This window comes from Hydrogenophaga sp., from assembly GCF_035481345.1.
GTDB lineage: Bacteria > Pseudomonadota > Gammaproteobacteria > Burkholderiales > Burkholderiaceae_C > Hydrogenophaga.
Genome location: NZ_DATIGV010000020.1, coordinates 1 through 82,743, shown reverse-complemented (window position 1 = coordinate 82,743; position 82,743 = coordinate 1). Strand labels below are relative to the sequence as shown.

84 protein-coding genes and 1 riboswitch are annotated in these 82,743 nt (G+C 69.5%); of the genes, 51 read left to right on the top strand and 33 right to left on the bottom strand.

Going from position 1 to position 82,743, the window contains the following annotated elements; translation table 11 throughout:
- Positions 1 to 317: 317 nt before the first annotated feature.
- From VLG41_RS01805 to VLG41_RS01780, 6 genes are read left to right on the top strand one after another with little or no spacing between them, the layout of a single operon-like run.
- The gene (locus tag VLG41_RS01805) at positions 318 to 932 is read left to right on the top strand and encodes a LysE family translocator (RefSeq protein ID WP_325347691.1); all 615 of its coding nucleotides are present in this window, start codon (positions 318 to 320) and stop codon (positions 930 to 932) included.
- Positions 933 to 940: 8 nt separating this feature from the next.
- Complete coding sequence (locus tag VLG41_RS01800) at positions 941 to 1,711, top strand: AAA family ATPase (RefSeq protein ID WP_325347690.1); 771 nt, start codon at positions 941 to 943, stop codon at positions 1,709 to 1,711.
- Between the two features lie 16 nt (positions 1,712 to 1,727).
- The gene (locus tag VLG41_RS01795) at positions 1,728 to 2,270 is read left to right on the top strand and encodes an RBBP9/YdeN family alpha/beta hydrolase (protein ID WP_325347689.1); all 543 of its coding nucleotides are present in this window, start codon (positions 1,728 to 1,730) and stop codon (positions 2,268 to 2,270) included.
- A 51-nt stretch (positions 2,271 to 2,321) separates the two neighbouring features.
- Complete coding sequence (locus VLG41_RS01790) at positions 2,322 to 2,627, top strand: ribbon-helix-helix protein, CopG family (protein ID WP_325347688.1); 306 nt, start codon at positions 2,322 to 2,324, stop codon at positions 2,625 to 2,627.
- A 6-nt stretch (positions 2,628 to 2,633) separates the two neighbouring features.
- Positions 2,634 to 2,936 carry a type II toxin-antitoxin system RelE/ParE family toxin gene (locus VLG41_RS01785; protein ID WP_325347687.1) on the top strand — a complete coding sequence of 101 codons (303 nt, stop codon included), beginning with the start codon at positions 2,634 to 2,636 and terminating at the stop codon, positions 2,934 to 2,936.
- A 2-nt stretch (positions 2,937 to 2,938) separates the two neighbouring features.
- Positions 2,939 to 3,859, top strand: coding sequence for a ParB/RepB/Spo0J family partition protein (locus VLG41_RS01780; protein WP_325347686.1), 921 nt, complete (start codon positions 2,939 to 2,941; stop codon positions 3,857 to 3,859).
- A 102-nt stretch (positions 3,860 to 3,961) separates the two neighbouring features.
- Here VLG41_RS01780 and VLG41_RS01775 read toward each other — a convergent pair whose 3' ends face one another.
- Together VLG41_RS01775 and VLG41_RS01770 are read right to left on the bottom strand one after the other, a co-directional pair.
- Positions 3,962 to 5,389 (bottom strand): FAD-binding oxidoreductase, encoded by a 1,428-nt coding sequence (locus VLG41_RS01775; RefSeq protein WP_325347685.1) that lies wholly within the window; start codon positions 5,387 to 5,389, stop codon positions 3,962 to 3,964.
- Between the two features lie 52 nt (positions 5,390 to 5,441).
- The gene (locus tag VLG41_RS01770) at positions 5,442 to 5,654 is read right to left on the bottom strand and encodes a hypothetical protein (RefSeq protein ID WP_325347684.1); all 213 of its coding nucleotides are present in this window, start codon (positions 5,652 to 5,654) and stop codon (positions 5,442 to 5,444) included.
- A 180-nt stretch (positions 5,655 to 5,834) separates the two neighbouring features.
- Between VLG41_RS01770 and VLG41_RS01765 the strand changes: the two genes are divergently transcribed.
- Complete coding sequence (locus tag VLG41_RS01765) at positions 5,835 to 6,401, top strand: cob(I)yrinic acid a,c-diamide adenosyltransferase (RefSeq protein ID WP_325347683.1); 567 nt, start codon at positions 5,835 to 5,837, stop codon at positions 6,399 to 6,401.
- Complete coding sequence (locus VLG41_RS01760; protein ID WP_325347682.1) at positions 6,398 to 6,733, top strand: hypothetical protein; 336 nt, start codon at positions 6,398 to 6,400, stop codon at positions 6,731 to 6,733. Before VLG41_RS01765 ends, VLG41_RS01760 begins: the two co-directional genes overlap by 4 nt.
- A gap of 90 nt (positions 6,734 to 6,823) precedes the next feature.
- Here VLG41_RS01760 and VLG41_RS01755 read toward each other — a convergent pair whose 3' ends face one another.
- From VLG41_RS01755 to VLG41_RS01745, 3 genes are all read right to left on the bottom strand, one after another.
- Positions 6,824 to 7,255: a hotdog fold thioesterase gene (locus VLG41_RS01755; protein ID WP_325347681.1), complete on the bottom strand. Its 432-nt coding sequence runs from the start codon at positions 7,253 to 7,255 to the stop codon at positions 6,824 to 6,826.
- 2 nt (positions 7,256 to 7,257) lie between these two features.
- Complete coding sequence (locus tag VLG41_RS01750; RefSeq protein WP_325347680.1) at positions 7,258 to 8,550, bottom strand: solute carrier family 23 protein; 1,293 nt, start codon at positions 8,548 to 8,550, stop codon at positions 7,258 to 7,260.
- Between the two features lie 81 nt (positions 8,551 to 8,631).
- Complete coding sequence (locus tag VLG41_RS01745) at positions 8,632 to 9,336, bottom strand: TetR/AcrR family transcriptional regulator (RefSeq protein ID WP_325347679.1); 705 nt, start codon at positions 9,334 to 9,336, stop codon at positions 8,632 to 8,634.
- A gap of 53 nt (positions 9,337 to 9,389) precedes the next feature.
- On the opposite strand from VLG41_RS01745, the gene VLG41_RS01740 reads away from it, so the two are divergent.
- The gene (locus tag VLG41_RS01740; protein ID WP_414652417.1) at positions 9,390 to 11,624 is read left to right on the top strand and encodes an acetoacetate--CoA ligase; all 2,235 of its coding nucleotides are present in this window, start codon (positions 9,390 to 9,392) and stop codon (positions 11,622 to 11,624) included.
- Between the two features lie 81 nt (positions 11,625 to 11,705).
- Here VLG41_RS01740 and VLG41_RS01735 read toward each other — a convergent pair whose 3' ends face one another.
- Positions 11,706 to 12,350: an NAD(P)-dependent oxidoreductase gene (locus VLG41_RS01735; RefSeq protein ID WP_325347677.1), complete on the bottom strand. Its 645-nt coding sequence runs from the start codon at positions 12,348 to 12,350 to the stop codon at positions 11,706 to 11,708.
- Between the two features lie 97 nt (positions 12,351 to 12,447).
- On the opposite strand from VLG41_RS01735, the gene VLG41_RS01730 reads away from it, so the two are divergent.
- Positions 12,448 to 13,362 (top strand): LysR family transcriptional regulator, encoded by a 915-nt coding sequence (locus VLG41_RS01730; protein ID WP_325347676.1) that lies wholly within the window; start codon positions 12,448 to 12,450, stop codon positions 13,360 to 13,362.
- A 21-nt stretch (positions 13,363 to 13,383) separates the two neighbouring features.
- On the opposite strand, the gene VLG41_RS01725 is transcribed toward VLG41_RS01730, so the two are convergent.
- The 3 genes from VLG41_RS01725 to VLG41_RS01715 are packed head-to-tail and all read right to left on the bottom strand — an operon-like array spanning position 13,384 to position 15,290.
- Positions 13,384 to 14,292, bottom strand: coding sequence for a DMT family transporter (locus tag VLG41_RS01725; RefSeq protein ID WP_325347675.1), 909 nt, complete (start codon positions 14,290 to 14,292; stop codon positions 13,384 to 13,386).
- 54 nt (positions 14,293 to 14,346) lie between these two features.
- Positions 14,347 to 14,772, bottom strand: coding sequence for a MarR family winged helix-turn-helix transcriptional regulator (locus VLG41_RS01720; RefSeq protein ID WP_325347674.1), 426 nt, complete (start codon positions 14,770 to 14,772; stop codon positions 14,347 to 14,349).
- Positions 14,769 to 15,290: a flavin reductase family protein gene (locus VLG41_RS01715; protein WP_325347673.1), complete on the bottom strand. Its 522-nt coding sequence runs from the start codon at positions 15,288 to 15,290 to the stop codon at positions 14,769 to 14,771. Before VLG41_RS01715 ends, VLG41_RS01720 begins: the two co-directional genes overlap by 4 nt.
- A 69-nt stretch (positions 15,291 to 15,359) precedes the next feature.
- On the opposite strand from VLG41_RS01715, the gene VLG41_RS01710 reads away from it, so the two are divergent.
- The 3 genes from VLG41_RS01710 to VLG41_RS01700 are packed head-to-tail and all read left to right on the top strand — an operon-like array spanning position 15,360 to position 18,513.
- Positions 15,360 to 16,412, top strand: a complete 1,053-nt coding sequence (locus tag VLG41_RS01710) for a peptidase M29 (protein ID WP_325347672.1) — start codon at positions 15,360 to 15,362, stop codon at positions 16,410 to 16,412.
- Complete coding sequence (locus tag VLG41_RS01705; RefSeq protein WP_325347671.1) at positions 16,409 to 17,224, top strand: alpha/beta hydrolase; 816 nt, start codon at positions 16,409 to 16,411, stop codon at positions 17,222 to 17,224. Before VLG41_RS01710 ends, VLG41_RS01705 begins: the two co-directional genes overlap by 4 nt.
- A 23-nt stretch (positions 17,225 to 17,247) precedes the next feature.
- On the top strand, positions 17,248 to 18,513 hold the full coding sequence (locus VLG41_RS01700) for an acyl-CoA dehydrogenase family protein (RefSeq protein ID WP_414652416.1): 1,266 nt from the start codon (positions 17,248 to 17,250) through the stop codon (positions 18,511 to 18,513).
- Here the strand turns inward: VLG41_RS01700 and VLG41_RS01695 are convergent.
- Positions 18,486 to 19,832 carry a D-amino acid dehydrogenase gene (locus tag VLG41_RS01695; protein ID WP_325347670.1) on the bottom strand — a complete coding sequence of 449 codons (1,347 nt, stop codon included), beginning with the start codon at positions 19,830 to 19,832 and terminating at the stop codon, positions 18,486 to 18,488. The two genes, VLG41_RS01700 and VLG41_RS01695, sit on opposite strands and share 28 nt — an antisense overlap.
- Before the next feature lie 116 nt (positions 19,833 to 19,948).
- On the opposite strand from VLG41_RS01695, the gene VLG41_RS01690 reads away from it, so the two are divergent.
- Positions 19,949 to 20,863, top strand: a complete 915-nt coding sequence (locus VLG41_RS01690) for a LysR family transcriptional regulator ArgP (RefSeq protein ID WP_325347669.1) — start codon at positions 19,949 to 19,951, stop codon at positions 20,861 to 20,863.
- 46 nt (positions 20,864 to 20,909) lie between these two features.
- Here the strand turns inward: VLG41_RS01690 and VLG41_RS01685 are convergent, their stop codons facing one another.
- The 3 genes from VLG41_RS01685 to VLG41_RS01675 form a co-directional block, all read right to left on the bottom strand.
- Positions 20,910 to 21,332: a universal stress protein gene (locus VLG41_RS01685; protein WP_291017714.1), complete on the bottom strand. Its 423-nt coding sequence runs from the start codon at positions 21,330 to 21,332 to the stop codon at positions 20,910 to 20,912.
- A gap of 79 nt (positions 21,333 to 21,411) precedes the next feature.
- Positions 21,412 to 22,227: a metallophosphoesterase gene (locus VLG41_RS01680; protein WP_325347692.1), complete on the bottom strand. Its 816-nt coding sequence runs from the start codon at positions 22,225 to 22,227 to the stop codon at positions 21,412 to 21,414.
- Positions 22,227 to 23,216 (bottom strand): LysR family transcriptional regulator, encoded by a 990-nt coding sequence (locus VLG41_RS01675; RefSeq protein WP_325347668.1) that lies wholly within the window; start codon positions 23,214 to 23,216, stop codon positions 22,227 to 22,229. The genes VLG41_RS01680 and VLG41_RS01675 overlap by 1 nt, the downstream gene beginning before the upstream one ends.
- A 122-nt stretch (positions 23,217 to 23,338) precedes the next feature.
- Between VLG41_RS01675 and VLG41_RS01670 the strand changes: the two genes are divergently transcribed.
- Positions 23,339 to 23,875 carry a hypothetical protein gene (locus VLG41_RS01670; protein WP_325347667.1) on the top strand — a complete coding sequence of 179 codons (537 nt, stop codon included), beginning with the start codon at positions 23,339 to 23,341 and terminating at the stop codon, positions 23,873 to 23,875.
- Between the two features lie 114 nt (positions 23,876 to 23,989).
- Here the strand turns inward: VLG41_RS01670 and VLG41_RS01665 are convergent, their stop codons facing one another.
- From VLG41_RS01665 to VLG41_RS01650, 4 genes are all read right to left on the bottom strand, one after another.
- Positions 23,990 to 25,846 carry a phosphoenolpyruvate carboxykinase (GTP) gene (locus VLG41_RS01665; RefSeq protein WP_325347666.1) on the bottom strand — a complete coding sequence of 619 codons (1,857 nt, stop codon included), beginning with the start codon at positions 25,844 to 25,846 and terminating at the stop codon, positions 23,990 to 23,992.
- A 347-nt stretch (positions 25,847 to 26,193) separates the two neighbouring features.
- Positions 26,194 to 26,334: a hypothetical protein gene (locus tag VLG41_RS01660; RefSeq protein ID WP_325347665.1), complete on the bottom strand. Its 141-nt coding sequence runs from the start codon at positions 26,332 to 26,334 to the stop codon at positions 26,194 to 26,196.
- A gap of 69 nt (positions 26,335 to 26,403) precedes the next feature.
- On the bottom strand, positions 26,404 to 26,808 hold the full coding sequence (locus tag VLG41_RS01655) for a PaaI family thioesterase (protein ID WP_325347664.1): 405 nt from the start codon (positions 26,806 to 26,808) through the stop codon (positions 26,404 to 26,406).
- 47 nt (positions 26,809 to 26,855) lie between these two features.
- The gene (locus VLG41_RS01650) at positions 26,856 to 28,055 is read right to left on the bottom strand and encodes a threonine ammonia-lyase (RefSeq protein ID WP_325347663.1); all 1,200 of its coding nucleotides are present in this window, start codon (positions 28,053 to 28,055) and stop codon (positions 26,856 to 26,858) included.
- Between the two features lie 152 nt (positions 28,056 to 28,207).
- On the opposite strand from VLG41_RS01650, the gene VLG41_RS01645 reads away from it, so the two are divergent.
- The 3 genes from VLG41_RS01645 to VLG41_RS01635 all read left to right on the top strand — a co-directional run bounded on the left by VLG41_RS01645 (position 28,208) and on the right by VLG41_RS01635 (position 31,675).
- The gene (locus VLG41_RS01645) at positions 28,208 to 30,589 is read left to right on the top strand and encodes an ATP-binding protein (RefSeq protein WP_325347662.1); all 2,382 of its coding nucleotides are present in this window, start codon (positions 28,208 to 28,210) and stop codon (positions 30,587 to 30,589) included.
- Between the two features lie 103 nt (positions 30,590 to 30,692).
- Positions 30,693 to 31,112, top strand: coding sequence for a type II toxin-antitoxin system Phd/YefM family antitoxin (locus VLG41_RS01640; RefSeq protein WP_325347661.1), 420 nt, complete (start codon positions 30,693 to 30,695; stop codon positions 31,110 to 31,112).
- A complete protein-coding gene (locus VLG41_RS01635) occupies positions 31,109 to 31,675 on the top strand; it encodes a DUF6036 family nucleotidyltransferase (protein WP_325347660.1) in 567 nt (188 codons plus the stop codon). The genes VLG41_RS01640 and VLG41_RS01635 overlap by 4 nt, the downstream gene beginning before the upstream one ends.
- 68 nt (positions 31,676 to 31,743) lie before the next feature.
- On the opposite strand, the gene VLG41_RS01630 is transcribed toward VLG41_RS01635, so the two are convergent.
- From VLG41_RS01630 to VLG41_RS01620, 3 genes are all read right to left on the bottom strand, one after another.
- Positions 31,744 to 32,088 (bottom strand): hypothetical protein, encoded by a 345-nt coding sequence (locus VLG41_RS01630; RefSeq protein WP_325347659.1) that lies wholly within the window; start codon positions 32,086 to 32,088, stop codon positions 31,744 to 31,746.
- Between the two features lie 179 nt (positions 32,089 to 32,267).
- Positions 32,268 to 34,160 carry a DNA helicase RecQ gene (gene recQ / locus VLG41_RS01625; RefSeq protein WP_325347658.1) on the bottom strand — a complete coding sequence of 631 codons (1,893 nt, stop codon included), beginning with the start codon at positions 34,158 to 34,160 and terminating at the stop codon, positions 32,268 to 32,270.
- A complete protein-coding gene (locus tag VLG41_RS01620; protein ID WP_325347657.1) occupies positions 34,157 to 34,576 on the bottom strand; it encodes a rhodanese-like domain-containing protein in 420 nt (139 codons plus the stop codon). Before VLG41_RS01620 ends, recQ begins: the two co-directional genes overlap by 4 nt.
- A gap of 71 nt (positions 34,577 to 34,647) precedes the next feature.
- Between VLG41_RS01620 and VLG41_RS01615 the strand changes: the two genes are divergently transcribed.
- From VLG41_RS01615 to VLG41_RS01570, 10 genes are all read left to right on the top strand, one after another.
- On the top strand, positions 34,648 to 35,691 hold the full coding sequence (locus VLG41_RS01615) for a homocysteine S-methyltransferase family protein (RefSeq protein WP_325347656.1): 1,044 nt from the start codon (positions 34,648 to 34,650) through the stop codon (positions 35,689 to 35,691).
- Positions 35,692 to 35,907: 216 nt separating this feature from the next.
- Entirely contained in the window at positions 35,908 to 36,858 is a 951-nt protein-coding gene (locus VLG41_RS01610; protein ID WP_325347655.1) for a TerC family protein, read from the top strand.
- Between the two features lie 49 nt (positions 36,859 to 36,907).
- Complete coding sequence (locus VLG41_RS01605; RefSeq protein ID WP_325347654.1) at positions 36,908 to 38,119, top strand: PAS domain S-box protein; 1,212 nt, start codon at positions 36,908 to 36,910, stop codon at positions 38,117 to 38,119.
- On the top strand, positions 38,116 to 38,808 hold the full coding sequence (locus VLG41_RS01600) for a response regulator transcription factor (protein WP_325347653.1): 693 nt from the start codon (positions 38,116 to 38,118) through the stop codon (positions 38,806 to 38,808). Before VLG41_RS01605 ends, VLG41_RS01600 begins: the two co-directional genes overlap by 4 nt.
- A 145-nt stretch (positions 38,809 to 38,953) precedes the next feature.
- Positions 38,954 to 40,375 carry a CmpA/NrtA family ABC transporter substrate-binding protein gene (locus VLG41_RS01595; protein ID WP_325347652.1) on the top strand — a complete coding sequence of 474 codons (1,422 nt, stop codon included), beginning with the start codon at positions 38,954 to 38,956 and terminating at the stop codon, positions 40,373 to 40,375.
- A 2-nt stretch (positions 40,376 to 40,377) separates the two neighbouring features.
- Positions 40,378 to 41,247 carry a nitrate ABC transporter permease gene (gene ntrB / locus VLG41_RS01590; protein WP_325347651.1) on the top strand — a complete coding sequence of 290 codons (870 nt, stop codon included), beginning with the start codon at positions 40,378 to 40,380 and terminating at the stop codon, positions 41,245 to 41,247.
- Positions 41,237 to 42,112, top strand: coding sequence for an ABC transporter ATP-binding protein (locus VLG41_RS01585; RefSeq protein WP_414652414.1), 876 nt, complete (start codon positions 41,237 to 41,239; stop codon positions 42,110 to 42,112). The genes ntrB and VLG41_RS01585 overlap by 11 nt, the downstream gene beginning before the upstream one ends.
- Before the next feature lie 117 nt (positions 42,113 to 42,229).
- Positions 42,230 to 42,673 carry a cyanase gene (cynS, locus tag VLG41_RS01580; RefSeq protein WP_325347649.1) on the top strand — a complete coding sequence of 148 codons (444 nt, stop codon included), beginning with the start codon at positions 42,230 to 42,232 and terminating at the stop codon, positions 42,671 to 42,673.
- On the top strand, positions 42,673 to 43,146 hold the full coding sequence (locus VLG41_RS01575; RefSeq protein WP_325347648.1) for a nuclear transport factor 2 family protein: 474 nt from the start codon (positions 42,673 to 42,675) through the stop codon (positions 43,144 to 43,146). The genes cynS and VLG41_RS01575 overlap by 1 nt, the downstream gene beginning before the upstream one ends.
- A 61-nt stretch (positions 43,147 to 43,207) precedes the next feature.
- Positions 43,208 to 43,447, top strand: a complete 240-nt coding sequence (locus VLG41_RS01570; RefSeq protein WP_325347647.1) for a hypothetical protein — start codon at positions 43,208 to 43,210, stop codon at positions 43,445 to 43,447.
- Here the strand turns inward: VLG41_RS01570 and VLG41_RS01565 are convergent.
- On the bottom strand, positions 43,444 to 44,316 hold the full coding sequence (locus tag VLG41_RS01565; protein ID WP_325347646.1) for a pirin family protein: 873 nt from the start codon (positions 44,314 to 44,316) through the stop codon (positions 43,444 to 43,446). The genes VLG41_RS01570 and VLG41_RS01565 overlap by 4 nt on opposite strands.
- A gap of 83 nt (positions 44,317 to 44,399) precedes the next feature.
- Positions 44,400 to 45,392 (bottom strand): LysR family transcriptional regulator, encoded by a 993-nt coding sequence (locus tag VLG41_RS01560; protein WP_325347645.1) that lies wholly within the window; start codon positions 45,390 to 45,392, stop codon positions 44,400 to 44,402.
- Positions 45,393 to 45,460: 68 nt separating this feature from the next.
- Between VLG41_RS01560 and VLG41_RS01555 the strand changes: the two genes are divergently transcribed.
- Complete coding sequence (locus VLG41_RS01555) at positions 45,461 to 46,210, top strand: SDR family oxidoreductase (protein WP_325347644.1); 750 nt, start codon at positions 45,461 to 45,463, stop codon at positions 46,208 to 46,210.
- A 13-nt stretch (positions 46,211 to 46,223) separates the two neighbouring features.
- Here the strand turns inward: VLG41_RS01555 and VLG41_RS01550 are convergent, their stop codons facing one another.
- Both VLG41_RS01550 and VLG41_RS01545 read right to left on the bottom strand, forming a co-directional pair.
- The gene (locus tag VLG41_RS01550; RefSeq protein ID WP_325347643.1) at positions 46,224 to 47,141 is read right to left on the bottom strand and encodes a DNA-binding response regulator; all 918 of its coding nucleotides are present in this window, start codon (positions 47,139 to 47,141) and stop codon (positions 46,224 to 46,226) included.
- On the bottom strand, positions 47,125 to 50,565 hold the full coding sequence (locus tag VLG41_RS01545) for a hybrid sensor histidine kinase/response regulator (RefSeq protein ID WP_325347642.1): 3,441 nt from the start codon (positions 50,563 to 50,565) through the stop codon (positions 47,125 to 47,127). Before VLG41_RS01545 ends, VLG41_RS01550 begins: the two co-directional genes overlap by 17 nt.
- 171 nt (positions 50,566 to 50,736) lie before the next feature.
- Here VLG41_RS01545 and urtA point away from each other — a divergent pair, with 171 nt between their 5' ends.
- From urtA to VLG41_RS01480, 13 genes are all read left to right on the top strand, one after another.
- The gene (urtA, locus tag VLG41_RS01540) at positions 50,737 to 52,005 is read left to right on the top strand and encodes an urea ABC transporter substrate-binding protein (protein ID WP_325347641.1); all 1,269 of its coding nucleotides are present in this window, start codon (positions 50,737 to 50,739) and stop codon (positions 52,003 to 52,005) included.
- Positions 52,006 to 52,038: 33 nt separating this feature from the next.
- Positions 52,039 to 52,953, top strand: a complete 915-nt coding sequence (gene urtB / locus VLG41_RS01535; RefSeq protein ID WP_325347640.1) for an urea ABC transporter permease subunit UrtB — start codon at positions 52,039 to 52,041, stop codon at positions 52,951 to 52,953.
- Between the two features lie 25 nt (positions 52,954 to 52,978).
- Complete coding sequence (urtC, locus tag VLG41_RS01530; protein WP_325347639.1) at positions 52,979 to 54,190, top strand: urea ABC transporter permease subunit UrtC; 1,212 nt, start codon at positions 52,979 to 52,981, stop codon at positions 54,188 to 54,190.
- Between the two features lie 13 nt (positions 54,191 to 54,203).
- Entirely contained in the window at positions 54,204 to 54,947 is a 744-nt protein-coding gene (gene urtD, locus VLG41_RS01525) for an urea ABC transporter ATP-binding protein UrtD (RefSeq protein WP_325347638.1), read from the top strand.
- Positions 54,948 to 54,959: 12 nt separating this feature from the next.
- Positions 54,960 to 55,649 carry an urea ABC transporter ATP-binding subunit UrtE gene (gene urtE / locus VLG41_RS01520; protein ID WP_325347637.1) on the top strand — a complete coding sequence of 230 codons (690 nt, stop codon included), beginning with the start codon at positions 54,960 to 54,962 and terminating at the stop codon, positions 55,647 to 55,649.
- A 46-nt stretch (positions 55,650 to 55,695) separates the two neighbouring features.
- The gene (gene fmdA / locus VLG41_RS01515) at positions 55,696 to 56,922 is read left to right on the top strand and encodes a formamidase (RefSeq protein ID WP_325347636.1); all 1,227 of its coding nucleotides are present in this window, start codon (positions 55,696 to 55,698) and stop codon (positions 56,920 to 56,922) included.
- Between the two features lie 16 nt (positions 56,923 to 56,938).
- Positions 56,939 to 57,280, top strand: coding sequence for a zinc ribbon domain-containing protein (locus VLG41_RS01510; protein WP_325347635.1), 342 nt, complete (start codon positions 56,939 to 56,941; stop codon positions 57,278 to 57,280).
- A gap of 16 nt (positions 57,281 to 57,296) precedes the next feature.
- On the top strand, positions 57,297 to 58,337 hold the full coding sequence (locus VLG41_RS01505; RefSeq protein ID WP_325347634.1) for an aliphatic amidase: 1,041 nt from the start codon (positions 57,297 to 57,299) through the stop codon (positions 58,335 to 58,337).
- A gap of 2 nt (positions 58,338 to 58,339) precedes the next feature.
- On the top strand, positions 58,340 to 59,149 hold the full coding sequence (locus tag VLG41_RS01500) for a CbbQ/NirQ/NorQ/GpvN family protein (RefSeq protein ID WP_325347633.1): 810 nt from the start codon (positions 58,340 to 58,342) through the stop codon (positions 59,147 to 59,149).
- The gene (locus tag VLG41_RS01495) at positions 59,149 to 60,819 is read left to right on the top strand and encodes a VWA domain-containing protein (protein WP_325347632.1); all 1,671 of its coding nucleotides are present in this window, start codon (positions 59,149 to 59,151) and stop codon (positions 60,817 to 60,819) included. The genes VLG41_RS01500 and VLG41_RS01495 overlap by 1 nt, the downstream gene beginning before the upstream one ends.
- 94 nt (positions 60,820 to 60,913) lie before the next feature.
- A complete protein-coding gene (locus VLG41_RS01490; RefSeq protein ID WP_325347631.1) occupies positions 60,914 to 61,954 on the top strand; it encodes an RNA methyltransferase in 1,041 nt (346 codons plus the stop codon).
- Positions 61,955 to 62,003: 49 nt separating this feature from the next.
- A complete protein-coding gene (locus VLG41_RS01485) occupies positions 62,004 to 62,774 on the top strand; it encodes a hypothetical protein (RefSeq protein WP_325347630.1) in 771 nt (256 codons plus the stop codon).
- An 8-nt stretch (positions 62,775 to 62,782) separates the two neighbouring features.
- Entirely contained in the window at positions 62,783 to 63,247 is a 465-nt protein-coding gene (locus tag VLG41_RS01480; protein WP_325347629.1) for a hypothetical protein, read from the top strand.
- 18 nt (positions 63,248 to 63,265) lie between these two features.
- On the opposite strand, the gene VLG41_RS01475 is transcribed toward VLG41_RS01480, so the two are convergent.
- From VLG41_RS01475 to VLG41_RS01455, 5 genes are all read right to left on the bottom strand, one after another.
- The gene (locus VLG41_RS01475) at positions 63,266 to 64,534 is read right to left on the bottom strand and encodes an FAD-dependent oxidoreductase (RefSeq protein ID WP_325347628.1); all 1,269 of its coding nucleotides are present in this window, start codon (positions 64,532 to 64,534) and stop codon (positions 63,266 to 63,268) included.
- Positions 64,535 to 64,556: 22 nt separating this feature from the next.
- Positions 64,557 to 65,702, bottom strand: coding sequence for an acyl-CoA dehydrogenase family protein (locus VLG41_RS01470; protein WP_325347627.1), 1,146 nt, complete (start codon positions 65,700 to 65,702; stop codon positions 64,557 to 64,559).
- 14 nt (positions 65,703 to 65,716) lie between these two features.
- Positions 65,717 to 66,274, bottom strand: coding sequence for an OsmC family protein (locus tag VLG41_RS01465; protein WP_325347626.1), 558 nt, complete (start codon positions 66,272 to 66,274; stop codon positions 65,717 to 65,719).
- 37 nt (positions 66,275 to 66,311) lie between these two features.
- Positions 66,312 to 67,199: a sulfurtransferase gene (locus tag VLG41_RS01460; protein ID WP_325347625.1), complete on the bottom strand. Its 888-nt coding sequence runs from the start codon at positions 67,197 to 67,199 to the stop codon at positions 66,312 to 66,314.
- Positions 67,200 to 67,384: 185 nt separating this feature from the next.
- The gene (locus tag VLG41_RS01455; RefSeq protein ID WP_325347624.1) at positions 67,385 to 68,974 is read right to left on the bottom strand and encodes a sigma 54-interacting transcriptional regulator; all 1,590 of its coding nucleotides are present in this window, start codon (positions 68,972 to 68,974) and stop codon (positions 67,385 to 67,387) included.
- Positions 68,975 to 69,035: 61 nt separating this feature from the next.
- A riboswitch (S-adenosyl-L-homocysteine riboswitch) is annotated at positions 69,036 to 69,127 on the top strand.
- A 74-nt stretch (positions 69,128 to 69,201) separates the two neighbouring features.
- Here VLG41_RS01455 and metH point away from each other — a divergent pair.
- The gene (metH, locus tag VLG41_RS01450; protein ID WP_325347623.1) at positions 69,202 to 71,898 is read left to right on the top strand and encodes a methionine synthase; all 2,697 of its coding nucleotides are present in this window, start codon (positions 69,202 to 69,204) and stop codon (positions 71,896 to 71,898) included.
- 10 nt (positions 71,899 to 71,908) lie between these two features.
- Here metH and VLG41_RS01445 read toward each other — a convergent pair whose 3' ends face one another.
- The 3 genes from VLG41_RS01445 to VLG41_RS01435 all read right to left on the bottom strand — a co-directional run bounded on the left by VLG41_RS01445 (position 71,909) and on the right by VLG41_RS01435 (position 75,707).
- A complete protein-coding gene (locus tag VLG41_RS01445; RefSeq protein WP_325347622.1) occupies positions 71,909 to 73,474 on the bottom strand; it encodes a hypothetical protein in 1,566 nt (521 codons plus the stop codon).
- A 133-nt stretch (positions 73,475 to 73,607) separates the two neighbouring features.
- Positions 73,608 to 74,129, bottom strand: coding sequence for a cupin domain-containing protein (locus VLG41_RS01440; protein WP_325347621.1), 522 nt, complete (start codon positions 74,127 to 74,129; stop codon positions 73,608 to 73,610).
- A 51-nt stretch (positions 74,130 to 74,180) separates the two neighbouring features.
- Positions 74,181 to 75,707, bottom strand: coding sequence for a YifB family Mg chelatase-like AAA ATPase (locus VLG41_RS01435; RefSeq protein WP_325347620.1), 1,527 nt, complete (start codon positions 75,705 to 75,707; stop codon positions 74,181 to 74,183).
- Positions 75,708 to 75,984: 277 nt separating this feature from the next.
- Between VLG41_RS01435 and VLG41_RS01430 the strand changes: the two genes are divergently transcribed.
- The 7 genes from VLG41_RS01430 (at position 75,985) to VLG41_RS01400 (ending at position 81,822) form a co-directional block, all read left to right on the top strand.
- Entirely contained in the window at positions 75,985 to 76,323 is a 339-nt protein-coding gene (locus VLG41_RS01430; RefSeq protein WP_035621567.1) for a P-II family nitrogen regulator, read from the top strand.
- A gap of 36 nt (positions 76,324 to 76,359) precedes the next feature.
- Positions 76,360 to 77,757, top strand: a complete 1,398-nt coding sequence (locus tag VLG41_RS01425) for an ammonium transporter (RefSeq protein WP_325347619.1) — start codon at positions 76,360 to 76,362, stop codon at positions 77,755 to 77,757.
- A 158-nt stretch (positions 77,758 to 77,915) separates the two neighbouring features.
- Positions 77,916 to 78,158, top strand: coding sequence for a hypothetical protein (locus VLG41_RS01420; RefSeq protein WP_325347618.1), 243 nt, complete (start codon positions 77,916 to 77,918; stop codon positions 78,156 to 78,158).
- Positions 78,159 to 78,238: 80 nt separating this feature from the next.
- Positions 78,239 to 79,393 carry a glycolate oxidase subunit GlcE gene (gene glcE, locus VLG41_RS01415; protein ID WP_325347617.1) on the top strand — a complete coding sequence of 385 codons (1,155 nt, stop codon included), beginning with the start codon at positions 78,239 to 78,241 and terminating at the stop codon, positions 79,391 to 79,393.
- A gap of 90 nt (positions 79,394 to 79,483) precedes the next feature.
- The gene (gene glcF / locus VLG41_RS01410) at positions 79,484 to 80,716 is read left to right on the top strand and encodes a glycolate oxidase subunit GlcF (RefSeq protein ID WP_325347616.1); all 1,233 of its coding nucleotides are present in this window, start codon (positions 79,484 to 79,486) and stop codon (positions 80,714 to 80,716) included.
- A gap of 6 nt (positions 80,717 to 80,722) precedes the next feature.
- Positions 80,723 to 81,085, top strand: coding sequence for a CidA/LrgA family protein (locus tag VLG41_RS01405; RefSeq protein WP_325347615.1), 363 nt, complete (start codon positions 80,723 to 80,725; stop codon positions 81,083 to 81,085).
- The gene (locus VLG41_RS01400; RefSeq protein WP_325347614.1) at positions 81,082 to 81,822 is read left to right on the top strand and encodes an LrgB family protein; all 741 of its coding nucleotides are present in this window, start codon (positions 81,082 to 81,084) and stop codon (positions 81,820 to 81,822) included. Before VLG41_RS01405 ends, VLG41_RS01400 begins: the two co-directional genes overlap by 4 nt.
- Before the next feature lie 6 nt (positions 81,823 to 81,828).
- Here VLG41_RS01400 and VLG41_RS01395 read toward each other — a convergent pair whose 3' ends face one another.
- Positions 81,829 to 82,314 (bottom strand): glutathione peroxidase, encoded by a 486-nt coding sequence (locus VLG41_RS01395; protein WP_325347613.1) that lies wholly within the window; start codon positions 82,312 to 82,314, stop codon positions 81,829 to 81,831.
- A gap of 172 nt (positions 82,315 to 82,486) precedes the next feature.
- On the opposite strand from VLG41_RS01395, the gene VLG41_RS01390 reads away from it, so the two are divergent.
- Positions 82,487 to 82,743, top strand: a 257-nt coding sequence (locus VLG41_RS01390) for a hypothetical protein (protein ID WP_325347612.1), incomplete at its 3' end; no start/stop codon positions are given.

The window sequence follows — 82,743 nt, the reverse complement described above, 5'->3', positions numbered from 1 at the left end:
TCGCTACACAGAGCGCCCTGCCGCCCGATCCACCAACACGGTGGGCGCGCCGCTGGTGGTGTGCCTGCTTCTCCGTTGCCCGAGGACGCTGGGTGGCCGACGCAGCGAAATAAAGGAGGAGCCAAGGGCGCAGCCCTTGGCGGGGGACATTCGCGGAGTCGGCCACCCAGTGGCCTCGGGCCGCCAACCGCGTGGACCGGAAAGCCCGGGCATCACGCATCCGGGAGCAGCCCCACGACCACAAACGCCCCCAAGTCCCACAGCCCGCAAGACCCCGTCACGTACACTCGACCCCTGCTTTTTCGGGGCCCACCACCATGTTCGGCATCGCGGACTACGGCGCTTTTGTCGTCGCCATCGTTGTTTTCCTCGCCATTCCCGGCCCGGGCAACCTGGCCCTGATCACCTCCACCGGCAAAGGCGGGGTGCGTGGTGGCCTGGCGGCCACGATGGGTGTCATCGCCGGGGACCAGGTCCTCATGTGGGCCGCCGTGGCCGGCGTGGCCGCGCTGCTCGCCGCCACCCCCACCCTGTTCAGCGCCGTCCAGTGGATCGGCGCCGGCTACCTCGCCTGGCTCGGCTGGAAGATGCTCACCGCCAAGCCCGGTGACGCCCCCGTCCTCAACATCCGCCCCCGCCAGTACTTCCAGCAGGCCGCGGCCATCACCCTGCTCAACCCCAAGGCCATCGTGTTCTACATGGCCTTCTTCCCGCTCTTCGTCGACCCGGCCCACCACCAGGGCCTGGTCACCTTCGGCGCCATGGCCGCCACCATCGCCGCGCTCACCTTCGCCTATGGCCTGGGCATGACCCTGATCGTGCACTTCCTGGCCGAGCGCCTGCGCGCCAACCCCCGCATCGGCCGCGCCCTGGAAAAGATCGCGGGCGTCTTCCTCATCGGCTTCGGCGTCAAGCTGGCCCTGTCCAAATAAGAAGAAGCATGGCGAAGATCTTTTGCGTGGCCAACCAGAAGGGCGGCGTCGGCAAGACCACCACCACGGTCAACCTGGCGGCCGGCCTGGCCAAGGTCGGCCAGCGTGTGCTGATGGTGGACCTGGATCCCCAGGGCAACGCCACCATGGGTTCGGGCGTGGACAAACGAGCGATGCAGCTCTCGGTCTACGACGTGTTGCTCGAGTCCGCCTCGGTGGCCGAGGCCGCCACCTTTTCCGAAAAGTGTGGCTACCACGTGCTCGGCGCCAACCGCGAGCTCGCGGGCGCCGAGGTGGAGCTGGTGGAGGTGGAGCGCCGCGAGCGCCGGCTCAAGCAGGCCCTGGCGGCGGTGGCCGACCAGTACGACTTCGTGCTGATCGACTGCCCGCCCTCGCTGAGCATGCTCACCCTCAACGGCCTGTGCTCGGCGCACGGCGTGATCGTGCCCATGCAATGCGAGTACTTCGCGCTCGAGGGCCTCACCGATCTGGTCAACACCATCAAGCAGGTGCACGCCAACCTCAACAAGGACCTGCAGATCATCGGCCTGCTGCGCGTCATGTTCGATCCGCGCATCACCCTGCAGCAGCAGGTGAGCGACCAGCTCAAGGCCCACTTTGGCGACAAGGTGTTCGACACGGTGATCCCACGCAACGTGCGCCTGGCCGAAGCGCCCAGCTACGGCCTGCCCGGCGTGGTGTTCGACCCGGCGGCGCGCGGCAGCCAAGCCTTCATCGCCTTTGCCGAAGAGATGGTCCAGCGCATCAAAGGCATGTGAGGGCAGGGTGTTCCACGTGAAACCGCAGAACGTCCTGATCCTGCCCGGCTGGCAGAGCAGCGGGCCCGACCATTGGCAAAGCCGCTGGGAGGCGCGCTTCGGCTACCGCCGGGTGGAGCAGCACGACTGGATGCACCCGCAGCGCGGCGACTGGATGGCCCGGCTGGAAGATGTGGTGCTGGGCGCCGACGGCCCGGTGGTGCTGGTGGCGCACAGCCTGGGCTGCATCCTGACGGCGGCCTGGGCGGCGCATTCCAGGAACACCGCCCGGGTGCAAGGTGCGCTGCTGGTGGCGCCGGGCGATTCGGAGCGCGAGGACCTGCGCGAGCTGCTGCCGAGCTGGTCGCCCATCGTGCGCCAGCGCTTGCCGTTCCCGGCCCACCTCATCGGTAGCCGCGACGACCCGTACTGCAGCTTCGAGCGGGCCCAGGGCTTCGCCGCCGACTGGGGTACCCGCTTCACCGACCTTGGCCCGGCCGGTCACATCAATGCCGATTCGGGGTTGGGCGACTGGCCGCAGGGCCAAGCCTGGCTGGACAAACTCAGGGCAGATGCATAAGCTGGGCATTGGTAGTCAAGTTTGACTACCTTCCGATCCTCAGGAGCCACCATGCGCGCGACCGTTGCCACTAGCCTGAAACTGCCCGTCGAACTCAAGGCCGCCATCGATGAAGATGCGCGGCGGCAGGGGATGTCCAGCCACGCTTACATGGTCAAGGCTTTGGGCGAGGCGGCCGACCGCTCCCGCCTGCGCGAGCGGTTTACCGAGGACGCGTTGACAGCGGAACGCGAGGCGCTGGTCACCGGCCTCGGCCATTCCCTGGACGAGGTGCGCGAGTACTTTGCCCGGATGGCCGAGTTCCGCGCTGGCCGGGCGGAGCGCCCGGCGCCTTTGGTGCCCAAGAAGCTGCTGTAAGCCTCGATGGCCCATGTCATCCTCACGCCGCAAGCGCATGCCGATCTGGTTCGCCTGGAGGAATTTCTCTGGGAGAGCCAGGATCCCTTGGCCCAGCAACTGCTCGACTTCCTACTCGACGGCCTGCACGTGCTGACGCATCAACCTGGCGTGGGCCGCCCCCTGCCGAACGGCCACCGCGAACTGATCATCAGCCGGGGCCGTGGCGGCTACCTCGCCCGCTACGTGTTCGACACCAAACGGCAATCCGTGCTGGTGCTGGCCATCCGGCACCAGCGCGAAGCCGGCTACACCGACAACGAGATTTGAATATGGTCACCAAAAAACCCAAAGGCCTCGGCCGCGGCCTCGAAGCGCTGCTGGGCCCCAAGGTCGAAGACAAGCCCGCCACCACCGACGCTGCGCCCGCTGGCGCGCCGTCCACCTTGCCGCTGGATCAGCTGGTTCCCGGCCAGTACCAGCCCCGCACCCGCATGGACGAGGGCGCCCTGTACGAGCTGGCCGAGAGCATCAAGGCCCAGGGCATCATGCAGCCGATCCTGGTGCGCCGGCTCACCAGCGGCCCCGACGCCGGCAAGCACGAGATCATCGCGGGCGAGCGGCGCTTCCGCGCTTCCCGGTTGGCCGGCCTGAACGAGGTGCCGGTGCTGGTGCGCGAGGTGCCCGACGAGTCGGCCGCCGCCATGGCGCTGATCGAGAACATCCAGCGCGAGGACCTGAACCCGCTGGAAGAGGCTCACGGCCTGCAACGTCTGGTGAAAGAGTTTGGGCTCACTCACGAACAAGCGGCGCAGGCGGTGGGGCGCTCGCGCAGCGCCGCCAGCAACCTGCTGCGCCTGTTGCAACTGGCCGAGCCGGTGCAGACCATGCTCATGGCCGGCGACATCGACATGGGCCACGCCCGCGCCTTGTTGCCGCTGGACAAGGCCACGCAGATCACCACCGCCAATCAGGTCGCGACGAAGAAGCTGTCGGTGCGCGAGGCCGAGAACCTGGTGAAGAAGCTCGCCGCCGAATTCACGCTGGCGCCGCAGAAGCCGCGCAAGGAAAAGTCGCGCGACATCCGCCGCGTGGAAGAGGAACTGGCCGACCTGCTGACCGCCGAGGTCGAGGTGCGCGTGAAGAAGCGCGTGAAGCGCCACGGCCGGCTGGAGGAGATGGGCGAGGTGGCGATCCAGTTCGGATCGCTGGACGCGCTCAACGGCTTGATCGAGCGCCTGCGCGCTGCGTAGTTGTCACCCCCCGCCGCGCTGCGCGCGACCCCCTGAAGGGGGCGGCGCCTGCGGCCCGGCGAAGCCGGTTCCGCGGCGCCCCTGGGGCAGGCCGCTGCGCGCTTACACCGAAAAAATCTTGCCTGGGTTCAGGATGTTGTCCGGGTCCAGCGCGCGCTTGAGCGTGCGCATCATGTCCACCGCGCCGGCCCCGGCCTCGTCGAGCAGGAAGCCCATCTTGTGCAGGCCCACGCCGTGCTCGCCGGTGCAGGTGCCTTCCAGGTTCAGCGCGCGCGTCACGAGCTTGACGTTGAGTTCCTCGGCCACGCGGCGCTCCTCGGCGTTGTCGGGGTCGATCAGGTAGCCGAAGTGGAAGTTGCCGTCGCCCACGTGGCCGACGAGGAAGTAGGGCAGGCCGCTGGCATCGGCCTCGGCCACGGAATCGAGCAGGCAGTCGGCCAGCCGGCTGATGGGCACGCAGGTGTCAGTGCTCACGGCGCGGCAGCCGGGTTTGGTCTGGATGGCGGCGAAGTAGGCGTTGTGCCGCGCGGTCCACAGGCGCGTGCGTTCCTCGGGTGTCACGGCCCATTCGAAGGCCTTGCCCTCGAACTCGCTGGCAATCTCCTGCACCGTCTCGGCCTGCTCCTTCACGCTCGCGGGCGAGCCGTGGAACTCCATCAGCAGCATGTGCTCCTCGCGCAGGCCCAGCTTGCTGTGCGCGTTGACCATGCGCACGGTGTTGGCGTCGATCAACTCGCAGCGCGCGATCGGCACGCCGAGCTGGATGACCTGGATGACCGTGCGCACGGCGGCCTCGATGGTGGGGAAGGAGCAGACCGCCGCCGAGATCGCCTCGGGCAGCGGGTAGAGCTTGAGCGTGACCTCGGTGATCACGCCCAGCGTGCCTTCGCTGCCCACCATCAGGCGCGTGAGGTCGTAGCCGGCGCTGCTCTTCTTGGCGCGCGTGCCGGTGCGGATCACCTCGCCCTGGGCGTTGACGACCTCGAGCGCGAGCACGTTCTCGCGCATGGTGCCGTAGCGCACGGCGTTGGTGCCGCTGGCGCGCGTGGCCGTCATGCCGCCGATGGAGGCATCGGCACCGGGGTCGATGGGGAAGAACAGGCCCTCGCTTTTCACCGCCTCGTTCACGGCCTTGCGCGTCACGCCGGGCTGCACGGTCACGGTCAGGTCCTCGGCGTTGATCGAGAGCACCCGGTTCATGCGGCCCACGTCGATGCTGATGCCGCCCTGCACCGCGAGCAGGTGGCCTTCAAGCGAGGAGCCCACGCCGAAGGGGATGACCGGCACCTTGTGTTGCGCGCACAGAGCCACGGCATCGGCCACGTCGCGCGTGCTTTCGGCGAACACCACGGCGGCCGGCGGCGGCACGGTGACGAAGGCGGACTCGTCACGCCCGTGCTGCTCGCGCACCGCCAGGGCGGTGGAACACTGCGCGCCGAAGCGCTGCTGCAGCGCGGCCAGGAAGTCGGCGGGCACCTCTCGCTGCGCGACGGTGGGCAGCAGGTGGGCGACTTGGGTGGGGGCGTTCATGGGGCGGTCTCCGGCGCGGTGTTCGAACCGCGCAGTGTACGCCCGGGGGTGCTCAGCGACGGGGGCCGCGGGCCGTGGGGCCGCTGAGCGCGCCCTGCGGGGAGGGCATGGACAGGCTGCTGGGCGTGGCGCCCTGGCGGGGTTTCTGCAGGAAGGGGCCGGCGGACGCGGCACCGGCGATGACGAGGGTCCAGGCGGCGAGCAGTTGCACGCTGCGCGCTTCGAAGCGCTGGGACAGGGCTTGGGTCTTTCGGGGCAGGCTCATTCGGTCTCCGTTGTCGCCCCCAGGTGCGGGCGATGGGGGCGATTGCAACGTCTCCATGTGACAGGACCAAGTGTTTTTGCGACCCGTTGCGGGCTTGACCCCCGCTTGACGCCAGTGACATGCGGTTACAGACCGGCCCTGGCGCACAATGCCCGACCGACCACCCCCACCGCATCCCCCATGGGCAACCGACTCACCCAGATCGCCACCCGCACCGGCGACGCCGGCACCACCGGCCTCGGCGACAACACCCGCGTGTCCAAGAGCCACCTGCGCGTGCACGCCATGGGCGACGTGGACGAACTCAACTCCCACATCGGCGTGTTGCTGTGCGAGGAGCTGCCCCTTGAGGTGCGCGATCTGCTGGTCGAGGTGCAGCACCAGCTCTTCAACCTGGGCGGCGAGCTGTCCATCCCGGGTTACGAACTGCTCAAGCCGGAGGCCGTGGCCGCGCTCGACGAGGCCCTGGCCCAACACAACGCGGCGCTGCCGCGCCTGCAGGAATTCATCCTGCCCGCCGGCAACCGCGCGGCCAGCCAGGCGCACGTGTGCCGCACCGTGGCGCGCCGCGCCGAGCGCGCGGTGGTGGCCCTGGGCGAGGCCGACAGCGTGCGCGAGGCGCCGCGCCAGTACCTCAACCGCCTGAGCGACCTGATGTTCGTGCTGGCGCGCGTGCTCAACCGCATGAACGGCGGCGACGACGTGTACTGGAAGAGCGAGCGCCTGCAGCGTGGGGCGGCGGAGTGAACGCCCGGCTCGCCGTGGCTCTGCTCGGCCTCGGCGCGGCGTTCGCGCAGGCCGACGAGGCGGTGAAGGGCGAGCAGGTCAGCCTGTCCTGCGAGGCCGTCTACCTGCCCGCGCGCAGCACCTGGGTGCGCGAGGTGCGCTTCACGCTCGACGAGCGCCGCATCCGCGGCGTGGAAATCGACGGCGTGCCGGTCTACAGCTTCTCGGTGTTCGACACCGTGCTGCTCACGGCGCTGGACAACGAGCGCATCCAGCTCGACACCGCTGCGCTGATCTGGCGCAGCGACTTCCGGGGGCAAGCCACGTCGGAAGGCCGCTGTACAAGAAGGTAGCACCCCCCGCCGCGCTGCGCGCGTCCCCCCTCGAGGGGGGCGGCACCGAGGGCCCGGCGAAGCCGGTTCCGCGGTGCCTCTGGATGGAAGTCAGTTCGCGCGTGGCGCGAGCACCGACATCGTGATTCGCGAGACGCAGGTGAGTTCGCCCGCGTCGTTGCGCAGGTCGATGTGCCACACCTGCGTGCTGCGGCCGATGTGCACCGGCCGCGTGAGGCCCGTGACCCAGCCCTGCGTGGCGCCCTTGAGGTGGTTGGCGTTGATGTCCAGGCCCACCGCGCGGTGGCCTTCGGGGCAGGTGAAGGCCGCGCCGCAGGAGCCCAGCGTTTCCGCCAGCACCACGCTCACGCCGCCGTGCAGCAGGCCGTAGGGCTGCTTCGTGCGCGCGTCCACCGGCACGCGCGCGGCGATGAAGTCGTCACCCACCTCGGTGAACTCGATGCCCAGTTGCCGCACGGCGGTGCCCTCGTGCAACTGGTGCAGGATCTCGCAGGAGATGGGTCGGGTCCAGATCGCTGCCATGGTCAGGCCTTGCGCCCACGGCTCAGCAGCCAGTACAGCACGATGGCCCCGAAGGTGGCGGTGCCGATGCCCCCCAGCGCGAACTGGCCGAACTTGAGCGTGTAGTCGCCCGTGCCCAGGATGAGGGGAATGGCCGCCACCAGCAGGTTGCGGTTGTCGGAGAAGTCCACCTGGTTGTCCACCCAGATCTTGGCGCCCGCGATGGCGATCAGGCCGAACACCACGATGGACACGCCGCCCATCACGGCCAGCGGAATGGTCTGGATCAGCGCGCCGAACTTGGGGCTGAAGCCCAGCACGATGGCGATGACGGCGGCCACCACGAACATGGCGGTGGAGTAGATCTTCGTGGCGGCCATCACGCCGATGTTCTCGGCGTAGGTGGTGACGCCCGTGCCGCCCGAAGCGCCGCTGACGATGGTGGCCACGCCGTCGCCGATGAAGGCCTTGCCCAGGTACGGGTTGAGGTCGCGCCCGGTCATGGCGCTCACGGCCTTCACGTGGCCAAGGTTTTCGGCCACCAGGATGATGGCCACGGGCGCGATCAGCAGCATGGCCTGCGCGCTGAACACCGGCGCTGCGAAACCGGGCATGCCGAACCAGGCGGCGGCCGCGACGCCGCTGAAGTCGATCGGCTTGCCCAGCCCCATGCCGTTGGTGAGCACGGCGTAGACCACGCTGGCCAGGATCAGGCCCACCAGGATGAGCAGGCGCTGCACCATGCCGCGCGTGTACACGGCCACCAGGCCTACGCTCAGGAAGGTGATGGCCTGCATCCAGGCATCGAAGCCCGTGGGCGCCATGTTCTTGATCGGAATGGCCGCCAGGTTCAGGCCGATCACGGCCACCACCGTTCCTGTGACCACCGGCGGCATGAGCCGCTCGACCCAGCCCGTGCCGATGGCCTGCACCACGAAGCCGATGAGGGTGTAGACCACGCCGCAGGCGATGATGCCGCCGAGCGCGACGCCCAGGTTGGTGTTGGGCCCGCTGCCGGCGTAGCCGCTGGCCGCGATCACCACGCCGATGAAGGCGAAGCTGGAGCCCAGGTAGCTGGGCACCCGGCCGCCGGTGATGAAGAAGAAGATGAGCGTGCCGATGCCGCTCATGAGGATGGCCACGTTCGGATCGAAGCCCATGAGCAGGGGCGCCAGCACGGTGGCACCGAACATGGCGATGACGTGCTGCACGCCCATCACCGTGGTCTGTGGCCAGGGCAGGCGTTCGTCGGGGGCGATGACACCGCCCTGGGTGAGGGTGCTCGCCGGTTTTTCTGTCCAGTTGAAGAGGCCCATCTCGCTCGCTCCTTGTTCTGCCGAAGTGGCAGGCGATTGTGCAAGCAAGTGCCGCGCGGCCAGCGTCGCGCTGGCGGCGGCTCAGGGCCGCGTGTGCCCGCGCGCGCGGGGCGGCATCAGGGCGGGCGCGAGGGCCGACAACACCGTGGGTGCCAGCACCGCGCGGATGCCGCCAGCGATGAAGCCGCTCAGGCGCAGCGCGGTGCCAGGCTCGACGCCCTGGCCCGGCAGCACCTTGTCGAGCCGGTGTTCGCCCAGGTGGGCCTGCACGGCGCCCAGGGCGAAGCGCAGCGCGTCGGCCAGATCGGCGCGCGAGGCCTTGGGCAGCGCCGCCTGCAGGGCGTCGAGGAAGCGCTGCAGCAGCGGGTCGACGTGCTGCTGCAGCGCGGACTCGGCCTCGGGCGTGGACTGGGCGAGTTCGCGCGCCAGCAGCCGGGCGTAGTGCCGGCTGGCGCTGTCGCCGCGCCAGCGCATCAGCGGCTGCACGAAGGCGTCGACCACGCGGAGCAGGCCATCGGGTTCGCCGGCGCGGCGGCGGGCCTCTTCCAGCGCGCGCATGGCCTCGTGGTGCAGGTGGCCGTGGTGCGCGAAGACGGCGCGAAACAGGCCTTCCTTGTGGTGGAAGTAGTAGCCCACCAGGGCCAGCGGCACGTCGGCCGCTTCGGCGATCTGGCGGATCGTCACCGCGTTGAAGCCGCGTTGGGCGAACAACTGCTCGGCGGCCCGCAGGATGGCCTGCTGGCGGTCGCTGCGCGGGGGCAGATGGGAAGGGCGGGGCGATGGCATGCGGAGACCGGAATCGAGGGGGTGCGTCGCGCAAGCGCGCCGCGGGGACTGACATTCCCGCAGGACGACGCTACGCTGCGGCCCGCAACCCAAGCAGGAACCCCATGCCAACGCCTCCCTACGTGCCCCAGATCCGCCGCTACACCGATTGGCTCGCGCAGCGCCATGGCCTGCGCTTCGACGGTTACCCCGCGCTGTGGCAGTGGTCCGTCACCGATCTGTCGGGGTTCTGGAAGTCGATAGAAGAATACTTTGGATTGCATTTTGGCAGCAAGAACGAGAACGTTTTGTTGCACAACACCATGCCCGGTACCCAGTGGTTCGCGGGTGGCCACGCCAACTACGTGCGTCAGGTGTTCGCCCACGTGGCGCCCGCGCACGCGGCCGGCATGCCCGCGCTGATCGCGCGCAACGAAAAGGGCCGCCACACCGAGCTGAGCTGGCCCGAGCTGCGCCGCCAGGTGGCTGCGCTGGCCCTGCACCTGAAGGAACAGGGCGTGCGCCCGGGTGACCGCGTGGCCGCCTACCTGCCCAACATTCCGGAGACGGCGATCGCCTTCCTTGCCGTGGTGAGCATCGGCGGGGTCTGGAGCGTGTGCGCGCCCGACATGGGCACCAACGCCGTGCTCGACCGCTTCCGCCAGATCGAACCCGTGGCCCTGATCGCCTGCGATGGCGTCACGTATGGCCGCCGCGACATCGACCGCCTGGGCGTGGTGGCCGAGTTGCGCGCGGCCCTGCCCACGGTGCGCCACGTGCTGCTGCACACCAACCTGGCCGAGACCGCCGACGCCAAAGCCGAGGCCCTGTCCCGTGCGGCGCCGTGCGCCCACTTCGAGGCGGTGGTGGCGCGCGACAACGCCGAGACCGCCGCTTTCGAGCCGGTGGAGCTGCCCTTCGATCACCCGCTCTGGATCGTCTACTCCAGTGGCACCACCGGCCTGCCCAAGCCCATCGTGCACGGTCACGGCGGCACGGTGCTGGTGGGCATGGCGCTGAAGGTCCTGCACAACGACATCGGCTGCAGCTACGAGCCCAACAGCTGGGGCGAGCGCTACCACTGGTACAGCTCCACCGGCTGGGTGATGTGGAACGCGCAGGTCAGCGGACTGCTCAACGGCACCACCTGCGTCATCTACGACGGCAACCCCGGCGGCTCGAAGGACGCGCCCGACTGGACCACGCTGTGGCGCTTCGCGGCCGAGACCGGCGTCACCTTCTTCGGCGCGGGCGCGGCCTTCTTCGCCAACTGCCTCAAGGCGGGTGTGGACCTGTCGCGATGCGGCGATCTGTCGCGCGTGCGCGCGCTGGGCACCACCGGTTCGCCGCTGTCGGAGGACGCGCAGCGCTGGGGCACGGCGCAGTTCGCCGCCATCGCCGCGAGCGAGGCGCAGAAAGACATCTGGTGGTGCAACATCAGCGGCGGCACCGACTTCGCGGGCGCCTTCATCGGCGGCAACCGCGAGCTGCCGCAGGCGCCGGGGCGCATGCAGTGCCGCCTGCTGGGCTGCGCGGTGGAGTCGTGGAACGAGCGCGGCGAACCCGTGATCGACGAGGTGGGCGAGCTGGTGTGCACGCAGCCCATTCCCTCCATGCCCCTCTACTTCGTGGGCGACAAGGACAACCAGCGCCTGATCGGCAGCTACTTCGACGCTTACCCGCCCGGCCATGGCAGAAAACCGGGTGGCGGCGACCCGTTGCCCCCACGCTTCCCCGCTTCGCGCGGTCCGCTGCCCTCCGAGGGGGCTGTCCCTGCCTTGGGGCGGCCCGGCGACAGGGACCTCGGCCCAGAGGCCGGCGCCGTCTGGCGCCACGGCGACTGGCTGCGCGTGCTGCCCGACGGCTCCTGCATCATCTACGGCCGCTCCGACGCCACCATCAACCGCCACGGCCTGCGCATGGGCACGAGCGAGATCTACAGCGCCGTCGAGGCCTTGCCCGAGGTGCTCGATTCGATGGTGGTGGACCTGGAGTACCTGGGCCGCGAGAGCTGGATGCCACTGTTCGTGGTGCTGCGCGAAGGGCACACGCTCGACGAGGCCCTGAGCGAGCGCCTGCGCGGCGCCATCCGCCAGGCGCTGTCGCCGCGCTTCGTGCCCGACACGATCTACCAGGTGGCCGAGATCCCGCGCACGCTCTCGGGCAAGAAGCAGGAGCTGCCGATCAAGAAGCTGCTGTTGGGCCAGCCGATCGAGAAGGTCATCAACCGCGAGGCGATGGCCAACCCGGGCTGTCTGGACTGGTACGTGCAGTTGGCCGAGCAGCGCGCCGCCGCCCTGTCGGCATAAGCGATCCACCGCCGGGCCGCCCCAAGGTGGATCAGCCCCCTCGGGGGGCAGCGACCCGCGCAGCGGCGCAGCGTGGGGGCCTTAGTTCGCGACCGTGAATCGGCGCCGCACATGCTGCGGCTTCTCGATCTCGTCCACGATGGCCACGGCCAGATCGGCCACCGAAATGCCCGCCGGCTGATCGCCCTGGCCGGGCAGCAACTGGTCGCCGCCCACGCGGTAGCGGCCCGTGCGTTCACCCGGCGCCAGCGCGATCGGCGGCGAGATGAAACTCCAGTCCAGCGCGCTCTCGCCCCGCAGGCGCGTGAGCAGCTCGCGTGCGGCCAGCGCGCCCTGTTTCCATTCGGCCGGGAACTCGGGCGTGTCCACCAGTTGCAGGCCGGGCGCCACTTCCAGGCTGCCCGCACCGCCCACGGCCAGCACGCGCGTCACGCCAGCCTGCTTCGCACCGGCCAGGATCGCGTCGTAGCCCTGGCCGAACACCTCGTGAATGCGCGGCTCGCTCCAGCCCGGGTTGTAGGCGCTGACGAGGGCGTCCTGGCCTTTCACGGCGGCGGCCACCTGGCCGGCGTCCAGCACGTCGGCGCGCACGACCTGCAGCCCGGCGTGCGCGGCGATCTTTTCGGGGTGGCGGGCGAGGGCGGTCACGGCGTGGCCGCGCGACAGCAGTTCGGCGAGCACGGCGCTGCCGACGAAACCGGTGGCGCCGATGAGGGCGATCTTCATGGGGAACTCCAGACGGGTTGAGGATGGAATTGAGTGTCCTCGCTTCACGAATATCCGGCCAGACGGCAAAATCGGCATTCATCTTGTAGCCAAACTAATGAGTGAAGCCCAAAACCTGGCCGACAAGCTGCGCCGCATGGCCGTGTTCGCCGAGATCGTGGACAGCGGCTCCATCAGCGCCGCCGCGCGCCGCCTGGGCAGCACGCCCTCGGCCGTGAGCCAGCAGCTGCGCCTGCTGGAGCGCTCACTGGGCCTGGTGCTGCTGCACCGCTCCACGCGCCGGCTCACCCTCACCGAGGCCGGGGAGCGCTACCACCCGGCCTGCGCCGCCATGGTGGCCCAGGCCCGCAGCGCCGACCTGGCCCTGGAGCGCCTGCGCGACGAGCCCGAGGGCGAGCTGCGCCTGGCCGCGCCCATCGGTTTCGGCGACCTGCTGGCCAGTGCGCTGGAACCCTTGCGCCGCCACCCGCGGCTGCGCCTGCACCTGCTGCTCGACGACACGCCCATCGACCTGATCGCCGAGCGCGTGGACCTGGCCCTGCGCGTGGGCCGCTTCACCGACTCGGCCCTGGTGGCGCGCCGCCTGGGCGAGCTGCAGCGCGTGCTGTGCGCCGCGCCGCGCTACCTGGCCGAGCGCGGCTGGCCGCGCGATCCCGCTGAGCTGGCCGGCCACGACTGGCTGGGCCTGCCGCCGCGCAGCGGCGCGGTGACGACGCTGGTGTTCCAGGGAGTGGACGGGGCGCGTGCCGAGGTGCGCGTGGAGCCGCGCGTGCTGGCCTCGCAGGTGACGGTGCTGGAGGACCTGGCGCTGGAGGGCTGGGGCCTCTACGTGGGCATGCGCGACGACGTGCGCGCCGCGCTGGAGCAAGGCCGGCTGGTGCCCGTGCTGCCCGACTGGCGCCTGGAGCCGGCCGCGGTGTTCGCCGTCACGCCCCGGCGCGACGAGCAGCCCGCCAAGGTGCGTCACGCGTTGCAGGCGCTGCAGGCGCACTTCGGCCTGCGCGAGGGCTGAGCGTGCGCGGCCCGAGGCCGCTCAGCGCCGGCTCACCAGCACGATCCCCAGCGCCACACCCACCAGCGCCAAGGCCAGTTTGAGCGTGAGGGGTTCGCTCAGCAGCAGCACGCCGAACACCAGCGCGAACACCGGCGTGAGGAAGGTGAAGGTGCTGATCTGCGTGGCCGGATAGTGGCGCAGCATCCACATCCAGGTGAGGTAACTCGCGAAGGCGCCCACCGCCGTCTGCAGTGCGATCGAGCCCCAGGCCAGGCCGGAGTACGACCAGCCCCAGGACTCGCCCAGGGCCAGCGAGAGCAGGGGCGCCACCAGGGCGGTGACGGCCACTTGATAGAACAGCGTCTTCTCGGCACTCGCGGTGGCGAGCCGGCTCGCGCGGATGGTCAAGGTCGTCAGGCCCCAGAGGATGCCGGCGCCCAGTGCCATGGCGTCGCCGCGCCACTGGCCGATCACGGGCGAGCCCTGCACAAAGCCTTCGCTGAAGGCCAGCGCGACGGAGGCGAAGGCGATCGTCAAGCCGATCCACTGCACGCGGCGCAGGGTCTCGCTGGGCACCACGCGCGGCAGCAACAGGGCCACCACGAAGGGACTGGTGTAGAGGAAGACGGTGAGGCGCGAGGCCGAGGTGAGCTGCAGGCCCAGGTAGATGAACGCGAACTCGCCGGCGAACAGCACGCCCGCCAGTAGGCCGGCCTTGAGCGTGCCGTCGCGCTGGAACAGCGGCACGCCGCGCGCCCGGCACCACAGCCACAGCAGCAGCGTGGCGCCCCAGAAGCGCAGGCTGGCCTGCCACAGCGGCGGCACCTCGGCCACCGCGAACTTGATCAGGATCTGCTGGAAACCCCAGAAGGCGCAGCACACCACGAGCAGCGTGACGGCCAGGGAGTCGAGGTGGGGTTTGCGGGCGGTGGGCACGGTGAGGGACATGGCCGGCGATTGTGCGTGGCCGCTCGCGCCCCGTCTGTCGCGGGGGTTCTTCACTCAGCGCGGCTGCGCCAGGCGACGGAGCTGGTCCTTCAGGCGTTGCACCTCGGATGCCGAGAGGTCGGCCAGCATGGCGCTTTCGTGCGCGCGGGCGCGGCGCAGCAGCGGCGCCACCTTCTTCTGTCCCGCGGGCGTGATGGACACCAGCGTGCGGCGCTGGTCCACCGGGTCGTCGTGCAGCGCCACCCAGCCCTGCGCGACCAGGCGCTGCAACAGCTTGGTGACGGTGGGCTGCTGGCTCAGCACCTCGTGCGCGAGCTGGCCCACGGCCATGGGCGAATCGCCGCTGAGCACGGCCAGCACGCGCCATTCGAGCGAGCCCAGGCCGGCCTCGCGCACCAGCGCGTCGAACTCCTTGAAGAGGGCGTGATTGGCCTGGCCGAGCAGATAACCCAGGTAGTCATTCGTGAACCGCTCTTTCACAACGGATGCTCCGCGTAGAAGCGTCCGCCATGGAACAGCAGGGGCGACGCGCCCGGGCGGTGCGTGCACCGCTCCACCTCGCCCACGAAGATCACGTGGTCGCCCTCGGTGTACTGGCTGCGGTTGAAGCACTCGAAGCTGGCGGCCGCGCCGTCGAGCAGCGGCGCGCCGTTGCCGCCTTCGGTGAAGGCCACGCCTGCCCAGCGGTCGACGCCGCGCGCGGCGAAGCGCTCGGCCAGGGCCTGCTGGTCGGCGGCGAGCACGTTGATCGCATAGTGCGAGCCGTTGCGGAAGAAGGCCATGGAGCCCGCGTGGTGCGCCAGGCTCCACAGCACCAGCGGCGGCGCCAGCGACACCGAGTTGAACGAGTTCGCCGTGAGCCCGATGAGCGCGCCATCGGGCGCGCGCGCGGTGACGATGGTCACGCCCGTGGCGAACATGCCCAGCGAGGCGCGGAACTCGTGCGCCGAGAAATCGGGTGGGCGGGCCGCGTGGCCGGCTTGACGGGCGGGAGACATGGGCTGCAATTTACATGAATTTTCATGAATAATGGCCTCGACCCATTCACAACCCCGACAGGAGCACGGATGCTGCAGGAGCGGATCGAACCCGCCTGGATCGACGCCTTCGAGGCCATGCTGAGGCGCTGCGCGCTGCAGCCGGGCGAGGTGGTGGCCATTCTCGGCGAGACCCAGAGCCGGCCGGTGCTGGTCGAGCTGGCCCACCTGGCCGCCGCGCGCCTGGGCGCGCGCTGCTTCCGGCTCACGCTGCCCTCGGTGTTCAGCGGCGACGCGCCGGTGCAGCGCTCCACCGGCGCGAGCCCGGCGATCCAGCAGCTGCAGCCCGTCATCACCGCGCTCGCGGGCAGCCAGCTCGTGATCGACTGCACCGCCGAAGGCCTGATGCACGCGCCCGAGCTGCCCGCCATCCTGAAGGGCGACGGCCAGACCCAGCCGCGTGTGGTCTACGTGAGCGACGAACACCCCGAGGCGCTGATGCGCCTGTTGCCCGACGACGCCACCGAGGCGCGCGTGAAGGCGCACGTCAAGCGCCTGCGCGGCGCGAAGCGCCTGCGCGTCACCTCGGCCGCCGGCACCGATCTCACCGTCGACCTCACCGGCGCCGTGCTCGGCGGCAACTGGGGCAGCACCACGCGGCCGGGCACGCTCACGCACTGGCCCGGCGGCATGGTGCTGGGTTTTCCGGCGGCGGGCACGGTCAACGGCACCCTGGTGCTGGCCGAAGGCGACGTGAACCTCACCTTCAAGCGCTACATCGAGCGGCCCATCACGCTGCGCATCGAATCCGACACCGTGACACGCATCGAGGGCAACGGCGTCGACGCCGAGCTGCTGCGCGGCCACTACGCCGCCTGGGGCGAGCCCAGGGCCTATGCCGTGAGCCACGTGGGTTACGGGCTCAATGAACGCGCGCGCTGGGACAGCATGGCGCTCTACGACAAGCGCGACTTCAACGGCACCGAACTGCGCGCCTTCGCCGGCAACTTCCTCTACAGCACCGGCGCCAACGAGGTCGCGGGCCGGCACACGCGCGGGCACTTCGATTTCCCGCTGCGCGGCTGCACGGTGTCGCTGGACGACACCGTGGTCATCGACGCCGGCAAGGTGGTGGTTGAATGAACGCGCTGCCCACCTTCACCGCGCTGGGCAGCGGCGCCACCGTGCTCATGCTGCATGGCATCGGCGGTGGCCACCTGGCCTTCGCGCCGCAGGTCGAATCGCTCGCGGGCGCCGGCTACCGCGCGGTGGCCTGGGACATGCCCGGCTACGGCCGCAGCGCGCCCATCGAGCCCTACACCTTCAAGGGCCTCGCGCAAAGCTGCGTCGACCTCATCGATGCCCTTCAGTGCGACAGCGTGGCGCTGGTAGGCCACAGCATGGGCGGCATGGTCGCGCAGGAGGTGATCGCGCGCCGGCCCGACAAGGTCAGCCGGCTCGTGCTCGCGGGCACCTCGGCCGCCTTCGGCAAGCGCACCGACGGGCGCGATGCCGACGCCTGGGCGCGCCAGTTCATCGCCCAGCGCACCGCGCCGCTGGACGCCGGCAAGAGCATGGCCGAGATGGCGCAGGTGCTGGTGCCGCAAATGGCCGGCCCCGGCGCCTTGCCCGAGGGCCTGCGCCTGGCCGAGCACTGCATGGGCGGCGTGCCCGCCGCCACCTACCGGCGCGCGCTCGATTGCCTGGTCACCTTCGACCGCCAGGCCGCGCTGCGCGACATTCGCGTGCCCACGCTGCTCATCGGTGGCGAGTTCGACCGCGTGGCCGCACCCTCGGTGATGAAGCAGATGGCCGAGGCCATTCCGAACGCACGCTACGCCGAGCTCAAAGGTATTGGCCACCTTATGAACCTGGAGGCGCCCGAGGAATTCGATGGCCTGCTGCTCGGCTTCCTGGCCGAGCCCGCGCCCGCGCCCGCGGGCGACCTGCACTGAACGAGACGCAAGGAGACAAGCGCATGCAACGAGAGCCCCTGAACACCGGCCTGGACTTCACCCCCGCCGTGGGCGACATGGCCTTCACGCCCCTGCAGCGCGAGCTGCTCACCGTGGCGAACCGCCTGGGCCGCGACAAGTTCGCACCCCGCGCCGCCCAGTGGGACCGCGAGGCGAGCTTTCCCTTCGCCAACTACGAGGACCTGCGCGAGGCCGGCTTCCTGCGGCTGTGCGTCCCCAGGGACCACGGCGGCCTGGGCGCCGACTACCCGACCTACATGATGGTCGCGGCCGAGATCGGGCGCTTCTGCGGCGCCACCGCGCTCACCTGGAACATGCACATCTGCAGCACCATGTGGACCGGCGTGCTGGCCGACGGCATCGCCATGACCGAGGCCCAGCGCGCCGAACACGCCGCGCGGCGTGAGCTGCACTTCCAGCGCATCGTCAACGACGGCGCGGTGTACGCCCAGCCCTTCAGCGAAGGCTCGGCCGCCGCGGCCGGGCGCGCGCCCTTCGGCACCACGGCGAAGAAGGTCGACGGCGGCTGGCTCATCAACGGCCGCAAGATCTTCGCCAGCCTGTCGGGCGCGGCCGACTACTACGGCATCCTGTGCACCGAAGACGTCGAGGGCAAAGACCCGGACCCGCGGGACACGATGTACATCAGCGTGCCCGCCACCAGCGAAGGCCTCACCATCAGCGGCGACTGGGACCCGCTGGGCATGCGCGGCACCGTGAGCCGCAACCTCACCTTCAAGGACGTGTTCGTCACCGACGCCGAGCAGCTCATGCCGCGTGGCATCTACTTCGTCGGGGCGCAGACCTGGCCAGCCATGTTCTTCACGCTGGCGCCCACCTACCTGGGTCTGGCCAACGCGGCCTACGACTTCACGGTGCAGTACCTGCGCGGCGAGGTGCCGGGCGAGCCACCCGTGAAGCGCCGCCAGTACCCCACCAAGCAGATCGCGGTGGCGCAGATGCGCCTGCAGCTCGAGGGCATGAAGGCGCTGTTCACCCGCGCCATCGCCGAGGCGCGGCCGAATCCGGGCAAGGACGAGAAACTGCGCCTGTACGCGGCGCACCACGCGGTGATGGAAGGCGCGAACGACATCGCGCGCCTGGCCATCCGCACCTGCGGCGGCCAGAGCATGATGAAGCACCTGCCGCTGGAGCGCCTGTACCGCGACAGCCGCTGCGGCTCGCTCATGCTGCCCTGGACGGCCGAGCTCATCGTCGACCGCATGGGGCGCGAGACGCTTTACGAGCCAGGGGAAAAGGACGCCTGAGCCTTTGCTTGCCGGGCCGCGCGCGTGGCCTCGAAGCCGTGGAAGCCAAAGGCCATGGCGGGCCGCTCGCCGCTGATGAGCTCGGCCAGGGCCTTGCCCGAGCCCGCGCCGTGCGTCCAGCCCAGGGTGCCGTGGCCGGCGTTGATCCACAGGCCCTTCACCGGCAGGCGGCCGATCAGGGGAATGTTGGTGGGCGTGGCGGGGCGCAGGCCGGTCCAGAAGCGCGGGGTGCCGCCTTCGGCCGGCAGGCGCGTGTCGGCCACGCCGGGGAAGACCTGCTCGATGCGGCGCACCAGCATCTCGCAGCGCTTGCGTGCGAGCGGCGTATCCAGTGAGAGGTCGAAGCCGCCGAGTTCGATGGTGCCGGCCACGCGCAGTTCATCGCCCAGGCGCGACATCGCGATCTTCAGGCTGTCGTCGATCATGCTCACCACCGGCGCGCGCTCGGGCTGCAGCAGCGGCAGCGTGGCGCTGTAGCCCTTGCCGGGGTAGATAGGCACGCGCACGCCGATGCGGGCGAGCAGCGGCGTGGTGTACGAACCGCAGGCCACCACCGTGGCGTCGGCCTTGAGCGCGCTGAGCACGCCGGTTGCGCGGCTGCGCACGCGCACGCTGTTCACTGCGTCCCCGTTCACGTCGAGTCGTTCGATGTCGTGGTTGAACAGCATCCGCGCACCGCGCTCGGCACACAGCGCGGCCAGCGCCTGTGTGAACACCCGCGCGTCGCCCGATTCGTCGGTCTCGGTGAAGGTGCCACCCACGATGCGCTCGGCGAAGGCCGAGAGCGCGGGCTCGATGCGCAGCAGCTCCTCGCGCGAGACCACGCGGCGCTTCACGCCGAAGCGGGCCATCAGCTCGGCAGCGCCGGCCGCGCCCTCGAAGGATGCCTGGTCCACGTAGTAGTGCGCGATGCCGCGCTCCAGCCGCTGGTACTCGATGCCGGTCTCGCGCACCACGTCTTTCAGCGCCGCGTGGCTGTACGAGCCCAGCGCCACCAGTTGCGCCACGTTGCGCTCGAAGGCCGCGTCGTTGCACTGCGCCAGGAACTGCAGGCCCCAGCGCCACTGCGCCGGGTCCATCTGCGGGCGAAACAGCAGCGGCGAGGTGGGCGAGAACATCCACTTCAGGGCCTTCAGCGGCGCCTCGCGGTTGGCCCAGGGCTCGCAATAGCTCACCGAGATCTGCGCCGCATTGGCGAAGCTGGTTTCCAGCGCGGCGTCGGGCTGGCGGTCGACCAGCGTGACCTCGTGCCCGCGCTGCAGCAGGTGCCAGGCGGTGCTCACGCCGATGATGCCGGCGCCCAGGACGGTGACTTTCATGGCTCTCTCCGAACAGCGGATCGCTGATCCCGGCAGTGTCGGGAAAGCGCGCATTCAAGTGAAGCGAGATTCAAGCAAAATCGAGTTCATCAGTTTTGCTGATAAAGGACCATCCCATGAGCACCTTCGACCCCGACGCCCTGGAATGCCTGGCCGCCATCGTGGAGGAGGGCGGCTTCGAGCGTGCCGCGCAGCGGCTGTCGATCACGCAGTCGGCCGTCTCGCAGCGCCTGCGCGCGCTGGAGGCTCAGGTGGGCACGGTGCTCATCGTGCGCAGCCGCCCGCTCAAGGCCACGCCGGCCGGGCAGCTCATGATCAAGCACGCCAAGATGATGCGGCTGCTGCGCGCCGACCTGGAGAAGGACCTGAAGGATCTGGCGCCCAGCAGCGCCGCCTCCGGTCGCGGCGAGGAGCGCATCTCGGTGGCGATCAACGCCGACAGCATCGCCACCTGGGCGCTGCCCGCGCTGAATGAACTGGCGCGCGGGGGCCTGCCGGTCGAGATCATCGCGGACGACCAGGAGTTCACACACGAATGGCTGCGCGAGGGCCAGGTGCTGGGCTGCGTCACCTCGCTCGGCCAGGCGCTGCGCGGTTGCCGCATGGAGCCGCTGGGCGTGATGGACTACGTGCTGATCGCCCAGCCCGATTTCGCGCGCGAGCACTGCCCGCGCGGGCTGACCACGCAGAATTTCCATCGCCTGCCTTTCATCGCCTTCAACCGCAAGGACCACCTGCAGCACGCCTTCGTGTCGGAGGCCTTCGGTTTGCAGCGCGTGCTGCTCAAGCAGCGCTTCGTGCCCTCCAGCGAAGGGCAGGTGCGCGCCGTGCTGGCGGGCTGGGGCCTGAGCGTGGTGCCCTGGCTGCTGGTGCGGGAACTGATCGAGCGCGGCGAGCTGGTGAACGCGGCGCCGAAGCATCGCCTGGGCGTGGCACTGCACTGGCATTGCTGGAACCTCAGCTCCGATGTGCTGGATGGGCTGAGCGCCGCCCTGCGCGCTGCGGCCACCCTGAGCCTGCGCCGGGCATGAAAAAGCCGCCCGCGGGCGGCTTCGTTCGATCGGTGGGCCGAACGCTTCAGCGCACGATCAGCACCGGCGACGTGCAGTGCGCCAGCACCCGGGTGGCCACCGAGCCCAGCACCAGGTTGCCCAGCGCGCCGTGACCATGCGAGCCCATGATCACCATGTCGAACTTGCCCGAGTTGGCCGTCTTGGCGATGACCTCGCCGGCCGCGCCGGTCTTGTGCACCAGCTTGGCATTGATGCCGTGGCGCTTCAGGAATTTGTCCACCGGACCGGTGATCTTGGCCGCCTCGTCCTCGTAGTACTGGTTGGCCACGTCGGCACCGACAGCGGCGCGGGCCCGGGGCGGCAGCGGCGACTGGACCGTGATCGCGGTGAAGTCGTTGTTGGCGCCGAACAGCTCGTCGTGGGTGGTCAGGTAGGCGAGCATCTTCTTCGTGTACTCGCTGCCATCGACGGCCAGCAGGATCTTCATCGCGGTTCTCCTTGGTTGTTGATCGAGTGAGGAACGGCGCCAGTGTACGGGCCGAGGCGCACCACGGGTTTGCGCAGGATCAAACGGGCTGGGCCCTCACTTCCACCGGCACCAGGCAGGCCGGATCGAAGGCCAGTTGTTCCTTCTTGTCGTGGTAGCCCAGCGGGTTGGCGCGGATGCGGCAGCGGCCCACGCGCACGTCGGTGGGACAGTGCAGGTGGCCGTGCAGCCAGAGGTCGGCGTGCGGCAGCAGGTCGTCGAGCGCGTTGCAGAAGCCCGCGGTGCCGGGCGTGAGGCCGTAGCGCGGGTCGGCGCTGTGCAAGGTGGGCGCGAAGTGCGTGATGGCGACGGTGGGGCCGTCGAAGGGCTGCGCCAGCGCCTCGCGCAACCAGGCCTGGCACTCCAGGCCCAGCTCGCGCATGGCGGCGGCGTCGAACAGGGCGCCGTGTCGCCGCGCGTCCATCTGCCGCAGGTAATGGTTGGCGGCGCGGAAGGCCTTCTCGCGCTGCAGCAGCGGGTCGCCACCGGGCGGTCGGATCGCGTCGTAGTCGCTCCACAGCGTGGTGCCGACGAAGCGCACGCCGCGCCAGACCCAGGTCTCGCGCTCCAGCCAGCGCAGGCCCAGCCGCTCGCAGGTGGTTCGCAGCGCGGCGTGCGCTTCGTCCACGTCGAGCGCGTCGTACTCGTGGTTGCCGGGAAGGTAGAGCACCGGCACCGGCCAGTCGGCGAAACGGCGCAGGCCCCAGTCGGGCTCGGGCATGGCGCTGCCGTCGCGTCGGCGCTGGTAGGAACCCACGTCGCCGGCGAGCACCAGCAGGTCGGCACCGGGCGCGGGGCGAGGCTCGAAATCGCGGTTGGCCTCGAGGTGCAGGTCGCTCAACAACTGGATCTTCATCATGGGGCGATTGTGTTCGTGCCGGCGTCGGCGCCCTGCAGGCCGCTGGCGGCAGCGGAGCGCGACACCGCCTCGCGCAACCACCGGTGCGCGGCGTCGTGCTGGCGCTGGCGGTGCCACAGCGTATCGACGTGCACCTCGGGCACGGCCAGGGGCAGCTCGCTGATGGCCAGCTCGTCCTCCATGCCGGTGGCCGACAGGAAGTGGCGCGGCAGCACGGTGAGCAGGTCGGTGGTGGCCACCACGCGGCCGGCGGTGAAGAACTGGTTGACCGTGATCACCACCCGGCGCTGGCGCGAGCGCGCCGCCAGAGCCTCGTCGACGAAACCGAAGGGCCGGCCCGAGAAGCTCACCAGCAGGTGGCGCGCCGCGCAGTAGGTATCCAGCGACAGCGGTCGCCCGGCCAGCGGGTGGCCGCGGCGCATCACCACCACGTAGTCACCGTCGTACAGGCGTTCGAAGGCAAAGCGCGGCAGCTCGTCCTGTTGTTGGCGCGCCCCCAGCTCGGCGATGACCGCGGGAAAGTGCCCGATGGCGAGGTCCGCGTCGCCTTTTTCCAGCAGCTGGCGCGGGTCGCGCGTGGTCAGCGGCAGCACGCGCAGGTTCACCCCGGGGGCCTCGCGCTCGAGGATGTCGATCAGGCTGGGGATCAGCTTGGCCGAGGTGGCGTCGGCCATGGCGACCTGGAAGGTGCTGGTGGCGGAGGCCGGGTCGAACGCCCCGGGTGCCAGGGCGCCACGCAGCAGGCCCAGCGCTTCGCGCACCGAGGGCCACAAGGCCAGGGCGGTGGGCGTGGGTTCCACCCCGAAGCCCGAACGCCGCACCAGTTCGTCGCCCACCAGCTCGCGCAGCCGGCGCAGGGCGTTGCTCACCGCTGGCTGGGTCATCGACAGGTTGTGCGCGGCCCGGGTGAGGTTGCGCTCTGCCATCACCTCGTCGAAGACGCGCAGCAGGTTCAGGTCGAGGGTGCGGAAATTCAGGGAAACCATTTGTACGGGGAATGGTACCCATCATCAGAATAAAGTGGATACATATACGGGTTATCCCTATATTCACCCCTGTCCACGAGATTTCACCCAGTCCACAAGACGTGGTTTTTCAGGAGTTCGCCATGAGCACCGTCCTTACCGCCCCCTCGCTGCCCGCCGCCCCGCGCGCGGGTGCCAAAACCGCCGCCACCGCGCCCGAAGGCGCCCGTGGCCTGAGCGCCCTGCTGCTCGCCGCCGCCATCGCCACCCTCATCGTGGTGGCCGACCAACTCATCGACACCTGGGCCGACGGCCACCTGATGCTGGCCTGGGTGCTGCTCTGGGCCGTGGTCTTCGCCGGTCTGGCCTTGTTCGCCGACAGCGCCCGTGGTCTGGCCCGCCGCACCATGGAAGCGCTCGACGACTGGTCCCGCTCGCTGGCCGAAGCGCGCGCCGAGATGCGTCTGTGGGAAATGGCCCGCCACGACCAGCGCCTGATGAGCGAGCTGATCGCCGCCCGTGACCGCGCCGAGCAGGAGCCGGCCGCCGCCGACTTCACCGAAGCGCTGGCCCCCCTGGGCCTGCCCGAGGCCGCCAAGGCCGAAGCAGCGCCCGAAGCCAGCTACTGGGAGCGCCTGGCCGCCAGCCGCGCCCGCTACGCGAAGCTGCACTTCATCTGAGCTGTCACGCGCTGACAAGAAGGCCACCCCGCGGGGTGGCCTTCTTTTCGTCTGGTCGCAGGGCCAACGACAAGGGCCCCGAGGGGCCCCTGGACGGTGGGTGCAGCGCCCCGATCAGGCCGCCAGCCGCTGCTCGATGCGGGCCTTGGTGTCCTGCAACTCACGCGGCAGGTGGTGGGCCAGTTGCTCGAACAGCTCGGCGTGCAGCGCCAGTTCCTTCTCCCAGGCGGCCTTGTCGATGGCCGTGACGGTGCGGTACTGGTCGGCGCTGAAGTCCAGCCCGCTCCAGTGGATGTCCTCGTAGCGGGGCGACACGCCGAACGCGTGCTCCACGCCCTGGCCCTGGCCCTCCAGGCGGTCGATCATCCACTTGAGCACACGCATGTTCTCGCCGAAGCCGGGCCAGACGAACTTGCCGTTCTCGTCCTTGCGGAACCAGTTGACGCAGAAGATGCCCGGCAGCTTGGCGCCCTGCGCCTGCAGCTTCCCGCCAAGGCTCAGCCAGTGCTGGAAGTAGTCGCTCATGTTGTAGCCGGTGAAGGGCAGCATGGCGAAGGGGTCGCGGCGGACGACGCCCTGCGCGCCGAAGGCGGCGGCGGTGGTCTCCGAGCCCATGGTGGCGGCCATGTACACGCCCTCGGTCCAGTCGCGGGCCTCGGTCACCAGCGGCACCGTGGTGCTGCGGCGGCCGCCGAAGATGAAGGCGTCGATGGCCACGCCCTTGGGGTCGTCCCAGGCGGCGTCGAGCGCGGGGTTGTTGGTGGCGGCCACGGTGAAGCGCGCGTTCGGGTGCGTGGCCTTGGCGCCTGTTTCCTTGGCGATCTGCGGCGTCCAGTCCTTGCCTTGCCAGTCGATGGCGTGCGCGGGCGCTTCGCCCATGCCCTCCCACCACACGTCGCCGTCATCGGTGAGCGCCACGTTGGTGAAGATCACATCCTTGTTGAGGCTGGCCATGCAGTTGGGATTCGTGGCCGAGTTGGTGCCGGGCGCCACGCCGAAATAACCCGCCTCGGGGTTGATGGCGTAGAGACGGCCATCAGCACCGGGCTTGATCCAGGCGATGTCGTCACCGATCGTGGTGACCTGCCAGCCCTCGAAGCCCTTGGGCGGGATCAGCATGGCGAAGTTGGTCTTGCCGCAGGCGCTGGGGAAGGCAGCGGCCACGTGGTACTTCTTGCCCTGCGGGCTGGTCACGCCCAGGATGAGCATGTGCTCGGCGAGCCAGCCTTGCTGACGGCCCATGGTGGACGCGATGCGCAGCGCGAAGCACTTCTTGCCCAACAGCGCGTTGCCGCCGTAGCCCGAGCCGTAGCTCCAGATCTCGCGCGTCTCGGGGTAATGGACGATGTACTTGGTGGTGGGGTTGCAGGGCCAGGACGTGGTGTCCTTTTCGCCGGCCTGCAGCGGTGCGCCCACGGTGTGCACGCACGGCACGAAGTCGCCATCGGTGCCGAGCACGTCGTATACGGCCTTGCCCATGCGCGTCATGAGCTTCATGTTCACGGCCACGTAGGCGCTGTCGGAGAGCTCCACGCCGATGTGGGCGATGGGGCTGCCCAGCGGGCCCATGCTGAAGGGCACCACGTACATGGTGCGCCCGCGCATGCAGCCGTCGAACAGCGGCTGAAGGGTGGCGCGCATCTCGGCCGGGGCCTTCCAGTTGTTGGTCGGGCCGGCGTCTTCCTGGCGCTCGCTGCAGATGAAGGTGCGGTCTTCCACGCGCGCCACGTCCGACGGGTCGGAGCAGGCCAGGTAGCTGTTGGGTCGCTTGGCCGGGTTGAGCCGCTTGAACGTGCCCGCGTCCACCAGTTGCTGGCAGAGGCGGTGGTATTCCTCGTCGCTGCCGTCGCACCAGACGATGGTGTCCGGCTTGCACAGGGCGGCCATGTCGGCCACCCAGGCGATCAGGCGGGCGTGTTTCACGTGGGCGGGGGTGTTGAGGGCCAGGCCCTGCATCACGGGAGAGTTCATCGAGTGACTCCTGAGATTGATAACCGGCGGCCGCCCAAGACGGGGACAGCCGCGGGCAGCGGCTGTCGGCGTGGGGATCTGGGCGAGCAAATTCGGGTCGCTCGGCGCCGCTTGCCATCGGTGGATGGGGGCAAGCTGCGTACCCGGCAAGGCGGTGGTCTCGCGGGGAGGGGCGCTGATCGACGACTGGGTCGATTTTAGGATTTACCCCTCGGAGTTACAGGGCGGGTACATGCAAAACCCGCATGACGTGATGCAATTGACGAGGGTTTCGACGAATCCCGGCGCCGAAACCCATAAAAAAGCCGGCGCCCGATGGGTGGCCGGCTTCTGCACGGAGGGCGGTTTCAGGCCATGAACACGGCGATGAAAGCCAGCAGGAACATGAGCACGCCGCCGGCGATGGGCAGCACGACGGGCATCAGGGGGGTGATGGCCTCGACCACGTCTTCGGTGTGTTCGGGGGTGTGGTGCTCGTCGTGGGCCATGAAATGCTCCGGTCAGGTCTCGAAAAGCGGCGATTTTAGGTGAAACAGTCCGTTCAGGGCCCGCAGGCCCTACAACAGCGCGTAGGTCGTCGTGGCGCGGCACACGCTTTTGCCGTCGCTGGCGCCGCGGATGTCGATCTCGCCGAAGGCCAGGCTCTTGCCGGCGCGGATCACGCGCGCCTCGACCAGGGCGTCCTGGCCCGACAGCGGCTTGAGGAAACTGGTGTTCATCTGCACCGTGGTGCAGGGGCGGAACTCGCCGAACTGGCGGATCAGCGCCAGCACCATGGCGGTGTCGGCGGCGGCCATCATGGCCTGGCCGCAGAGCATGCCGCCCACGCGGCTGAGCTGGTCGTTCTGCGGCAGGCGCAGGGTGACGGCGCCCTCGGCGCTGCCGTCGACCACGAGCCCCAGGGCCTGGACCCAGGGGGCGAAGTACTCGGCCAGGGCGGCCTGCAGGGTGCTGTTGTCCATGGCGCGCGATTATGCGGAGGCGCCCGCGCGGGCGGGCGTCCCGCGCTTTACTGCTCGTGGGCGCCGAAGCCGGCGGCGTTGAGCGCGTCGATCACCTGCTTCACGTGCTCGCGCCCGCGCGTCTGCAGCACCAGCTCGATCTCCACGTTCTGCGCCGCCAGCAGGGTGAAGGCGCGCTGGTGGTGCACTTCGCCGATGTTGGCGCCCGCTTCGGCCACCAGGGCCGTGATGCGCGCCAGGTTGCCCGGCACGTCGCGCGCGTTCACGGCGATGCGGGCCAGCCGCCCGGCGCGCACCATGCCGCGCTCGATGATGGAGGCCAGCAGCAGGGGGTCGATGTTGCCGCCGCTGAGCACCAGGCCCACGCGCCGGCCCGCGAAGCGGCCGGGGTGCTTGAGCAGGGCCGCCAGGCCGGCGGCGCCCGCGCCTTCCACCAGGGTCTTCTCGATCTCCAGCAGCATCACGATGGCCTGCTCGATGTCGCCCTCGTCCACCAGCAGCAGGTCGTCCACGCGCTCGCGCACCAGGGGCAGGTTGATCTCGCCCGGCGTGCCCACGGCGATGCCTTCGGCGATGGTGCTGCTGCCCTGCGGGTGCCGCGTGCCCTTGATGGCGTTGACCATGGCCGGAAACCGCTCGGTCTGCACGCCGATCACCTCGATGCCCGGCTTGAGCGCCTTGGCCGCGGTGGCGACGCCGCCGATGAGTCCGCCGCCGCCGATCGCCACCACCAGGGTGTCCAGCTCGGGCACGTCGGCCAGCATTTCCAGCCCCACCGTGCCCTGGCCGGCCGCGATGGCCTCGTCGTCGTAGGGGTGCACGAACACCAGCCCCTGCTGCTCGGCCAGGCGGCGCGCGTGGGCGCGCGCTTCGTCCAGCGTGTCGCCGTGCAGCACCACCTCGGCGCCGAAGCCACGCGTGCGCTCGATCTTCACGCCGGGCGTGAAGCGCGGCATCACGATGACGGCGCGCAGCCCCAGGCGTTGCGCGTGGTACGCCACGCCCTGGGCGTGGTTGCCCGCGCTCATGGCGATCACGCCGCGTGCGCCCTCTTCGGGCGTGAGCTGCGCGAGCTTGTTGCAGGCGCCGCGCTCCTTGAAGGACGCCGTGTATTGCAGGTTCTCGAACTTCAGGAACACCTGGCAGCCGGTGAGCTGGGACAGCGTGCGGGATTCCACGCAGGGCGTGCGAAGGACCTGACCGTCGAGGCGGGCCGCCGCGGCGCGGATGTCGTCGATTTGAAGCATCCGGCGATTGTGGCGTGACCGCCGTGGAAAAAGCCCGCGCGCGCCCGTCATCACGCCCTTCCACTGCGCATCAAGCTGCGTTATGGTCCGCCGCACAGGGGCCCTGGTCTGCGGCGCCCCGCCACTCAGGAGGTTGTCGCAGGAGTCTGCGCATGAGCAAACGGCCCTTGTCCCCCGGTCCCGCGATCCGCTCGCCCGAGGCGCGCGCCTTGGGCGAAGGGCGCCTGCACGTGCCGCACGGCCTCAAGCAGGCCCCCGTGCTCGACCTCATGTGCTCGCACTTCGTGCTCACGCTCGCGGCGCGCCAGGGCCCGCGCTTCAACGTGCGCCGAGACCTGAACACCCTCCTGTCGCTGGCCGGGCGCCATCTGGTGTGGCCGCACACCGTGCTGCAGCGCCTGCGCGAGTTCCTGCAGCGCCGCTGCCGCGACAACGACCTCTGGGCCGGCCACGACAAGCTCTCCACCGCGGCCTTCATGGACCGCTACGGCGTCTGGCGCGGCCCCTACGAGGAAGGCACGCTCTTCTTCTACCTGGACGAGTACGCCAAGGAAGCGCCCAAGGACCTGCTCTCGGTACTGGCCGTCACCGGCGACTGGCTGAGCCAGGCGCTCAAGAAGCAGAGCACCCTGGTGGAAAAGAACATCGACGCCCTGGCCAGCCTGTTGCAGCTCAACCGCGCCGAGCGCGCGCTGCTGCTGTACGGCACGCTGGCGCGCTACCAGCGCGACCTGCGCTCCATCCTGGTCGAGTTCAAGGTGAATAACGCGCCCGAGGCCTACGCGGCCATCGCCGACGTGGCCGGCGTCAAGGCCAGCGAGGTGGGCGAGGCCCTGCGTGCGGGCTCGCGGCTCGAGCGCATCGGCATGGTCGAGAACCTCATCTCCGAACACAACATCACCGACCTCGCCGATCTGATGAAGGTCAGCGAAAAACTGCCGCCCGTGCTGATGCGCGAGTACCGCTCGCAGAGCGAGCTCATGGCGGTGTTCACGCGCCCGGCGGCGCGCTCCACCCTCGTGCCCGATGATTTCGATTACGTGGCCGAGGACGTGCGCCTGCTCAGCGGCTTGCTGCGCGAGGCCGTCGCGCGCAAGGAGGCCGGTGTCAACGTGCTGCTCTACGGCCCGCCCGGCACCGGCAAGACCGAACTCGCGCGCGTGGCGGCCAAGGCCGCCGGCCTCGAGTTGTTCGAGGTGGAATACGCCGACCGCGACGGCAACGCGCTCTCCGGCCGAGACCGCTACCGCTCGTTGCAGATCGCGCAGGTGTTCCTCAAGGGCACGGCCCAGTCGGCGCTGCTGTTCGACGAGGTGGAAGACGTCTTCCCGCCCATCTCCAGCGAAGCCGCGCAGTTCATGGCGCGCGCCGAGCACGTGGCCGCGCCGCACAGCCACTCGGTCAGCGGCAAGGCCTGGGTCAATCAGGTGCTCGAATCGAACGCCGTGCCCACGGTCTGGATCACGAACCGCATCGAGCAGATCGACCCGGCCTTCCGCCGCCGCTTCGCGTACCACCTGGAACTCAAGAGCCCGCCGCCCGGCGCGCGCGAGCAGCTCGTGCGCAAGACGCTGGAAGGCGCGGCGGTGAGCGAGGCCCTGGTGGGCCGCCTGACCGAACGCAAGGGCCTCACGCCGGCGCAGATCCGCACGGCGGTGCGCTTTGCCGAACTGGCCGCGGCACCAGCGCGCGCCACGGGCCGCAAAGCCGCGCGCGTGGGGCCGCCGCCCCTGCTGGACGAACTCATCGAACGCCAGTTGCGCCACGCCGACCAGGCCCTGGGCCGCGCGCCCGACGTGCTGCAGCGCCCCAGCGTCACGCAGTACAGCCTGGACATGCTCCACGTGGAGTCTCGCCACCCCGTCCCGCGCATCATCGAGGCGCTCAAGGCGCGTGGCCACGGCTGCCTGTGCTTCCACGGCGCGCCCGGCACCGGCAAGACGGCGCTGGCCGAGCACATCGCCCAGCAGCTCGGCCGCCCGCTCATGATTCGCCGCGCCAGCGACCTGGTGAGCAAGTTCGTGGGCGAGACCGAGCAGCACATGGCCGCCATGTTCCGCGAGGCCGAGGCCGAGCGCGCCGTGCTGCTGCTCGACGAGGCGGACAGCTTCCTGCAAGACCGCCGCGGCGCCCAGCGCACCTACGAAGTGACCGAGGTCAACGAGATGCTGCAGGGCATGGAGCGCTTCGCGGGCATCTTCGTCTGCACCACCAACCTGATGGACAGCATCGACCAGGCCGCGCTGCGCCGCTTCACCTTCAAGATCCGGTTCAAGCCGCTCACGCGCGAGCAGCGCGAGACCATGTTCGTGGTCGAGGCCCTCGATGGCAAGGCCGAGCGCCTGGACGATGCCCTGCGCCAGCGCCTGGCGCGCCTGGAGCAGCTGTGCCCCGGCGACTTCGCCGCCGTCAAGCGCCAGTCCGAGATCCTCGGCGAAGCCATGGCGCCGGCCGAATTCCTCGACCAACTCGAGGCCGAGCACCGCATCAAGCCCGAGGTGCGCGAGGCGCGCGGCATGGGCTTCGTGCACTGATCCCCTCTGCGCCATCTGGAGTTTTGTCCAAAATGGACAAAACAGGTACGCTTCGCTCATGCGCCAGATAAGTTCAAGCCACGCCAAGCAGAACTTCGGGGAGTTGCTGGAGGTCGCGGCGCGCGAGCCTGTGGCCATCGAACGGCACAAGAAGGTCAAGGCCATCGTCTGTTCGCCGGAAGTGTTCCAGGGGCGATCCGACCGCGACGGACAACTGGCGGAGCGGCGTGCGGCGCGCGCCGCGCAGGCGCTTGTTGACAAGGACCGCCTGATCAAACACCAGCGCCTGGCGATCGACCTGGTCCTGATGTCCCAGTCGCAGCGAGAGGCATTGATCGCCCGGGCCCGCATGGAAGTGGAGCGCTGGCGGCGCGAACGCCTTTGCAGCGAGGACTACATCGCGCGGTGGGACGCTTTGCTCGGCCTGCCCGTGGAAGAGCTGGCGCGCGCCATGGCGTCCGAATCGCCGGAGTGGGGCGTGGCCTTGCGGCAGAACTCCCCCTGGCTGCTGGTGACTCCGTGAACCGGGCGCACCTGTTCACTCTGTTCGAGCAAGCCCACACGCTGACCGGGCACCGCGACTTCGTGGTGATCGGCAGCCTGTCCATCCTCGGCTCCGATGACGAGGGCGGCGTGCCGGCGGAGATGTCCATGTCCATCGACATCGACTGCTACACCAAGGCCGACCCGGGACGCATCAACGATGTGCGGGCGACGCTGGGCGAGGGCTCGGACTTCCACCGCGCGCACGGCTACTACCTGGACCCCGTGTCGCCCAGCCTGCCGAGCTTGCCGGACGGTTGGGAAGTCCGCATGACGGTCATCGAACGCGATGGTCTGCGCGTGTGGTTCCTCGATCCGGACGATGCCGCCATCTCGAAGTACGCCCGAAGCCAGGCCAATGACCTGCGCTGGATTCGCGCGGGGCTGCTGTCCGGGCACGTTTCCTTGCCTCGGGTGCGGTCTCGCCTGGGATCCACCCTGTTCCTGGACGACGAGGAAGCGGCGCGAGTAAGGGAGCAGATCGAGCGCGACAGCGCCTGGTTCGAATCCGTCCGACGTCCGCATGGCGGCGGCATCGCCTGAGGCGGTTTCTGCCGAGGCCAGCAAAAAGGCCACCCGAAGGTGGCCTCTCCTGTGGCGCTGCGCTGCGTTCAGTGCAGCAGCGCCATCGGCCGGCTCGGCACCTCGTCCGCCGAGTAGTCGGGGTGGTTGTCCACGAAGTAGCGCAGCTTGGCGTCCAGGCGGCCCACGCGCTTGTTGGCTTCACCCTCGTGGTGGTGCTTGCAGATCAGGTTGAACAGCTTGCCGCGCAGGAACCACAGTTCGCGGGGCGTGCGGCAGTTCATCAGGGCGGCGTGCAGGCGCACGCGCAGGGGATCCTGGATGTCGGCCATGGCCGAATGGAACTCATTGACCACGTAGTCCAGGTCGAGGGCCTGGGTGTGCTGGTAGCTGGGGCCCCTTCGCTTGGACAGCCAGGGCAGGCGGAAAAACATGACGCGCTCCGTGCAATCGATTCGTTGAGACCGTGGAGCGGATCCCGCCCCTTGCATGGAACATCGGCACGAGGGCCTCCGGCTTGAGCGGCTGCCCCTGCGCGACAGGCGGCTGGCCGACGGGCGGTCGGCGGTGTCACCCGATGGTTTATCGGCCCGCTTGTTCGCGACTTGAGGGTTCAGAGAAAAGCACTCACCACCTGGATGACCGCGTCGCCATAGGCCGCGCGCTTCTTGTGCCCGATGCCGCTGATGCCGTCCAGGTCGGCCACGTGCGTGGGCCGGCGCTGGGCAATGGCGCGCAGGGTCGCGTCGTGAAAAATCACATAGGCGGGCAGGTTGTGCTCCTTGGCCACGCCCGCGCGCCAGGCCTTCAGCGCGTCCAGGCAGTCGCGCTCGGCCAGGCTCAGCGGTGTGCCGTCGTCGCCCACGGGCGGCTTGGCGCGCGCGCTGCGCGAGCGCGACGGCGCGCGTTCGGCCTGGATGCGCAGGCGCACCTCGCCCTCGCCCTTGAGGATGGCGCGCGCCCCATCGCTCAGGTGCAGCGTGTTGTAAGGCGCGTCGTCCACACGCACCGCCTCGATGGCGATGAGCTGGCGCAGCAGGGCGCGCCACTGTGTCTCGCTCCAATCGGCGCCGATGCCGAAGGTGCTGAGCCGCTGATGGCCATTGGCCTCGACCTTCTCGGTGGACTTGCCACGCAGGATGTCCATGATGTGGCCCGCGCCGTAGCCATGGCCGCTGGCCTGCTGCACACGGTAGATGCAGGAGAGCAGCTTGCGCGCGGGCTCCGTGGCGTCGAACAGCTCGGGCGGATTGAGGCAGTTGTCGCAGTTGCCGCAGGGCTGGCTGTCCTCGCCGAAGTAACGCAGCAGGCGCACGCGGCGGCAGTCGCTGGCCTCGGCCAGGGCGAGCAGGGCGTCGAGCTTGCCGCGCAGCACCCGCTTGAACTCGTCGGGCGCCGGGCTGTCGTCGATCATGCGGCGCTGGTTCACCACGTCCTGCAGGCCGTAGGCCATCCAGGCGTTGGCGGGTTCGCCGTCGCGGCCCGCGCGGCCGGTTTCCTGGTAGTAGCCCTCGATGTTCTTGGGCATGTCCAGGTGCGCCACGAAGCGCACGTCGGGCTTGTCGATGCCCATGCCGAAGGCGATGGTGGCCACCATGATCAGGCCCTCTTCGCGCAGGAAGCGGTCCTGGTGTTCCTGGCGCACGGCGGCGTCCAGGCCGGCGTGGTAGGGCAGGGCCTTGAAGCCGGCCTGCTGCAGCATCTGTGCGACCTCTTCCACGCGGCGGCGCGACTGGCAGTACACCACGCCCGCGTCGTGGCCCTGGGCGTTGGAGTGCTCGTCGCGGATGAAGCGCTGCAGCTGCGTGGTGGCGTCTTTCTTCTCCACCAGCTGGTAGCGGATGTTGGGCCGGTCGAAGCTGCTGATGAAGGTGCGCGCGTCCTGCAGTTGCAGGCGTTCCACGATGTCGGCGCGCGTGAGCGCGTCGGCCGTGGCGGTGAGGGCGATGCGCGGCACGCCCGCGAAGCGCTCGGGCAACACGGCGAGCTCGCGGTACTCGGGGCGGAAGTCGTGGCCCCACTGGCTCACGCAGTGCGCCTCGTCGATGGCGAACAGCGAGAGGCGGCCCTGCTCGTGCAGGCTCTCCAGCATGGCCTGGCAGCGCGGCGTGAGCAGCCGCTCGGGCGCCACGTAGAGCAGGGTGAGCTCGCCCTTGCGCAGTTGCAGCTCGATGCGCTGCGCGTCCTCCAGCGAGAGGCTGCTGTTGAGGTAGGCCGCGCTCACGCCGGCTTCGGTGAGCGCGCCCACCTGGTCGTGCATCAGCGCGATCAGCGGCGACACCACCACCGCCACACCACCACCGCGCTGCGCGCGAACGATGGCCGGCACCTGGTAGCACAGCGACTTGCCGCCGCCCGTGGGCATGAGCACCAGCGCGTCGCCGCCGTCGCACACGTGGCTGACGATCTGCGCCTGCGGACCGCGAAAGGCCTCGTAGCCGAAGACCGATTGCAGGACGTCGACGCAGGCCTCCAGCGTCTCGGCTCCGGCCGCGACGTCGATCACATCTGTTCCCACGGCAGTCCGTCGTGGCGCCAGCCGTTCACGGTGGAGCGCTTGAAGTGGTCGTTGAGTTCGCCTTCGAAGCCGTGCAGCACGTGGGCGATGTCGCTGAAGCCCGCCGCCTCCAGTGCCTTGCCGGCGTCAAGGGTGCGCTTGCCGCTGCGGCAGATCAGCAGGATGGGGCGGCCCTTGTCACCCGCCTCGTTGGCCACGGCCTGCGCGAAACGCGCCGGGTCGGGCGTGAGGTCGGGGTATTCGTACCAGGGGATGTTCTCCACGCCGGGCGGGCGGCCCACGTAGAGCGATTCGATCTCCATGCGCACGTCCACGAACAGCGGAGGGTCCTGGCCCAGCGCGGCGCGGCGCGCGGTTTCGGCCTGAAGCCAGGTCCAGGCTTCCTTGGGGGACAGGTGCTTCATGGGCGCGTATTGTCGGCCATGCCGTGGCCTTGCCCCGCGTGGGGGCGGGGCCGCTTCATACAATCCACACGATGGACAAGTCCCCCGCCTTCACCCGTGCCCAGGCCCTGCCGGCCATCCTCGAGCAGCGCATCGCCATCCTCGATGGCGCCATGGGCACCATGATCCAGCGCTTCAAGCTCGACGAGGCGGCCTACCGGGGCGAGCGCTTCAAGGACTTCCACAAGGACGTCAAGGGCAACAACGAGTTGCTGAGCCTCACGCGGCCGGACGTCATCCGCGACATCCACGAGGGCTACCTCGCGGCTGGCGCCGACCTGATCGAGACCAACACCTTCGGCGCCACCACCATCGCGCAGGAGGACTACGACATGGCCCACCTGGCGCGCGAGATGAACGTCGCCTCGGCCCGCCTGGCGCGCGCCGCCTGCGACAAGTTCAGCACGCCCGACAAGCCGCGCTTCGTGGCGGGCGCCCTGGGTCCCACGCCCAAGACGGCCAGCATCAGCCCCGACGTGAACGACGCCGGCGCGCGCAACGTCACCTTCGAGCAACTGCGCGCCGCCTACCGCGAACAGGTCGAGGGCCTGATGGAAGGCGGCGCCGACGTGCTGCTGGTCGAGACCATCTTCGACACGCTCAACGCCAAGGCCGCGCTGTTCGCCATCGACGAGGTCTTCGCCGCCACCGGCGAGCGCCTGCCGCTCATCATCAGCGGCACCGTCACCGACGCCTCCGGCCGCATCCTGAGCGGCCAGACGGTGAGCGCCTTCTGGGCCAGCGTGCGCCACCTGCAGCCGCTGGCTGTGGGCCTGAACTGCGCGCTGGGTGCGGCCCTCATGCGGCCCTACATCCAGGAGCTGGCCAAGGTCGCGGGCGACACCTACATCAGCTGCTACCCCAATGCCGGCCTGCCCAATCCCATGAGCGAGACCGGCTTCGACGAGACGCCCGAGGTCACCAGCCGCCTGCTGCACGAGTTCGCGGCCGAGGGCCTGGTCAACATCGTGGGCGGCTGCTGCGGCACCACGCCGGACCACATCGCCGCCATCGGCCAGGCGGTCACGCCGCTGGCGCCGCGCCACCGCGCCGGCTTCTACCGCGAAGCCGCCTGAATACCCGACGCCGCGCCGGGAAATACCCGGCCCGCCGACAATCGCGCTTCCCTTCAAGGGGAGTAATCGGCCTGCCACCCCGCGCACAGCGAGGCCTCGGCAGCGCGGCGTTCTCGTCAATTCGCGGCTGATAAGGCCGCCGGGAACGCCCAGCCATCCAGCGGATGGCGGCGACCAGACCTTGGGGTGTTCGTCAACACCAAACCGAGGTCTTTCATGGAAAGCATTGCTCCGCTGTGGCTGTGGGGGGTTTTCGTCGCGTTCGTCGTGGCGGCCCTGTTCGTCGATTTCGTTCTGCTGAAGAAGCAGGGCGCCCAGGCCGTGAGCGTCAAGGAGGCGCTCAACTGGTCGCTCGCCTGGATCGCCTTGAGCTTCATCTTCAATGGCCTGCTCTGGTGGGCCATCAAGGACAGCACCGGCTCCACCGCGCTCGCGAACGAAAAATCCCTGGAGTTCCTCACCGGCTACCTCATCGAGAAGAGCCTGGCGGTCGACAACATCTTCGTCTTCCTGCTGATCTTCAGCTACTTCGCGGTGCCGGCCGCGTACCAGAAGCGGGTGCTCATGATCGGCATCCTGGGCGCCATCGTGCTGCGCACGGTGATGATCCTGCTCGGTGGCTGGCTGCTCGCCCAGTTCCACTGGATCCTCTACGTCTTCGGTGCCTTCCTGGTGCTCACCGGCATCAAGATGTGGTGGGCCGCGGGCAAGGAGCCCGCGCTGGACGACAACCCCGCGCTCAAGCTGCTGCGCCGCCTCATGCCCGTGAGCCAGCGCTACGACGGCGAGAGGTTCTTCACCGTCGAAAACGGCAAGCGCATCGCCACCCCGCTGCTGATGGTGATCGCGCTGGTGGGCGTCACCGACGTGATCTTCGCCGTCGACTCCATCCCGGCCATCTTCGCCATCACGCGCGATCCCTTCATCGTGCTCACCAGCAACGTGTTCGCCATCCTGGGCCTGCGCGCCATGTTCTTCCTGCTGCAAGCCGTGGCCGGCAAGTTCCACCTGCTCAACTACGGGCTGGCCGTCATCCTGGTCTTCATCGGCACCAAGATGATGCTGATCGACGTCTTCAAGATCCCGGTGGCGGTCTCGCTGGGCGTGGTGGTGGGCATCCTGGCGATCACCATGGTCTGGAGCGCGAAAACCGCGCCGAACACCTGAACCGGGCACCACGCACCAACTTGGCACAGGCGTTGCTAGCGCCTGTGCCATGCACCGCCAGCCCTTCCCCGAGCTGATCAGCGCCGCCGTGGCCCCGTCCACGGCGGCCTGGCGCGACCCGCTGGGCCTGCTGCTGGCCAGCACCGGCGAGGGGGTGTTCGGCGTGGACCTGGACGGCCTGTGCGTGTTCATCAACCACGCCGGCGCGCGCATGATCGGCTACGAGCCCGACGAGCTGCTCGGCTGCAACATGCACGAGCTGACCCACCACTCGCACGCGGATGGTGCGCACTACCCGGTGGAAGACTGCCCCATCTTCAACGCCTTCCGTGCGGCCGAGCCCTGCCGCATCGACACCGAGGTGTTCTGGCGGCGCGACGGCAGCGCCTTTCCCGTCGAGTACAGCAGCCACCCCATCGTCGACGACGGCCAGGTGCGTGGCGCCGTCGTCACCTTCATCGACATCACCGACCGCCGCCGCGCCGCCGATGCGCTGCGCAGCGCCAAGGAGCAACTGGAGCAGCGTGTGCGCGAACGCACCCATGCCCTGGAAACCGCGCTGCGCCAGGTGCGCGAACTCGCTGCGCGCAGCGAGGCCGTTCGCGAGGAAGAACGCACGCGCATCGCGCGCGAGGTGCACGACGAACTCGGCAGCCTGCTCGTGGCCTTGAAGATGGACGTGAACTGGATGGACAAGCGCCTGTCCGAACAGGCGCGGCGCCAGCCCGAGGAGGCCGAGGGCATGCGCGAGCGCATGCGCTGCAAGTGCCAGAACATGAGCCGCCTCATCGAGAGCGCGGTCGACAACGTCGGGCGCATCATCACCGACCTGCGGCCCAGCATCCTCGACCACCAGGGCCTGTGGGCCGCGCTGGAATGGCAGGCCCAGGAGTTCGTGGCCAGCGCCGAGCTCGCGCTCGACTGGGACATGGCCGTGGAGGGCGCGCCCGAACCGCCGGAGCCACTGGCCATCGCGGTCTTTCGCATCTTCCAGGAGATGCTCTCCAACGTGGGTCGCCACGCGCGGGCCCGTCGGATCGCCGTGCGCATCCGTCACCACGATGGCCTGCTGCGTCTCTCGGTGCAGGACGATGGCGCCGGCGCTTCCCCCCAGGCCTTCGAGGCGGCCGACGCCTACGGCATCATGGGCATGCGCGAACGCGCGGGGCACTTCGGGGGCAAGATCCGGATCGAAAGCATCCTGGGCCGCGGCACGCACATGGAACTGTCCATCGTGCTGACGCCCGGGGAGGTGACATGAACAGCCAATACAGCGAGGCCAGCCGCTTTGATCTGCTGGCCGACACCATCCGCGTGCTGATCGGCGACGACCACCGCATCGTGCGCGAAGGCCTGAAGCAGATCCTGGCGGACGCCCCCGACGTGAGCGTGGTGGCCGAGGCGCAAAGCGGGGAAGAGGTGCTCACGCAGGTGCGCGCCCTTGGTGGCAATGAAGGCCTCGATCTCGTGCTGCTCGACGTGGCCATGCCCGGCATCGACGGCCTGGACGTGCTGCAGCGCCTGCGCAAGGAGCACCCGTACCTGCCGGTGCTCATGCTCAGCACCTACCCCGAGAAGCAGTACGCCGTGCGCTGCATCCGCCTGGGCGCCTGCGGCTACCTCAACAAGGGCGCCGACCCGGACGACATGCTGCTCGCGGTGCGCAAGTGCGCGGGCGGGGGGCGCTACCTCACCCCCGCCACGGCCGAGGCCCTGGCCGCCGCCGTGGGCAGTGGCGCCGCGCAGGCGGGCCCCGAGGCGCTCTCGCACCGGGAGCACCAGGTCTATCGCCTGCTCACCCAGGGGCTCACCGTGAGCGAAATTGGTGCACGCCTGGGCCTGGCGTCCAACACGGTGAGCACCTACCGCGCGCGCATCCTGGAAAAGACGGGCGCCAAGAACGACGTCGAACTCGCGCTGTACGCCGAAAGACACCGTTCGGGCGCCTGAGACGCGGCGCATCCGGCGGCTTTGTAGGGCCACCCCTACACCGCGTGGCGCGGCCGCCCACGAAATCACGCCAGCGCCTGCTGCAACGCAGCAACTGGCCCGGTGCTTGCAAATCTCCGCGCATCTCCAACTCACGAGGTGCGCCATGTCCGACTTCTTCGACCCGTACAACGCCGACAAGCCCCTGATGCTCAAGTGCAGCTGCGGGCGCGACCACACGGTGGCCGAGCACCAGGCCGAACAACGAACGAAGGACAGCGCCGCCGAACAGGCCGCCGCCACCCTGCGCGCGCGCAGCGAAACCCCCGAGTTCGAGGCCTACAGCCGCGAGTTCATCGAGGCCACGCTGGTGAAGGCGCTGTTCCCGCAGGATGCGGTGCGCCGCCGCTTCCTGCGCGCCGTGGGCAAGGGCACGGCGATGGCGGCGATTGCCAGCGTGCTGCCCATCGCCAGCCTGCAGGCCATGGCGCAGGAGAAAGGCAAGCTCGAGAAGACGAACCTGAAGATCGGCTTCATCCCGATCACCTGCGCCACGCCGCTGATCATGGCCCACCCCCTGGGCTTCTACAGCAAGCAGGGCCTCAACGTCGAAGTCACCAAGACCGCGGGCTGGGCCCTGGTGCGCGACAAGATGATCAACAAGGAGTACGACGCCTCGCACTTCCTCTCGCCCATGCCCCTGGCCATCTCGCTCGGCCTCGGCAGCAACGCCGTGCCCATGAACGTGGCCACGGTGCAGAACATCAACGGCCAGGCCATCACCATGGCGCTCAAGCACAAGGACAACCGCGACCCGAAGAACTGGAAGGGCTTCAAGTTCGGCATTCCCTTCGAGTACTCGATGCACAACTTCCTGTTGCGCTACTACCTGGCCGAGAACGGGCTCAACCCCGACACCGACGTGCAGCTGCGCGTGATCCCGCCGGCCGAGATGGTGGCCAACCTGCGCGCCGGCAACATCGACGGCTTCCTCGGCCCCGATCCCTTCAACCAGCGCGCCGTGTTCGAGGAGGTGGGCTTCATCCATGTGCTGACGAAGGACCTCTGGAACGGCCACCCCTGCTGCGCCTTCGGCACCAGCACCGAGTTCATCAAGCAGAACCCCAACACCTTCGCGGCCCTGTACCGCGCCGTGCTCAACGCCGCGGCCATGGCGCGCCAGCCCAAGAACCGCGAGCTCATCGCCAAGGTCATCGCGCCCAGCCAGTACCTCAACCAGCCCGAGGCCGTGATCACGCAAGTGCTCACCGGCCGCTTCGCCGACGGCCTGGGCAAGGTCCAGAACGTGCCCGAGCGCGCCGACTTCGACCCCATGCCCTGGCAGAGCATGGCGGTGTGGATGCTCACGCAGATGCAGCGCTGGGGCTACATCAAGGGTGAGGTCAACTACAACCAGATCGCCGAGCGCGTCTTCCTCATCACCGACGCGCGCAAGCACATGAAGGAACTGGGCCAGGACTTCAAGGCCGGTCCGGGCTACGAGAAGCACACCATCATGGGCAAGGTGTTCGACCCGGCGAAGCCGGCCGAGTACCTCAAGAGCTTCGCGATCAGCAAAGCGGCGTGACCATGAGCGGACTGAACGTCAACCTGCGCGCCGCGCTGGTCTCGCTGCTGCTGTTGGTGGTCTTCATCGGGGCCTGGCAACTCGCCACGGGCGGGGGTGGCGCGGGCGCCGCCGCCTCCAACCTCACGCCCGAGGAGATCGAGTACGCCAAGATGATGGGCAAGGACCCCGGGTCCGGCGCCGGCAAGACCGGCGGCTTTCCCCCGCCGGGGGACGTGGCCAAGGCCAGCTGGGGCCACCTCTCCAACCCCTTCTACGACAACGGGCCCAACGACAAGGGCATCGGCATCCAGATCGCGCACTCGCTGGCGCGCGTCGGCCTGGGCTTCGCACTCGCCATGCTGGTGGCCATTCCGCTGGGCTTTCTCATCGGCATGTCGCCGCTCATGCAGAAGGCCTTCGATCCCTTCGTGCAGGTGTTGAAGCCCATCAGCCCCCTGGCCTGGATGCCGCTGGCGCTCTACACGCTGAAGGACAGCAACGTCAGCGGCATCTTCGTCATCTTCATCTGCTCCATCTGGCCGATGCTGATCAACACCGCCTTCGGCGTGGCCTCGGTCAAGCGCGACTGGCTCAACGTGGCCGCCACGCTGGAGGTGAACCCGCTGCGCAAGGCCTTCCTGGTGGTGCTGCCCGCCGCCGCACCCACCATCCTCACGGGCATGCGCATCAGCATGGGCATCGCCTGGCTGGTCATCGTCGCGGCCGAGATGCTCGTCGGCGGCACCGGTATCGGCTACTTCGTGTGGAACGAGTGGAACAACCTCTCGCTCACCAACGTGATCTTCGCGGTGCTGATGATCGGCGTGGTGGGCATGCTGCTCGACCTGATGTTCGCGCAGCTGCAGAAGGTGGTGACCTATGTGGAGTGACAGCCGGCAACAGGGCCTCGGCTCCGCGGCACCCTCAACGCAAACCAAAGGCACCGCCATGAGCGCCCACCCCCGCGCCTTCCTGCAGGTCGAGAACCTCGCCAAGGCCTACCAGTCCGACAAGCCCGTGTTCGCCGGCGTCGACTTCGGCATCGACAAGGGCGAGTTCGTCTGCATCATCGGCCACAGCGGCTGCGGCAAGACGACCATCCTCAACGTGCTCGCCGGCCTGGACACGGCCAGCGAGGGCCACGCCTTCATGGACGGTCGCGAGATCGCCGGCCCCAGCCTGGAGCGCGGCGTGGTCTTCCAGGGCCACGCGCTCATGCCCTGGCTCAGCGTGCGCCAGAACATCGCCTTCGCGGTGAAGTCGCGCTGGCCCGAGTGGAACAAGACCGAGGTCGACGCGCAGGTCGAGAAGTACGTGGCCATGGTGGGCCTGAGCCACGCCATCGACAAGAAGCCGTCGCAACTCTCGGGTGGCATGAAACAACGCGTGGGCATCGCGCGCGCCTTCGCGATCCAGCCCAAGATGCTGCTGCTCGACGAGCCCTTCGGCGCGCTGGATGCGCTCACGCGCGGCACCATCCAGGACGAGCTCATGTCCATCGTGCGCGAGACGCACCAGACGGTGTTCATGATCACCCACGACGTGGACGAGGCCATCCTGCTGGCCGACCGCATCCTGCTCATGAGCAACGGCCGCGAGGTGGAGGGCGTCTACAAGCCCGGCGGCCTGGCCGAGGTGGTGAGCAACACCCTGCCGCGCGAACGCACACGCGCCCAGTTGCACCACCTGGACGGCTACTACGAGCTGCGCAACCACATCGTCGACTTCCTCGTCTCTCGAGCGAGAGCGAATTGACCCCCTGCGCCGCTGCGCGGCTTCCCCCACGGGGGACGGCGCCAGCGGCCCGGCAAAGCCGGTTCCGCGGCACCCCCGGTTCAACCCTTTCACTCCACCACTACTCAAGAGGCAAACATGAGTCGCATTGAAGTCACCGAGAAGATCGTCTCCACCAAGGTCAGCAAGGGCCTGAAGTGGGAAGACGTCGCCAAGAAGGTCGGCAAGTCCAAGGAATGGACCACGGCCCTGTGCCTGGGCCAGATGACCGCCACGCCCGAACAGGCCAAGGCGCTCGGCAAGATCTTCGGCCTGACGGCGGACGAGCAGAAGTGGCTGCAGGTCGTGCCCTACAAGGGCTCGCTGCCCACCAGCGTGCCCACCGATCCGCTGATCTACCGCTTCTACGAACTGGTCAGCGTCTACGGCACCACCTTCAAGGAACTCATCCACGAAGAATTCGGCGACGGCATCATGAGCGCCATCGACTTCAAGATGGACATGAAGCGCCAGGCCGACCCCAATGGCGACCGCGTGAACATCGTGATGTCGGGCAAGTTCCTGCCCTACAAGCAGTACTGATGAGCGCCGAGCCGCGCCCGCCGCTGCCGCCTTTCACGCGCGAATCGGCCATCGAGAAGGTCCGCATGGCCGAGGACGCGTGGAACACGCGCGACCCCGACCGCGTGGTCAAGGTCTACACCGAGGACACGCGCTGGCGCAACCGCGCGGAGTTCCCGGTGGGCCGGGCCGAGGTGCACGCCTTCCTCACGCGCAAGTGGGCGAAGGAGCTGGACTACCGGCTCATCAAGGAGCTCTGGGCCTTCGAGGGACGCCGCATCGCGGTGCGCTTCGTCTACGAATGGCGCGACGACTCGGGCCAGTGGTTCCGCTCGCACGGCAACGAGAACTGGCAGTTCACCGACCTGGGCCTGATGGAGCAGCGCCATGCCAGCATCAACGACCGGCCGATCCACGAGAGTGAGCGGCTGTTCCACTGGCCCCTCGGGCCGCGGCCTGCCACGCACCCGGGGCTGACCGAGCTGGGCCTGTGACGCGGGCCTGAACTTTCGCGGCCCCCGCAGTTACTCACCGGCTCGCTTTCGACGAGCCAGCATGTACTGCCGCACCCTCAAGTACCGCGACCCCTACGGCCGCTTCGCCATCCTGGTGGAGGAGCAGCCCGACGGTTCGCTCAAGCTGTGGGAGTTCGACGTGCCGGGCGAGCCGGCCCGGCGCCGCTACGTCATCGACAAGGTGGCCGACAGCCTGGCCCGCGAGGGCCGGCAGCTGCGCGTGGTGTGGGGATCGGCGCGCGTGCAGCGCCGCAAGGCGGACGACCCGTACTGGTCCTAGGCCCCCGGCAGGGGAATCCACTCCTGGTCATCCCCCGGCGGCAGCGCGATGCGTCCCGCCTGCCAGTCCGCCTTGGCCTGCTCGATGCGCTCCTTGCGCGAGGACACGAAGTTCCACCACACGTGCCGCTCGCCCAGCGGTTCGCCGCCGAAGACCATCAGCGTGCTCGGCACCTGCGCGGTGATGAGCGCGTCGGTGTCGTCGCCGAAGACCAGCAGTTGCCCCGGGTGGTAGACCTCGCCCGCGTGTTCGATTTCGCCGTGCGCCACGTACACCGCCTGTTCGCGGTGGCCACCCGGCAAAGCCAGGCTGGCGCCGGCCTGCCATTGCGTGTGCAGGTAGAACAGCGGCGAGTGCGTGCGCACGGGGCTTTTCATGCCGTAGGCATCGCCGGCGATCAGGCGCATCCACACGCCGTCCTGCTCGCGCACCGGCAGGTCCTTCGCCGGGTAGTGGGTGAAGGCGGGCTCGGTCTCCTCGTCCTCCACCGGCAGCGCCACCCAGAGCTGCATCAGCTCCAGGCCGCCGCCCGCGAAGGAGTCGGGGTGCGTGAAGCGCTCGCTGTGCGAGATGCCGCGCCCGGCGGTCATCCAGTTCACGTCGCCGGGCACTATGGACTGCACCACCCCCAGGCTGTCGCGGTGCATCACCTGCCCGCTGAGCAGGTAGCTCACGGTGGACAGGCCGATGTGCGGGTGGGGACGCACGTCGGCGGCGCTCGTGTCCTCGGGCGCCATGGTCACGGGCCCGGCGTGGTCCACGAAGATGAAGGGGCCGACCATGCGGCGTTTCGCGTAGGGCAATACGCGCCGCACGGTCAGGCCGTGGCCCAGGTCGGCGGGGCGCGCGTTGATGACGGTCTCGAGCATGGTGGTCTCCTCGGTTGCTGGGGCGATTGTGGCCGGGGGGGCCGGGCCTGTCCGGTGACGGGGTCTCGCGGGCCGTGCGGTGCTCATGCTCCGCTGGCGGGTCGGCGCGACCGCCGACCCGCCAGCGGGCAATCCGCGAAGCGGGACACGGTCTTGCCACCGTCCGCCTGCCGCGCCAGTTCCTCGGGTATCGCCTGCGCCAGCCACTGCATCAGAAGCCGTACGCGGGCGTTGCCGCGCACATCGGGGTGGTGCAGCAGCCACAGGCCCATGGACTGTCCTTCAATCGGCGGGGTGACGCGAAGCAGGCCCGGCTCCTGCGCGGCAGCGAACATCGGCAGCACGACGGCACCGATGCCGGCAGCACCCGCCTTCAGCATGGCTGGCAGGGAGTCGGCCTTCATCCGGGGGCGCACCTCGGGCAGTGCCCGGGCGAACCACTGGGCGATGCCGGTGTAGGCGATGCGCTCGTCGAAGCCGATCCATGGCAGGGCCTGCAGCACCGGCTGGACATCGCCACGGCGCGGCAGCAGCGACCGTGCGGCGTACACGGCATAGCGCAACTCGCCCACCTGCCGACCCACCATGGAGTCTGGCGGCCGGGCAGTGGCCCGCAGGGCGAGGTCTGCCTCGCGCCGCGTCAGATCGACGGCGCGGTTGGACACGTCGGCTTCGATCTCGATGCCGGCGTGCGCCGACAGGAAGCGTTGCAGCATCGCGGGCAACAGGTAGCCGGCCAGCATCTCGCTGGTGGCCAGGCGAATCACGCCCTCCACGCGGGCGTCAGACCCACTGATCGCGCGCTCGGCAGACAGCGCCGCGGCCTCCATCTCGGCGGCCGCGGCCGCCACCGCTTCGCCCTGGAGGTTGGCCCGCCAACCGGTGCGCGAACGCTCGAAGAGCCGGGCGCCGGCGCGTGCTTCGACCTCCTCAATGCGCCGGAAGACAGTGGAGTGACGCAAGCCCAGCTCGAGGGCCGCCCCGTTCAGGCTGCCCGCGCGGCTCACGGCCAGCACCATGCGCAGGTCGTTCCAATCCAGCGCACTTGTGCGATTGCGCAAATTCTTCTTGCCCACTTCTGGGATTTCCTTGTTCAGATCGACAACCCATCATAGGCGCACCTCAACCAGAAAGGACGTCGATCATGACCCGTTTCACACACAAGACCGTGCTTGTCACCGGCGGTACCAGCGGCATCGGCCTCGCCACCGCACAGCGCCTGGCCGACGAAGGCGCGCGCGTCATCGTCACCGGTTCGCGACTGTCGTCGCTGGACACGGCGCGCGGCGTGCTCGGCGAGCGGGCCCGCTACCTGTTGAACGACGCGGGCGATCCCGCCGCTGCCCAGGCCTTGCGCGAGGCCATCGAGGCCATCACGCCGCAGATCGACGGTGCCTTCTTCAACGCCGGTTTCGGCCGCTTCCAGTCGCTGGAGGATGTGACGGCCGACGAGTTCGATGCCCAATATGCGGTCAACGTGCGCGGCCCGCTGCTGCAGGCGCGCGCCCTGGCACCCTTGTTGTCCGATGGCGCCGCCTTGCTGCTCAACACCTCGGTGGCGCGCGAAAAGGGCTTCGCTTCGATGGCGATCTACGCCTCCACCAAGGGCGCGGTGCGCACCCTGACCCGCGTGCTGGCGCGCGAACTGGCGCCGCGCGGCATCCGCGTCAACGCCGTCAGCCCCGGCCCCATCGAAACCGCCTTCTTCGATCGCACGGGAATGGCGGCCACGGCGGTGGCCGAGTTCGGCCAGGCCGTGCTGCAGCAGGTGCCGCTCGGCCGTTTTGGCCGGCCCGACGAGGTGGCGGCGGTGGCCGCCTTCCTGCTCTCGAACGATGCGTCCTTCGTCACGGGGGCGGAGTACGTGGTGGACGGCGGCATCGCGCAGCTCTGAAGCAGCCGAGGCTTCACGCCTGCGGCAGCAGCTTGCCCGCAATAGCCGCGGCCGCCGCGCGCGTCTCCACGCCCAGTTTTTCGAACACGTGCTCCAGGTGCTTGTTCACCGTGCGGTGGCTCATGCCCAGGATGTCGGCGATGTCGCGGTTCGTCTTGCCCTTGGCCAGCCAGGACAGCACCTCGGTCTCGCGTGGCGTGAGCGCGACCTCGCGCAGCCGCTGCGCGGCCGCGGTGTTCAGCGGCGTCAGGCTCAGCAGCAGCATGGACTCGCCCAGGCTGCCCTGGCCCAGGTGGCGCGCGAGCAGGCGGCCCTGCGCACCGTCGACCTGCGCGGTGCCCTCGCGCCGCGCGGCGGCCAGCCAGCGCGCGGCCTGCTCCTGCCCCTCCGCGTCACCGCCGAAGGCCTGGCCCAGCCAGACCATGGCCTGCGGCGAGCGCCAGGCCATGCGTCCGAGCGAATCCAGCACGACGGTGCCCAGGCCGGCCACGTCCACCGCCTCCTGCGCCAGCCGCGCCACGCGCGCGTTGCGCAGGTGCGTGGCCAGGCGCGCCATCACCTCGGGGATGCGCAGCGGCTTGACCACGTAGTCCACGCCGCCGCTGGCGAAGCCGCGCAGCAGCGGCTCGCTGTCGGACAGGCCGGTCATGAACAGCACCGGCACGTGCGACCAGGCCGGCGTGGACTTGATGCGCTGGCACAGCTCGAAGCCGTCCATGCCGGGCATCACGGCGTCGAGCAGCACGCCATCGGGAATGGCGAGTTCGAAGCGCTCCAGCGCTTCCTGCGCATCGCGCGCGGCCAGCACCACGTAGCCCTCGGCCACCAGGGCGTCGCCCAGCATGCGCAGGGTCTCCAACGAGTCGTCCACCACCAGCACGACCGGCTGAGTGGCCGCGGGCGGTGGCAGGGTGTCAGACCACGGTGTCATCGTCGGCAAGCTCCTCGGTGTCTCTCAGGTATTCGATCAGGGTCTGGAAGTCGAACCGGTCGGCGCAGGACAGCAGCAGCGCCAGCGTGGCCGCGTGCGCGGGCTCGGTGCCCTGGGCCTGCCACAGGCGCTGGCGCAGCGCCGCGGCCTGGCCCTGGCGCGCCAGGCGCTGCAGTTCCTCGCGCAGCGCGTCGGGCAGCGGCAGGCCGGGGCGCGGGCGCACCGCCTGCACGGACGCGCCGCTGGCGGGCACCTGCTCGGTCAGCCACTCCAGCGACAAGGCATGGCTCAGCGCGTCGAGCAGCTCGGCCTCGCTCATGGGCTTGGCAACGAAGCCCTGGTAGTCCAGGTCCTTGAAGGCCTCGGGCCGGTTGTCGATCAGGTTGGCCGAGACGAAGACGATTGGCAGGCGCGAGGACGGCAGGCGCTCGCGCACCGCGCTCGCGGTCTGCCAGCCGTCCAGTCCATCCATGGTCAGGTCCAGCAGCAGCAGGTCGGGCGGGCTCTGCTCGATGATCTCCAGGCATTCCTGGCCGCTGGCGGCCTCGCGCACCAGGAAGCCCAGCGGCACCAGGATACTCGCCAGCAACTGCCGGTGCAGCGGCTGGTCGTCCACCACCAGCACCGTGCGGCGCGGGCCCAGGTAGCCGGTCACCGCGCGCAGGGTGGAGGGAATGGGCAAGGGGTGCTGCGGGTCCGACGCGATGGGCGGCAGGTACAGCCGCAGGCTGAAGGTGCTGCCCTGGCCCGGCGCGCTCTTGAGGGTGAGGTCGCCACCCATCATGTCGGTCAGCAGGTGGGTGATGGTCAGGCCCAGGCCGGTGCCCGAATCGCGCGCGCGGCGTCCCGCGGCGCCGCGTTCGTAGGGCAGGAAGATGCGCTTCTGGTCCTGCTCGGCGATGCCGATGCCGGTGTCCACCACGTCGATGCGCGCCACCTGCTGGCGAAAGTCCAGCCGCAGCGTGACCTCGCCCTCGTCGGTGAAGCGCACCGCGTTGCTCAGCAGGTTGATGAGGATCTGGCGCAGGCGCTTGGCGTCGGCGCGCACCCAGGCGGGCACCTCGCCCCTGCGCTGCACGGTGAAGCGCAGGCCCTTGGCCTCGGCCTGCGGGCGCACCATGCGCTCCACGTCCTCCATCAGCTGCGGCAGGGGCAGCGGCACGGTGTCGAGCTTCAGGCGCCCGGCCTCGATGCGCGCCAGGTCCAGCGAGCCATCGATCAGCGCATGCATGTGCTGGCCGCTGCGTTGCATGGTGGCGATGGTCTCGCGCACCCAGACCGAGATGTCGCTGTTCTTCTGCAGGATCTGCGCGTAGCCCAGGATGCTGGTCAGCGGGGTACGCAGCTCGTGCGTCATGCCCGCCACGTAGCGCGTCTTGGCCTGGCTGGCGGCCTCGGCGCGGTCGCGCGCGGACTGCAGCTCGGCGTCGGTGCGCTGGTGCGCCTCGATCTCGCGCATCAGCAGCTGCGTCTGGCGCTCCGACTCGTCCTGCGCCATGCGGCGGCTGTCGGTGGTCAGCACCACCCACCAGGAACACACCGCCGCGAACAGCACCAGGAAGGCGTAGAGCTTGAGAAACGGCAGATCCAGCAGCGTGGCCGTGCCGTGCAGGCTTTCCTGCACATAGACCATGCCGATCAGGAAGGCCAGGATGGCGCTGATCGACAGCCAGACCGCGAGGAATTGCCCGGCGCGAAAGTTCACCCGCGCCATCAGCCGCTGCGGCAGCACCTGCGCCAGCCAGCCGCGCACCTGGTCGATGGCGCGCGAGTTGCTCTTGCAGCGGTCGTGGCAGCGCGACTCGAGCGAGCAGCACAACGAGCAGATCGGCGCGCGGTAGGCCGGGCAGCTCGCCATGTCTTCCGATTCGAACTGGTTCTCGCACACCGAGCAGCGAACCGCCTGGCCCGGCCACCATTCGTTGGAGGGCTCTCGCGCCAGGTACCAGCGCCCGCCCGTGGCCCAGGCCAGCAGCGGCGACAGCAGCAGCGACAGGCCCAGGGCGATGAAGGGTGAGAAGGCGGCGGCCACCTCGCCCATGAGGCCGCTGTAGGCCAGGATGGCCGCCAGCGCCGCGATGATCATCGAGCCCATGCCCACCGGATTGAAGTCGTACAGGTAGGCGCGGCGGAACTCGATGCCGCGCGGGCTCAGGCCCAGGGGCTTGTTGATGACCAGATCGGCCACCAGCGCGCCCACCCAGGCAATGGCGACGTTGCTGTAGACGCCCAGCACCTTCTCGATGCCCGCGAACACGCCCAGCAGCATCAGCAGCGTGGCGATGGCGACGTTGAACACCAGCCAGACCACGCGCCCCGGGTGGCTGTGCGTCACGCGGGCGAAGAAATTGCTCCAGGCCAGCGAGCCCGCGTAGGCATTGGTCACGTTGATCTTGATCTGCGCCAGCACCACGAACACCACGGTCATGATCAGCGCCAGGCCCGGGTGGCCCACGGCCTCGGTGAAGCCGGCCAGGAACATCTGCGTGGGCTCGGCGGTGCGCTCGGGGTCCACCTCGAACTGCATGGCGGCGAAGGCCAGGAAGGCGCCGCCCACCATCTTGAGCATGCCCACCACCACCCAGCCCGGCCCGGGGATCAGCACCGCCAGCCACCAGCGCAGGCGGTTCTTCGCGGTGCGCTCGGGCATGAAGCGCAGGAAGTCCACCTGCTCGCCGATCTGCACCACCAGCGAAAAGATCACCGCCGCCGCGGCGCCGAACATCAGCGGGTGAAAGCCGCTGTCGCCCGAGCGCAGGCCGGCGAGGCTGGTGAAGTCGCGGTAGAGCTGGGGCTGCGACAGCGCGATCCACACGAAGGGCAGCAGCAGCAGGAACAGGTACAGCGGTTGCGTCCAGGCCTGCAGTTTCGAGATCAGCGTGATGCCGCGGATCACCAGCGGGATGATCACCACGGCCGAGATGAGGTAGCACCAGGCCAGCGGCCAACCGGTCGCCATCTCCAGCGCCAGGCCCATGATCACGGCCTCGATGGCGAAGAAGATGAAAGTGAACACCGCGTAGATCAGCGAGGTGATCGTCGAGCCCAGGTAGCCGAAACCCGCGCCGCGCGTGAGCAGGTCCATGTCCAGCCCGTGGCGCGCCGCGTAGTAGGCGATGGGCAGGCTGGTGAGGAAGATGATCAGCCCCACCACCAGGATGGCCCACATGGCGTTGGCGAAGCCGTAATTCACGGCGATCGCGCCGCCGATCGCCTCCAGCGCCAGGAAGGACAGCGAGCCAAAGGCCGTGTGGCCCACGCGCCACTCGCTCCACTTGCGAAAGGCGCGCGGCGTGTACCGCAGCGCGTAGTCCTCCATGGTCTCGTCGGCCACCCACGAGTTGTATTCCCGGCGGAAGCGAAAGATCTTCTGCGCGGCCAATGGGGGGGTCGCGGGCGGCGTGGCGGGCTCGGGCGGCTGCATGAAGGCTCCAGTGGGACAAGGCCTAACAAGAACCGTACCGACCCCGTGCCAGGGCGCGTACGCCGCCTCTACGTTATTTGACTTATGGGCCCGATCGAGGGTTCTCCCTAGGCTTCGCTCCAGTCGGCACATCGCCGGTTTTCACCGACCCAACCCGCCCAGGAGCCCTTGATGAAGCACCAACCCGATCCGAACGACGTTTCGCCCGAAACCCCCGAGGCCAGCCGCCGCCGCGTGCTGCAGATGCTGGGCGCCGCCGGCCTGGCCGGCCTGCCCACCTGGAGCTTCGGCCAGCCCACCGCGCAGGTGAACACCACCAAGCTCGCGGTCACGGACACCGAAGTCACCGTCGGTCAGTTGCACTCGTCCACCGGCACCATGGCCATCTCGGAGACGGGCTCCATCCAGGCCGAGCAGCTCGCCATCGACCAGATCAACGCCATGGGCGGCATCCTGGGCCGCAAGATCAAGGTCATCAAGGAAGACGGCGCCTCCGACTGGCCCACCTTCGCCGAGAAGTCCAAGAAGCTGCTCATCAACGACCGCTGCGCCGCCGTCTTCGGCTGCTGGACCAGCGCCTCGCGCAAGGCCGTGCTGCCGGTGTTCGAGAAAGAGAACGGCCTGCTGTACTACCCCACCTTCTACGAAGGCCTGGAGCAGTCCAAGAACGTGATCTACACCGGCCAGGAAGCCACGCAGCAGATCCTCTACAGCCTGGACTGGGCGCAGAAGGAGAAGAAAGCCAAGACCTTCTTCCTCATCGGCTCCGACTACATCTGGCCGCGCACCTCGATGAAGATCGCGCGCAAGCACATCGAGGCCTTCCAGAAGGGCAAGGTCGTCGGCGAGGAGTACTACCCGCTGGGCAGCACCAACTTCGGCTCGCTGATGAACAAGATCAAGCTGCAGAAGCCCGACGTGATCTTCGCCGCCGTGGTGGGTGGCTCCAACGTGGCCTTCTACAAGGCGCTCAAGGCGGCCGGCATCACCGGTGACAAGCAGACCCTGGTGACCCTGTCGGTGACCGAGGACGAGATGACCGGCGTGGGCGGCGAAAACTTCGCCGGCTTCTACTCGTCGATGAAGTACTTCCAGACGCTGGACAACGAGAACAACAAGAAGTTCGTGGCCGCCTTCAAGGCCAAGTACGGCAAGGACGCCGTCATCGGCGACGTGACGCAGGCCGGCTACCTGGGCCCCTGGCTGTGGAAGGCCGCGGTGGAGAAGGCCAAGAGCTTCGACGTCGACAAGGTGGTGGCCGCCTCGCGCACCGGCATCGAGCTCAAGGACGCGCCCGAGGGCTACGTGAAGCTCGACCCCAACCACCACCTCTGGAGCAAGTCGCGCATCGCGATGGGCATGCCGGACGGCACCTTCAAGGTGGTGTCGGAGTCGCCCGAGCTGATCAAGCCCGACCCCTTCCCCAAAGGCTACCAGTAAGTCCTGCGGCACCCATCTGTCTGGAGATCCCTCATGAGTTTCAACGACCTGCTCAACATCGGCGTCATGCAGGGCTTCGCGGGCCTGAGCCTGTTCGCGGTGCTGCTGCTCATGGGGCTGGGCCTGGCCATCATCTTCGGGCAGATGGGCGTGATCAACATGGCGCATGGCGAGTTCATGACCATCGGCGCCTACACCATCTTCCTCGGCTCCACGCTGGCCGAGACCATCAGCCCCGGCGCGGTGGCGGCGTACTTTCCCTTCGCCATCGTGGCCGCCTTCGTCTTCGCCTTCATCGCGGGCTGGGTCGTGGAGTGGGCGCTGATCCGCCACCTCTACAAGCGCCCGCTGGACACGCTGCTGGCCACCTGGGGCATCAGCCTGGCGCTGCAGCAGTGCTTTCGCACCTTCATCGGCCCCAAGGAAGTGAGCCCCACGCTGCCCGAGTGGCTGATGGGCTCCTGGGCCCCCACCGAAGGCCTGGACATCCCCATCAACGGCCTGTTCGTGTTGGCGCTCACCGCGGTGGTCACCGGTGGCGTGCTGCTGGCCCTGCACCGCAGCCGCTGGGGCCTGCGGGTGCGCGCCACGGTCAGCAACCGCGTGATGGCCAACGCCATCGGCATCGACACGAAGAAGACCGACCGCCTGACCTTCGCCATCGGCTGCGGCATCGCGGGCGTGGCCGGCGCGGCCTTCACCACCATCGGCTCCACCGGCCCCACCTCGGGCTCGCTCTACATCGTCGACGCCTTCCTGGTCGTCACCTTCGGCGGCGCGGCCAGCCTGCTGGGCACCGTGGTCTCGGCCTTCGGCATCGCGCAGACCCAGTCCGTCACCGAGTTCTTCCTCGCCGGCTCCATGGCCAAGGTGCTCACGCTCTCGCTCATCGTCGTGATCCTGATGCTGCGTCCGCAGGGCCTCTTCGCATCCAAAGTGCGCCGCTGATTTCCCCGCCACCCGGAGTCCGACCATGAACGCCCTGAAAGCCTGGATCACCCGCTACCAGCTCGCCAGTCTGGTGTTGCTCACCGTGCTGCTGGCGGTGGTGCTGCCGCTGTCGCTCGACATCTTTCGCCTCAACCTGGTGGGCAAGTACCTCACCTACGCCTTCGTGGCCATCGGCCTGGTGATGCTGTGGGGCTACGGCGGCGTGCTGAGCCTGGGGCAGGGCGTGTTCTTCGGCCTGGGCGGCTACGCCATGGCCATGTTCCTCAAGCTCGAGGCCTCCGACCCCGAGAGCACCAAGATCCAGTCCACGCCCGGCATTCCGGACTTCATGGACTGGAACCAGATCACCGAACTGCCCACGTTCTGGCTGCCCTTCAAGAGCTTTCCCTTCGCGCTGGCGGCGGTGGTGGTGGTGCCGGTGCTGCTGGCCTGGCTGATCGGCTTCGCCATGTTCAAGCGGCGCGTGGGCGGCGTGTACTTCGCCATCATCACGCAGGCGGTGGCGCTCATCCTCACCGTGCTCATCATCGGCCAGCAGGGCTACACGGGCGGCGTCAACGGCATGACCGACCTCAAGACCCTGATGGGCTGGGACACGCGCACCGACAGCGCCAAATACATCCTGTACTTCGTCTGCGTGGGCCTGCTGGTGCTGGCCATCGTGGCCTGCCGCTGGGTGCAGACCAGCAAGCTCGGCACCCTGCTGCTGGCCATGCGCGACAAGGAAGACCGCGTGCGTTTCTCGGGCTACGACGTGGCCGACTTCCGCATCTTCGTGTACTGCCTGGCGGCCGCGCTGTCCGGCATCGGCGGCGCGCTGTTCACCCTGCAGGTGGGCTTCATGTCGCCCAGCTTCGTGGGCATCGTGCCCTCCATCGAGATGGTCATCTACGCCGCCGTGGGCGGGCGCATGAGCCTGGTGGGCGCGGTCTACGGCGCGCTGCTGGTCAACGCGGGCAAGACCTTCTTCTCCGAGAGCTTCCCCGACCTCTGGCTCTTCCTCATGGCCGCGCTCTTCATCGGCGTGACCATGGCCTTCCCCATGGGCCTGGCCGGGCTGTGGGAGAGCCGCATCGTGCCCTGGTGGAAGGGCCGGCGCGCCGCGCTGCGCGAGGCGTCCGCCGCGCGAGCGCAACCGCCCTCGCCAGCGCCGCAGGCGCCGCACAAGCCGGTGGTCGCCAGCAGCGCCCCCGAGGTGAAGCTGCCCGAAGGCGCCAGCGGCCAGAGCGTCTGAACAGGAGCACCGAATGAGCAGCACCGACTTCGCCCTCGCCGTGGAAGACCTGACGGTCTCCTTCGACGGATTCAAGGCCATCGACGACCTCACCCTCTACGTCGACAAAAACGAACTGCGCGTGATCATCGGCCCCAACGGCGCCGGCAAGACCACGCTGCTGGACCTGATCTGCGGCAAGACCAAGGCCAGCAGCGGCAGCATCAAGTTCAAGAACGAGGAGATCCTGCAGATCCCCGAACACAAGCGCGTGCGCCTGGGCATCGGGCGCAAGTTCCAGACGCCCTCGATCTACGAGAACCTCTCGGTCTGGCAGAACCTTGAGGTGTCCTACCCCTCGGGGCGCTCGGTCTGGGGCGCGCTGGCCTTCAGCGCCACCGATGAGATCAAGGCCCGTGTGCAGGCCGTGGCCGCCGAGATCGGCCTGGCCGACAAGCTCGAGACCGAGGCCGGCCTGCTCTCGCACGGGCAGAAGCAGTGGCTGGAGATCGGCATGCTGCTGATGCAGGAGCCCGAACTGCTGATGCTGGACGAGCCCATCGCCGGCATGAGCGCCAAGGAGCGCGACCTCACCGCAGAGCTGCTGCACCGCATCTGCCAGAACCGCGCCGTGATCGTGATCGAGCACGACATGGACTTCGTCAAGAAGATCGCGCACAAGGTCACCGTGATGCACCAGGGAAAGATCCTGGCCGAGGGCCCCATGGACCAGGTGCAGGCCGACCCCAAGGTCATCGACGTGTACCTGGGCCATTGAAGGAGAAGCCGCATGCTGCAAGTCAAGGACCTGTTCGTTTCCTATGGCCAGAGCGAGGCGCTGCACGGCATCAGCTTCGAGGCGCGCGAGAACGAGGCGGTGGCCATCATGGGCCGCAACGGCATGGGCAAGACCACGCTGTTCAAGGCCCTCATGGGCGTGCTGCCCACCAAGAGCGGCCACATCAGCGTGGCCGGCCAGGACCTCACGCGCGACGAGAGCTTTCGCCGCGTGGCCAAAGGCCTGGCGTACGTGCCGCAGGGCCGCATGATCTTTCCCACCCTGACGGTGGAAGAGAACATCCAGACCGGCCTGGAGAACGCGAAGGACAAGGCGATTCCGCAGGAGATCTACGCGCTGTTCCCCGTGCTGTGGGACATGCGCCGCCGCAAGGGCGGCAACCTCTCCGGCGGCCAGCAACAACAGCTCGCCATCGCACGCGCGCTCGTCACCGACCCCAAGGTGCTGCTGCTCGACGAGCCGACCGAGGGCATCCAGCCTTCGATCATCAAGGACATCGCCAAGGCGCTCAACGAGATCCGCAAGATGCGAAAGATCACCATCGTGGTCTCCGAGCAGGTGCTCTCGTTCGCCATGGACGTCGCCGACCGCCTGTTCGTCATCGAGGGCGGGCGCCTGGTGCACGAGACCGAACGCGCCAACACCGACCAGCAGCGCATCAAGGCCTACCTGTCGGTCTGAATTTCCCCCAACCCCAATCGATCCCCTTCCACCCAGGAGCCACGCCATGCCCGACACCCTGATCAAGGTCGACCTCACCAAGCCCGCGCCCACCAACGAGATGGTGCACAACCGCTGGCACCCCGACATCCCCATGGCCTGCTGGGTCAATCCCGGCGACGACTTCGTGCTCGAGACCTACGACTGGACGGGCGGCTTCATCAAGAACAACGACAGCGCCGACGACGTGCGCGACATCGACCTGACCACGGTGCACTACCTCAGTGGCCCGGTGGGCGTGAAAGGCGCGGAGCCTGGCGACCTGCTGGTGGTCGACCTGCTCGACATCGGCGCCAAGGACGACAGCCTCTGGGGCTTCAACGGCTTCTTCAGCAAGAAGAACGGCGGTGGTTTCCTCACCGAGCACTTCCCGCAGGCGCAGAAGTCCATCTGGGACTTCCACGGCATGTTCACCACCTCGCGCCACGTGCCCGGCGTGAAGTACGCGGGCCTCATCCACCCCGGCCTCATCGGCTGCCTGCCCGACCCGAAGATGCTGGAGGTGTGGAACACGCGCGAGCAGGCGCTGATCGACTCCGACCCCGCCACCAGCGGCCTGGCCAACCCGCCGTTCGCGGGCACCGCGCACATGGGCAAGCTCACCGGCGACGCACTGGCCAAGGCCGCCGCCACCGGCGCGCGCACCGTGCCCCCGCGCGAGCACGGCGGCAACTGCGACATCAAGGACCTCTCGCGCGGCTCCAAGATCTTCTTCCCGGTCTACGTGGACGGCGCCGGCCTCTCCGTGGGTGACCTGCACTTCAGCCAGGGCGACGGCGAGATCACTTTCTGCGGCGCCATCGAGATGGCCGGCTGGGTGCACATGAAGGTGCAGCTCATCAAGGGCGGCATGGCCAAGTACGGCATCAAGAACCCCATCTTCAAGCCCAGCCCCATCAAGCCCACCTACGACGACTACGTCATCTTCGAAGGCATCAGCGTCGACGAGAGCGGCAAGCAGTACTACCTGGACGTGAACGTGGCCTACCGCCAGGCCTGCCTCAACGCCATCGAGTACTTGAAGAAGTTCGGCTACTCGGGCGCGCAGGCCTACTCCATCCTGGGCACGGCGCCGGTGCAGGGCCACATCAGCGGCGTGGTCGACGTGCCCAACGCCTGCGCCACGCTGTGGCTGCCCACGCAGATCTTCGACTTCGACATCAACCCGAACGCGAGCGGCCCGATCAAGCACATCGACGGCTCGATCCAGATGCCTTTGTCTCCGGACCTCTGAACGCGCGGAGCCGCCCATGCCGACCTACGACTACGCCTGCCCGGCCTGCGGCGGCTTCGACGCCTACCGCTCGCTGAGCGAGCGCAACGATCCGGCCTTCTGCCCCGACTGCGGCACCGCCTCGCCGCGCGTGTTCGCCACCGCGCCGCGCCTGGCGCTCATGGACGGCGCCACGCGCACGGCCATGGGCATCAACGAGCGCGCGCGGCACGAGCCCCAACGATCGGGCGACTACGCGCGCCTGAAACACCCCGCGGGCTGCGGGTGTTGCAGCCCCGGGCGCAGCAAGGCCACGGTGACCGCACCGAATGGCGCAAAGGCGTTTCCCTCCAAGCGCCCCTGGATGATCAGCCACTGAACAAGGAACCCGAGCCATGATGCACGGTGACATTTCAAGCAGCGCCGACACCGTTGGCGTGGCCGTCGTCAACTACAAGATGCCGCGCCTGCACACCAAGGCCGAGGTGCTGGACAACGCGCGCAAGATCGCCGACATGGTGGTCGGCATGAAGCAGGGCCTGCCCGGCATGGACCTGGTGATCTTCCCGGAGTACAGCACGCACGGGATCATGTACGACGCCAAGGAGATGTACGAGACCGCGTCCACCGTGCCTGGCGCCGAGACCGAGATCTTTGCCGAGGCCTGCCGCAAGGCCAAGGTCTGGGGCGTGTTCTCGCTCACCGGCGAGCAGCACGAGGAGCACCCGTACAAGGCGCCCTACAACACGCTCATCCTGATGAACGACCAGGGCCAGATCGTGCAGAAGTACCGCAAGATCATGCCCTGGGTGCCCATCGAAGGCTGGTACCCCGGCAACTGCACCTACGTGAGCGAGGGCCCCAAGGGCCTGAAGGTGAGCCTCATCATCTGCGACGACGGCAACTACCCCGAGATCTGGCGCGACTGCGCCATGAAGGGCGCCGAACTCATCGTGCGCTGCCAGGGCTACATGTACCCCGCGAAAGACCAGCAGGTGCTGATGGCCAAGGCCATGGCCTGGGCCAACAACAGCTACGTGGCGGTGGCCAATGCCTCCGGCTGGGACGGCGTGTACAGCTACTTCGGCCACAGCGCCCTCATCGGCTTCGACGGCCGCACGCTCGGCGAATGCGGCGAGGAGGACTACGGCGTGCAGTACGCCGCGCTCTCGAAAAGCCTGATCCGCGACTTCCGCAAGAACGCGCAGAGCGAGAACCACCTGTTCAAGCTGCTGCACCGCGGCTACACGGGCATGATCAACTCGCGCGACGGCGACAAGGGGGTGGCCGCCTGCCCCTACGAGTTCTACGGCAAGTGGGTGAACGACCCCGAGGGCACGCAGAAAGCGGTCGAGGCCATCACGCGGCCCATGGTGGGCACGGAGGAGTGCCCGATCGAGGGCATCCCCAACCCGGCCACCGCGGGCCACCGCTGAGCGTGTCCCACGCCGATCCGCTGGCCGACTGGCGCCTCACCGAGGAGCCCTTCTACCAGCCGGTGGCTGAGGAGGTCGCGGCCTTCGAGGCCGCGCGCGCCGCGCGCCTGCCGGTGCTGCTCAAAGGACCCACGGGCTGCGGCAAGACGCGCTTCGTCGAGCACATGGCTTGGCGGCTCAAGCTGCCCTTGGTGACCGTGGCTTGCCACGAGGACCTGAGCGCGGGCGACCTGGCGGGCCGCTGGCTGCTCGACGGCGAGGGCACGCGCTGGATGGACGGGCCGCTGGCCCTGGCCGCGCGGCACGGCGCGCTGTGTTACCTCGACGAACTGATGGAGGCGCGCGCCGACACCACGGTGCTGCTGCACCCCCTGGCCGACACGCGCCGCGCCTTGCCGCTGGAGCGCCATGGCGAGCTGCTGCGCGCGCACCCCGATTTCCAGCTCGTGGTCAGCTACAACCCCGGTTACCAGGGCCTGCACCGCGAGCTCAAGCCCTCCACGCGCCAGCGCTTCGTGGCCCTGGGCTTCGACTACCCGGCGCCCGAGGCGGAGGCCGCCATCGTGGCGCGCGAAGGCGGTGTCGATGGCGCGCTCGCGACGCGCCTGGTGCAGCTCGCCATCCGCACGCGCCGCCTGCGTGAGGAGGGCCTGGACGAGGGCGCCTCCACGCGCATGCTGGTGCACGCCGCGCTGCTGCACCGCGCGGGCCTGCCGCTCCGCGCGGCCGCCATGCAGGCCATCGCCGACCCGCTGAGCGACGACCCGCAGCTCGCGCCCAGCCTGCGCGCGCTGGTGGGCGCGAGCTTCTGATGTCGCGCCCGGGTGCCGCGCCGCCCGACCTGCCGGGCCAGGTGCGCGCCCTGGCGCACGCGCTGTGGGGCGGGCAATGGCGCGTCGAGTGGCGCGGTGGCGCGAAGGACGCAGCGCAGCGCGCCGTGATCGTGGTCGGTCGCGATGGTGGCGGGCACCTCGGCGATGGCAACGACCACGGCGAGGCCGAGCGCGCGCACGACGCCGCGGCCGTGCTGCACCTGCCCGCCTGGGCCGAGCCCGCGCCGGACCTCAGCCTGGCCATCGCCGCGCACGCCGCAGCGCACCGGCGCTTCGGTGGTGAAGCGCAGGCGCGCGCGGGACTCAAGCCCGTGCAGCAGGCCCTGCTGGGTGTGCTGGAGGACGCGCGCGTGGAATGGCTCGCGGCCCAGGAGCTGCCCGGCCTGCGCGCCGTGTGGTGGTCCTTCCACACCGAGGCCGCCGCGCGCCAGGGCAGCGGCTTCGAGGACCTGCTCGCGCGCCTCGCGGCCAGCCTGCTGAACCCCGATCACGACGACCCGCACGCCTGGGTCGCCAAGGTGCGGCGGGAGTTCTTCGCGCCCGACGGCGGCCTCGCGCTCGACACACCGGCGCGCGTGCGAGAGGCCGCCTCGCGGCTCGGACACGACATCGGCCAGATGCGGCTGCCGTTCAACGCCCGCACCTACACCGTGTCCGCGCGCTACCGCGACGACAACAGCCACCTCTGGCGGCCCGATGACGAGCCGCCCCGCGACGAGGCCCCCCTGAACGCCGACGCCGCGCCGCCCAGCGACGACGCGCCGTCGGCCTCGCCCACACCGGTGGCGCTGGAACCCGACGCGATCTATCCCGAATGGGACCACCGCATCGCGCGTTACCGGCCCGGCTGGTGCCGCGTGTTCGGTGGCGATCCGCCCGCAGGGGAGGCCGCGCCGCCGCCGCGCGCCGAACGCCACCGCCTGCAACGCCGTCTTGCCCGCCTGAGCCTGCAGCGCCGCGCGGGCGGCGGGCGATGCGCCCAGGGCGAGGAGTTGCACCCCGCCGCGCTGGTGGAGGCGCGGCTCGACCGCCTCGCGGGCCGCACGCCCGAGGCGCGGGTCTACCGATCACCGCAACGCCCGGCGCCGCCGCTGGCGGTGCTGCTGCTGCTCGACGCCTCGGCCTCCACCGAGGGCGAGCCGCTCGCGCAACTGCAGCGCGGGGCCCTGGCCACGGTCCAGGCCCTGCGCGCGCTGGGTCACCGCTGCGCGCTGTGGGCTTTTTCGAGTCGGGGCCGCCACCGCATCGACATGCCTTGCCTGCGCCACTGGGACGAGCACGTGCTCGCGCGCCTGCCGGCTTTGCGGGGCGGCGGCTCCACGCGCATGGGCGCCGCGCTGCGCCACGCCCTGCACCTGAGCGCGCTCGACCAGCGCCGCCACCCGGGCCGCCGACGGCTGATCGTGCTGCTGAGCGACGGCGAGCCGCACGACGTGGACGTGCACGACCCAGCCTACCTCCCGGCCGACCTGCAACGCGCCGCACGCGAGGCCGAGGGGCGCGGCGTGGGCGTGCGCGCGCTGGTGCTGGCGCCTGGCGAGGCCGCCACGCTGGCGGCGGCGCTGGGGCGCGCCAGCGTGCGGATCTGCCGCTCGTCCGCGCAGTGGCCGGCGGCGCTGGCCGCCTTGCTCGCCGCGTCCCCGGGTTGAGCCACTGCGCCGCAGGCGCGACCACGCGAACGGCGCGGGTGCATGGGCCGACTCCGGCGCACATGGTCCGCCCCTGGGCGACAATCCCCGCCCCATGCAATTGCACGAACTGCGCCACCGCCTCACCGCCCTCGGGGCTGGGCCGCTGCATGCGCAGCGCGTGCTGCGCCACTGGGTGTACGCCCTGCCGCCCGAGGCCGGCCGGCGCAAGCCCGAGCACCACTTCCCCAAAGCCCTGTTCGAGGCCCTGCCCGCGCTGCGCGAGGCGCTCGCGGGCCTCGCGCGCCTGCAGGCCGAACATCCGGGTGAGGACGGCTCGGCCCGCCTGCTCGTGGCCCTGCGCGACGGCCAGACCGTGGAGAGCGTGCGCCTGCCGCGCGGCGGCCTGTGCGTGTCCACGCAGGTCGGTTGCGCCGTGGGCTGCGCCTTCTGCATGACCGGCACCGGCGGCCTGTTGCGCCAGCTCGGCAGCGCCGAGATCGTGGCCCAGGTGGCGCTGGCGCGCGCGGGCCGGCCGGTGAACAAGGTCGTCTTCATGGGCATGGGCGAACCCGCGCACAACCTCGAGGCGGTGCTCGAGGCCATCGAGCTGCTGGGCACCGTGGGCGGCATCGGCCACAAGAACCTCGTGTTCTCCACCGTCGGCGACGAACGCGCCTTCGAGGCCTTGCCGCGCGGCGCGGTCAAGCCCGCGCTGGCCTTGTCGCTGCACACCACCAAGGCCGGGCTGCGCGAGCAACTGCTGCCGCGCGCGCCGCGCCTCACGCCGCAGGACCTGGTGGAGCGCGCCGACGCCTACGCGCGCGCCACCGGCTACCCGGTGCAATACCAGTGGACCTTGCTCGACGGCGTGAACGACGGCGACGACGAAGTCGAGGGCATCGTGCGCCTGCTGGGCGGGCGCTACGGCGTGCTCAACCTCATTCCCTACAACGCCGTCGACGGCCTGCCGTTCCAGCGCCCCGCCTGGGAGAAGGCCGCCGACATCGCGCGCCGCCTGCACCGCCAGGGCATCCTCACCAAGCTGCGCCACTCGGCCGGGCAGGACGTGGACGCGGGCTGCGGGCAGCTGCGGGCGAGGTCGCTGGAGACGGGGGAGCGGGTGGTGGCGCTGCGGCGGCGGGCGGCTGCGTAGAACAAACAAACGGACGCTGGGTGAAGGGCAGTCCTACAATGCCCCGACCATGGAAGCACAGCGGATCACAGTGGCCTTGATCGACCGATCGGGTGGCTATGAAGCCAGTCCCGATCGGGTGCGCCTGTCCAGCTTGGTGGACTTTGCCGGCGACGTAGCCACTTTTTTGCGAGGTGACACGAAAGAGGTCGACCCGCAAGGTCTCGACGTGGCGATTCGCTCGGGGTCGCTGGCCATTGAAACGGTACCCATTGCTGCCCCCAAGCTGTTGAAGGACCTTCAGCACTTGGCGGCCAACGAGCGGCTCGACGCAGTTGACGCCAAGCGTCGCTCGGTGTTCGAAAGCTGGCAAAAGTTGGTGAAGAAGAATGCAGACCTCAGCTTCCGCATTTCAGCTCCTTTCTTGTCGCGCCCGATCGTCGTCAGCCGAGAGACGGATTTCCACGCGGACGACGCGGATCAATGGGTGCAGGTCGAACGTTATGTCCGAGGAGAGGTTCAGAACTTGGGTGGAACGGCCAAACCCAATGCCCACGTTCGCCTGCCCGATGGGTCAACGTTGTTGGTGACGGCCGAAAGGGACGCTCTGCGTGATGACACATCCAATCGCCTCTACAAGATTGCGATGTTGCGGATTCGAGCGGAATACAACGTTCTCACACGGGAGCTGCGCAACGCGCGCCTCGTCGAGTTCGTGGAGTACGCCCCTCGTGTGGATGAGGAAGAGTTGGCGCGCCTTAACAGGCGTGGCCAGGATGCCTGGAAGGACGTTGGCAACGCCACCGAATGGGTCGATCAGATCCGCGGGGGCGAGCATTGAACAGCGTCTTGCTCGACACCAGTTTTCTCATCAGTTTCAGCGACCCGTCCCGTCCGCATTACGCTGCGGCGGTGCAGTACTACAAGGAATGTGTGCACCGACAGGTGCCGATGTACCTGTCGACCGTCGCGGTGTCGGAGTTTCAGGTCCGCCAAGCCATCAACGACCTTCCCCTGCGCAGCTTCATCGTGCTGCCGTTCAACATCGATCACGCGATGGCGTGCGGCCTCTTGATTCGCCGGCTTCAGCGCGACCCGGATGACGACCGTGTCAGGGTGAAGGACGACTTCAAGTTGATCGCGCAGTGCGAATGCGAGGGCATCTCCCATTTGCTGAGCGAGGACCGGAGCACGCTGGCCAAGTACCTTGAGCGCGCTCAGGGCGTGTCGACCTCAGCGACAAAAGTTGTCCTTCTGCGCGAGGGTTTCGACACCGCCTGGTTCGACAACGGCCAGAGCAAGCTCTCGTTCTGACGCGTCGACTCCGCTCACTCAGTGCAGCGTGAGCGGCAGCGACGTCGTCTTCACCCGCACCACCGGCGCGCGCGGCACGTAGGGCGCGGGCTCGGCACCGCAGATGTCGGCCGCGATGGCGCGCGCCTGACGGGCGATGGGTTCGATGTAGCGGCTGGGCTGGCCGTCGATGGCGATGCAGTCGCCCAGCGCGTGGATGCGATCGACACTGGTGCGCAGGTTGTGTGGCGTCACGCGGATGCCGTTCTCCCAGTCCAGGCCCGCGCTGCGCGCCAGGCGCGTCGGCGTGTGCAGGCCGGCGGCCACGATCACCTCGTCGGCCGCGAAGCGCTGGCCATCGGCGGTGGTGAGGCGGTAGCGCCCACCCACGCGCTCCAGCGAGCGCACCTGCACGCCGCCCACGAAGCGGATGCTGAGGTCGCGCCAGGCGTCCAGCAGTTGTTCGCCCACGCCCAGGTCCTGCCAGCGCGCCAGCGGCTGTTCGCAGGTGTCGAGCAGGGTGACGCGGTGGCCGCCAATGGCCAGGTCGTTCGCGAGTTCGCTGCCGATCAGGCCCGCGCCGACGATGAGCAGCTCGCGCGGCGCATCACCCAGACGGGCTCGCAGGCGCTGGTAGGCGGCCAGGTGGTTCACGCGCCAGCACAGCTCGGGCGCCAGGCCCTCGGGCAGTCGCGCCGTGGCGCCGTGCGCCAGCACCAGGTGCGCGTAGCGCAGGTTGCCGCGGGTGGTGCGCAGGGTGTGGGTGTCGGCGCAGATGCGGATCGCGTCGGTGTGCGCGAGCAGGCGCACGCCCAGGCGCGCGGCGGCGTCGGCGCCGCGCTCGCGCACCAGCGCGCCGTCGGCCAGGCCGCGCGCCATGGCCACGGACAGCAGCGGCTTGTCGTAGACGTCGCCCGCGCACTGGCTCACCAGGGTGATGGGGAGCGTGGGATTCAGGGCGCGCAGGGCCTCGGCCGTCTGCCAGCCCGCGCGGCCCGCGCCCACGATGACCACGCCCGCCTCGCCGCCGCGCGTGGCCACGGCCACACCCGGGTCGCTGCGCGCGCGCAAAGCCTCCATGTCGGGCGCGTCGTAGAGGCGAAAGTCGGCCTTCGTCACGCCGCACAGCGGGCAGGCCCAGTCCTCGGGGATGTCCTCGTAGCGCGTACCGGCTGGCAGGCCGCCATCGGGGTCGCCCAGGGCCTCGTCGTAGACGTAGCCGCAGGCCTCGCACAGGTACTGGCGGTACGGCGCCAGCGCGCGCGCGGCTTGCGCGATCGGAGTCGTGGGCAGTGTCGGCGCGCTCATTGGACTTCCCTCCGTGCTGCGCTCATGCGGGCAATGCCTCCGCACTCAGGCGCGCGATTTCCTTGCGCAGGTGCTTGATGGCCGGCGTGACGATGGCCACGAAGTGCGACTCGCGCACGCGGCGCTGCACCTCGCTGCTCATGAGGTAGCCGCGCGCGCCCTGGTGCAGCAGGGCCGACTGCGCCGCGCGCAGCGAGAGTTCGGCGCCGTGGGCACGCGCGTCGAGCACGTCGATGAAGAAATCCACCGAGGGGTCGAAGGGCGTCTCGGCCAGGCGCATCACGCGCTCCGTGAGCGCGTCCAGTTCGGCCTGCAGGGCGGCGGGCCGGTCCTCCAGGAACTGGTTGACGTGGCCGAGTGGGTCCTCCACCGCCCACATGCTGTCGATGGCGCCCTGCGTGACGCCCACCGCCATGCCGCACTGGAGCAGCACGAAGGCGCCGCGGATGCGCGCGATGAAGGGCTTGGCGGGGTCGGCCATGATCTCGCCCGCGCCGATGAAGTGATCCTTCAGCCGCAGCCCGAAGGTGCCCGTGCCCTCCATGCCGCTGAAGCTGGGGCACTCGCGCATCTCCACGCCGTCGGCGTCGCAGCGCAAGAGGAACATCACCTCGCGCACCACCTCGCCTTGTTCATTCACCACGCCGGCCAGCGCGCCGCAGGCGTGGCCCGGGCCCAGGTTGCTGACCCAGGGCAGGGTGCCGCTGACGCGGTAGCCGCCCTCGACCGGCACCGCCTTGAGCAGCAGGCCCTCGATCTGCGCGTAGTTCTTCATGGGGTTGGACATGGCCGTGCCGCCCAGCGAGGCGCCGCTGGCGTGCGCCATGAGCGCCTCGCCCATGAGGGCCGGGTTGCCCGAGGCCTGCATGTACAGGCCGCACACGGCCTGGCACCACACCATGAAGCCGGTGGCGCCGCAGACGCGCGAGACCTCGGCCATGGCCCGCAGCGCGAGCCGGTAGTCGCCGCGGCCCGCGGGCGCGTCCAGGTGGGCGCTCATGGCGCCCAGGGCGGCCAGTTGCTGCAACTCGGCGCGTGGGTAGTAGCCCTCGCGGTCGATCGCCTCCGCCACGCGGGCCAAGGGACCGTGCGCGACCTCGCGCACGGCGGCCAGCACCGCCTCGGGGGAATCGAGCCGCAGGTCGCGGGGGATGTCGGCGAGGTCCATGCGCGGCTCCGGCCTCAGGCCATCGAGATCTCGAAGGGGATCGGGTTGCGCATGCTGTTGGCCACCGGCGAGTAGTAATTGGCGTGCTGCACGATCTCGTCCAGCACCTCGCGCGGCGCGTCGCCTTCCACCAGCACCTTCACGCGGATGGCCTGGAAGCCCATCTCGGGCGGCGTCTTCTCCAGCGCGCCACCCGCGCCCCAGGCCGCGGGGTTGCCGATGTCGCCTTCGAGGAAGACCTCCAGCTTGCTGAGCTTCACGCCTTTCCAGGTGGCCACGGCCGTCACGCCCACGGCGATGCAGCCGCCCAGGCCCGACAGCACGATCTCGCCGGGCGCGGGCGCGGTGTCCTGCCCGAACAGGTGCAGCGGCTCGTCGACCACCACCGGCGTGTGCTGGCCTACGGTGCTCAGCGAGCGGTACTGGCCCTCCATCACGGTGTGGACCTTGTTGGTGCCGCGCGAGCCGGGATTGGCCTTGCCCTTGGCGGCAAAGGCGGCGAGGCCGGCGGCGTCGATGGGGCGCAGCCAGGCCTTGACGGTGGTGGGCTCGGCGGTGTCGGTACTGGACATGGATGTCTCCGGGGACAGGGTTGAACAATCGGAAGGCTCAGGCGGCCAGGGCCAGCGGCGCGGTCGTCGCGGCCTTGATCGGCAGGCCGGTCTCGATGGGCAGCGCGGGGTCGCGCGACCATTCGTTCCAGGAGCCGAAGTACATGCGCACGTCGGCGAAGCCGGCCTGCTTGAGCGCGAGGAAGGTGTTGGAGGCGCGCGCGCCCTTGAAGCAGTAGAGGTAGATGCTGTCCTCGGTGCCCACGCCCACGGTGGCCAGTTCGGCCTTCACCTCGTCGGGCGTCTTGAACACCGGGCCCTGGGGCGAGGGCTTCATGAAGCGGTACCACTCCACCCATTTCGCGCCGGGCAGGCGGCCCTTGCGCGGCGCGAAGTCCTTGCCATAGGGGCTGGAGCTCTCGCCGATCCACTCGTCCACGTCGCGCACGTCCAGCAGCACGGTGTCGGTGCCCAGGGCCTTTTCAACGTCGGCCTGCGTGAGCATCACGTCGGCCATGGGCAGTTCGGGGAAGGTGGCGGGCGAGGGCGTGGCGGCCTCGGTGGAGATGGGCAGGCCGGCGGCCTTCCAGGCGCTGAAGCCGCCGTTGAGCACCTTGATCTTCGGGTAGCCCAGCCAGGTGAGCAGGTAGTAGCCGCGGCAGGACTGGCCGTAGCCGCTGTTCATGGCGTCTTCGTAGAACACCGCGGTTTCCCGGCCGGAGAGGCCGACCGCGCCGAGCGCGCTGGCGAAGGTGTCCTTGAGCGCCTCCAGGCCTTCGGGGGTGGAGGTGGCCAGGTAGGTGAACACCTCGCGCAGGTTCACCGCGCCGGGGATGTGGCCCGCCGCGTAGGCCTCGGGGTCCCGTGTGTCGATGAGGACCACGGGTTCGCTGGCTTGCAGGGCTTGCAGTTGCTCAGGGGCGATCAGGGTGGCGTCGATGTTCATGGAGACCTCGCGAAGTGGAAGGGCCGGCGGGATGTACCGGACCTGCTTTTCGCAACGGTCGTGCCAGGGCCTTGAAGCAGACGAATATCGAATCAAATCAACGGCTTGCTGTGCAACGGGGGCCTGAACGCCGAGGCCCGCCACCGCCACTGTGTCGACACTTTGTCGACACAGTGCAAGTCCGTTCAGCGCAGTTGCGCCTTGCGCAGCCGGTAGCTGAACTGGCGCAGCGTGAGCCCCAGGCTCTGTGCCGCGCGGGTCTGGTTGCCCTGGTGGCGCTCCAGGGCCTCGCGCAGGGCCTGCGCGCTGTGCGATTGCGCGCTCTGGTACTCGCGCACCAGTGGCGCGGCCTCGGCGATCGGCGACGGCGGTGCCACGGCCGCGCGCTCGCGCTCCGGCATGAAGCGGCGCAGCGCGGCCGCGTCCACCAGCGTGCCCTCGGCCAGCAGCACCACGCGCTCGATCAGGTTGCCCAGCTCACGGATGTTGCCGGGCCAGTCGTGTGCCTCCAGCGCGGCCAGGGCGTCGGCCGCCAGGTGCACGTTGCGCTGGTGCGCCTGGTTGGCACGGCTGAGGAAGTGCAGGGCGATGGCACGCACGTCCTCGCGCCGCTCGCGCAGGCTGGGCAGGCGGATGGGCACCACGTTGAGCCGGTAGTACAGGTCCTGGCGGAAGCGCCCGGCCTGCACGTCGCGCGCCAGGTCGCGGTGGGTGGCCGCCACCAGGCGCACATCCACGCGCTGCTCGCGCGTGCCACCCAGGCGCACCAGGGTGCCCTCCTGCAGGGTGCGCAGCAGCTTGCTCTGCATCGAGATCGGCAGCTCGCCGATCTCGTCGAGGAAGAGGGTGCCGCCGTGCGCCCGCTCGAACCAGCCCGCGCGCGCGCCGGCCGCGCCGGTGAAGGCGCCGCGCTCGTGGCCGAACAGCTCCGACTCGAACAGCGACTCGGGGATGGCCGCGCAGTTGACCTTGATGAAGGGCTGGTCGTGGCGCGGGCTGGCCAGGTGCACGGCGCGCGCGAACAGCTCCTTGCCCGAGCCCGATTCGCCCAGCAGCAGCACCGTGGCCTGCGATTGCGAGACCCGCTCCAGCTCGGCCAGGGCCTGCAGCAGCGCGTTCGAACGACCGATAAGCCCGTAGCGCGCGCTGGCGCTGTCCAGTGCGCGCTCCAGGGCCGCGTTGCGCGCCTGCAGCTGGCGCGTCTGCTCGGCCACGAGCTGTTCCAGCTCCAGCAACTGGCCGGTCAGCGTGGCCAGGATGCGCAGCAGCGCGAGGTCGTCGTTGAGGTGGCGCTGGCGGCTGCGGATGCGGTGGCAGGCCAGCACGCCCACGGTGGCGCCGCGCACCGCCACGGGCAGGGCGATGAAGGCCACGGTCTGCGGCGGCAGTTGCGCGCGCCGCACGGCGCGGAACAGGAACAGGGGCTCGGCGTCCACGTCCTGCACGATGGCGGGCAGGCCGCTGGCCAGCACGCGGCCGGTGATGCCTTCGCCCCAGCGGTAGGTGCCGCGCGCGGTCTCGGCCTTGGTCAGGCCGTAGGCGTGGCGGATCGAGGCCTGGCGCTGGCCGCCGGGCGCGGGTTCATCGTCCACCAGCACCAGGCGGCCACGGTTGAGGCCCAGCAGCTCGCTCATCAGGTGCAGCATCTCGCGGAACACCTCGGCCGGCGCCAGGCTGCGGCCGACCAGGGCCATCACCTGGCGCATCAGCAGCAGTTCCTGGGCGCGCCAGTCGGTGGGGGTCTCTTGTGTGCGCTTGTTCGCGTCGGCGGGCATGGCGTGGGGGAAAGCAAGCATCGCACCAGTGGCCGGCGCGGGTGGCCCGTTAAAATCGCCGCCTCTCAAGGAGCGTTGCAGCGGCCAGTCCCCACGGGACCCGGGTCGTCAGGCTTGAGTGGGCTCAACCGGCCCCAACGACGCTCACCAGCCCGGTGTCTTCGCAAACAACCCTGGTGAGCCGCATGTCCTCCGAGACTTCTCCCGCTTCTTCTGCCGTCCGCCCCATGCTCCTGTCGGGCCTGGAGCCGCTTGCCATCGGCGAAGGCAGCCTGTTCGTCAACGTCGGCGAGCGCACCAACGTCACCGGCTCCAAGGCCTTCGCGCGCATGATCCTCGAAGGCCGCTTCGAGGACGCGCTGGCCGTGGCGCGCCAGCAGGTGGAGAACGGCGCGCAGATCGTGGACGTGAATATGGACGAGGCCATGCTCGACAGCGAGGCCGCCATGGTGCGCTTCCTCAACCTCATGGCCGGCGAACCCGACATCGCGCGCGTGCCGGTGATGGTCGACAGCTCCAAGTGGAGCGTCATCGAAGCCGGCCTGCGCTGCCTGCAGGGCAAGGGCGTGGTGAACTCGATCTCGATGAAGGAAGGCGTGGAGGAGTTCAAGCGCCAGGCGGGGCTCATCAAGCGCTACGGCGCGGCCACGGTGGTGATGGCCTTCGACGAGACGGGCCAGGCCGACACCTACCAGCGCAAGATCGAGATCTGCGAGCGCGCCTACCGCATCCTGGTGGACGAGGTGGGCTTCCCGCCCGAGGACATCGTCTTCGACCCCAACATCTTCGCCATCGCCACCGGCATCGAGGAACACAACAACTACGCGGTCGATTTCATCGAGGCCACGCGCTGGATCAAGCAGCACCTGCCGGGCGCCAAGGTTTCGGGCGGTGTGAGCAACGTCAGCTTCTCCTTCCGCGGCAACGACCCGGTGCGCGAGGCCATCCACACCGTGTTCCTGTACCACGCCATCAAGGCCGGCATGGACATGGGCATCGTCAACGCCGGCATGGTGGGCGTGTACGACGAGCTGGAGCCCACGCTGCGCGAGCGCGTGGAGGACGTGGTGCTGAACCGCCGCCCCGACGCGGCCGAGCGCCTGCTCGAGATCGCCGAAAGCGCCAAGGGCGCGGCCAAGGACGATTCGCAGAAGAACGCCTGGCGCGAGCTGCCGGTGCGCGAGCGCCTGTCGCACGCGCTGGTGCGCGGCATCACCGACCACATCGTGGCCGACACGGAAGAGGTGTGGCGCGAGATCGAGGCCGGCGGCGGGCGCCCGCTCAACGTGATCGAAGGCCCGCTCATGGACGGCATGAACATCGTGGGCGACCTGTTCGGCCAGGGCAAGATGTTCCTGCCGCAGGTGGTGAAAAGCGCGCGCGTGATGAAGCAGGCCGTGGCCCACCTGCTGCCCTACATCGAGGAAGAGAAGAAGCGCCTGGAGGCCGCTGGCGGCGACGTGCGCAGCAAGGGCAAGATCGTCATCGCCACGGTCAAGGGCGACGTGCACGACATCGGCAAGAACATCGTCACCGTCGTGCTCCAGTGCAACAACTACGAGGTGGTGAACATGGGTGTGATGGTCCCGTGCCACGAGATCCTGGCCAAGGCCAAGGTCGAGGGCGCGGACATCGTGGGCCTGTCGGGCCTGATCACGCCCAGCCTGGAAGAGATGCAGTACGTGGCCAGCGAGATGCAGAAGGACGAGCACTTCCGCGTCCGCAAGATCCCGCTGCTGATCGGCGGCGCCACCACCAGCCGCGTGCACACCGCGGTGAAGATCGCGCCGCACTACGAAGGGCCCGTGGTCTACGTGCCCGACGCCTCGCGCAGCGTGAGCGTGGCGCAGGGCCTGCTGTCGGAGCAGGCGGCGGCCTACATCGCCGAGGTGAATGCCGACTACGAGCGCGTGCGCCACCAGCACGCCAACAAGAAGCAGGTGCCGCTGTGGCCGCTGGCGAAGGCGCGCGCCAACCGCACGCCCATCGAGTGGGGCGGCTACACCCCGCCGGCGCCCAAGTTCATCGGCCGGCGTGTCTTCAGGAACGTGGACTTGGCCGAGCTCGCGAAATTCATCGACTGGGGCCCGTTCTTCCAGACCTGGGACCTGGCCGGCCCCTTCCCGGAGATCCTCAAGGACGAGGTGGTGGGCGAGGAGGCGCGCCGCGTGTTCAGCGACGGCAAGCGCATGCTCCAGCGCCTCATCGACGGGCGCTGGCTCACGGCCAATGCGGTCATCGGCCTGTACCCGGCCAACTGCGTGAATGAGGACGACATCGCGCTCTACGCCGATGAGTCGCGCGAGCGCCCGGTGCTGGTGTGGCACGGCCTGCGCCAGCAGACGGAGAAGCAGGAGATCGATGGCGTGATGCGCCCCAGCCGCTGCCTCGCCGACTTCGTGGCGCCGCAGGGCGTGGCGAAAGACTACGTGGGCCTGTTCGCGGTGACGGCCGGGCTGGGCGTCGAGAAGAAGGAAAAGCAGTTCCTCGACGACCTCGACGACTACTCGGCCATCATGTTCAAGGCCCTGGCCGACCGCCTGGCCGAGGCCCTGGCTGAGCAGATGCACCAGCGCGTGCGCACCGACCTCTGGGGCTACGCGGCGGACGAGGCGCTGAGCAACGAGGACCTGATCAAGGAGAAGTACCAGGGCATCCGGCCCGCGCCGGGCTATCCGGCCTGCCCGGACCACACCGTCAAGCGCGGCCTGTTCGATCTGCTGCAGGCCGAGGAGATCGGCATGGGTTTGACCGAGAGCCTGGCCATGTCACCGGCGGCCAGCGTGAGCGGCTTCTACCTGAGCCACCCGCAGAGCACCTACTTCAACGTCGGCCGGATCGGCGAGGACCAGCTCGACGACCTGGCCGAGCGCAGCCGCGTGGCGCGCGAGGAACTGCAGCGCTGGCTGGCACCGAACCTCTGAATCAGGGCGCTCAGGGCGCGTCGAACACCAGCACCCGGTTGCCGCCATGCCCGTCCAGGGTGACCACGAGGTACTTGCCGTGCAGCAGCACGCCGACAGGGCCTGAGGCGGTGCGCGCCGAGGGGAAGGGGTCGTCCACGCCATCCTGGTCGCTGTCGTTGTAGGCGTCGAGGCTGAAGTTGCTTTGCCCCAGCACCTTGTCGGCTGGCTGGAAGCTGGCGGTGGGAAAGCGGTCCCAGATCAGCACGCGGTTGTTGTCGTAGTCGGCCACCACGAGCTGCACGCCGTTCGAGTGCACCGACCAGGGCGTGTTGAAGGTGCGGGCCGAGGGTGTGTCGTCGCGCGTCCCGTCCTGGTCGTCGTCGTTTTCCTGGTTGTGAACGAAGTCGGACTGCCCCAGCACCACGTCGGCCGGCTGGAAGTGGCTGGTGGGAAAGCGGTTCCAGATCAGCACCCGGCTGTTGCCCCCGTCGCTGATCACCAGGCGCTGGCCATCGGTCCAGACGTCGCTGGGTTCGCGCAGCGTGCGTGCCGAGGCCTGGGTGTTGGAGAAGCCGTCCTGGTCGTCGTCGTTGTCGGCGCAGCGCTCGAACGTGGATTGCCCGATCACCAGGTCGGCCGGGGTGCCATTGGCCGTGGGCACCTGGTTCCAGATCAGCACGCGGTGGTGGCTCTCGTCGGCGACCAGCAGCTTGCCATCGGGCGAGAACGCCACGTGGACGCCGGAGGCGAGCGTGCGCGCATCGCAACTGGCCGCGCGCATGGTGAAGTCGGCCTGGCCGATCACCACGTCGGCGGGCGCGCCGGAGGCCGTCGGCAGGGTGTTCCACAGCAGCACGCGGTGGTTGATGCGCTCGGCCACCGCCAGCCGCGTGCCCAGGGTCGCCACATTGGACGGGTTGTCCATGCCTGAGCGGGTGGTCTGCGCCACGTTCTGGGCGAAGTCGACCTGGCCCAGCACCAGATCGGCCGCCGCGTTGGCGGTGGGCAGTGGCGGGGTGTGGCGCAGCACCCGGTTGTTCTTCATGTCGGCCACGAAGAACTCGCCATTCGGGCCGACGGCGACCCTGCCGGAAGGGTCGTTCAGCGTTTGCGCGCTGGGGGATCCCCCGGCATTGTCGTCATCGCTTGAAAAATCAGGCTGCCCGATCACGGCGCTGGCGGCCTGGAAGGACAGCAAGGGCAGGGTCACCTCGTAGGAGGCCTCGGCGGTGAGCGCCTGCCCGTTCGTGTCGTTCGCGCTGAACCGCAGCGGGCCTTGTCCCAGCCAGCCGCTCGGCGGCGGGCTCAGGGTGAGCGTGTCGTTGGCCTGCGCCGACGAGGACCAGGACGCCGTGGCCTGGCGGGCGAAGTCGCTGTCCAGCGCGAGGCTGCCCGGGTCCATCGCGGTGCTGAACCGCGCCACGATGGGCGTGCCAGCGGGCAGCTCCGCCCGGTCGGCCGGTTCCAGCGAGTACGTGGTTGACGCGGGCGTCGGGGCCGTAACCACCGGGGACGTGACGGCCGGTGCCGACGGCGCGTTCGCCTGGCCGCCACCGCAGCCTCCCAGCAGCGGGGTGGCGGCCATCAGGGTCATCAGGAGGCATGAACGAAACAAGGGCATGGAGGTGTCTTGAATTAACCGAAAGGCATTAATGAAAACGGGCGGCCTCGCCGCGTCAATGCCTCGGAAATCAAGCTGGCCTCACGGGCCGCCCAGCGGTTCGGGTTCAGGTCTGGGGAAACACCAGGCGCCTCAGATCGGGCCGCAACCGCTGCAGCGCGGCCAAAGCAGGCGGTTCGTCGCGCAGGAAGCCGAAGTCCGCGAAATCGAAGCCGGGGCCGACCGTCGCGCCGCACAAGGCGAAGTCCGCGTCCAGGGGTTCGGCCGCCTGCCACCAGCCGGCCGGCACGGTGTGGCGGGGCGCCTGGTTCGCGGCGGCAGTGCCCAGCGTGAGCCCGTGCAGGGCGTCCAGCGAGGGCGGCATCAGCCACAGGCGAAGCGGCCCGCCCTCCACCAGGTGCCAGACCTCGTCGCTGCCGACGCGGTGCCAGGCGCTGAACTGGCCGCGCACCAGCAGGAAGTCGATCGTCGTCAAGGCGCTGCGCGGCGGGCGGCCATCGCCGGGCCGCACCGGGTGCGGCGAGCGGAACGTCTCGCGGTACCAGCCGCCTTCGGGGTGCGCTTGCAGGCCGAGCCAGCGCACCAGGTCGGCGGCGCGGCCATCGGGCAGGGGATTGGAAGAGGTCATCGATGGGCGTTGCGTGTCGTGTTCGGGTCGGGGGCGACTTCAGCGGCATTCTCAGCCCGCGCCCAGCACCCGCCGGTACTGCACCGCCTCGGCCACGTCGGCCGCGCTCACGCGTTCGCGCCCGGCCAGGTCGGCGATGGTGCGTGCCACGCGCAGCGCGCGGTGCGTGCCACGCCCGCTCCAGGCCAGGCGCACGGCGGCGGCGTGCAGGAACTTCAGCGCCGCCGGCTCGGCGCGGGCGTGTTCGTCCAGCGCGTTGCCTGTCAGCGTGCGATTGGGCAGACCCTGGCGCTGCAGCGCGCGCTCGCGCGCCACCACCACGCGCTCGCGCACCTGGGCGCTGCGTTCGCCGCTGGGGCCTTTCAGCAGTTGATCACTGGGCAGCGCGGGCACTTCCACCTGCAGGTCGATGCGGTCGAGCAGGGGGCCGCTGAGGCGGCCCTGGTAGCGCCGCACCTGATCGGGTGTGCAGCGGCAGGCGCGCACAGGGTGGCCCAGGTAGCCACAGGGGCAGGGGTTCATGGCGGCCACGAGCTGGAAGCGCGCGGGGAATTCGGTCTGGTGGGCCGCGCGCGAGACGCGGATCTGCCCCGTCTCCAGCGGTTCGCGCAGCGCCTCCAGCGCGTGCTTCGGAAACTCCGGCAGCTCGTCGAGGAACAACACGCCCTGGTGGGCGAGCGATATCTCGCCCGGCCGCGGCGGCGAGCCGCCGCCCACCAGGGCCACGGCCGAGGCGCTGTGGTGCGGCGCGCAGAACGGGCGCTGGCCCCAGCGCGAGGGCTCGAAGCGCCCCGCCAGCGAGGCCACGGCCGCCGCCTGCAGGGCTTCGTCGGTGGCCATGGGCGGCAGCAGCCCGCCCAGGCGCTGCGCGAGCATGGACTTGCCTGCACCCGGCGGGCCCACCATCAGCAGGCTGTGCTCGCCGGCGGCGGCGATCTCCAGCGCGCGCCGCGCGCCGGCCTGGCCCTTCACGTCGGCCAGGTCGGGGCCGTCGTGGCGCAGCGTGGGCAGGCGCGGCTCCAGCCGCGCCCAGCCCGCGTCGTCCTGCGTGGTCGGTTGCTCGCGGCGCAGGCGGGCCACCACGTCGATCAGGTGCCGTGCGCGCACCACGTGGGCGTCGGGTACCTGGGCGGCCTCCTCGGCGCTGCCGGGGGGCAGCACCAGCGCGCGGACGCCACCCTCGTGCCCCAGGGCCAGTGCCATGGCCAGCGCGCCGCGCACCGGGCGCAACTCGCCGCCCAGGGACAGCTCGCCGGCGAATACCCAGCGCGCCAGCGGCTCGGCGTCGATCTGCCCGCTGGCCGCCAGGATGCCCAGCGCGATGGGCAGGTCGAAGCGGCCCGAGTCCTTGGGCAGGTCGGCCGGCGCCAGGTTCACGGTGATGCGCTGGCTGTTCGGAAACTCCAGCCCGCTGTTGGCGATGGCCGCGCGCACCCGCTCGCGCGCCTCCTTCACCTCGGTGTCGGCCAGCCCCACCAGCGTGAAGCTGGGCAGGCCGTTGGCCAGGTGGACCTCCACGCTCACGGGCCGGGCGGCCAGCCCCTGCAGCGCGCGGCTGTGCACGTGTGCCAGCGCCATGCGGTTTCTCCCTGATTCGGTGCGCGGCCGCCGACGGCGGCCATGGGGCCGGCGATTCTGCGGTGGCGCCACGGGCGACACGGGTGGGGGTGTCGGCATCCCCCGCGTCCCCGAAGTGGCGCAACAGGCACTGATTTGGTGCTATCGATCCCGGCCACGGTGCCTGCGCAACCGCAGGGCCTCATCCTGGTGCCACCCGAGGCCCGAACGGCGCGCCCGGTTGGCACACAAGCTGCTAAGGCTGAGACCGGATCAACCAACCCTGGAGGGGATCGTCGTGAAAATGGTTTCAGCCGTCATCAAGCCGTTCAAGCTGGACGAAGTGCGCGAGGCACTGTCTGGCGTGGGCGTGCAAGGCATCACCGTCACCGAGGTCAAAGGCTTCGGTCGGCAGAAGGGGCACACCGAGCTCTATCGCGGTGCGGAGTACGTGGTCGACTTCCTGCCCAAGGTCAAGATCGAAGCGGCCGTCGCGGACGAGCTGGTCGAGCGCGTCATCGAGGCGATCGAAGGTGCGGCGCGCACCGGAAAGATCGGCGACGGAAAGATCTTCGTCTCCCCCCTCGAGCAAGTGGTCCGCATCCGCACCGGCGAAACCGGCAACGAGGCGATCTGACCCGGCCATCCCCTGAACCCCAACCGAGCAATCCAAATGAAGAAATTCCTGGCTTCCCTGTTGCTGGGCCTCGGCCTGGCGATCGGCGGTGGCGCAGCCATCGCACAGACGACCACCGAGGCCCCCCCGGCCGCCGCCGCGCCCGCGGCTGAAGCACCCGCCGCCGCCGCTGCGCCGGCCGCCGCCGAAGAGGCACCGAAGGAGACCGTCGACAAGGGCGACGTCGCCTGGATGATGCTGTCCACCATCCTGGTGCTGCTGATGGTCGTGCCGGGCCTGGCGCTGTTCTACGGCGGCCTGGTGCGCAGCAAGAACATGCTGTCCGTGCTGATGCAGGTGATGGTGGTGTTCTCGCTCATCTCCGTGCTGTGGGCCGTCTACGGCTACAGCCTGGCGTTCGGTGGCGAGGGCCTGATCATCGGCAGCCTCGACAAGCTGTTCCTGATGGGCGTGAGCGCCGATTCGCTGGCCGCCACCTTCACCCCCGGGGTGATGATTCCCGAGTACATCTTCATCGCCTTCCAGTGCACCTTCGCGGGCATCACCTGCGCGCTGATCGTGGGCTCCTTCGCCGAACGCATCAAGTTCGGTTCCGTGTTGCTGTTCTCGGCCCTGTGGTTCACCTTCAGCTACCTGCCGATCGCCCACATGGTCTGGGGCGCGGGCGGTTACCTGTTCGACAAGGGCGCGCTGGACTTCGCCGGCGGTACCGTGGTGCACATCAACGCCGGTGTGGCCGGCCTGGTCGGCGCCTACGTGCTGGGCAAGCGCATCGGCTACGGCAAGGAAGCGCTGACGCCGCACAGCCTGACGCTGACCATGGTGGGCGCCTCGCTGCTGTGGGTGGGCTGGTTCGGCTTCAACGCCGGCTCCAACCTGGAAGCCACGGGCGGTGCGGGCCTGGCCTTCATCAACACCCTGTTCGCCACCGCCGCCGCGGTGCTGGCCTGGTGCATCGGTGAAGCGCTGAGCAAGGGCAAGGCCTCCATGCTGGGCGCCGCCTCGGGCGCCGTCGCCGGCCTCGTGGCCATCACCCCGGCCTGCGGCACGGTGGGTCCCATGGGCGCCATCGTCATCGGTCTGGTGGCCGGTTTCCTGTGCCTGTGGGGCGTCAACGGCCTCAAGAAGATGCTCGGCGCGGACGACTCGCTGGACGTGTTCGGCGTGCACGGCGTGGGCGGCATCGTCGGCGCCTTGCTGACCGGCGTGTTCTCGGCCGGTACGCTCGGCGGCGTCAAGGGCGACGACTTCTCCATCGGCAGCCAGCTGCTCATCCAGGCCGAAGGCGTGATCATCACGATCGTCTGGTCCGCTGTCGTGGCCTTCATCTGCTACAAGATCGTGGACATGGTGATGGGTCTGCGCGTGAGCGAAGAAGCCGAGCGCGAAGGCCTGGACATCACCTCGCACGGCGAGACGGCCTACCACCGCTGATTGACTCCAGGGGGACATCCCGTTCGCGAACGGGGTGCTTCCCGACTCCGGCCCGAGGCCCGACAGGTCCTCGGGCTTTTTTTTGTCCGTACCCCGGGGGGCAGGGGCTGCGCCCAGGCCCTAGCATCGCCGCCCGCATCAGCAACCGGAGAGGGCGCATGGGTTTGAAGATCGTTCGCGGCGTGGCATTGGCGGTGGTCTTGCTGGGCGCAGGCCATGCCTTTGCGGCCAAGGCCGCCAAGGCCGAAGCCCCTGCACCATCGGAGCGGCGCCTGCCCGGCAAGGTGAGCTTCCACAAGGCGCCGTCGGAAGAAAGCCGGGCCGAACGCGCCCAGCGGCTCAAACGCGAGTGCAAGGGCCGGCCCGATGCGGGGGCCTGCCTCGGGTACGCCTCGCGCTGAGCCGGGTCGCTGGCGGCATTGCAGCCGGGCGTGCAAAAAATTCAAGGCCTGCGCGGTGAGCGGCCGCTACCATCGCCGCCATGTCCGCGCCCCACGCCGCGCCGTCCGCAGAGCCGGCCTTCGTTCCCGCCAGCGACCACCCCCAGGCACTCATCGACCGGGTGCGCAGCGCCGTGGCTGCGCGCACGCCGCTGCGCCTGGTGGGCGGCGGCACCAAGGCCTTCGTGCACGCGCCCGTGGCGGGGGATCCGCTCGATCTGCGCGCCCACAGCGGCATCCTGAGCCACGAACCCAGCGAGCTCGTGGTCACCGTGCGCGCGGGCACGCCGCTGGCGGACGTCGAAGCCGCCTTGGCCGAACACGGCCAGTGCCTGCCCTTCGAGCCGCCGCGCTTCGGCGCGGGCGGCACGGTCGGCGGGGCCGTGGCCTCGGGCCTGGCCGGGCCCGCGCGCGCCAGCGTGGGCGGCGCGCGCGACTACGTGCTCGGCGCGCGCCTCATCAACGGCCGGGGCGAACTGCTCACCTTCGGTGGCCAGGTCATGAAGAACGTGGCCGGGTACGACGTGAGCCGCGCGCTCGCGGGCAGTTGGGGCGCCCTGGGCGTCGTCACCGAGCTCAGCCTCAAGGTGCTGCCCGTGGCGCCGGCCGAGGCCACGCTGGTGTTCGAGGTCGATCAGTTCAACGCGCTGGAACGCCTGCACCGCTGGGGCGGGCAGCCGCTGCCCATCAACGCCAGCCGCTGGCTGGGCGAGGCCGCGGGCCCGGGGCGGCTGCACCTGCGGCTGCGCGGTGCTGTCGCCGCCGTCGAGGCCGCGTGCGTGCGCCTGCTGGGCGAAGCGCCGGGCGTGCGCCTCGACCCGCTTGAAGCCGCCGCCGGCTGGACCGCCGGCCGCGACCAGCAACTGCCGTTCTTCACCGCGCCGCCATCGCCCGCGCACGGCCTGTGGCGCGTCTCCGTTCCTCAGACCGCCGAGCCGCTGCTCGCGGCCTGGCCGCAGCTCATCGAATGGCAGGGCGCGCAGCGCTGGCTCTGGGCGCCCGCGGACGCGGCCGATGCCATCCGCACCGCGGCGCGCGCGGCCGGTGGCCACGCGCACCTGTTCCGCGCCCCGGCCGTGGGCGACGGCGGCGTGCCGCGCGCGGACGCGCCCAGCCCCGCGTTGGGCGCCGTCATGCAGCGCCTGCGCGAGGCCTTCGACCCGCACGGCATCTTCCAGGCGCCCGCTCTCTTCTGACCCCATGGACCCCCACGCGCATCACTTCATGTATTTGCTGCCCTCCAAGGGGGCGCAGACCGCCCTTGGGGCGGCCCGGCGGGCGGTCTGATGCAGACCCAGCTCGCCCCCGAGTTCCAGGGCACCGCGCACGGCCGCGAGGCCGAGGCCATCCTGCGCAAGTGCGTGCACTGCGGCTTCTGCACCGCCACCTGCCCCACCTACCAGTTGCTGGGCGACGAACTCGACGGCCCGCGCGGGCGCATCTACCTCATCAAGCAGGTGCTGGAAGGCGCCACGCCCACGCGCAAGACGCAGGTGCACCTGGACCGCTGCCTCACCTGCCGCAACTGCGAAAGCACCTGCCCCAGCGGCGTGCAGTACGGGCACCTGGTGGACATCGGGCGCGCCGTCGTCGAGCAGAAGGTGCCGCGCCCCACGGGCGAGCGTGCCGTGCGCTGGCTGCTCAAGGAAGGCCTGACCTCGCCACTGTTCGCTCCCGCGATGAAGCTGGGCCAGGCGGTGCGCGGCCTGTTGCCGGCGGCCCTCAAGGCCAAGGTGCCCGCACCGCAAGCGGCGGGCGTTTGGCCCAAGCGTTCGCATTCGCGCCAGGTGCTCCTGCTCGCGGGCTGCGTGCAGCCGGCCATGGCGCCCAACATCAACACCGCCACCGCGCGCGTGCTCGACGCGGCCGGCATCCAGACGATCGTGGCCCCCGAGGCCGGTTGCTGCGGCGCGGTGAAGTTCCACCTCAACGACCACGGCGGCGGCCTCGCGCAGATGCGCGCCAACGTCGACGCCTGGTGGCCTTTCGTGGAGCGTGGCGCCGAGGCCATCGTCATGAACGCGTCGGGCTGCGGCGTGATGGTGAAGGACTACGGCCACGCACTGCGCGACGACCCCGTCTACGCCGAGAAGGCCGCGCGCATCAGCGCCCTCACGCGCGACCTGTCGGAGCTGCTGCCCGAGCTGGTGCCCGCGCTCAAGCCCAAGCTCGCGCGCGTGCCCGATGCGCAGCGCGTGGTGGCCTACCACCCGCCCTGCACCCAGCAGCACGGGCAGCAACTGCGCGGTGGCGTGGAGCGCGGCCTGAGCGAGCTCGGCTTCACCGTGCAGCTCGCGCGCAATGAGGCGCACCTGTGCTGCGGCTCGGCTGGCACCTACTCGGTGCTCGAACCCGAGATCGCTTATGAGCTGCGCGACCGCAAGCTCGGCCACCTCGGCGAGCTCAAGCCTGCCGTGATTGCCAGCGCCAACATCGGCTGCATCACGCACCTGCAGAGCGGCACCGGCACGCCCGTGCGGCACTGGGTCGAACTGCTGGACGACGCGCTGCGCGCCTGAGCCCGCATGATCCCCGCGCTGGCCACCCTGCTCGTGTTCCAGCTGCTGGGCGAGGTGACCGTGCTCGCCACCGCCGCGCCGGTGCCCGGGCCGGTGGTGGGCCTGGCCCTGCTGCTGGCCACGCTGGCGCTGCGCCCGGCCTGGCTCGATGCCATCAAGCCCACCGCGCAGGGCCTGCTGCAGCACCTCTCGCTGCTGTTCGTGCCGGCCGGCGTGGGCGTCATGCAGCACCTGCAGCGCCTGGGCGACGAGGCGCTGGCCATCGGCGTGGCGCTGGTGGTGAGCACGCTGGCGGGTCTGGCCGTGTCGGCCTGGACGATGGTCTGGCTGATGCGCTGGCAAGCGCGCCGCGAAGGCCAGTCGCCATGAACGCCGAGGCGCCCCGCCACCTCATCGACATCTGGGTCTACCTCGCGGCCACGCCGCTGCTGGGCCTCACGCTCACGCTCCTCGTCTACCACGCGGCCTTCGTGCTGTACCGGCGCAGCGGCTTTCACCCGCTGGCCAACCCGGTGCCGCCCACCGTGCTGGTGCTGGCCACGCTGCTGTGGGCCACGGGCACGCCCTACGCCACCTACTTCGAGGGCGCGCAGTTCGTGCACTTCCTGCTCGGCCCCGTCACCGTGGCGCTGGCGGTGCCGCTGTTCGAGCAACTGCACCGGCTGCGCCGCCTGGCGCTGCCGCTGCTCGCCGCTCTGGTGGCCGGTGCCCTGGCGGCGGCCGCCACCGCCGTCGTGGTGGCCTGGGCGCTGGGGGCCTCGCCCGCCACCATGGCCTCGCTGGCGCCCAAGTCGGTCACCATGCCGGTGGCCATGGGCATCAGCGAAAAGATCGGCGGCCTGCCCTCGCTCACCGCCGTGCTCGTCATGGCCACGGGCGTGCTCGGGGCGGTGGGTGGGCGCTTCCTCTTTGATGCGCTGCGCATCCAGGAACCGGCGGTTCGCGGCTTCGCGCTGGGCACCATCGCGCACGGCATCGGCACCGCGCGGGCGTTTCAGGAGAGCGAGGAGGCCGGCGCCTTCGCGGGGCTGGCAATGGGGCTGAGTGCCTTGCTCAACGCGCTGGTGCTGCCGTCCCTGGCAGCGGCAATGCTGCGCTATCTGTAGCGCGACTCAAGCCACCAGCGCCGCCTCGATGTCCCCCGCCAGCTTGGCCGGCGCGTCCTGCGGCGCGTAGCGCTTGAGCACCTGCCCGTCCTTGCCCACCAGGAACTTGGTGAAGTTCCACTTGATGGCCTTGCTGCCCAGCAGGCCCGGCGCCTCGGCGGTGAGCCAGCGGTACAGCGGGTGCGCGTCGCCGCCATTGACGTCGATCTTGCTCATCATGGGAAAGCTCACGCCGTAGTTGAGCTGACAGAAACCGGCGATCTCCTCATTGCTGCCCGGGTCCTGCGAACCGAACTGGTTGCAGGGAAACCCCAGCACCGCCAGGCCGCGCGGGCCGTAGGCCTTGTGCAGCTCCTCCAGCCCGGCGAACTGCGGCGTGAAGCCGCAGGCGCTGGCGGTGTTGACGATGAGCAGCACCTGGCCCTTGTAGTGGCTCAGGGGCACGGGCTGGCCGTTGATGGACAAGGCTTCGAAGTCGTAGACGCTGGGCATGAAGGGGCTCCTGAACGTGTGGCCGGGCGGGCGCGCAGTGTCTGGCGCGCGACAGAATCTTCACATGGCGGCCCGAGCGGCGGCGCATTCCCCACCCAAAACCCCGGCGGCACGCCATACTGCGCCGGCCCCCAAAGGGTTTCAAAATGTGTCGTGGGGCGTGGAGCGGGTAATGGAGGCTGCCTACACCGTGGCACTCGTGGGCTTCGCCCAGCACGAGAGCGCCACCTTCGAATCGTTCTTCCGGCTCGCCGCGCGGCGGCCACCGGCCTATCGGGTGCAGGAGGAGGTGCTCGATGCGCAGTTGCTGCTCGTGAACGCCGACAACGCGCAGGCCGTGGCCCTGGTGCGCGACGCCACCTTGCCCGGGCGGGTGCTGCTCATCGGCGCGCACGATGGCGGCACCGGCTGGCCGGTGGAGCGCAAGCC

Coding starts and splice junctions, on each gene's coding strand:
- VLG41_RS01610 (WP_325347655.1), top strand. CDS start 35,908: ATGGAAAGCATTGCTCCGCTGTGGCTGTGGGGGGTTTTCGTCGCGTTC.
- VLG41_RS01755 (WP_325347681.1), bottom strand. CDS start 7,255: ATGGCAGCGATCTGGACCCGACCCATCTCCTGCGAGATCCTGCACCAG.
- VLG41_RS01475 (WP_325347628.1), bottom strand. CDS start 64,534: ATGAGCGCGCCGACACTGCCCACGACTCCGATCGCGCAAGCCGCGCGC.
- VLG41_RS01650 (WP_325347663.1), bottom strand. CDS start 28,055: ATGCTTCAAATCGACGACATCCGCGCCGCGGCGGCCCGCCTCGACGGT.
- VLG41_RS01775 (WP_325347685.1), bottom strand. CDS start 5,389: ATGAACGCCCCCACCCAAGTCGCCCACCTGCTGCCCACCGTCGCGCAG.
- urtC (WP_325347639.1), top strand. CDS start 52,979: ATGAACGCCCTGAAAGCCTGGATCACCCGCTACCAGCTCGCCAGTCTG.
- VLG41_RS01425 (WP_325347619.1), top strand. CDS start 76,360: ATGAAGAAATTCCTGGCTTCCCTGTTGCTGGGCCTCGGCCTGGCGATC.
- VLG41_RS01695 (WP_325347670.1), bottom strand. CDS start 19,832: ATGAAAGTCACCGTCCTGGGCGCCGGCATCATCGGCGTGAGCACCGCC.
- VLG41_RS01395 (WP_325347613.1), bottom strand. CDS start 82,314: ATGCCCAGCGTCTACGACTTCGAAGCCTTGTCCATCAACGGCCAGCCC.
- VLG41_RS01750 (WP_325347680.1), bottom strand. CDS start 8,550: ATGGGCCTCTTCAACTGGACAGAAAAACCGGCGAGCACCCTCACCCAG.
- VLG41_RS01505 (WP_325347634.1), top strand. CDS start 57,297: ATGATGCACGGTGACATTTCAAGCAGCGCCGACACCGTTGGCGTGGCC.
- VLG41_RS01620 (WP_325347657.1), bottom strand. CDS start 34,576: ATGAAGCACCTGTCCCCCAAGGAAGCCTGGACCTGGCTTCAGGCCGAA.
- urtD (WP_325347638.1), top strand. CDS start 54,204: ATGAGCAGCACCGACTTCGCCCTCGCCGTGGAAGACCTGACGGTCTCC.
- VLG41_RS01600 (WP_325347653.1), top strand. CDS start 38,116: ATGAACAGCCAATACAGCGAGGCCAGCCGCTTTGATCTGCTGGCCGAC.
- VLG41_RS01670 (WP_325347667.1), top strand. CDS start 23,339: ATGAGCACCGTCCTTACCGCCCCCTCGCTGCCCGCCGCCCCGCGCGCG.
- VLG41_RS01790 (WP_325347688.1), top strand. CDS start 2,322: ATGCGCGCGACCGTTGCCACTAGCCTGAAACTGCCCGTCGAACTCAAG.
- glcF (WP_325347616.1), top strand. CDS start 79,484: ATGCAGACCCAGCTCGCCCCCGAGTTCCAGGGCACCGCGCACGGCCGC.
- VLG41_RS01470 (WP_325347627.1), bottom strand. CDS start 65,702: ATGGACCTCGCCGACATCCCCCGCGACCTGCGGCTCGATTCCCCCGAG.
- glcE (WP_325347617.1), top strand. CDS start 78,239: ATGTCCGCGCCCCACGCCGCGCCGTCCGCAGAGCCGGCCTTCGTTCCC.
- VLG41_RS01495 (WP_325347632.1), top strand. CDS start 59,149: ATGTCGCGCCCGGGTGCCGCGCCGCCCGACCTGCCGGGCCAGGTGCGC.
- VLG41_RS01725 (WP_325347675.1), bottom strand. CDS start 14,292: ATGTCCCTCACCGTGCCCACCGCCCGCAAACCCCACCTCGACTCCCTG.
- urtB (WP_325347640.1), top strand. CDS start 52,039: ATGAGTTTCAACGACCTGCTCAACATCGGCGTCATGCAGGGCTTCGCG.
- VLG41_RS01700 (WP_414652416.1), top strand. CDS start 17,248: ATGCAACGAGAGCCCCTGAACACCGGCCTGGACTTCACCCCCGCCGTG.
- VLG41_RS01805 (WP_325347691.1), top strand. CDS start 318: ATGTTCGGCATCGCGGACTACGGCGCTTTTGTCGTCGCCATCGTTGTT.
- VLG41_RS01715 (WP_325347673.1), bottom strand. CDS start 15,290: ATGTCTCCCGCCCGTCAAGCCGGCCACGCGGCCCGCCCACCCGATTTC.
- VLG41_RS01595 (WP_325347652.1), top strand. CDS start 38,954: ATGTCCGACTTCTTCGACCCGTACAACGCCGACAAGCCCCTGATGCTC.
- VLG41_RS01605 (WP_325347654.1), top strand. CDS start 36,908: ATGCACCGCCAGCCCTTCCCCGAGCTGATCAGCGCCGCCGTGGCCCCG.
- cynS (WP_325347649.1), top strand. CDS start 42,230: ATGAGTCGCATTGAAGTCACCGAGAAGATCGTCTCCACCAAGGTCAGC.
- VLG41_RS01440 (WP_325347621.1), bottom strand. CDS start 74,129: ATGACCTCTTCCAATCCCCTGCCCGATGGCCGCGCCGCCGACCTGGTG.
- VLG41_RS01405 (WP_325347615.1), top strand. CDS start 80,723: ATGATCCCCGCGCTGGCCACCCTGCTCGTGTTCCAGCTGCTGGGCGAG.
- VLG41_RS01550 (WP_325347643.1), bottom strand. CDS start 47,141: ATGACACCGTGGTCTGACACCCTGCCACCGCCCGCGGCCACTCAGCCG.
- urtA (WP_325347641.1), top strand. CDS start 50,737: ATGAAGCACCAACCCGATCCGAACGACGTTTCGCCCGAAACCCCCGAG.
- VLG41_RS01655 (WP_325347664.1), bottom strand. CDS start 26,808: ATGGACAACAGCACCCTGCAGGCCGCCCTGGCCGAGTACTTCGCCCCC.
- VLG41_RS01575 (WP_325347648.1), top strand. CDS start 42,673: ATGAGCGCCGAGCCGCGCCCGCCGCTGCCGCCTTTCACGCGCGAATCG.
- VLG41_RS01690 (WP_325347669.1), top strand. CDS start 19,949: ATGAGCACCTTCGACCCCGACGCCCTGGAATGCCTGGCCGCCATCGTG.
- VLG41_RS01585 (WP_414652414.1), top strand. CDS start 41,237: ATGTGGAGTGACAGCCGGCAACAGGGCCTCGGCTCCGCGGCACCCTCA.
- VLG41_RS01765 (WP_325347683.1), top strand. CDS start 5,835: ATGGGCAACCGACTCACCCAGATCGCCACCCGCACCGGCGACGCCGGC.
- VLG41_RS01685 (WP_291017714.1), bottom strand. CDS start 21,332: ATGAAGATCCTGCTGGCCGTCGATGGCAGCGAGTACACGAAGAAGATG.
- VLG41_RS01400 (WP_325347614.1), top strand. CDS start 81,082: ATGAACGCCGAGGCGCCCCGCCACCTCATCGACATCTGGGTCTACCTC.
- VLG41_RS01465 (WP_325347626.1), bottom strand. CDS start 66,274: ATGTCCAGTACCGACACCGCCGAGCCCACCACCGTCAAGGCCTGGCTG.
- VLG41_RS01615 (WP_325347656.1), top strand. CDS start 34,648: ATGGACAAGTCCCCCGCCTTCACCCGTGCCCAGGCCCTGCCGGCCATC.
- ntrB (WP_325347651.1), top strand. CDS start 40,378: ATGAGCGGACTGAACGTCAACCTGCGCGCCGCGCTGGTCTCGCTGCTG.
- VLG41_RS01445 (WP_325347622.1), bottom strand. CDS start 73,474: ATGACCCTGATGGCCGCCACCCCGCTGCTGGGAGGCTGCGGTGGCGGC.
- VLG41_RS01435 (WP_325347620.1), bottom strand. CDS start 75,707: ATGGCGCTGGCACACGTGCACAGCCGCGCGCTGCAGGGGCTGGCCGCC.
- VLG41_RS01660 (WP_325347665.1), bottom strand. CDS start 26,334: ATGGCCCACGACGAGCACCACACCCCCGAACACACCGAAGACGTGGTC.
- VLG41_RS01785 (WP_325347687.1), top strand. CDS start 2,634: ATGGCCCATGTCATCCTCACGCCGCAAGCGCATGCCGATCTGGTTCGC.
- VLG41_RS01665 (WP_325347666.1), bottom strand. CDS start 25,846: ATGAACTCTCCCGTGATGCAGGGCCTGGCCCTCAACACCCCCGCCCAC.
- VLG41_RS01420 (WP_325347618.1), top strand. CDS start 77,916: ATGGGTTTGAAGATCGTTCGCGGCGTGGCATTGGCGGTGGTCTTGCTG.
- urtE (WP_325347637.1), top strand. CDS start 54,960: ATGCTGCAAGTCAAGGACCTGTTCGTTTCCTATGGCCAGAGCGAGGCG.
- VLG41_RS01710 (WP_325347672.1), top strand. CDS start 15,360: ATGCTGCAGGAGCGGATCGAACCCGCCTGGATCGACGCCTTCGAGGCC.
- VLG41_RS01745 (WP_325347679.1), bottom strand. CDS start 9,336: ATGCCATCGCCCCGCCCTTCCCATCTGCCCCCGCGCAGCGACCGCCAG.
- VLG41_RS01630 (WP_325347659.1), bottom strand. CDS start 32,088: ATGTTTTTCCGCCTGCCCTGGCTGTCCAAGCGAAGGGGCCCCAGCTAC.
- VLG41_RS01510 (WP_325347635.1), top strand. CDS start 56,939: ATGCCGACCTACGACTACGCCTGCCCGGCCTGCGGCGGCTTCGACGCC.
- VLG41_RS01490 (WP_325347631.1), top strand. CDS start 60,914: ATGCAATTGCACGAACTGCGCCACCGCCTCACCGCCCTCGGGGCTGGG.
- VLG41_RS01680 (WP_325347692.1), bottom strand. CDS start 22,227: ATGAAGATCCAGTTGTTGAGCGACCTGCACCTCGAGGCCAACCGCGAT.
- VLG41_RS01780 (WP_325347686.1), top strand. CDS start 2,939: ATGGTCACCAAAAAACCCAAAGGCCTCGGCCGCGGCCTCGAAGCGCTG.
- VLG41_RS01565 (WP_325347646.1), bottom strand. CDS start 44,316: ATGCTCGAGACCGTCATCAACGCGCGCCCCGCCGACCTGGGCCACGGC.
- VLG41_RS01735 (WP_325347677.1), bottom strand. CDS start 12,350: ATGAAGATCGCCCTCATCGGCGCCACCGGTTTCGTCGGCAGCGCCGTG.
- VLG41_RS01675 (WP_325347668.1), bottom strand. CDS start 23,216: ATGGTTTCCCTGAATTTCCGCACCCTCGACCTGAACCTGCTGCGCGTC.
- VLG41_RS01645 (WP_325347662.1), top strand. CDS start 28,208: ATGAGCAAACGGCCCTTGTCCCCCGGTCCCGCGATCCGCTCGCCCGAG.
- VLG41_RS01800 (WP_325347690.1), top strand. CDS start 941: ATGGCGAAGATCTTTTGCGTGGCCAACCAGAAGGGCGGCGTCGGCAAG.
- VLG41_RS01770 (WP_325347684.1), bottom strand. CDS start 5,654: ATGAGCCTGCCCCGAAAGACCCAAGCCCTGTCCCAGCGCTTCGAAGCG.
- VLG41_RS01485 (WP_325347630.1), top strand. CDS start 62,004: ATGGAAGCACAGCGGATCACAGTGGCCTTGATCGACCGATCGGGTGGC.
- metH (WP_325347623.1), top strand. CDS start 69,202: ATGCTCCTGTCGGGCCTGGAGCCGCTTGCCATCGGCGAAGGCAGCCTG.
- VLG41_RS01555 (WP_325347644.1), top strand. CDS start 45,461: ATGACCCGTTTCACACACAAGACCGTGCTTGTCACCGGCGGTACCAGC.
- VLG41_RS01705 (WP_325347671.1), top strand. CDS start 16,409: ATGAACGCGCTGCCCACCTTCACCGCGCTGGGCAGCGGCGCCACCGTG.
- VLG41_RS01570 (WP_325347647.1), top strand. CDS start 43,208: ATGTACTGCCGCACCCTCAAGTACCGCGACCCCTACGGCCGCTTCGCC.
- VLG41_RS01730 (WP_325347676.1), top strand. CDS start 12,448: ATGAGTGAAGCCCAAAACCTGGCCGACAAGCTGCGCCGCATGGCCGTG.
- VLG41_RS01545 (WP_325347642.1), bottom strand. CDS start 50,565: ATGCAGCCGCCCGAGCCCGCCACGCCGCCCGCGACCCCCCCATTGGCC.
- fmdA (WP_325347636.1), top strand. CDS start 55,696: ATGCCCGACACCCTGATCAAGGTCGACCTCACCAAGCCCGCGCCCACC.
- VLG41_RS01460 (WP_325347625.1), bottom strand. CDS start 67,199: ATGAACATCGACGCCACCCTGATCGCCCCTGAGCAACTGCAAGCCCTG.
- VLG41_RS01455 (WP_325347624.1), bottom strand. CDS start 68,974: ATGCCCGCCGACGCGAACAAGCGCACACAAGAGACCCCCACCGACTGG.